Source organism: Micromonospora sp. NPDC002389 (assembly GCF_040296095.1).
Lineage (GTDB): Bacteria > Actinomycetota > Actinomycetes > Mycobacteriales > Micromonosporaceae > Micromonospora.
Genome location: NZ_JBEOWP010000002.1, coordinates 517061 through 632130, shown reverse-complemented (window position 1 = coordinate 632130; position 115070 = coordinate 517061). Strand labels below are relative to the sequence as shown.

Here is a 115070-nt window from a genome sequence, read left to right as displayed (position 1 = left end):
TCGGCGAAGATGCGCTCACCGGATTCGCTGACCACCAGGGCCACCGAGTCGGTGCGTTGGGTCACCAGGGCGCGGGCCGCCCGGTTCGGCACGTACCCCAGCTCGGCGATGGCCTGCTGCACGGCGGCGCGGGCCTCGGGACTCACCTGGGGGGAGCCGTTGACCACGCGGGAGACCGTCCCGCGGCCGACTCCGGCGCGGGCGGCGACCGCGTCGAGGGTCGGGCGCCCGAGCGACCGGGTGCGCTGCGTTGTCATCGTCTGCTCCTCCGACATGGGCGGACCCGGCACCTGGTTCAGCGTCGGTGCCGGGCCACCCGTTACTGGCTGGCCGTCGCCTTATTGTGCGGCCAGACCGTTGCGTCGGATCACCTCCGCGTACCACCTGGCGCTGGACTTGGGGATACGAGTCTGGCTGTCGTAGTCGACGTAGATCATTCCGAACCGCTTGGTATAACCCCAGGCCCATTCGAAATTATCCAACAGCGACCAGGCGAAGTATCCCCGCAGGGGCACGCCGGCGCTGATCGCCTCGTGCGAGGCGCGCAGGTGGGCGTCGAAGTACGCCAGCCGGTCGGCGTCGTCGACCTGGCCGTCGATCACCGCGTCGACGAAGGCCGAGCCGTTCTCGGTGACGTAGAGCGGCAGGTCGGTGTACTCCTCGTGCACCCGGCGCAGGGTCTCGACCAGGCCGGGAGCATCGATCTCCCAGTTCATGTCGGTGACCGGGTAGCCCCGGGTGACGAACCGGACGTTCTCGCTGCCCGGCCAGGTCGACGGGGCCCGCCAGTACTCCTCCGGGTCTTCCCCGGGCACCGGCGCGGCCACCACGTGCCGGCTGTAGTAGTTGATGCCGACCACGTCCAGCGGGCTGGAAATGATCTCCAGGTCACCGTCGTGGACGTGCCCGAAGTCGGTCACCTTCGCCAGGTCCGCGACCAGGTCCTCCGGGTACGACCCACGCAGGATCGGGTCCAGGAAGAACCGGTTGGCCAGCCCGTCGATGCGCCGGGCCGCGTCCAGGTCCCCGGGCGTGTTGCTGGCCGGGGTCACCGGGTACAGGTTGACGGTCACGCCGAGCTGGGCGCTCGGGATGGCCGCGCGCAGCGCCTGGACGGCGAGCCCGTGGCCGAGCATCAGGTGGTGCCCGGCCCGGACCGCGTCCGCACCGTTCTGGCGGCCGGGCGCGTGCACGCCCGAGCCATAGCCGAGGAACGCCGAGCACCACGGCTCATTGAGCGTCGTCCAGTACTTCACCCGGTCGCCCAACGCACCCGCCATGAGCTGCGCGTAGTCGGCGAACCGGGCGGCCGTGTCGCGGGCCGGCCAGCCACCGGCGTCCTCCAGCTCCTGGGGCAGGTCCCAGTGATAGAGGGTGAGCCACGGCTCGATGCCGTTGGCCAGCAGCTCGTCGACCAGCCGCTGGTAGAAGTCCAACCCCTCGGCGTTGGCCGGGCCCGTGCCGCCCGGCTGCACCCGCGGCCACGACACCGAGAACCGGTACGACTTCAACCCCAACTCGGCCATCAGGCGAACGTCGTCACCGAGCCGGTGGTAGTGGTCGCAGGCGACGTCGCCGGTGTGCCCGGCGACCGTCCGGCCCTCGGTGTGGCTGAAGGTGTCCCAGATCGACGGGGTACGGCCACCCTCGCTCGCCGCGCCCTCGATCTGGTAGGCGGCGGTGGCCGCGCCCCAGAGGAAGTCGGACGGGAAGGTCAACGGCGCGCGTTCGTCGAGGACACCCACCGCGGGTGGGATGGCGGGGTTGCTCACGACTTGACAGCACCTTCCATGATGCCGCCGATGATCTGGCGGCCGAACAGGATGAAGACCAGGACCAGTGGCAGGGTGCCGACCGCCGTTGCGGCGAAGACCTGGGAGTAGTCGGTGTAGTAGGCGTACGAGAGGAAGGAGAGCGAGACCTGGAGGGTCGGGTTCTCCGGGGTGAGGATCGCGTACGGCCAGAGGAAGGAGTTCCACGTCTCCATGAAGGTCAGCAGACCGAGGACGGCCGCCGCCGGGCGCAGCGCGGGCAGCACGATGTTCCAGTAGATCCGGAACGTGCTGGCACCGTCGACCCGACCGGCCTCGATCAGTTCGTCGGAGATCGCCTGGCTGGCGTACTGCCGCATCATGAACACGCCGAACGCGCTGACCAGGAACGGCACGGTGACGGCGTAGAGCGTGCCGTACCACTTCAGTTCCTGCATCATGCCCCAGAGCGGGATGATGCCGAGCTGGGTCGGGATCATCATGGTGATGACGATCATCAGCAGCAGGATGTTGCGGCCCCGGAAGCGCAGCTTCGCGAAGGCGAAGCCGGCCAGCGAACCGGTGAGGACCACCGACAGGGTCACCACCGAGGAGACGATGATCGAGTTCATCAGACCGGTGAGGAAGTTGGCCGCGTCGTTGTCGAGGACGCGCCCGAAGTTGTCACCGAAGGCACCGCCCGGGGTGAGCGGCGGCGGTACGTCGTTGATCGAGTCCAGGGTGCGGGTCCCGATCACGATCATGTAGTAGAACGGGTAGATCGACAGCAGCGCCGCCAGGACGAGCGCCATGTAGGTCAGCGGACTGGTGCGCCACAGGCGCCGGGAAGCGGAGGTCACAGCTCTCTCCTCACTTGGCCGAACGGCGGACGAGTAGGAAGTTGAGCAGCGACATCAACGCGATGATCAGGAAGATCGCCCAGGCGACGGCGGCGCCGTAGCCGGCGGTGTTGAGGTTCTCGATGCCCTTCTCGTACATGTACATCGCCAGGGTCTGGAACTCCCGCTGGTTACCGCCGAGGATGCTGCCGTTGGCGAAGAGCAGCGGCTCGGTGAAGAGCTGCATGCCGCCGATCGTGGAGAGGATGATCACGAAGATCAGGGTGGGCCGGACCATGGGCACGGTGATCTGCCAGAACTGCCGCCACGGGCCGGCGCCGTCGATCGAGGCCGCCTCGTAGAGGTCCTTCGGGATGGCCTGCATCCCGGCGAGCAGGATCAGCGTGTTGTAACCGACCCAGCGCCAGTTGACCATGGTCGCGATCGCGGTCCAGGAGCTCCACCGCTGGCCGTCCCAGTCGATGTTGTCGACGCCGACGAAGCTGAGCAGCCAGTTGATGAGGCCGAACTCCCGCTGGAACAGCATGCCGAAGACGATCGCGACGGCGGCCACCGAGACCACGTTCGGGATGAAGATCGCCAGCCGGAAGAAGGTCTTGGCGCGCAGCAGGGTGCTGTTGAGCAGGTTCGCCAGGAAGAGCGCGAGCAGCAACTGCGGGATGGTCGACAGCGCGAAGATGCCGAACGTGTTGTAGAGCGCGTTCCAGAAGTAGTCGTCCTTGATCAGGGCGGCGTAGTTGTCGAGCCCGATGAACGTCTGGTCGCCGATCATGTCCCAGTCGTGCAGGGACATCCAGGCGGTACGCAGCATCGGGTACAACCCGAAGATGCCGAAGATCAGGAAGAACGGCGCGATGTAGAGGTACGGGGAGTACTTCAGATCCAGGCGGTTGAGCAGGTGCCCGCGACGACGCGGGGGCTCGGAGCCCGGTGGTGTGACGTTCGACGGGGGGGCCGTCGTGGCCGAGAGGCTCATGATTTTCCTTTCCCGGCGAGAGCCCTTCCGAGGGGGGCCCGCGCGCAGGGTGCAACCCAGACGGGGACCGACCGGTGGCGCCCGGGGTAGTCCCCGGACGCCACCGGTGGGAAATCACTGTCAGAAGGCGCCCTGGATGGCGGCGTCCTTCACGAACTGCTCCCAGGCCTTGTCCTTGTTGGCCTGCCCGTTCTCGAACGACCGCAGAGCCGGCTCGAGCGCGTTCTCCTTGACCGCCTGGTGCTTCGGGCCGAGGTGGACCGGCTCGATCTTGGCGACGCTCTCACCGAAGATCTTGCCGGTCGGCGCGTCGCTGAAGTACTCGTTGGTGTAGCTGAGGAACGCCTCGTTCTTCAGCGCCTCCAGGTTGGTCGGCAGCGGGCCCTTGAGCTTGAAGGCCTCGACCTGGCTGGTGGCGTTGGTCAGGAACTCGGCGAGCTTCGCCGCCTCCTTCTGGTGCGCGCTCTGCTCCGGCACGGCCAGCCACGAGCCGCCCCAGTTGCCGCCGCCGCCCGGCACGGCCGCCACGTCCCACTTGCCCTTGTTGGCCTCGCCGGAGTTGTCCGCGACGATGCCCAGCATCCAGGACGGGCAGAAGGTCGCCGCGAAGGTGCCCTGCTTGAAGCCGCCCGACCACTCCGGCGACCAGGTCGCCGCCTTGGCGGAGATGTCCGACATCGAGGTCGCGGTGTCCCACGCGGCCTTCACCGCGGGGCTCTTGTCCGCGATGATGTTGTTCTCCTTGTCGTAGAACAGGTCGCTGCCCTGCTGGAACAGCACACCGTTCGAGACCGCGGTGATCGAGTCGATGAACGCCTTGCCGGTCGCGTCCTTGTACTTCTTACCGGCCTGGTGGAAGCCGTTCCAGTCCGGCCAGAGCGCCGACACCTGGTCACGCTCGGTGGGCAGGCCGGCCGCCTGGAACAGGTCCTTGCGGTAGCAGACCGCGAGGCTGCCGACGTCGGTCGGCAGGCCGATCAGGCGCCCGTCGGGAGCCTTGCCCAGCTCCCACTTCCACGGCAGGTACTCCTTGGAGTGGTCCTCGACCAGCGGGGTCAGGTCGACCCAGTTGCGCGGGTTGGCCTTGAACTCGTTGAGGATGCCCTCCTCCAGCGCGGTGACGTCCGCCGCGCCCTTGCCGGTGGCCAGGTACCGGACCAGCTTCGGCCGGTACTCGCCGAGCTGCGCGGTCTTCCGCAGCTCGATCTTGATGCCGCTCTGCTGCTCGTACTGCTTGACGAGCTCGTCGTAGCCCATCTCGCCGAAGGTGTCGACGACCAGCTTGGCGGGCTTGCCGCCCTCGCCGGTGTTGCTGTCGTCGCTACCGCAGGCCGCGAGACCGCCGACAGCGGTGACCGCCGCCAGCGCGCCTGCCGCCAGGCGGGTACGCCGCGTGGTGAGGCTCATCCTGACCCCTCTTTCAGTGGTGAGGCTGGTTTATGTGTGGTGGGGGGTGCCGCAGCGCCAACCGGCCCCGACCTGGTCAGTCGGGTTCGGGCGCTCGGGGCGGGACTGTGATCCACGCCATCTTGGGAACGCTCCCATGAGATTGCCGGGAGGTATCCGGAGTGTCAATAGCCCGCTGGGAGCGTTCCCAGATCGTTACCGCGAAAACGTTTACCCCGCGCTCCAATGCGGACCGCGGGGCAGCTCAACGTGATCGCTGAGTAACGAATCAGCAGAGTCGGCGCAGCAGCGTGCTGACCCTACCTGCGTCGAACGCCTCCGGGTCGAATCCGGGACCCACCCATTCCCGCATCGCCCGGTGCTCCCGGTGGCCGGGATCGCTCAGTGCGGCGAGCAGCAGCAGATAGCCCTGCGGGCCGCCGACGTCCTCCGGCGGGCCGGCGCGCTCCCCGTCCAGGCAGGTCGGATAGCGCTCGTCCGGGTCGGCGGCGAAGGCGTCCTCCACCACCAGGTCGTGCTCCCACCAGTCGCCGAAGTCGTACGTGTAGTGGAACCGGCTGCCCTTGCCCACCGCCGCGTCCAGCCGTACGTCCAACTCGTCGTGCACGCTCAACTCGCCGTCGGGGTCGGGTTCGCCGTACTGCACCCCGTCGATCTCGAACGAGTGCAGGTGGCAGTCGCGCCACCCCATCGTGTGCTGTACCACCCGGTGAACCCGGTCGAGCGTGTACCCACCGGGCACCAGGACCCGACGCCAGATCGTGGGACGCAGCCCGGACAGGGACATCCGCAGCGCGAAGATCTGACGTGGCATGCTGCGTCATCCTTCCTCGGCATAGGCTGCCAGCATGATCTGCCGAGCGTGCCGGACACGGCGGCACGACGACTGTCCGGGCCGGAACTGGTGCGACTGCCAGCACCGTACCCCTCGACCCACCCCTCCGGTCACCGGTCCGGCCGGCGAATGAGCGTCGGACTTCCGATTCGCGCACTCTGGCCCGACCCGGCACCCGGGCCGGTCGACGACGACGCGCTCATCGCGCTCTACCGACGTGCCGACCGACCGCACCTGCGGATGAACTTCGTGACCAGCGTCGACGGCGCGGTCAGCCTCGACGACTACTCCGCCGGGCTCTCCGGCGAACCCGACAAGCGGGTCTTCGGGCTGCTCCGGATGCTCTGCGACGCGCTGCTGGTGGCCGCCGGCACGCTGCGCCACGAGGGCTACCGGGCGATCCGGCTCGACGAGCCGCGTCGTGCCTGGCGGCGGGCGCACGGGCTGGCCGAGTACCCGACCCTGGTGGTGGTCTCCGGCAGCGGACGGCTCGACCCGGCCCAGGCCGCATTCGCCGACGCCCCGGTACGCCCCGTGGTGCTCACCCGCTCCGGCGCCGCCCCGCCGTCCCGGCTGTCCACCGTGGCCGACGTGGTGCGCTGCGGCGACGACCGGGTCGACCTCGTCGCCGGCCTCGCCGAGATGCGTCGGCGCGGCCTCGACCAGGTGCTCTGCGAGGGCGGCCCGCACCTGTTCGGCGCGCTCACCGCCGACGACCTGGTCGACGAGGTCTGCCTGTCGGTCGCCCCGCTGCTCGCCGGTGCGGGCGCCGGCCGGATCACCGCCGGTGACCCGAGTCCGGCGCGTCACCTGCCGCTGCGGCACGTCCTGCACGCCGCCGACGGCACCCTGCTGCTGCGCTACGCCAGAGGCTGACCCGGTCGGCCGAGTTGCCGCAATCCGCCACCTGGTCGCCGCTCGGCTCACTACCGTGAACCGGGATCGGCAACTGCCGGGAGGCGGCGCGTTGGCACACGAGGTGGTCGAGCTACGGGTGCACGGCGTCTCCGGCACCTCCGCCGAGTCGCTGCTCGACCATCCCGTGGTGATCCGGGTGGCCGGCGACACCAACGCCGGGTTCTACCGCCCCCGCCCCGGGTTCGGGATCAGCGACCGTCCGGGCGGGATGCACGTGGAGGCGTACCGCTGGGGTGCGCTCACCGCGGGCGGCGCGGTGCGTACCCTGTCGTTGCTGTTCCTACTGCCGTTCATGCTGGTCAACCTGGCCGTCTGGGCCCGGCCGCCGACCGGCGGCACTGGCGGCCTCATCGGCCCGGTCTGCCGGCTGCTCGCCGGCACCCTGACCGCCGCGTTCGTCCTGTCGATCGTCGGCGTGACCGTCGACATCGTCGGCTGGCAGTGCACGCCCTATCAGCCCTGCATCCGTAACCGCCCGTACCTGTCCTGGCTGTCGCACCTGCCGCTGGGGCCGCGCCTGGCGCTGCTGGCGCTGCTGCCGATCGGCGCGCTGCGGCTGCTCTGGTGGCTCGGCGAACGCTCCGCCCGGGTGTTCGAGGCGTTCCCGGCTGCGAACGGCCAGGACCGGGGCGGCGGGAACCGGGGCGGCGGTGGAGAGGACCGGATCGACAGTCCGGGCTTCTGGAACGACGCGCTCGTGGTGCAGCGGCTGCGTGCCATCCACGTGGCGGTCGGGCTGGGAGCCCTGGACGCCATCCTGCTCGGCGCACAGATCAAGATCCGACCCACACCGGTCGCGTACGTGCTGTTCGTGGCGGCCTGGTTCCTGCTCGCGGCCTGCGTGGTGCTGCTCTGCGTACCCGCCCGCCTGGTCGACGACGGGCCTGGCCGGGGGCCGGTCGACGTGCGGGGCATCCGTACGCTGCGGCTGGTGGCCACCGGGCTCACCGTGCTGGCGCTGATCTACACCGTCGTCCCGCTGGAGCCGGCACCGCCCCGGGAACAGCTTCCCGGGTTCGAGGGGGCGGTGGCCGCGTTGATCGCGGTCCAGGCCGCCCTGCTGGCGGTGCTCACCGCCACCACGCTGCACCAGCGGCGCCACGCGGCGAAGGGCTCGTCCTGGTTGAGCGGGCTGGCCGCGCCGGTGTTCGCCGCCGCGGCGATCGCCGCCGCGTACGGGTTCTCCGCCGCCCTGGTCTACCGGGTCGCCGACTTCCTGGACCGGGGCGAGATCCCGAACCCGATCCGGCCGAACGTGCCCGGCGCGCCGCCGCTGGAACCGCCCGTCTCCTACCGGTGGGCCGCGCTCGCCGGACTGGTGGCAATCATGGTGGTGGCCGCGACGGCGATGTGGCGGGTGCTGAGCAGCCGGCGGCGACGACGCCGGATGGCCGAGGAGATCGTGCGGCGCGACTTCCCCGACGTACCGCCGGAGGCGGTCCCCCGGCGCCGCACCGTCCGCCAGGTGGTCGCCCGGGCCGCAATCGCCGAGCAGCTCACCCCGGCCTTCGTCGTGTTCCTGGTGCTCTCCCTGCTCGGCGTGGCCGTGGTGGGGCTCGACCTGATCGGCATCGGACCGTCGGACCTGAGCCGACGGCTGGCCGACACCGACGGCGTGGCCACCACGAACCTCGCCATCGCCACCGACGTCGGCATGTACGTCATCGGTCTGGTCGCTCTGGGCATCCTGGTGCTCGGGGTGCTCTCGTACCGGTCCGAGGAGACCCGCCGCACGGTGGCGGTGATCTGGGACCTGGGCACCTTCTGGCCGCGTACGGTGCACCCGTTCGCACCACCCTGTTACGCCGAGCGGGCCGTGCCGGAGCTGGCCAAGCGGGTCACCGCGCTGACCGCCCGGGGCGACGTGGTGCTCTCCGGGCACAGTCACGGTTCCGTCCTCGCCGCCGCCACGCTGCTCCAGTTGCCGGAGCAGGTGCGGCAGCGGGTGGCGTTGCTGACCCACGGCAGCCCGTTGCACCGGCTCTACGCCCGGCTCTTCCCCGCCTTCCTCGGCGACGCGACGCTGCACGAGCTGGGCGATCGGGTCGGCTGGCGGTGGGTGAACCTGTGGCGCGACACCGACCCGGTCGGCGGGCCCATCTTCTCCGCACATCACCCCGGCGAGCGCCCGCGCGTGTCGGGTCCGGCCGGTACGGTCGACCGGCGGCTGCGCGATCCCCGCGCGGTCGTCGTCGACCCGGACGACACCGTCCCGCCGCCGATCGACCAGCACTGGCCGTACCACACCGACCGGGGGTACGAGGCGGCCGTGCACGAGCTGGCCGGGCGGCTCGACCCGAGCGGGCAGCCGCCGCGGCGACACCGGTAGGCGTCCCGCTCACCGACACGCAGGGTCCACGGTCGGTCGCGGTACGCGCCGGACGGGTGTGACCGGGGCGTGGTCTCCGCCGCGTCGCGTGGCGGCCTGTCGTACTCCTCCGGCAGGATGCAGGGCGTGTGTGCCGACCGCGACGACCAGCCGACCGGAGCTGCCTGATGACTGACCAGGGGATCTACAGTCCGGGCGAGATTGTCGGCCCGGGCGAGGGGGTCGGTCCGGGCGGGATCGACGGGCCGGGCGAGGGGGTCGGTCGGGTGCTCGGCACCGCCGACGCCACGCCGCTGCAGTTCTGGACGGCGGTCGCCCCCGGCAGCTACCTCCAGCTCGACGACGTGGTGGTCACCCGGCGGGAGCTGCCGGACCGCGAGCCGGTGACCATCGCCGGGGTGGTCACCCAGGTTCGCGCGCGGCACGAGGGCGCGCAGTTCGACTCCGACGTGTTCGCCATCGCCGACGGCACGCTGCCGGCGCAGGTGCAGGAGGCCGCCGAGATCACCACCACCCGGGTGGACCCGGAGTTCTACGTGCCGCCGCACCCAGGCGCGGTGGTGCACCGGGCCGAGGGGGACGCCCGCGCCCGGGCGCTGCACTTCGACCGGATGGAGCGACGCGTCCCGATGGGCACCGGGCGCGACGGGGTGCCGGTCTATCTCAACGCCGACTTCCTCGACGGCACGCGCGGCGCGCACGTGTCGATCTCCGGCATCTCCGGGGTGGCGACCAAGACCAGCTTCGCCACCTTCCTGCTGTACTCGGTGTTCCGCTCCGGCCAGCTCGGCGGGGACGCGGTCAACGCCAAGGCGTTGATCTTCAACGTCAAGGGCGAGGACCTGCTCTTCCTCGACCATCCGAACGTCCGGCTGGACGACGCCACCCGGGCCGCGTACGCCCGGCTCGGTCTGGTCGCCGACGCCTTCCCGGACGTGCGGGTGTACGCCCCGCCGAGGGTCGGCGACTCCTCCGGCACGCCGGACGTGCACAACCGACTGACCGGAGTGGACAGCTTCTACTGGACGCTGTCCGAGTTCTGCGAGAAGCGCCTGCTGCCGTACGTCTTCGCGGACGCCGACGACGAACGGCAGCAGTACACGATGGTGGTCCACTCGGTCGCCGCCCACCTGGCCCGCTACGCCCAGCCCGCCGACGGCGGGGTCAGCGTCGACGGGGTGCGGCTGGGCACCTACGCCGACCTGGTCGACCACATCGTCGAGCAGCTCAGCGACGACGAGACGCGCAGCGACTGGGCGGGCAGCGCGGTCGGTCTGGGCACGGTGAACGCCTTCGCCCGACGACTCATCGGCAGCAAGAAGGACCTGTCCCGGCTGATCCGGGGCGACCTGGCGACCCGCCGCCCGCACTCCATCAACACCGCCGAGTCGGCCCAGGTCACCGTCGTCGACCTGCACAACCTGCCGGATCGCGCGCAGCGCTTCGTGGTCGGCGTGACCCTCAAGACCGAGTTCGACAACAAGGAGAAGCAGGGCGCCAAGCCGCTGCTGTTCGTGGTGCTCGACGAGCTCAACAAGTACGCCCCCCGCGAGGGCTCCTCCCCGATCAAGGAGGTGCTGCTCGACATCGCCGAGCGGGGCCGCTCCCTCGGGGTCATCCTGATCGGCGCGCAGCAGACCGCCAGCGAGGTGGAGCGGCGCATCGTCACCAACTCCGCGATCCGGGTGGTCGGCCGGCTCGACCCGGCCGAGGCGTCCCGCCCCGAGTACGGTTTCCTGCCCCCGGCGCAACGGCAGCGGGCGCTGCTGGCCAAACCCGGCACGATGTTCGTCAACCAGCCGGACATCCCGGTGCCGCTCTGCCTGGAGTTCCCGTTCCCGGCCTGGGCCACCCGGGTCTCCGAGGCCGGTGCCACCCCGTCGCAGACGCTGCGCTCGATCACCCAGTCCGCCGACCCGTTCGCCGTGGTGGGTTCCGGTGGCGGCAGCGCCGACGACGACATCCCCTTCTAGACGACTTCCGCGCCACGAGGAGAGGGCTACCCGTGAAGATCCTGCACACCTCGGACTGGCACGTGGGCAAGGTCCTCAAGGGGCAGTCCCGGGCCGAGGAGCACAAGCAGGTGCTGGCCGGGGTCATCGACATCGCCCGCCAGGAACGGCCCGACCTGGTCGTCATCGCCGGCGACCTCTACGACACCGCCGCGCCGACGGCGGAGGCGACCCGCCTGGTCACCCGGGCGTTGACCGCGTTGCGCCGCACCGGCGCGGACGTGGTGGCGATCGGTGGCAACCACGACAACGGCGCGGCGCTGGACGCGCTGCGGCCGTGGGCCGAGGCCGCCGGCATCACGCTGCGCGGTGCGGTCCGCGAGGATCCGGCCGAGCACGTCGTGGACGGCACGACCGCCGACGGGGAACGCTGGCGGCTGGCCGCGCTGCCGTTCCTGTCCCAGCGGTACGCGATCCGCGCGGTGGAGATGTACGAGCTGACCGCCGCCGAGACCAACCAGACGTACGCCGACCACCTGGGCCGCATCCTCGCCCGGTTGACCGAGGGCTTCGACGAGCCGGACCGGGTGCACCTGGTCACCGCGCACCTGACCGTGGTGGGCGCGACCACCGGCGGCGGCGAACGGGACGCGCACACCGTGCTGGGGTACGCCGTGCCCGCCACGGTCTTCCCCGGCACCGCGCACTACGTGGCCCTGGGCCACCTGCACCGCGCCCAGCGGGTGCAGGGGCCGTGCCCGATCCGCTACAGCGGCGCCCCGTTGGCGGTGGACTTCGGCGAGCAGGAGAACGTGCCGTCGGTGACCCTGGTGGAGGTGACCGCGACGACGGCGGCACGGGTCCGGGAGGTGCCGGTGGCGGAGGCGACGGCGCTGCGCACGGTACGCGGCACGCTGGCCCAGCTCGCCGGGATCACCCCGCCGGAGGGCTGGCTGCGGGTGTACGTCCGCGAGCAGCCCCGGGCCGGGCTGCGGGAGGAGGTGCAGGAGCTGCTCCCCCGCGCGTTGGAGATCCGCATCGATCCGGAGCTGGTGCCCGCGCCGGGCAGCGGCACCCGCGTCGCCCAGCGGGCCGGCCGGTCGCCCCGCCAACTCTTCGCCGACTACCTGGACAGCCGGGGGCATGCCGACGACGGGGTCCGGGAACTCTTCGACGAGCTGATCGAGGAGGTCGATCACTGATGCGGCCGATGCGGCTGGACATGGCGGGCTTCACCGTCTTCCGGGACGAGACCACCGTCGACTTCACCGACGCCGACTTCTTCGCCCTGGTCGGGCCGACCGGTTCGGGCAAGTCGACGGTGCTCGACGCGATCTGTTTCGCGCTCTATGGCACGGTGCCGCGCTGGGGTGGCGCGCGGGGGCTCGGCAACGCGCTGGCCCCGTCGTCGACCGAGGCGCGGGTGCGGCTGGTCTTCGAGTCCGGCGGGGCCCGCTACGTGGCCACCCGGGTGGTGCGCCGGGACAGCCGGGGCAACGCGAAGACCGCGAACGCCGGTCTGCAACTGATGCCCGACGGGTTCGACGTCACCAAGCTGGACACCGGGCTCAGCCCGGAGGACCTGGGCGAGGTGGTCGCCGGCACGCCGGCCGAGATGGAGACCGCCGTGCTGGAGGCGGTGGGCCTGCCGTACGAGCAGTTCACCAGTTGCGTGGTGCTGCCGCAGGGGCAGTTCGCCGACTTCCTGCACGCCCGCCCTGCGACCCGCCAGCAGATCCTGGTCAACCTGCTCGGACTCGGTGTCTACGAACAGGTGCAGCAGCGGGCCACCACCCGTGCCGGGCAGGCCGAGGCCAAGCTGGAGACGGTCGACCAACTGCTGGCCGGGCTCGCCGACACCGACGACGCCACGTTGACACAGCTCACCGACCAGGTGGACCGGATGCGGGAGCTGGCGGAGGCGGTGGAGCGGTGCGTACCGGAGCTGGACGCGGCGCGGGCGACGGTGCGCGAGGCCGGGACGGCGCTGGCGGCGCTGGACGCCGAGTTGACCGTGCTGGGCGAGGTTCGGGCACCGGACGGGGTGGCCGAGGTGGCCCGGGCGGTGGACGCCGCGCGGGCCGAGGCCGACGCGGCGGCGGGCGCGGTGTCGCTGGCCGAGGAGCGTGAGGAGAAGCTGCGCGGGGAGTTGGCCGCCGCCGGTGACGAGAGCGCGCTGCGGATGCTGCTGCGCGCGTACGCCGACCGGGACCGGCTCGACGCCGAGGCGGAGCAGGTACGCGCCGTGGTGCGGACCGCCGGGGCCGAGCACGAGGCGGCGGCCGGTGCGCTGGCCGAGGCGCGGACGGCGGCCGACCGTGCCGAGGCCGAGCTGGCGGCGGCGTTCCAGGCCCACGAGGACGCCAAGGCGACCGACCAGGCGGCGGCGTTGCGGGCGCACCTGAGCGACGGCGACTCCTGCCCGGTCTGCGAACAGACCGTCGCCCGGGTGCCGGCGATGCCCGCCGGTTCGGCGGTGGCGCAGGCGGTGGCGGCCGGCAAGGCGGCCCGGGCGGCCAGCGAGGCGGCGAAGCGACTGCTGGCCGAGCGCGACTCGGCCGCCCGTGACCTGGAACGGGTGCTGCTGCGGGCCCGCGCCGAGCAGGACGGGTTGCGCAGCCGCCTGACCGAGGTGGACCAACGGCTGGACGGTGCGGCCACCGCCGAGGCGTTGCGGGCCACGCTGGCCGAGCACGCGCGGCTGCGGCAGGCACTCGACGAGGCGGCAGCGGCGGTCCGGGCCGGTCGGGACACCGCCCGGCGGGCCCGGGGTGCGCTGGACACGGCGCAGGAGCGACTGCGGTCGGCGTGGCGGCGGTTCGACGGCGTACGCGACGGGGTGGCCCGGTTCGGGCCGCCGGCGGCCGACCGGGACGACGTCGCCGCCGCGTGGACCACGCTGTCGGAGTGGGCCCGGGAGCAGGCGCGGCAACGCCAGGCGCTGCGGGCCGGGTCGGCGGAGTCGGTCGCCGCGGCCGAGGCGGTGGTCACCGAGGTCGCGGCCCGGATCGCGGGCATCTTCACCACCGCCGACCTGCCCGCTCCCGACGATCCGGTACGCGCCGCCACGGTCGCCGTCGAGCGCGCCGAGGCCGACCTGCGCCGGCTGACCGAACGCCGCGCCCAGGCCGAGGAGCTGCGCGCCCAGCGGGCCGAACACGAACGCCGGGCCCAGGTGGCCCGGGCGCTGGCCGGACACCTGCGGGCCAACAACTTCGAGCGGTGGCTGCTGGCCGAGGCGCTGGACCTGCTTGTCGACGGCGCCTCGGGGATCCTGCGGGAACTCTCCGGCGGGCAGTACGACCTGGTCCACGACAAGGGCGAGTTCTTCGTCGTCGACCACTACGACGCCGGGCTGCGCCGGGGCGTACGCACCCTCTCCGGCGGCGAGACGTTCCAGGCGTCCCTGGCGCTGGCGCTGGCGCTCTCCGAGCAGTTGGCCGGGATGTCCACCACGGCGGCCAGCCTGGAGTCGATCGTGCTGGACGAGGGCTTCGGCACCCTCGACGCGGCCACCCTCGACACGGTCGCCGCCACCCTGGAGAACCTGGCCGCCCGGGGTGACCGGATGGTCGGCGTGGTCACCCACGTACCGGCCCTGGCCGAACGCATCCCGGTCCGCTTCGAGGTCCGTAAGGACGCGCGCTCGGCCCGCATCGAACGGACCGGCCGGTGAGCGCGAGGAGTGCAGCGCAGCGGAGCCCCGCAGTCGCGAACGAAAGGCAAGACCCGTGAGCGCGAGGAGTGCAGCGCAGCGGAGCCCCGCAGTCGCGAACGAAAGGCAAGACCCGTGAGCGCGGGGCCGGCAGGTGCGGGGCGGTTCTTCGTCGACGCGTGGGATCCCGCCTACGGGGCCTCGTTCGAGGCGTCGGCGGCCGGGCCGGCCGCGCCGAGCAGCGCCCAGGTGGAGGCGGAGCACGAGCTGCCGGTGGTGGACTGGCGGGCGATCGGTCCCCGGCCCGGGGTCCGCGCCCCGGACGTGGTGTTGCTGGTCGACGGGGTACGCCGGATCGACGCCAGCGTCTGGACGGCGGAGGAGGACGGCACGTCGTTCCCCGGCCTGGCCGCCTCGTACGCCGCCGGGGTGGTCCGGTGCGACCTGGAGCGGGGCGCGGCCCGGATGGCCGGCGCCAAGGTGGGCCGGGGCCTCTTCACGGCCAGCCCGTCCGCCACCGACGTGGTCGCCGGCACCGTCCGTTATCCGGTGCACCGCGTCAGCGGCACCGGGGAGCTGGCCAAGCTGCCGGCCGCCGTGCAGGGGCCGCTGACCGCGCTGGAGGTGGAGGTCTCGTCCGCCGCGCGTACCGACGACGACCTGCTGGTGGTGGACGGACCGCTGCGCAACCGGCGGCAGTTGCCGCGCACCCTGGGCTACATCAAGACCCAGCACAGCCAGTATCTCGACGCCCGGCTCACCGCGGTGGTCACCGGGCTCGCCGCCGGTCACCGCTCGCCGGTGTTCCGCCTGGGCACCGCGTGGGGCGGCTGGTCGTGGTACGTCCGGCTGCCGGTGGCCGCCGGTGCGCCCTGGGCCGGGATCGTCCGCCTGGAGTGCTCGGCGGACCTGGAGATCGCCGAGGTGGTGCGGCTTGCCGACCTGTCGCTGGTCACCCTGCCCCGGTTCGCCTCCACTCCCTACAAGGACCCCCGCGCCCCGCAGAACCTGGTCCCGATCGCCGGGCTGGAACGATTGTTGCGCTCCCGGCTGGGTGACTCGCGGCTGCTGCACCGCGCGCTGACCGCCGCCGCCCGGAGGGGTCGCTGATGGGTCGGCGGCGCGACGCCGACCGGATCACCGCGCGGGTCGACACCGGGCAGGCCGAGCTGGCGCCCGACCCGGACCGGCCCGGGTCGTGGACGTTGCTGCTGGACGGCGCCCCGCAGTCGCATGTGGACCTGACCGACCCGACCCACCTGGAGTTCGAGTACGTCCGCCGCCTGGCCGCCGCGATCGACCTGGTCGCGCCCGCCGGTGCGCCGTTGCGGGTGCTGCACCTGGGTGGCGGTGCGCTCACCCTGCCCCGGTACGTCGCGGCCACCCGGCCCGGTTCGGTGCAGCGGGTGGTCGAGGTGGACGGTGCGCTGGTCGACCTGGTCCGTCGGGAGCTGCCCTGGCGGCCCGATCCACGACTCAAGGTCCGGGTGGACGACGCGCGGGCGGTGCTGGCCGGCGGGCGGGACGGCGGCTACGACGTGATCGTCGCGGACGTCTTCGCCGGCTCCCGGACACCGGCCCGGCTGACCTCGGTCGAGTACGCCGCCGAGGTGGCCCGGGTGCTGCGGCCGGGCGGCTGGTATCTGGCGAACCTGGCCGACGGGCCGCCGCTGCGGTACGCCCGTGGGCAGGTGGCGACCGTCCGCGAGCTGCTGCCCCGGGCCTGCCTGGTGGCCGACGCCGCGGTGCTGCGCGGGCGGCGCTACGGCAACCTGGTGCTGGTCGCCGGTCGGCAGGAGCCGCCGGTGGCGGCGTTGACCCGGCGGGCCGCCGGTGACTGGTTCCCCGGCCGGGTGCTGGCCGGCGCGGAGCTCGACCGGTTCGCCGGAGGCTCCCCGGTGGTGCACGACAGCGACGCCAGCGACTCCACACCGCCCCCACCGGGGATTTTTTCCGTCCGCCGTTGATCCGTTCGGCGAGGCCCTCCGTACTACCCGGCAGCCATGCCCGTGGGGGGACGGCTTTCTGTCCATGGACATCCGGAGGTCTGCATGCATGCACTGGCGGTCGGTTGGCAAGGCGACCGGGTGCGGGTGGACTGGATGTCCGCTCGATCCCAGTCGCGGCCGACCACGTCCGACCGTGGGGTCGACTCCCGGGCGACGTCTCGCCAGAATAGCCCGGTGACGCCGCGACCTGCCCCTGGCCGACACCAGGCCACGACGACCGAGGCCGCCCACTCCGACCAGTTGATCCGCACGCTGTACGCCGAGCACGCCGGCCCGCTGCTGATGTTCGTGATGCGGCTGACCGGTGGGGATCGGCAGCGGGCGGAGGACATCGTCCAGGAGACGTTGCTGCGGGCCTGGCGAAATGCGCACCGACTGGGTACGCAGGGGCAGGGGTCGCTGCGGCCGTGGCTGGTGACGGTGGCTCGCCGGATCGCCATCGACGAGCATCGCAGCGAGCAGGCGCGCCCGGCCGAGACGTACGACCGGGACCTGACCGCCTTCGCCGAGTCGGACAGCACCGACCGGGTGCTGCGCTCGATGACGGTGGCGGACGCGTTGCGTACGTTGAGTCAATCGCACCGGGAGATCCTGGTGGCGACGTACTTCCGGGGCCGGACGGTGCCGGAGGCAGCCGAGGAGCTCGGTCTGCCGTTGGGCACCGCGAAGTCGCGGGTCTACTACGCGCTGCGCGCGCTGCGCACAGCTCTGCAGGAACGGGGGGTGACGGAATGAGCCGGGTAGACCACATGGACGTCGCCGCGTACGCGCTCGGCGTACTGGACGAACAGGACATGGAGCGGTTCGAGGAACACCTCGCGACCTGCTGGGCCTGCGCCGCCGAACTGGAGTCGATGGTGCCGGTGGTCGGGCTGCTCTCCGACATCGACGAGGAGTCGGTGACGGCGCTGGAGCAGACCCACTCCGATCCGGTCCTGTTGGACCGTACGCTCGTGGCGTTGCGCAGCCACCGGCGTAAGGCCCGGTTCCGGCAGATCCTGGCGACCGCGGCGGCCGTGGTGGTGTTCGGCGGCCTGACCGGTGTGGTGTTCAGCAACCTGTCCGGCGACAGTGGCGCGCGGCCCTTCGCCGGGCCGAGCAGCGCCCCGGTCGACCCGTCGGGCGGCGGCTCCGGCAACTCGGGCCCCGGCTTCGGCGGCAACGAGCAGGAGGGTGAGCAGGTCGACGTCACCGACCCGAGCACCGGTGTCGAGGGCACGTACTTCTTCATCGGCAAGGACTTCGGCACCAAGCTGGACTTCAGCCTGGGCCGGCTGCCCGGTCCACGCACCTGCCGTCTGGTCGTGGTGAAGAAGGACAACAGCACCGAGGTCGTCTCCACCTGGACGGTGCCGCCGTCCGGGTACGGCACCAACAGCAACCCGGTCCGGGCCACGCTCTCCGCGACCACGTCGGCGCAGTTGGAGGAGATCAAGCACGTCGAGGTGCAGGAGGTGAACGGCAGGGGCACCGCCCGGTCGCTGCTGACCGTGCCCGCCCCCTGATCCGTACCGCATCGACGAAGGCCCGTCTCCGTTCGGAGGCGGGCCTTCGTGGCTCTGGTCTGCGGATACGCACTCCTACGCAGGTTCAGGGGTTCCGGTTCAACGGCTCCACTGTGAAATGAGCCACCGTTTCGCATTCAACCTTGACACTGCCGCCCCCGTATATCCCGGTGACTGTCAAGCATGAGGAGGGCACGTGGCACAGATCAAGCGGACCGTCATCGCTGTGAGCGCCGTGGGCGCCATGGTCGCACTCACGGCCTGCGCTCCCGCCGGCTACGACGGGACGAACGCCGGTCCGGCCGAGCCGGTCGCCGTTGCCGCGGCCGAGCCCACCGTCACCGCCGACCCGGAGGCCAGCGCGAACCCGGAGGCGAGCGCCACGCCGGGCGCCTCCGCATCACCCGGCGCGGGAGACGACAACGACGTTCCCCTGCCCGACGGCCTCGAACTGACCGAGAGCCTCACCGGCAAGAAGTTCCCCCGGATGGGGAGCGCGGTCGTCAACCAGGACGGGTTCCTCCTGTACCGCTTCGACAACGACACCAACGACCCGCCGGCCAGCAACTGCGAGGGCCAGTGCATCGAGGTGTGGCCGGCCGCGCTGACCGACGGCAACCCGAAGCTCAAGGGCGTCTCGGACGACGCGGTGGGCACCATCACCCGCCCCGACGGCACCCGTCAGATCACCCTCGACGGCTGGCCGCTCTACACCTACATCGGTGACAAGAAGCCCGGCCAGTGGAAGGGCCAGGGCGTCGGCGGCACCTGGTTCGTGGTGAACCCGGACGGCAGCAAGAACCTGGAGTGCCTGCCCAAGGGCACCCCGAAGGCGGTCGCCCCGCCGTCGAAGACCAAGTCGGACAGCGGCTCGGACTACTGATCCGATCCGTCACCGGTGGCCGGTCGCAGCCCGTACGGGCGCGGCCGGCCACGGTCGTCTCTCAGCCGTTCTCCCACGGGCTGGGCACCGGGAAGTAGGTGTCCAGGAACGGGGTGACGACCTTGAGCTGGTCGGCCAGGTCCTCCTCGGTGGAGAAGGCGTCGTTCAGGCAGAACACCTGCCGGTCCCGACGGGCCAGCAGGTGCGCGAGCCGGGCGGGAGTGTCCGGGTGGGACAGTTCGGCGATGGCGTACCGCAGATCCCCCGGCACCGCCCGCCCGGTGTGGAACGCGTAGTAGTGGTGCAGCGACGAGGCGATCGAGATGTCCGTCATGCTGCGGAAGCGACTGCCGGCGGTACGGCCGTGCGGTACGGCGAAGTCCTCCTCGATCTCGTACAACACGCTGCGCCGCAGTGCGTGTGGCATGTGCTTCATCTTCTGCGTCAGCACCGTCCCGAAGCGCTCGGTGATCAGGGCACGGTTGTTCTTCCCCGCCGCCGAGGACGGGATGTCCTCGGCGGTCGCCGCTCCGGGCGGCACCAGCGCCGGCGACGGGAAGAAGCGGGAGATGCCGTTGGCCAGGAAGAAGTCCGAGGGCAGCACCTCCGTCCCGAGGAACACGTCGTCGTTGAAGTAGAGGAAGTGCTCGGAGAGCCCGTCGATGTGGTGCAGTTGGCTCTCGATGGCGTGCGAGTTGTAGGTCGGCAGCACCGACGGGTCGGAGAAGATGGCCTGGTGGCTGACCACCCGGATCCCCGGCGCGGACCGCGCCAACCACGGCGGCACCTGATCGTCGGTCACCAGGTAGACGTTGCGCACCCAGGGCGCGTACAGGTGCAGCGAACGCAGTGAGTACCGCAGTTCGTCCCGGCTGAGGAAGCGCGCCGCGTTCGCCGCCTCGCTGTGGTACGGCACTCCGGTCACCTTGGCGCGGCGTCGCAGCCAGTCGGGGTCGGTGCCGTCCACCCAGGTGTAGACCACGTCGACCGGGAACGTGACGTCGAAGGGGCGCGGACCGGCGAACGGGGACCGGGTCCGGGCGGTCGCCGTGGTGCTCGCCGGCTCCAGCCCGGTGAACAGCGCCTCGGACACCACGACCGGGGGCTCCTCGGCGTCCACCTCGGCCGTCACCCGGTTCGGGCGGGGTGCCACGAGCACCGCACCCTGCCGGGTCCAGAACTCCACCTCGCACCCGTACGCCTGGCCCAGCACCAACCGGTGCCGGGGATCGGTCCTGTACCAGGTCAACCGCAGCACCGAGGCGTCCGCGACACGCCGCCAGGTCTTCGCCTCGAAACCGGGGGCAAGCAGACCCGGCCTGCCGCCGGCCAGCACGGTGACGTAGCCGGGCATCCGCTCGCAGGCGCCGGCCAGAGCGGCGCACGCCCGTTCCCGGTCCGCCGCGTCGACCGCGACCACCGACGCCCGGTGGGAGGCACCACGGACCCGGAAGTACGCGACGCCGGCCTCGTCGAGCGCGGCCGTCACCGCCGCCAGGTTCTGACGCCGTACCTCCGCCGGGGTGACGGTCGCCGCCACCTGGGCGATCCGGGGCGCCTGGTCGGCGACGACCACCGCCCGATCCGCGCCGGCCAGCAGCTCCGGCTGCCGACGCGCCAACCGTTCCCCCCGCCGACCGGCGGTACGGCTGTCCCCGGTGGCACGCGCCACCCACTGCTTGAGCTGGTGCCGGGTACGCGGACTGACCTTCTTCGCGATGGCGCGACGGGTCTGCTTGCTCAGCACCCGCCGATAGACCTCCACGAAACCCGACGGCTCGGCCACCGCCTTGGGGATCTCTTCGGACGGGACTCGCCTGGACTCGGTCACGAGCCGCGCTCCTCTGTGCTGCCGCTGGGGCCGATCGACGACGGCGAAGCGGACTCCGGCCCCGCCGGCAGACCGACGGACCTACGGTCGACGCGCCCGGCGGCTCGGCTCGACGGCAGGGTGGGCGGGTCCAGTCGGGGCTCGACCGGGAGTGTGGGCACGGTGGTGGCGTCCACCTGCCTGCTGATCCGCAGCGACGGCGTCGTCTCCGCGTCCACCTGTCCATCGGTCCGGTCACTGGTGCGGTTGCACCACAGGGCGCTGGCACTGCGCTTCCGCCGCTCCACCACCTCGTCGTCGGGCAGTTCGAACGGCGCGGGGAAGGGCAGGTAGCGCGGCAGGAAGTCGGCCAGCATCCGCTCCTGCTCGGCGAACGTCCGAGGGTCCGAGTCGGTGTCGTTGAGGCAGAACACGTCGCGGTGGCGACGGGTCAGCAGCTCGGCGAGGCGGGCGGGGGTGGACGCGTGGCCGAGGTCGGCGTACTCGTACTCGATGTCGCCGGGCACGGCCTGCCCGGTCAGGTATGCCCAGTACTGATGCAGCGACGACGGGATCGACAGGTCCTCGTGGTGACGGAACCGGTGCTGCGCGGTGGCGGTGACGTCCGCCTGGAGCATCTCCTCGATCTGATAGAGGATGCTGCGCCGCAGGGCGAACGGAGTGTGCTTCATCTTCTGCGTGATGGTCACCCCGAACTGCCGCTGAATGTGCCGGCGGTTGTTCTTCCCGGCGGCGTTCACCGGCGGGTCGGTGGGTTTCGCCTCGCCGAGACCGAACTGCGCCGGGGACGGGAAGAACTTCGCGATGCCGTTGGCGTGGAAGAAATGCGTGGGCAGCAGCGGACGCCCCAGGAATACGTCGTCGTTGAAATAGAGGAAGTGTTCGGCCAGGCCGTCGATCCGGTGCAGCCGGGATTCGATGGCGTGCGAGTTGAACGACGACAGGCCACCGAGGTCGGCGAAGAGATCGACGTGCGGGACCACGGTGATCATCGGGTGGGTCGGGTCGAGCCAGCTCGGCAGTTGACTGTCGGTGACCACGAAGATCTTCCGCAGCCAGGGGGCGAAGGTGTACAGCGCCCGCATCGCGTACCGCAACTCGTCCCGGTTGTGGTAGCGCGAGGTGTTCGCGGCGATGGCGTGCAACTCGCCGCCGGGTGTGCCCAGCGCCGCCTGCTTGCGCGCCAACCACTCCGGGTCCGAGCCGTCCACCCAGGTGAAGACCGCGTCGATCGGGAAACCGACCCGGTCCGGAGCGCGTACGACGAGGTCTTGGCGGGTGCCGTAGGTGTGGTCGTCGGCCTCGGGCACGAAGTGGCTCAGCAGTGCCGCCGCGACCCGGACCGGTTCGGCGGCCGCCGGAGCCTCGTCGATCACCGCGTTGTGCCGGGGTGCCCGGACCACGTCGCCGACGCAGGTCCACAGCTCGATCTCGCAGGCGAACTCCGCGCCCAGCACCACACCGGCTCGGACGTCCGTCACCGGGAACCACACCTGGATCACCTCGGTCGGCGCCAGGTCCGGCTGGTGGCGTTCGGGGCGGACCTCGACGACACGGACGTGTGCTCCCGACAGTTCCGGCGCGGAGCCGACCAGCTCGCGTACCACGTCCCGCTTGTCGTCCAGGATCGCCACCGTGCTGCGCAGGTGGTCGTCGTTGCGGACGCAGTGGTACTCGATGCCGGCGGACTCCAACATGGAGGTGACGGCGGTCAGGTTGCGGTGCCACATCTGCAACGGTGTGGCCGCCGCGACGACCTCGGCCTGTGTGCGGATCCCGTCCTCGGTGACCGCCACCCTGGCTCCGACCGGATGCACGGTCTCGCCACCGCGAGGTCGGGTGAGGGTGCGGACGACACCGATCCGCCGGTGCTCGGGCAGCAGCCGCAGCAGGCGGCGCCGGGCGGCGGGCGGCAGCAGTCGGTAAACACGCAGAGCGATCATCGGCCCCGCCGTCGAGTTCGGCGGGTCACGGTGTGGGCGTCCACGTCAGTGGGAGAACGCATGTGACGAGACGGCGGCTCCGAGCCACCCCGGCTGAATTGCCGCTCCAGCAGACATCTCTTTGCCTTTCGGAAAAGCTCCCCGTGATGCGCGACTCGGTGACCGGAAACTGACCATTCGGCCTCCCCCGACTATGCACTCACGTCCGGTGTGGAGGGGACGGGTGCCGCGCGAAACGGACCATAGCAGCGGGCGCAGGGGCACGACAGCGATGAATCCGTGATGGCGTCACTGAACCCTCATGATCGCGCTAGTTACATCAGCATCTAGGGGGATTTGACCGAAGAATCCTGGCCGTTCAGGTGGACGGTTGCAGAACGGACGGTTATTGATTGGTTTCGGCATCGCAAACGAGGAACACCCGGACCGCGCTGCACCGGCTCGCCGGGCGGGTGGCAGAGTGGGGTGGTGACGACCGGGACCGCGCCGACCGCGAGCCGGACGCTGTGCCCGCCACCCGGCTACCGGCTGGCCGCCTCGATCCGGCCGCTCACGTTCAGCCCGTACGACCCCTGCGCCCGGATCGTCGACGGCACCCTCTGGTGGGCGACCCGTACGCCGGTCGGACCCGCCACCCTGGCCCTGCACGAGATCGGGGGCGAGCTGCGGGCCGACGGGTACGGGCCGGGTGGCGACTGGGTGGTCGCGCACGCCGACGCCATCGCCGGGCTGCGCGACGACCTCACCGGCTTCGCCGACCTGGCCCGGTCGCACCCCGTGGTGGCGCGACTCGCGGCCCGACACGCCGGGGTGCGGATGCCCGCCACCGGCCTGGTCTTTCCCCGGGTGCTCCGGGCCGTCTTCGAGCAGAAGGTGACCGGCAAGGAGGCGTACCGGGCGTACGCAGCAACCGTCCGCCACTTCGCCGAACCGGCGCCGGGGCCGGTGTCGCTGCTGCTGCCGCCCGAGCCGGCCGCCGTCGCGGCCACCCCGTACTGGGTGTTCCACCCGTTCGGCGTCGAACAGCGCCGGGCCGAGACCCTGCGCCGGGCCGCCGCCGTCGCCGACCGGCTGGAACGCTGCGCGGACGCCGCCGAGGCCACCCGCCGGTTGACCGCCGTCGCCGGCATCGGCGCCTGGACCGCCGCCGAGGTGGTACGCGTGGCGTACGGCGACGCGGACGCGGTCAGCGTCGGCGACTTCCACGTGCCGAACACGGTGGCCTGGGCGCTGGCCGGTGAGCCGCGCGGGGACGACGCCCGGCTGCTGGAGCTACTCGAACCGTTCCGGGGACACCGGGGTCGGGTCTGCCGGCTGCTGGAGGTCGCCGGGGTGCAGGCGCCGAAGTTCGGCCCCCGCGCACCGATCCGCTCCTTCGCCCGCTTCTAGGCGGATCAGGCGGCTTCGCGCAGGTCGGCCAGGCTGACCGGGGTACGCCGACGCAGCAGCTCCGCCAGCTCGGGCACCGAGCCCACCTCGCCGAGGACGTTCTTGCCCCCGCCGAAATGCGGCGGATAGTGGTGCACCAGCCGGTACACGTACCGCTGCCGGATCAGCTCGACGCTGACCCGCCACCGCCCGCAGCACCCGCACACCCACTCCGGCACTCCGCGAAACTAGCTCTGACCTGCGGTCTCCTGATTCGCCCGGGTGGCACGGCAGGGCGTACCGGCGGACACCGCACCCACGGCGCGCCCGTGATCTGCCTCACCGCTGTCGGTGCCGTCTGGTTGACTGGCGCCGTGGACCTGCCGATCAACCCGCCGGTGGAGCCGATGCTGGCGCGCAGCGTCGCGTCGATCCCGACCGCGCGGGGAATGACCTACGAGCCCAAGTGGGACGGCTTCCGCTGCATCGTCTTCCGGGACGGCGACGAGGTGGAGCTGGCCAGCCGGGGCGGCAAGACGATGACCCGCTACTTCCCCGAGGTGGTGGAGCAGGCCCGTCGGCAGCTGCCGGAGCGCTGCGCGGTCGACGGCGAGCTGATCGTGATCCGCCGGGACGGGCCGGGCGGGCAGCCCCGGCTGGACTTCGAGCTGCTGGCCCAGCGCATCCACCCGGCGGCGTCCCGGGTGAAACTGCTGGCCGAGACGACCCCGGCCGACTTCGTCGCCTTCGACCTGCTGACGCTGGACGGCGAGAGCCTGCTCGACGCGCCCTACCCGACCCGCCGCGCCCGGCTGGAGCAGGCGTTGGCCGGGGTACGCCCACCGGTGCACGTCACCCAGGTCACCACCGACGCGGACACCGCCCGCCGCTGGTTCGACGTGTTCGAAGGCGCCGGGCTGGACGGGCTGATCGCCAAGCCGGCCGACCTGCCGTACGAGCCGGGCAAGCGGCTGATGTTCAAGGTCAAGCACGCGCGTACCGCCGACGCGGTGGTGGCCGGGTTCCGGTGGCACAAGTCCGGCCCGGTGGTGGGTTCGCTGCTGCTCGGGCTCTACGACGACGCGGGCGTGCTGCACCACGTCGGGGTGAGCGCCTCGTTCACCATGGCCCGCCGGGCCGAGTTGCTGGAGGAGTTGGCGCCCTACCGCGACGTCGGCGCCGAGCACCCGTGGGTGCACGGCGACCACGAGCGGGGCCAGCGCATCCCGGGCGGGGTCAGCCGATGGACCGGCACCAAGAACCTGGAGTGGGAGCCGGTCCGCCCGGAGCTGGTGGTCGAGGTGGCGTACGACGCGATGGAGGGTGACCGGTTCCGGCACACCGCGCGGTTCGTCCGCTGGCGGCCCGACCGCGACCCGCGCTCCTGCCGATACGATCAACTCGACCGGCCGGTGCGGTTCGACGTGGACCAGGTCCTGCGGGGTGACCCGGCGGTGCCGGTGGGATCCGCGCCCGACTGACCCGCACCCGACCGACCCGCGGCCGTCGACCCGATCACGGAGGCCCGACTCGTGACCCGTACTTCCGACCGGATCCGCCGCCTGCGGCTCACCCTGGCCGGCCTGACCGCCGCCGTGCTCGTCACCGCCGGCTGCACGCTGCCGGCGTTCGCACCGCGCGCCGAGGTCGACGCGCAGGGGTCGGCCGCCCCGCCCGGCACGGCACCCGACTGGCGGGCCTGCCCCGAGGTGCCCGACGATCTGGTCGGACGCCGCGCCCCCGGCGTCCGGTACGAATGCGCCCGCATCCAGGTGCCGCGCGACTGGGCCGGCGGCACCGGCGCCACCACCGGTCCCGGTGCCGACGAGACCTTCGAGATCGCCCTGTTGCGGGTCCGCTCCGACAACCAGCGCGACCGCATCGGCTCACTGCTGATCAACCCGGGCGGCCCGGGCGGCTCGGGCGTGGACACCGCCGTCTACCTCTCCTTCGGCGAGCAGTTCGGCGGCCTGCCCGACAGCATCATGCGACGGTTCGACATCATCGGCTTCGACCCGCGCGGCGTGGCCCGGTCCAGCCCCGTCGAGTGCATCTCCGACGCCGACCTGGACGGCGTCTTCGGCTACGACCCCGACCCGGAGAGCCAGGAGACGTTCGACGTCTTCGTCACGATGGCCAAGCGGATCGGCCAGGGCTGCGGCGACAAGTACGGCGACCAGCTCAAGCTCTACTCCACCGAGCAGACCGCCCGGGACATGGACGCGATCCGCGCGGCGGTCGGCGACGACAAGATGACCTACCTCGGGTACTCCTACGGCACGCTGCTCGGCGCCACGTACGCCCAACTCTTCCCGCAGCGGGTGCGGGCGCTGGTGCTCGACGGCGCGGTCGACCCCCGACAGAACCTGATCGCCGGCTCGGAGAGCCAGGCCAGAGGCTTCGAGCGCGCCTTCGACAACTTCGGCCGGTGGTGCGCGGCCAACGCCGCCAACTGCCCGATCGCCCCCGACGCCCGGGCCGCGGTCGTCGCCGCCATCGACAAGGCCACATCCTCCCCCGTACGCTCCGCCGACGGCCGCGAGGCCACCGCCGGCTGGGTCTTCTACGCGGTCATCTCGTCGCTGTACAACGAGACCGGCTGGCGGCAACTCGCCCGCGCCATCGACCAGTTGGACAAGGGCAACCCCGACGCGGTGTTCCAGCTCGCCGACAACTACACCGACCGCGACGAGAACGGCCGCTACACCAACCTCTTCGACGCCAACACCGCAATTAACTGCGCCGACGACGAGGAACGCCCCAGCCTGGAGCGCATCCGCCAGTTGCAGTCCCAGTGGCGTACGCAGTACCCGCTGTTCGGTCCGGCGCTGGCCACCGGCCTGATCTCCTGCACCGAATGGCCCGGCGGCACCGACCCCTACCCCACCGGCCGCGCCGCCGGCTCCCCACCCATCCTGGTCATCGGCACCACCGGCGACCCGGCCACGCCCTACGAGCAGACCCCGGCCCTGGCCGAGATGCTCGGCGTCGGACGCGTGCTGACCTGGGAGGGCGAGGGGCACACCGCGTACCCGCAGACCCCCTGCATCACCGAGGCCGTCGACGCGTACCTGATCGACCTGACGTTGCCCGCCGAAGGCCTGCGCTGCCCAGCCCGCTAGCGCCCCGCACGGATCTCACCGGACTTCCACACCCGATCTTGGTGCGACGCCCTTCGGGGGCACTTTCGCACCAAGGTCCGGATAAGGCCCATCAGCTCCGGTACGCACTCACGCCATACGGCGTGATCAAACTCCGACGCGGCGCACCTCGCGATCGACCACCTTGGCAGGTCGACCGGCATGTCACCAGGCACCAAGAGGGCATAACGGATCTAATGGGCGGGTGCTACGGATCGATGTCCTCGCTGCGGGAGCGCTGTTGGCGCTGGCCGGCTGCTCGGCCACCCCTCAGACACCCACCGGCGCCGGACAAGCCCCCCGTACCTCGTCAGCCCAGTCCCCGACGACACCAGCACCTTCCCCGACGGTCGCCAGGGGCCGGGTTCTGGACGGTGACGGTTACCGGACCCTGGTCGCCGGTGCCACGTACGACTTCCTCGCGGCGATGCACGGTCGGGTGGCGGTGGGCGACGGCGGTTGTCTGATCCTGCGGGACGAAACAGATCCCGGAGCGGTCGTGGTCTGGCCACCGGGAACATCGACCCTCGATGACGGCCGGGTCGGCGTGCACGTGCCTGATGTCGGGGCGATCGTCGTGGGCGATCGGGTCGAGGGCAGCGGCGGACACTTCGAGGCACCGCGTACCGAAAACGAGCCGCCGGGCCACCTGCCACCCATGCCGGCCGAGTGCGGACCCGCTGGCGCCCCGATCTCGGTGTTGCAGGACGTCACCCGTCACAACGACGGCTGACACCGCTCCGCCGCGCATCGGTTCGCGCCGCTGTGGGACGCTCGCGGGATGAGCGACGTGTTCTTCCGGGAGGCGGTCCGGGCCGACCTGCCCGCCGTCCTCGATCTGCTCGCCGACGACGTGTTGGGGCGTACCCGGGACGTCGGGGAGGTCGACGCCACGTACGAGAAGGCGTTCGCCGACATCAACGCCGACCCGCGTAACCACCTCGTCGTCGCCGAGGGTGAGGGTGAGGTGCTGGGATGCATGCAGCTCACCTTCATCCCGGGGCTCGGCCGCCACGGCACGGAGCGACTGTTGATCGAGGCGGTGCGGATCCGCTCGGACCAGCGCGGGCGGGGCGTGGGACGCCTGATGATGACCTGGGCGATCGACCGGGCTCGGCAGCGCGGCTGCGGGCTGGTGCAGCTCACCAGCGACAAGAGCCGCCACGACGCGCACCGGTTCTATCTCAGCCTCGGCTTCGTCCCGAGCCACGAGGGCATGAAGCTCAGTCTCTGACCCTCGCCTCGACCGAGAATCCCGCCAGCCTGAACCGTCCACGTCACGGCGCCCAGAAACCCGTGAGCGTCGACGACACCCCGATCGACTGGCCCGCCGTGCACGGCAGCAGATACTGCGACGCCCAGACCCGATCGTTGGATCAGGCCCGGGCGTTCTCGGACACCCCTGGCGCAGGCCGTTCACCTGCACGCGACCTCCAACCTGAGGTAGCCCCGCATGTCCCGGCCTGCCGAGTATCGGGCTGCCACCCAACGAAGATCACGCTCGATCCAGGATCGAGTGGCTGTTCTCGCGCTGTGAGGCCACTCGATCCCGGATCGAGCATGATCTTGCCGAACGCGCCGCATCCGGCGTCCGGCACGGCCTCGCGAACGCGCCGCGTCCGGCGTCCGGCGTCCGGCGTCCGGCGTCCGGCGTCCGGCGTCCGGCGTCCGGCGTCCGGCGTCCGGCGTCCGGCGTCCGGCGTCCGAGCATGGTCACGCGGATCGCGCCGCAACCGACGACGCAGAGCCCGGCGACGCGATGGGCCGCCGTCAGCGGGGGCGGTCGCCGTCAGCAGGGACGGTCGCGGTCAGCGGGGGCGGTCGCGGTCCTTGGAGGGTTGGACCCGCTTGGGTTCGCCGGGCATCTTCGGGTGGTCCGGCGGGTACGGCAGGTCGCCCTCGCCGGCTGCGGCGTCCCGCTCGGCCCACTCCAGCAGCGGGGTGATGTCCCACCCGCCGTCGTCGATGCCGGCATGCGGGTCGCCGCGCTCGGCCAGCCGCTTCGGCACGGTACGCAGGTCGAAGTCGTCGGGGTCGACGTCGGGCAGCTCGTCCCAGGAGACGGGGGTGGAGACGGTGGCCCGGGCGTTGGCCCGCAACGAGTACGCGCACGCGATGGTGCGATCCCGGGCCATCTGGTTGTAGTCGACGAAGACACGCTCGCCGCGTTCCTCCTTCCACCAGGCGGTGGTGACCAGCTCGGGGCGGCGGCGAGCGAGTTCCCGGGCCAGGGCGATGGTGGCCCGGCGTACCTCGACGAAGCTCCAGCGCGGCTGGATGCGCAGGTAGACGTGCACGCCCCGGCCGCCGGACGTCTTCGGCCAGCCGGGCACCCCCAGCTCGTCGAGGATCGCGCGCAGCTCGGCGGCGGCGGTGGCCGCGTGGGCGAAGTCGGTGCCGGGCTGCGGGTCGAGGTCGACGCGCAGCTCGTCGGGACGGTCCACGTCGGCGGCGCGTACCGGCCAGGGGTGGAACACCACGGTGCCCATCTGCGCGGCCCAGGCCACGTGGGCGAGGTCCGCCGGGCACAGCTCCGCGGCCTTGCGTCCGCTGGGGAAGCTGATCTCGGCGGTACGCACCCAGGGCGGCACGCCTCGCGTCGGCACCCGCTTCTGGAAGAACATCTCGCCCTCGATGCCGTCCGGGAAGCGTTGCAGGGTCGTCGGGCGGTCGCCCAGCGCCCGCATGATGCCGTCGCCGACGCTGCGGTAGTAGTGGAAGACGTCGGCCTTCGTGAAGCCGCGCTCGGGGAAGATCACCCGATCCGGGCTGGACAGCCGCACCGTGTGCCCGGCGACCTCGATCTCCTCGGCCGCAGCCTTCGCACCTGCCATGGCGCGACCATATGCGATGGGTCCGACCTTCGACGTACGGTTGTCCGGTGAGTCTTCCCGACAGCGAACTGCCCCGCACCGAGGACGAGTGGCGGGTCCGGCTCAGCCCCGAGGAGTTCCGGGTGCTGCGCGAGGCCGGCACCGAACGGGCGTGGACCGGAGAGTACGTCGACACCAAGACGGCGGGGATGTACCGCTGCCGTGCCTGCGGCGCGGAGCTGTACCCGAGCGACACCAAGTTCGACTCGCACTGCGGGTGGCCGAGTTTCGACGACGCCATCCCGGGCGCTATCACCGAGATCGAGGACGACAGCCACGGCATGCGGCGGACCGAGATCCGCTGCGCCCGCTGCGACAGTCACCTGGGGCACGTCTTCCGGGGCGAGGGCTTCACCCCGAAGAACACCCGGCACTGCGTCAACTCGCTCTCCATCCGCCTGGACCCCAGCACCGCCTGACCACCGAGCGCTCCCCGGCCCGGCGGCGCCACCGCCGGGCCACGCCGCGTGGCGGCCCCCGTCGAGCCATGCCGCATGACGGGTCAGACGTCGGTCAGCCCGGGGTCCCGACCAGCCGCCGACCCAAGCCCGGTCCCGGTCAGGCGCCGGGCCGCGCCGGGTCCGGGTCAGCCGTCGGCTGCCGGGCGCGCCGTCAGCATCGCCACCTGGGCGGTACGCGACTGGGCGACGCGCCGGGCGAGGTCGCGTACCCGCTCGTCGGTGCCGGCGGCGAGATGTGCCCGGGCCAGGTCGGCGGCGGCCTGCTGGTGCGCGCCGAGCACCTCGACCAGGACCACGTCGACCTGGCCGGGCGCGGCGTCGCGCAGCCGGGCCAACTGGTCGGGGCCGGTGCCGTGCCCGGCGTGGTCGTCGGCCCGCGCGGTACGTCCGGCCTGCGCCAACCAGGCACGGGTGTCGGCCAGCTCGTCGGTCTCGGTCACCTCGACGGCGGCCACCAGGGTCCGTAGCTCACCGTCGACCAGCCGGTCCCGGACCAGCCGGACGATCTCCAGGGTCTGCTCGGTGTGCCCGGCCATCATCGACAGGAACAGCAGGTCGATGCCGGTCATCTCGGTGGCGGCGGACGGCGTTTTCGAGGCGGCGACCGCTGACGGCGTACCGCTCGGCGCGTGGTCCGCAGCCGGCACGGACGCGCCGCCGCATCCGGCGGCGAGCAGCACGACGAGCAGCGCGGGCAGTGCAGTAGGCCAGCGACGCGCCGCGACGGACCGCACGGCGGGCCGGTGGTGTCGCAGGCGGGACGCGGCGGCGCGTACCGCCGGGTGGGGAGCCGGCGCGAGGTGCGGTGCGGGCCGGGCCCGACCGCACCTCACGCTGGTCAGACCTGGGTCCACAGCGCCGGTACGTTCGGCGGCTCCCATCCGGCGATGGCGGTGTGCGCCTGCCGGCAGCGGTACGTGCGCCCGCCGTAGGTGACCTGGTCGCCGACGGCGTACGCGCGGCCGGCGGTCCAGGTGCCCCCAGCCGGCGGATTGGTGGTCGGGCCGGTCGTCGGGGTCGGCGACGGTGCCGGCGGGGTGGTCGGGCTCGGGCTCGGCGTGGGGTTGCCGCTGCCGCCGCCGACCTGCAGGTCGACGCAGGAGTAGAAGGCGTTGGCGGTGTCCGAGATGTTCCACACGGCCAGGAGCTTCTGGCGGCCCGAGTAGCCGGACAGGTTGACCGTGTGCGAGACGGTGGCGCCCGGCTGGCGACCGCCGCCGCTGAACACCGCGACCCGGTTGTTGCCGATGAAGTACTCCCAGTCGCGGGTGGCGTGCTGCGCGGTGTTGACCCAGGTGAAGGTCACCGTGGTGCCGACCGAGGTGGCGGGCCAGCCCCGGTTGTCGTCGTTGAGGACGGCGAAGTGGGAGATGTTGGCGTGGCAGTTCCGCAGCCCCTTGGGGCCTTCCACGCTCTGCGGCTCCCAGCGGATCTGGCCGCAGTCCGGGACGCGGTTCTGGGCGCAGAGCGCCTGGCGGCTCGGCGGCGACGAGACGTAGCCGTGGGCCTGGGCCGGGGTGGCGACGGCCAGGGTGGAGACCATGGCCCCGGCGGCGACGAGCGGGAGGGTGATTCTTCGACGCATGGCGGCACTCCCTTTCGGCATGTTGCCTGGTGAGGTGCCACCAACATAATTTAAACCTTGTTAACAGTAAAGACCACTATCGATAAAACGCACGGTCTGAACGTCAGAGGACCAGCAGGCCCCCTCGCTCGTCGATCCGGTCGGCTGACTCGTCGTCGAACCACAGCCCACCCGTGGCGAGATAGCGGAAGCGGTATCGACCCGGACCGAGGCGGACGGTCACCGTCCGGGTGCCGTCGCGTCGCGTGACCAACTCGTGCCGGCCGGGCTGCCACTCGTTGAAGCAGCCGACCACGCTCACCACGCCCGGCGGAGAGTCCCGGGGCAGGCAGAAGGTGACACGGGTCTGACTGCCGAAGAGTCGACTGCGCTTGATCATGTTTCCTCCGGTCCACGATCACCGGGACGCCAGCGCCACCCGCCGGCTCCACCGGATCGCCCACGCTCGGCCAGGTCACCTCGTACAACGGGCGACGCGCGCAGCCGACACGCCGAACCGACCGGACGAGTCGCCGCGATTTCTCGTCGAGCCAGCGCGATATGAGGTCAAATTGCACAAAAGGTTTCTAACTGGAGGGATCCGTCGTGGCCACCTGTGAGGTCTGCGGTAACGACTACTGGCTGGCGTTCGAGGTGCGTACGGTCAGCGGCGACGTGCACACGTTCGACAGCTTCGAGTGCGCCAGCCACAAGCTGGCCCCGATCTGCGAGCACTGCGGCGTCAAGATCCTCGGGCACGGCGTGGAGGTCTCCGGCCGCTTCTTCTGCTGCGGGCACTGCGCGCGTGCCGTGGAGACCGAGCAGGGCGCCGAGATCCGCGACGCCGTCGGCGCCCGCCCCGCCTGATCGCTCCCCCGCCTGGCCGTGCGCCCGCGCGTCGGCAGGGTCCCCGAACCGCCTCGCGCACCCGGCCGCGCGCCCCGCGAGCTGCGCGCGCCCCGCGGGGTGCCCGCGCGCCGCGAGCTGCGCGCGCCCCCCGAGCTGCGCGCGCCCCGCGTGTTAGCAAGGGACCCCTGCTATGCACGAGGCGTTAGCAGGGGACCCCTCCTTACACGCGCCCGGGCACGGCCTAACCTGGCCGGGTGTCGAGCACCGAACTACGGGTCGCGCGCTTCGCCGACCTGGACGCCCGGACCTTTCACGACCTGGTACGCCTGCGCGCCGACGTGTTCGTGGTCGAGCAGCAGTGCCCGTACCCGGAACTCGACGGGCGGGACGTCGAACCGGGCACCTGGCACCTCTGGCTGGCCCACGACGGCGCCCCCGTCGCGTACCTGCGGATTCTGGCCGACCCGGACGGCGCCGCCAGGATCGGACGGGTGGTGGTGGCCCCGGCGGCGCGCGGCGGCGGGCACGCCGGGCGGCTGATGACGGAGGCGCTGGCCCGGATCGGTGACCGGCCCTGCGTGCTGGACGCCCAGTCGCACCTGGTGACGCTCTACGCCCGGTACGGCTTCACGGTCAGCGGGCCGGAGTACGTCGAGGACGGTATCTCGCACACCCCGATGCGCCGCACGAGCTGAACCGCTTCACTTCGACTTCACCCACGATCCCCACCGACACCACTTCCACATTGACCAGTGGCGATGGTGTGTGCCATTCTTCGGGCGAAGCCAGGGCAACGTGATCAGGCCGGGAGAGGCAACTCCCGAGCAATCCGGGCGATGTCGCGATCCGACGACTCCCCCTGGGGGCTCCATGTCCAAGCTAATCCGAAAATCACGGGCACTGTCGCTGTTGGGTGTGGCGGCCGGTGCCATGCTGCTGCTCTCCACGGCGCTGGTCGCTCCGGTGTCCGCACACGGTTCCGTGGCCAACCCGGTCTCCCGCAACTACGGCTGCTGGCAGCGCTGGGGCGGTGACTTCCAGAACCCGCGGATGGCCACCGAGGACCCGATGTGCTGGCAGGCCTGGCAGGCCAACCCGAACGCCATGTGGAACTGGAACGGCCTGTTCCGCGAGGGGGTGGCCGGCAACCACCAGGGCGCCATCCCGAACGGCCAGCTCTGCTCCGGTGGCCGTACCGAGAGCGGGCGCTACAACGCGTTGGACGCGGTCGGCGCCTGGCGGACCACCGCCGTGGCCAACAGCTTCCGGCTCAAGTTCTTCGACCAGGCCAGCCACGGTGCCGACTACATCCGGGTGTACGCGACCCGGCAGGGCTACGACGCGCTGACCAAGCCCCTGGCCTGGTCGGACCTGGAACTGGTCGGCCAGATCGGCAACACCCCGGCCTCGCGGTGGCAGCCGGAGACCGGCGGGGTGTCCACCGAGATCCCGGTGAACGCGCCGGGACGCAGCGGACGGCACGTGCTGTTCACCGTCTGGCAGGCCAGCCACACGGACCAGTCGTACTACATCTGCAGCGACGTGCAGTTCGGTGGCGGTACCACGCCGCCGCCCACCACGCCGCCCCCGACCACGCCGCCGGCCTCGCCGACGCCGACGCCGACCTTCGACCCGCCCACCACGCCCCCGCCGACCACCGCACCGCCCGCGACGGGCGCCTGCTCGGCGACGTACCGGGTCACCTCGACCTGGTCCGGTGGATTCCAGGGTGAGGTGCAGGTGACCGCGGGCAGCGCGGCCATCCGGAGCTGGCGGGTGACCTGGACGTACGCCAGCGGCCAGCAGGTCAGCCAGGCGTGGAACGCCACCCTCAGTTCCAGCGGTTCGACGGTGACCGCCCAGAACGTCAGCTACAACGGCGGTCTCGGAGCCGGGGCCAGCACCACCTTCGGCTTCCTGGCCTCCGGAAGCGGGTCGAGCGCGCCGACGCTGACCTGCACGGCGACCACCTGACCCCGAGCGGGGCCGCGCCTACCTCCCTCGGGCGCGGCCCCGCCCGGCTCGTCGCGTCGAGCGGTGCCGCCGCGCGCCGGCGCGGGGTGTTAGCAGGGGACCCCTGCTATGCACGAGGCGTTAGCAGGGGACCCTTCCTTACACCTCAAGCCGAGCACCTCAAGCTGAGCGTCTCAGGCGAGTGCGGAGACGATGTCGGCGATCGGGCGACGGCGGCCGGTGTAGAACGGCACCTCCTCGCGGACGTGCAGGCGCGCCCGCGAGCCGCGCAGGTCACGCATCAGGTCGACGATCCGGTGCAGTTCGTCGGCCTCGAAGGCCAGCATCCACTCGTAGTCGCCGAGCGCGAACGAGGCGACCGTGTTGGCGCGTACGTCCGGGTAGCCCCGGGCCATCTTGCCGTGCTCGGCGAGCAGTTCGCGCCGCTCGGCGTCGGGCAGCAGGTACCAGTCGTACGAGCGCACAAACGGGTAGACGCAGAGGTAGGCGCGGGCCTCCTCGCCGGCCAGGAACGCCGGGATGTGGCTCTTGTTGAACTCGGCCGGCCGGTGCAGCGCCATCTGTGACCAGACCGGGGTCAGCGCCCGCCCCAGGGTGGTCCGCCGCAACCGCAGGTAGGCGTCCTGGAGGTCGTCGCTGGACGAGGAGTGCCACCAGATCATCAGGTCCGCGTCCGCGCGCAGGCCGGACACGTCGTACGTGCCGCGCACCACGACGTCCTTGCCGGCCAACTCCTCGATCAGCGACTCGACCTCGCCGGTCACGTTGTCGCGCAGCGACGGCAGCGGCGCGCTGGCCCGGAACACCGACCACATCGTGTAGCGGATGGTGTCGTTGAGTTCCCGCAGCCGGGCCGCGTTGCTCTGCTCGGTCATCTGCCCGATCCCTCCAGTGCTGTGATGATCTCTTCGGCCGCCGTCTCGCCGGAGCGGACGCAGACCGGGATGCCGACCCCGTCGTAGCCCGCGCCGGCCAGCGCCAGCGTCGGATGTGTCGCCCGCAGCACGGCCCGCGCGGCGGCCACCCGGTCGAGATGACCGGGGGTGTACTGCGGCAACGCGCCGCCCCAGCGCTGCACGTGCCCGTCGACCGGGGCGGGCAGCGGGGTGTCGAGCACTCCCGACAGCTCCCGGTGCACGGTGGCGGCGAGGTCCTGGTCGGGGCGCTGGAGCTGGGCCTCGTCGCGGTAGCGGCCCACCGAGGCGCGGACCAGGGCCAGCCCGTCGGACCGGCGCAGGTGCCCCCACTTGGTGGTGAAGAAGGTGGACGCCTTGATCAGCAGGCCCTCGGTGCTCGGCACCAGGAAACCCGAGAGCGCCGGCAGCGCCGGCTCCGGCAGGGCCAGGGTGACCAGGGCGACGCTGGCGTAGTCCAACTCGCCGATGCGCGGCGCCACCTCGGCGACCGGCTCGGCGAGCAGCCGGGCCGCCGGGCGGGCCGGCACGGCCAGCACCACCGCGTCGACGTCGACGTGCTCCGGGTCGCGGGTGGGTCCGACGGTGAGCCGCCAGCCGGGGCCGACCGGGGTCAGTTCGCGGACCGCCGCGTTGCGCCGGACGGTCGCCCCGGCGGCCGTCGCGGCGGCGTCGACCAGGGTGCTCAGTCCACCGGCGAGGGTGCCGAAGACCGGCTCGCCGGGGGCGCGCGGGGTGGCGGCCTGCGCCGCGCGTACCGCGCCGAGCAGCGTGTGTTCCACCCGGGCGGCCCGGGCCAGCGCCGGCATGGTGGTGGCCAGCGACAGGTCGTCGGCGCGTCCGGCGTACACGCCGCCGAGCATCGGGTCGACCAGCCGGTCCACCACGTCGTCGCCGAAGCGGGTCCGGACCAGCGCGCCGACGGCGACGTCCTCGTCCGGGCCGATCAGCGGTCGACCGCCGTCCCGGTCGGCCTCCGGCGTCGGCCGGGCCACCGCCGTCACCTTCGCCAGATCACCGGGTACGCCCACCAGCGTCCCGCCCGGGATCGGGCGCAGCCCGCCGTCGACGGCGAGGGCGGCCTGCCCGACGGTCGGGTGCACGATCCGTTCGGCCAGCCCGAGCCGGCGGACCAGGGTCACCGCGGCCGACTCGCCACCGGCCGGGTCACGCATCAGGAACGACTCGGCGCCGAACTCCACCGGCCCACCGGCCAGCTCGCCGGTGCGCAGCTTGCCACCGAGCGCGCCGGACTGCTCGTACACGGTGATCTCGGTGCCCTCGGGGGCGCGGTCGCGCAACCGCAGCGCGGCGGCCAGCCCGGTGATGCCGCCGCCGACCACCGCCACCCGCCACCGCGTCGCCATGGCTCGTCAGTCCCGGTCGGCGGACCGGGCAGAGAGTTCGTGGACCAGCGCGACCACCCGGGTCAGCACCTCCGGGTCGGTCTCCGGCAGGACGCCGTGGCCGAGGTTGAACACGTGCCCGGGGGTGGCCCGGCCCTCGTCGAGGATCCGGCGCACCTCGGCCTCGATCACCGGCCACGGGGCGAACAGCAGGCACGGGTCGAGGTTGCCCTGCACGGCCTTGTCCGGCCCGATCCGGCCGGTCGCGACGTCCAGCGGCGTACGCCAGTCCACGCCGACGACGTCGGCCCCGGCCTCGCCCATCGCGCCGAGCAGCTCGGCGGTGCCCACCCCGAAGTGGATGCGCGGCACACCGGCGTCGGCCAGCCCGCTGAGCACGGCCGTCGAGTGGGGCAGCACGAAGCGGCGGTAGTCGGCCTCGGAGAGCGCACCGGCCCAGGAGTCGAAGAGCTGCACGGCGGAGACGCCGGCCTCGATCTGCACGCGCAGGAACGCCGACGTCACCTCGGCCAGCCGGCCGGCCAGCGCGTGCCACAGGTCGGGCTCGCCGTACATCAGTGCCTTGGTCTTGGCGTGGGTCCGCGACGGTCCGCCCTCGACCAGATAGCTGGCGAGCGTGAACGGGGCGCCGGCGAAGCCGATCAGCGGCGTGTCGCCCAGCTCCTTGACCAGCATCCGGACCGCCTCGTCGACGTACCCGACGTCGCTGCGGTCGATCAGGCGGATCCGCTCGACGTCGGCGGCGGTGCGTACCGGTTCGGCCACCACCGGGCCGGTCCCGGGCACGATGTCCAGGTCGACCCCGGCGGCGGCGACCGGCACCACGATGTCGCTGAACAGGATCGCCGCGTCCACGTTGTGCCGGCGTACCGGCTGGAGGGTGATCTCGGTGACCAGCTCGGGGCGGCGGCAGGACTCCAGCATCGCCACGTTGGCCCGGATCTCCCGATACTCGGGCAGCGAGCGGCCGGCCTGGCGCATGAACCAGACCGGAGTGTGCGGGACGGACTGGCGGCGGCACGCCCGCACGAAGGGCGAGTCGGCCGGCCCGTCGGGGCGGGTTACGTCGTCTCGGGCAGCGTCGCCCGTGGTGTCGGTGGCCATCGCGGCAATCGTGCCACGCGCCCGATCCCCACTCCGCGCCCACCGCCGGCATTGTGACGTGAAAGGAAGGGCCCCCTACTAACGCCTGCGGTAGAGCAGGGGACCCCTGCTAACACAAAGGCGAGCGGAGCACGGCGTGTGGGGAGATCGTCGGCGCGCCATCCGAGCCGGGAACCGGGCGGCGGCTTAGGCTGCGAACATGGCCGCCCCGATCGCGCTTCCGGACACCTTCGCCCGCGCGGTCACCGGGCTCCGGGTGGCGGCGCCTCGACCGGAGATCGTGCTGGAGGAGGTCGGCGCGCCGCAGCGGCTGGCACCGTACTCGTTCGCACTCTCCGCGGCGGTGCTGCGCGACGGTGACGAGGTGGCCACCGCCCGGTTGATCCTGCTGCACGACCCGGCGGGGCACGAGGGGTGGCAGGGCACCCTGCGGCTGGTCACCTACGTGACCGCCGAGCTGGAGGTCGACCTGGCCACCGACCCGCTGCTGCCCGGGGTGGCCTGGACCTGGCTCACCGACGCGCTGGAGACGCACGACGCCGGGCACCGCGCGATCGGCGGCACGATCACCCAGACGGCGTCGACCCGGTTCGGCGACCTGGCGGGTCCGCCAGCCGCCTGCGACATCGAGATCCGCGCGTCGTGGACCCCGACCGACATCGAGCTCACCCCGCACCTGTACGCCTGGTGCACGTTGCTCGCCTCCACGGCGGGTCTGCCGCCGCCCGGCGTCACCGCGTTGCCCGAGCGTCGCGCCGCGGCCGCCGGTTGACGGGGCCGGTTCGGCCCCCAGGCGACGAACCGCCGACACGCGGCGGGGCGGGTGCGCGCCGCACGATCCGTTGGCGCACTAGGGTTGCCAGGTGACCGACGAACCACCCCTGCGCCGTCGGACCGCCGCAAGCCGTTCGGGAAACGACACGCACCACGAGCCGTCGGCGCGGCCGGAGCCGTCGGACGCGGGGACCGAACCCACCGGCGGCGAGTCCGTGCCGTTGACCGCCCCTCGTGAGGGCACCCCCGAACCGGTGGCGACACCGGACCAGCTCGCCGAGGTGGTGGCCAGTTTCGCGGCCGGCACCGGCCCGGTGGCGCTGGACGCTGAGCGCGCCTCCGGCTACCGCTACAGCCAGCGGGCGTACCTGGTGCAGTTACGCCGCCAGGGTGCCGGCACCGTGCTGATCGACCCGTTGCCGCTGCCCGACCTGAGCACCCTGGACGCGGCGATCGCGGACACCGAGTGGGTGCTGCACGCGGCCAACCAGGATCTGCCCTGCCTCGCCGAGCTGGGGTTGCGACCACGCCGACTGTTCGACACCGAGCTGGCCGCCCGGCTGGCCGGGTTCGAGCGGGTCGGCCTGGCCGCGCTCACCGAGCAGTTGCTCGGGTTCAGCCTGGAGAAGCACCACTCGGCGGCGGACTGGTCCAGCCGGCCGTTGCCAGAGTCCTGGCTCACCTACGCCGCGTTGGACGTCGAGCTGCTGACCGACCTGCGGGACGCGCTCGACGCGGAACTGTCCCGGCAGGGCAAGTCCGCGTGGGCGGCCGAGGAGTTCGCCGCGCTGGTGAACAGCGGCGACCGTCCACCGCGCGTCCGGGCCGACCCGTGGCGACGCACCTCCGGCATCCACCGGGTACGCGGGGCGCGGGCGCAGGCCCGGGTGCGCTCCCTCTGGTACGCGCGTGACCAGATCGCCGCCCGCCGGGACGCCGCACCGGGGCGGGTGCTGCCCGACTCGGCCATCGTGGCCGCCGCCGAGCTGGACCCGAAGGACGAGAAGACGCTGCTCACCCTGCCCGGCTTCGGCGGTCGGTCGGTACGTCGGCTGGCCCGGACCTGGCTGACGGCGCTGGACGACGCCCGGCAGTTGCCGGACGACGAGTTGCCGGTGACGCCGACGGTGGAGGGTCCGCCCCCGCCGCACCGGTGGGCGGAACGGGACCCGGCCGCCGCCGCCCGGCTGGCCCGCTCCCGCGAGGTGGTGCTGCGGGTGGCCGGCGGGCACCATCTGCCGCCGGAGAACCTGATCTCCCCCGACACCATCCGCCGCGTCGCCTGGCAGCCCCCCGAGGAGATCACCGAACACACCGTCGCCGAGGCGCTCCGGGGTTACCACGCCCGCGACTGGCAGATCACCCTCCTCCTCCCCGACCTGGCCGAAGCCCTAACCCCCCCACCCCCACCCCCACCCACCTGATCCGGCGTTGATCAAGAGGTTTGCGTCCGATGGGCGGCCGGTAGCCGACGCAAACCTCTTGATCAACGCGAGCCGTCGACACGAGCGTGGGTGTGGGATGGGCCACAGCGGGGGCGCGGGCAACGGTTATTACTGGCGAGTAGCATTCGAGGGAAACGCCAGTGCTGGCTAGGAGGCTCAAGTGCCCCGTGAAGTTCGGGATGTCGTCTTCGTGGACGGCGTCCGCACCCCGTTCGGCAAGGCGGGTGGGATGTACGCCGACACCCGCGCCGACGACCTGGTGATCCGATGCATCCGCGAACTGCTGCGCCGCAACCCGCAGCTCCCCCCGGAACGGGTCGAGGAGGTGGCCATCGCCGCCACCACCCAGATCGGTGACCAGGGCCTGACCATCGGCCGTACCGCCGCGCTGCTGGCCGGCCTGCCCAAGACGGTGCCCGGCTTCGCGATCGACCGGATGTGCGCCGGAGCGATGACCGCGGTGACCACCGTCGCCAGCGGCATCGCCGTGGGCGCGTACGACGTCGCGATCGCCGGTGGAGTCGAGCACATGGGCCGCCACCCGATGGGCGAGGGCGTCGACCCGAACCCGCGCATCGTCGCGGAGAAGCTGGTCGACCCGTCCGCGCTGGTGATGGGCTCCACGGCGGAGAACCTGCACGACCGGGTCCCGCACATCACCAAGGAGCGCACCGACGCGTTCGCCCTCGCCTCGCAGCAGAAGACCGCGAAGGCGTACGCCAACGGCAAGTTCCAGGACGACCTGGTGTCGGTGGCGGTCCGCGACCCGGAGACCGGCTGGGGCCTGGCAACCGTGGACGAGGCGCCCCGGGACACCTCGCTGGAGAAGCTGGCCACGCTGAAGACGCCGTTCCGCCCGCACGGCAAGGTGACCGCCGGCAACGCGGCCGGGCTGAACGACGGCGCGACCGCCAGCCTGCTGGTCGCCGAGGACGTCGCCCGTGAGCTGGGCCTGCCGATCGCCATGCGGCTGGTGTCGTACGGCTTCGTCGGCGTCGAGCCCGAGGTGATGGGCGTGGGCCCGATCCCGTCGACCGAGAAGGCGCTGCGCATCGCCGGCCTGAGCATCGACGACATCGGCCTGTTCGAGCTGAACGAGGCGTTCGCCGTGCAGGTGCTCGCCTTCCTCGACCACTTCGGCATCGCCGACGACGACCCCCGGGTCAACCAGTGGGGCGGCGCGATCGCCATCGGGCACCCGCTCGCCTCCTCCGGCGTACGGCTGATGACCCAGCTCGCCCGGCAGTTCGCCGAGCACCCGGAGGTCCGCTACGGCCTCACCGCGATGTGTATCGGCATCGGCATGGGCGGCACCGTGATCTGGGAGAACCCACACTGGGAGGGTGGCGACAAATGAGCCTCGCGGCACCGAACGAGGTGGTCACCAGGGCGCTGCTGCGTCAGGTGAACGTGCCGGGGCTGGACCGCCCGGCCGCCCTGATCACCCTCGACAACGGATTCGACCACACCAAGCCGAACACCTTCGGCCCGGGCGGCCTGACCAGCCTGGACGAGGCGATCAGCGCCGCGCTGGCGGCCGACCCGGCGTTCATCGCGGTGACCGGCAAGCCGTACATCTTCTGTGTCGGCGCGGACATCACCAGCCTGCCGCTGCTGGCGGACCGGGCGCAGGCGCTGGAGATCGGCCGGCTGGGGCACCGGGTCTTCGCCCGGCTCAAGGACAGCCCGGTCCCGACCTTCGCCTTCGTCAACGGGGCGGCGATGGGCGGTGGCCTGGAGCTGGCGCTGCACTGCCACTACCGGACGCTCTCCGGCGGCGCGGCGGCGCTGGCGCTGCCCGAGGTGTCGCTCGGGCTGATCCCGGGTTGGGGCGGCACCCAGCTCCTGCCGAACCTGATCGGCATACCGGCGGCCACCCAGGTGATCATCCAGAACCCGCTGATGCAGAACAAGATGCTCAAGCCGAAGCAGGCCGCCGAGCTGGGCATCGCGGACGTGCTACTGGAGCCGGCCGATTTCCTGGAGCGGTCGCTGGAGTGGGCTGCCGGGGTGGTACGCGGCGAGGTGACCGTCACCCGGCCCGAGGTCGACAAGGACATGTGGGCGGGCGTGCTCTACTTCGCCCGGCAGACGCTGGACCAGCGGCTGCACGGCGCGGTCCCGTCCGCGTACCGGGCGCTGGACCTGCTGGAGACGGCGAAGGACGCCGACTTCGCCACCGGCACCGCCGCCGAGGACGAGGCCCTGGCCGACCTGGTCTTCTCCGAGGAGCTGCGCAGCGGCCTGTACGCCTTCGACCTGGTGCAACGGCGGGCCAAGCGGCCGGCCGGCGCGCCGGACAAGGGGCTGGCCCGCCCGGTGACCAAGGTCGGCATCGTCGGCGCGGGCCTGATGGCCGGCCAGTTGGCACTGCTGTTCGCCCGCCGTCTCCAGGTGCCGGTGGTGCTCACCGACCTGGACCAGGCCCGGGTCGACAAGGGCGTCGGGTACGTGCACACCCAGATCGAGAAGGCCGTCAGCAAGGGCCGGATGGACAAGGGCACCGCCGCCAAGCTGTACGGCCTGGTCAGCGGCACGGTCGACAAGAGCACATTCGCGAACGCCGACTTCGTCATCGAGGCCGTCTTCGAGGACCTGTCCGTCAAGAAGCAGGTCTGGGCCGAGCTGGAGAAGATCGTCCCACCGGAGGCGGTGCTGGCGACGAACACGTCCTCGCTGTCGATCACCGCGATGGCCGAGGACCTGGAGCACCCGGAGCGGGTGGTCGGCTTCCACTTCTTCAACCCGGTCGCGGTGCTGCCGCTGTTGGAGATCGTCCGTGGCGAGCGGACCGACGACGCCACCCTGGCCACCGCCTTCGCGGTCGGCAAGCAGCTCAAGAAGTCGTCGGTGCTGGTGAAGGACGCCCCGGCCTTCGTGGTCAACCGGCTGCTCACCCGCTTCCTCGGCACCGTCTTCGCGGCCGTGGACGCGGGCACCCCACTGGAGGTGGCGAACCGCGCGCTGGACCCGCTGGGCCTGCCGATGCGACCGCTGGCACTGCTCCAGCTCGTCGGCCCGGCCGTCGCCCACCATGTCGGCGGCACCCTGCACGCGGCCTTCCCGGACCGGTTCACGGTCAGCGAGAACCTCAAGCGGATCGCGGACTCCGGCCAGCCGATCGTGGTGGACGACGAGATCAACGCCGAGGTCGCGAAGCTGCTGGTGGTCGGCGACCAGCCGCTCACCGAGGAGCAGGTACGCCAGCAGGCGCTCGACGCGCTGGCCCAGGAGATCCGGCTGATGCTGGACGAGGGGGTCGTCGCCGAGGCGCAGGACATCGACCTGTGCATGATCCTCGGTGCCGGGTGGCCGTTCCACCTGGGCGGCGTCACGCCGTACCTTGACCGGACCGGCACCAGTGAGCAGGTCACCGGTCAACGTTTCCTGCCGCAGGGAGTGGCCAGCCTGACCGGCTGAGCCGACCCAGGTCACGGTGGTCGCCCCGACCCGGGGTGACCACCGTGACCCGCGGTCGGGGGCAGCGGCGCGTGCGGCGGCTGGCTACCATCCCGGTTCCACCCTTCACCAGGAGCTGACCGCATGTCCCACCCGGACCAGCACCACAATCCGCCCGGCGGCCCGTACCCGCAGGGCGGCGGCTACCCACCGCCAAGCAGCGGTCACCCGCAGGCCGGGCCGTACCCGCAGGCCGGTGGCTACCCACCGCCGCCGGGTGCCGGCTATCCCCCGCCGCCGCAGGCCGGCGGATACCCCGCGCCCGGTCAGCAGTACGGCGCCTTCCCACCGCCGCCGAAGAAGTCGAGCGCCGGCAAGATCGTGCTGATCGTCCTCGCCGTCCTCATGGTGCTCTGCGTCGGCGGTGGCACGGTCGTCTGGTTCGTGGTCCGGGACACCGTCGGCGAGGCGGTCGACGCCACCCGGACCCGGGTAGTGGCACCGGAGACCCTGGCCGGCCGCCCGAAGGTCACCGAACCGGAGTTGCAGCAGCTCTCCGACTCGATGGTCCGGGAGCTGAAGGCCTCCATCGACAACGAGACCAGCGCGGTCGGTGCCTTCTACGGTGACCCGTCGCAGGAGAACCTCGTGATGATCGTGGCCGTCTCCGGGCTGATGGCCGACCCCAAGAAGGAGCTCGACGAGGCGGTCCAGGCCATCTCGACCGAGCTGACGGTCAGCAACATGACGCCGGTCGAGCCAGGTCCGCTCGGCGGCGAGGCCCGCTGCGGCGACGGCCGGGCCGACGTGGCGTTGGGCATCTGCGTCTGGGCCGACCGGGGCAGCGTCGGCATGATCGTCATGTTCTGGTCCTCCCGCAACGACGCCGCCGCCGAGTTCCTCACCATCCGGGGCCAGGTCGAACAACGGTCCTGACGTACGCGTCGGTGGCCGGGCGGGGTGGATCCCCTGCCCGGCCACCGCGTCACCCCTGGGGCTCGGCGGCGGCGTCGAGGACCCAGACGACACCGAAACGGTCCCGCAGCATCCCGTACCGGGGTGCCCAGGCCGCCGGCCCGAGTGGCACCACGACGGTCGCGCCGTCGGCGAGCTTGTCCCAGTAACCGGTGATCTCCTCGGCGGTCTCGCCGCGCACCGAGACGAAGAAGGCGTTCTCGCCCCGGTCGTAGGGGAGGTTCGCAGGCACGTCGTAGGCCATCACGTGGAAGCCGGCCGTGGCCCGCACCTGACCCCACATCACCTGGTCGGCGGTTGCCTCGTCCGGGGCGGCACCGGCGTCGGAGTAGCTGAGGACGGTCAGGTCACCGCCGAAGACGCGCTGGTAGAACTCCAGTGCCGCGCGGGCGTCCCCCCGGAAGTTGAGGTGGGTCGTGGTCGTGACGGACATGTTCGTCTCCTTGTGTCGGTAGGTCGGACCCGAGAGACGGTGCCAGCAGAAGAGGACAGGAACTGTCCTCTTCCGCCGGGCATGATGAGGACCATGCCGAGAACCTCAGCGCGACTGCTGTCGTTGCTGTCCCTGCTCCAGGCACGTCGGGAGTGGCCGGGGGCCCTGCTGGCCCAGCGGCTGGAGGTCAGCGCACGGACGGTCCGCCGGGACGTCGACCGCCTCCGCGAGCTCGGCTATCCGATCGCCGCTGTGAAGGGACCGGACGGCGGTTACCGGCTCGACGCCGGGACGCGGATGCCGCCGCTGCTCTTCGACGACGAGCAGGCCGTCGCCCTCGCCGTCGCGCTGCGGATCGCCACCACCGCCGGGGCCGGGATCGAGGAGGGCGCGGCCCGGGCGTTGCACACCGTCCGGCAGGTCATGCCCGCGCGGCTGCGCCACCACGTCGACACGCTTCCCGTCACCGCTGTCGGGCGGTCCGCGACGGTCGACAGCGGTGTGCTGATCGCGCTCGGTGCGGCCGTACACGGCCAGGTGGTGCTGCGCTTCGACTACCCGTCCGAGTCGACCGACTCCGGGCCGCCCCGCCGGGTGGAGCCGCACCATCTCGCCACCCGGGGTGGACGCTGGTATCTCGTCGCCTGGGATCTCGACCGCGACGACTGGCGCATCTTCCGCGCCGACCGGGTCACGCCGCGTACCCCCACCGGTCCGCGCTTCCGACCACGGACGCTGCCCGGCGGCGACGTGGCCGCGTTCCTGGCCGGCCGGTTCCGCGGCGCCGACGGCGCCGGCGACTGGCCGTGTCGGGGCGAGGTGGTCCTGCACCGGGCCGCCGCCGAGGTGGCACCGTTCGTCCCCGACGGGGTCGTCGAGGAACTCGGGCCGGACCGCTGCCGGCTCACCCTCGGCTCGTGGTCGTGGCCGGGACTCGCCGCCACGATCGGCAGGTTCGACGCCGACATCGAGGTGATCGGCCCGCCCGAGCTCCGCGCCGCGTTCGCGTCCCTGGCCCGGCGGTACGCCGCCGCGAGCGCCCCGCCCGACGACGACGCACACCCGACGACTCGGCGGTGAGCGGTCACCCGTCCATCAGGGCGTGTTCCGCCAGACTGCGTTCCACGCAGAACTCGTTGCCCTCCGGGTCGGCCAGCACCACCCATCCCGTGCCGTCCGGCCGACGGCGGTCGTCGACCGGCGTGGCACCCAGGCCGAGCAGGCGTTCCACCTCCTCGTCCCGGGTCCGGTCGGTCGGTTGGAGGTCCAGGTGGATGCGGTTCTTCACGGCCTTGCCCTCGGGCACCCGCTGGAAGAGCATCCCGCCGGCGGCCATGTCCGGGCCGGACAGCAACGCGCACTCCTCGTCCCCCGGCCGGTCGTCCGGGTCGGGTCGTAGCCCGGTGACCGCCGCCCAGAAGGTCGCCATGGTGTACGGGTCGGCACAGTCGACGTCGATCCAACGCACTCGGGAAGTCATGACCCCAACCTCTCACCGGGATCAAGCGATTATCGGCGGTGTAAGCAGGGGTCCCCTGCTATGCACGAGGCGTTAGCAGGGGACCCCTGCTTACACACACCCCGGCACGGCCAAACCTGTGCTCCGGGTCAGCGCGTGCCCTGCTCCACGGTCGGCGCGGAGTCGGCCGCCGGCAGGTTGACCGTCACCTCCAGGCCGCCCCCGGGCTGCGCCACCGCCGTCACCGTGCCGCCGTGCGCGTCGCAGACCGCCCGGACGATGGAGAGGCCGAGGCCGGACCCACGGGCTCCGGTCCGCTCCCGGCCGCCGCGGCGGAACGGCTCGAACAGCCCGGGTACGTCGGCCGGGTCGACCTCGAAGCCGGTGTTCCCCACCACCAGCCACGACCGTTGGCCGTCGGAGCCGGTCCGCACCCAGAGCCGCCCGTGCAGGTGGTTGTACCGGACCGCGTTCTCGATCAGGTTGCCGGCCAACCGGTCCAGCAGCCCGGGGTCGCCGACCACCGGCGCCGGCTGGAGCGAGGTCCGCACGTCCAGCTTGATCCGTTCCACCTCGCGGCGGACCGCCGACAGCGCGTTGAGTGTGCCGGCGGCCAGGTCGCACTCGGTACGCCGGGCGAGCCGCCGACCCGTCTGCGCCTCGCTGCGGGCCAGCACCAGCAGGGCGTCGACCAGCCCGTTGGCCCGTTCGGAGGCGTCGCGGACCACGGTCGCCATCCGGCGGTACTCGGCCGCGTCCGCGTCGTCGTCACTGAGTGTCACGTCGATCTCGGTACGCATCACCGCCAGCGGCGTCCGCAACTCGTGTGAGGCGTTGGCGACGAACCGCTTCTGCGACTCGAAGGCGGCCCCGATCCGGTCCAGCATCGCGTCGAAGGTGTCGGCCAGCTCGGCCACCTCGTCGTCCGCCCCGGAGTAGCCGATCCGCTGATGCAGGGTGGTCTCGCCGAGTCGCCGTGCGGTGGCGGTGACCTGGTGCAGCGGCCGTAGTGCCCGTCCAACCACCGCGTACGCCCCGACCACGCCGGCCGCGCCGACCGCCAGCAGCGCGGCCAGCCCCTTCGCCAGCAGTTCGCCGGAGGCCGAGCTGACCAGTTGCCGCTGCCAGGCCCCGGCCTCCAGGGTGCTGCCGTCGGCCAGCACCACGGTGGTGCCGGGCAGCAGTTCGTCGGCGGGATGCAGCGCGTCGCGGACCAGCAGCCAGGCCAGCAGCAGCAGGATCGCCCCGGCGCCGATCAGCAGGACGCCGTTGAGCAGGGTCAGTCGCAGCCGCAGGGTGGGTCGCGGCCGCAGCCGCGTGACGGGCCCGAGCCCCAGGGCGGGCGTCACGCCGGGCCCTCGGCGGTGCGGTAACCGGCCCCCACCACAGTCTCGATCAGCGGCGGATCGCCGAGCTTGCGGCGCAGGGTCATCACGGTGACCCGGACGATGGTGGTGAACGGGTCGGTGTTGGCGTCCCACACCCGCTCCAGCAGTTCCTCGCTGGACACCACCGCCCCGCGCGCCTTGAGCAGCTCGCAGAGCACCCCGAACTCCTTGTTGGTCAGCTCCACCGGCTGCCCGGCCCGGGTGGCCACCCGCCGGGCCGGGTCGACGACCAGATCGGCCAGCTCCAGCACCGGTGGTGCCGCCGGAGTGGCCCGCCGGCCGAGCGCCTGCACCCGGGCCACCAACTCGTCGAAGGCGAACGGCTTGGGCAGGTAGTCGTCGGCGCCGAGTTGTAGGCCCTCGACCCGGTCGGCGACCGTGCCGCTGGCGGTGAGCATCAGCACCCGGGTCAGCGCGCCGGACGCGGCCAACTCGGCGCAGATCTGGTCACCGTGCATGCCGGGCAGGTCACGGTCGAGCACCACCACGTCGTACCGGGTGACGAAGGCCATCTCGTGTCCGCTGTCACCGTCGTACGCGACATCCACCGCCATGCCGCGTTTGCGCAGGCCGCGCGCGATCGCGTCAGCGAGGTTGCGCTCGTCCTCGACCACCAGTACCCGCATGTCACGCCCCTTTTCCGCCGGTGACCACCCGACAACCTAGCGCCGGTCGCCAAGTCGGTGTGCCGCCACCGGCCGGGTGTCACTCCGGCAGTCGCCAGACCCCGAAGTCGCCGTCCTGTCGACGGCAGACCACGAGGTCGTAGCGGGCCTGGCAGTCGCCACGCGCCCCGGCCAGCACGTCGATCGGCCGGGCCCGGTCCTCGTCCGGCTGGAGTCGGGCCAGCACCAGGCCGACGTCGCGCGCCGGTCGCACGGCGAGCAGGTGCGGCGCGTACTCGTAACGGTGGACCTGCTCCCACGACCCGTGGTCGACGAGCACCGCCCCGGTCGTCATGTCGAAGGTGGCCAGCTCCATCGTCCCCTCGGCCCACCCGGACAGGACCAGCGCGCGCCGCTCCCCCACCAGCAGGAGGTCGGCGATGTCCCGGTTGTCCCACCGGGCGGCGCCGGTGGCCGGGTCGAGGACCTGCACCCCACCGCTGGCCGGAAAGGCGCAGAGCAGCGCGGCGCAGGCGGTGACGTGGTAGACCGTCGGCACGGTGGTCTGCCAGAGCGGGGTCAGCCCGTCGACGGTGTAGGCGGCGACGGTGTTCGAGTTCCGGACCACCGCCACCAGGTCGCCGACCACCCACGCCGACTGGTAACCGGCCGGGTCGTCGGCAGGCGGCGACAGGCGGTGCCGGACCTTCCCGGTCTCCGGGTCGCGCACCTCTACGCCGCCGTCGAGTGTGGACACCACGATCGCGTCGACCACACCGTCGCGCAGCCGGTAGTCGACGCTGGACGCCGAGAGCGGAATGGACCACATCTCGCGGGCGCTCGGCAGCTCGATCATCCGCAGCGTGTTCGGCGTGCTCTCGCGATGGGTCCGCAGCAGTGCGCGGCGGGGGTCGTCGAACATCGCCACGCCCGGCTCGCGCCAGCGTTCCTGACCGGTACGGGCGTCGAGCAGCACGCTCTGGCTGGTCTCGGTCTCCTCGGCGGACATCGAGACCAGCACCCCGTCCTCGGCGACGGGCTGCACCCGGAAGACCCGATGGCCGCGCGACAGTCGGGTCCGCCAGGACGGCGTGAGTGGCGGCGGCGTACCGGTGGCCTTCTCGGGATAGGGGAAGGCGAGCAACTCGGGGTGGCCGTCGGTGGCCCCGGTGCCGGGGATGACGGCGAAGATCTGGTCCGCCGCGAGGAGCAGGTTGGCGCCGAGTGGCACCGGCACCGTCGCGTACACCCGGCGGGTCGGCGGCGCGGCGCCGGCCATCGACACCAGCACGACCACCGCGAGCAGCGCGGCCACCCAGTGGCGCGAACCGGCGGCGAACCGGCGGCGTCTCGGAGCGTGGTCGGTCGGCTCGGTGAGGTCACCGAGGTCGATCAACGTCACGGTCGTCCTTCCCTGCCGCGCGCCGACGCGGCCCTCACGGCCGTCGGCTGCCCCGGCGACCGCCTGTACGATGGCCCGTCGTGGCTGTGCCGGTGATTGATTCCTCGTTGAACCCCGTCCCCGAGACCGTCGAGGCGGAGTCAGCGACAAGACGTCGCCGACGCGGGCCGACGCGCGTCGACCTGTTGGCCATCGGAGCCTACGTCCTGCTCGGTGTCCTCGTCTGCCTCTACTACTGGGTGGACGTGCAGAACCGCGTCTCGTCACATCTGCCCACCGACCACAGTTGGTTCGAGTGGCTGTTCTCGCACGGTGCGTACTCGGTGATGCACCTGGAGAACCCGCTGTTCAGTACGCGGCAGAACGCCCCCGACGGGGTGAACATGATGGCCAACACCTCGCTGCTCGGGGTGACCCTGCCGCTGGCCCCGCTCACCTGGCTGCTCGGCCCGCAGGTGGTGTACGCGCTCTACCTGGGCGGTGCGCTGGCGGCCACCGCCGCCACCTCGTACTGGATGCTGTCCCGACACCTGGTGCGCTCCCGGGCCGCCGCCTTCGTCGGCGGCGCGTTCCTCGGCTTCGCCCCCGGCATCGTGCACCACGCCAACGGTCAGCCGAACTTCGTCTCCAACTTCCTGCTGCCGCTGATCGTGGTGCGGGTGTTCCGGCTCAGCGAGCCCGGCCGGTGGCGGCGCAACGGGCTGGTGCTGGGCCTGCTGGTGGCGTACCAGATCTTCATCAACGAGGAGATGTTGCTGCTCACCGCGCTGGCCTGCCTGGTCGTCGTGATCGCGTACGCGATCATGCGCCCGCGTGAGGCGCGGGCCCGCGCCGGCACCTTCGGTGCCGGGCTGGGCCTCGGCGGTGGCGTGGCCCTGCTGCTCACCGCCTACCCGATCTGGTTCCAGTTCAACGGCCCGCAGTCCTACCGGGGTCTGCAGGGCGGGGTGTTCCACAGTTGGGGCGAGGACGTCGTCGCCTTCGTCACCTTCCCCCGCGACACCATCGCCGGCAACGAGGCGGTGGAGGCGACCATCGGGCTGACCGAGCAGAACAGTTGGTTCGGCTGGCCGATGGTGCTGTTCACGGTGGTGGCGCTGGCGCTGCTGGTACGCCGGTCGCTGGTGGCCCGGATCCTGGCCGTGCTGGTGGTGCTCTTCTCGGTGGGCTCGCTCGGCCCGGAGATCCGGTTCAACGGCGAGCTGACCGGCATCGCCGGTCCGTGGTCGTACATCTCGGAGGACGTGCCGCTGGTCGAGATGATGATGCCGACCCGGCTGGCCCTGGTCACCACCGCCGCGCTCGGTGTCCTGCTCGCCCTGGCCTGGGACGCGGTGGCCGGCAACCGCCGCTCTCCGGTGCCGGCACCCCGTTCCGGCGAACCCGCACCCACCACCAGCCGCTCCCGGCCTCGGTGGCAGCGCGGCGTCGGGTACGCGGCCATCTCGCTGGCCGTGCTGCCGTTGATCCCCACCCCGCTGCCGGCCGAAGAGGTTCCGCCGCCGCCGACCTTCATCACCTCCGGCGGCTGGCGGCCGTACGTGCCGGAGGGCCGGACGCTGGTGCCGGTGCCCATTCCGAGCAACGTGCACGGACTGTCCACGTTGCGCTGGAGCGCGTTGACCCAGCACGAGTTCCCGATCCCGGCGGGCTACTTCATCGGCCCCAACCTGGACGGCGAGGGCGTCTTCGGTGCGCCGAACCGGCCCACCAGCACCCTCGTCTACCGCACCATGGACGCCGGTGAGGTGCCCGAGCTGACCGACGAGAACCGCCAGCAGGCGGTCGAGGACCTGCGCTTCTGGCGGGCCTCGGTGGTGGTGCTCGGCGCCCACCCCCGGGAGGCCGTGCTGCGGGACCTGCTGACCGGCCTGCTGGGTGAGCCGCAGCGGGTGGACGACGTCTGGCTCTGGGACGTCCGCGACCGAGTCTGAGGATGTGTTCTCAGGATGTGTAAGGAGGGGTCCCCTGCTAACGCCTCGTGCATAGCAGGGGACCCCTCCTAACATCAGCGCCCCGGCGACGCCGGAGGTTTGTGCGCCGGCGGCGTACGGGTAGGGACCGTCCGGAGTGGACGGGGATACGCGATGACGCAGGACGACAGGATCATCGAATCGCAGGCGCGGCGGGGTCGCCGTCGTTTCCTGCTGGTGATGGTGGCGGCGATAGTTCTCGGCGCTCTGGTGGGCGGCGGCATCGCCGCCACCGGCTTCTTCGACGGCAGCGCGACGTTCTGGGATGGTGAGGCGCCCGGCTGGGCAACGGTCGTCGGTGCCGTCCTCAGCCTCGGCGGGGTGGCCGTCGCAGTCGCCAGCTTCTGGTGGTTGAGCCGGAACGGGTACTACCGCCGCAACGTCGGTTCGCGGCTCTGGGTGGAGAGCTGGTCGCGCCGCCGCAACCTGGTGCGCCAGGTGCGGGGCAATACCCCGCCACGTGACGAGGATCGACCGCTGCTGCCACAGGTCGCCGAACAGATGATCGACGGCCTGAGGTTCCTCCTGCCCCTGTGCGGCCTGGCCCTGATGCAGGTCGGTCAGGCGTTCTTCCAGTGGGCGCCGGGCTTCGTCCTGCTCGCCGCGATCTTCGTCGGGGCCCTGACGGCGGCCGGCGTCTCGGCATGGCGCAGCGCACGCGACGCAGAGGCGTTCCTCGCCGCTGCCGAGATGTGAATAGGGGTCCCCTGCTATACCGCAGGCGTCAGCAGGGGACCCTTCCTTACACCCACACCCACACCCAAGGCCCGGCACCCCGACGTCGCACCGGCTGGTGCGACTCAGCCGACCAGCGGGCGGACGTCCCAGACCAGCGCGCCGTCGATCTCCCGGGGCGGGCCGAGCAGGGCCTCCAGGGTGTGCCGCACCGGGTCGCCGTGGTGCAGCCCGCCCTGCACGACCACGGCCGCCCGCCAGTGCCGCAGGTCCACCACCGCCTGCCGGCGGTCCGTCTCGGTGATCGGCGGCACCACGCCGGTGTCCGCCACCCGCCGCAACAGCAGCGAGGTGGGCCGGTCCGGGGCACCCCACCGGGCCGTCGGGTCGTCCGGGGCGTGCGGGCCGATGAAGAAGCCGCCCGGCGCGGTGAAGGCCAGCCCGGTCCGGGCCGACCAGAGCATGCCCGGGCTACGACCGGCGTTGGTCACCGGCGGCACCGGCACCAGCGTGCGACCCGCCGGCACGTACGCCCGCCAGGTGCCGTCGGCGACGAACGCCGGCACCGGCCAGCTCGACACGGTACGGATCGGGGTCGGCACCAGCGGCAGCAGGGCCACGGCCAACGCGGCGGGCCCGACAAGGCGGACCGGCCCGTGCCACCTGCCTCGGGCGGGCGCGGTGTCGACGGCCGTGCGCCGATTCCACCGATCCACCGCGAGCGCGACCAGGACGCCCAGCACCGGGGCGCAGACCAGCGCGAACCGGGCCGGCACCACGTGGTCGAGCAACGGCAGCTCGGCGATCAGCCGGTACGGCCCGGGCAGGTCGGTGGCCCGCCCGTCGAGGCGTACCCGGGGACCGAGGGAGAGCAGGGCGAACACCAGCCCGCAGGCGGCCAGCGCGCGGACCAGCGGCCGACGCCAGAGCCAGACCGTGACCACCACGGCCAGCACCAGCAGTCCGACGCCGAAGAACGAGTTCTCCTCGGTCGGGTTGGGCGCGAGCAGGCCGGGCGGCCGGTCCTCGCCGAACACCGTCTGCCGGGCGAACCCGGTGAACGACGCCGCGTCCAACTGGTAGCTGGACGCGTGGAACGGCATCCCCCGGTAGTGGCCCGGGCCGAAGAACTGGAACCACAGCGGGTACGCCAGCAGCGCTCCCGCCACCAGCGCGCCGACCCCGATCCGCCCGGCCGTCGACGGGGCGAGCCGACGGGCGGCAGACGGGTCGGCGATCGCGTACGCACCGGCGAGCACGCCGGCGGCCAGCGCCACGAAGAGCAGCACCTCCTCGCCGAGGAAGACCTGGTACGTCACGACCAGCCCGAGCAGCACCCCGTGCCGCCACACCCGGCCGCCCGGCTCGGGGCGGAACACCAGCGCCAGGATCAGCGGCACCAGGAACTGGGCGGCCATGTGCAGGTGCGTACCGGCCTGGGCGACCATGCCGGGCGCGAAGCCGCAGATCAGCCCACCGACGGCGGCGGCCGGCCAGGAGTCGACCAGCCGGCGGCGCAGCAGGGCGTACCAGGCGGTGGCGGTGCCGGCGAGGCAGAGCAGCACCGCGACGCCGAAGGCGGCCTGCGACCCGAACAGCAGCGTGACCGGGGCCAGGGGGACACCGAGGCCGAGCACCGAGGTGTTCGCCATCAGGTTCACCCCGCCGGGCGCGTTCAACGCGTCGCTCCACAGCGGGTTCTCCAGCCCGGCCACGGCACGGGCCGCGCGGGCCAGCATCCACTCGAAGAGGATCTGGTCACCGGCCTGGTGGAACAGCCGGTCCGGGCGACCCCACTGGCGGTGGGTCAGCCACGCCGCCAGCGCGAGGTAGCCGACCGGCACCGCCACGTCCGGGGTACGCGCGGGCAGCCACCGGCGACGGCGCGACGCCACCTCGGCGGTACGGTCGGCCGCGCCGACGGCCATCAGCCCGGCGGAGCGGTCAACGGCCGTACGTCCCACACCCAGACGTCCAACTCCTGCCGGGCCGGGCCGACCAACTGCTCGACGGTCTGCCGCAGCGGCTCCGAGTGCGGCTGGCGCAGCGGCAGCACCAGCACGGCCGCCTTCCAGTGCCGCAGTTCGTCCAGCGAGCGCCGCCGCTGGCGGTCGTCCAGTTCCGGTGTACGGCCGGTCGTGGCGACCTCCTCCAGCAGCTTCCCGACGCCGCTGGGTCGCCCGTTGAAGCGGCCCGGGTCACCGGTGGTGGCGTTGCGCGGGGCCAGGAAGTAGCCGCCGGGCATCTTGAAGTCGAGGTTGGTGGAGGCGGCCCAGCGCATCCCGTGGGTGTTGCCCATGCTCGGCACCGGGATGGGGACCAGCGTCTGGTCCGGCCCGACGTAGGCGCGCCAGCGGTCCGAGGTGATGAAGTCGGGCACCGGCGGCCGGGAGGTCATCGGCAGCGGCATCGGAGCGATCGGCAGCAGGGCGAGCACCAGCCCGGCCACGGTCAGCGTACGCACCACCCGCCGGTCCAGGTCCAGGGTGCGGCTGCGCTCGATGGCCAGCGCCAGCAGGATCGCCACCACCACGCTGACGATCATGCCGAACCGGGTCGGCACCACCGCGTCGAGCAGCGGTAGCCGGACCAGCCACTCCCACGGGCCGACCATCAGCTCCCGGTCCCACCAGGTGATGCGCTCACCGAGGGAGAGGATCACGTAGAACCCGGCGGTCGCGGCCAGCGCCCGGACCAGCAGTTCCCGCCGCAGCCAGAGCACGATCCCGACCGCGATCAGGGCCAGACTCCACCCGAAGAAGGCGTTCTCCTCCGAGTAGTTCGGGGCCAGGTTCACGTTGGCCCGCTGGTTGCCGCCGATGGTCGGCGAGCCCGGGGCGAAGTACGCGGCGATGTCGTTGCCGTAGTCGCGGACCGCGTCGCTGAGCCCGTGGTACGCCATCGGCCCGGCGAACTGGATGTAGAGCGGGTACGCCAGCAGCGCGCCGGCGATCACCGTGCAGGTGGCCACCGCCTTGCCCAGCGGACGCCAGGCCGCCGACCAGAGTCCGGGACGCTGGACGACCATCGCGATCAGGAAGATGCCGCAGCCCATCGCGGTGAAGAGCAGGATCTCCTCGTTGATGAACGCCTGCACGGTGACCAGCAGGGCCAGCAGCGCACCGTCCCGGTACGGGCGGGTGGAGCGGGTGATGACCATGACCCGCCACACGATGAACGGCAGCAGGAACTGGCTGATGATGTTCGGATGCCAACTGGCGTGCGACAGCATCGCCGGGGAGAACCCGCAGAGCCAACCACCGACGATCGCGGCCAGCGGGTAGCTGACCACGTGCCGGGACAGCACGTAGTACCAGGCCGAGGCGGTGCCGGCGAGAGCGAGCGTGACCAGCACCACGAAGGTCACGGCGGGCCCGAACAGCAGGGTCACCGGCACCATCGGAATGCCCAGCGCCAGGATGGCCGTGTTGGCCATCAGGTTGACGCCGTCCGGGTAGTTGAACTGCTCGGTGAAGAACGGGAACTCCCCGTGCAGCACCACCCGCACCGAGTGGGCGAGGAAGAACTGCACCTGTGCCGGGTCGCTGCTGTAGAGCGAGGCCACCCGACCGGCCGGGTCCATCCAGATCTGGCTGGTCACCCAGATCGCGGTGAGCAGGAATCCACCGAAGACGGCGAGGTCCTGTCGGCGGCGGGTCCAGCGGAAGCGCCGCCACCGCGACGGCGCCGAGCCGGCCGCTGCGGCACCCGTCGGCGGGTCCGCGTCCTCGGTCGACGCGTCGGGCTCCGACGTGGTCCCGGACTCCGTCGGGGAGTCGGCGACCGGTGTGTCGTCGATCACTGGCGTGGTCGCACCAGCCTCCACAGTGGGCCTGGCATCGGGCGCCACGGGGTCGGCGGGCACAGCCGGGTCGGGAGGTGCCGCGTCGGCGGCGGAGGTTCCGCTGCCCACGGAAGCGTCCGTGGTGTCGATCGTCGGCGCGGAGTCGCGCGTACCCTCACCCAGCGTGACAGGTTCGGACGGCGAGCCTGCGACGACGTCGGGTTTCGGCGGCGATGCGGCGCGGGTCTCAGCAGGCGTCACAGTCGGCGGAGTCTACCCGAGTGGGGAAATAGCTCCCAAGTCGACGCGACGTCCCCTGTGGCCGGTGTGCCGCCCGGGCGACGCAGCGTGAGGCGGCGCGAGCCGACGACCCGGCGTCTCGTACTATTGCCCAGCGAAACGACGGCCGATGTGATCGGGGGCGTGACAGGTGGCTCCAGCCCGCTGGCGCGGATTGACCGCCACCGGCCTGTCCAGTCTGTTGGTCGCCGTCACCGCCTGCGGCCCGGTCGCCGAGCGTCGGCCGCAGGACCTCCGGGTCGGCTACGACAGCATGGACGGGTCGCTGACGGTGTGGCCGCCTCGCGGCTCTCTGGTCGAGGACGCGGCGGCCACCGCCGCGGTGACCGAGGCGGTCCGTGAGTGGCGTTCACCGATCGACGACCGGGTGCACGTACCCTCCTCCGGCATCCTCTTCTCCGGCGAGGTCGACGGCGCCCCGCTGGCCCTGGTGGCCGCGTCGGTGCCCGGCCAGGCCGCCTCCTGGCTGCTCCAGCTCGGCGGCGGCGACGGCGGGTACGAGGTCAGCCAGGCCACGGAGTACACCGACCCGGGCTATCTCGTCTACTCCGACGTGCTGCCGGTGCAGACCGCCGAGGGGCGGCGCTACCTCACCTCGGAGCGGGTCCGGCGGCTGGTCGGCCCGAACGGCCGTGCCGTTCCGGCCACCGACGGCCTGACCGACCCGGTCGAGGTGCCGCAGTGCGAGGCGGTGCCGGTGACCGCCACGCTGCGCTCCACCGAGTCGCTGCCCCGGGGACGCGCCGCCGACCGGCTGCTGGATCTCGGCACCGGCACCGCGAACCCCCGGTATCCGCTGGTCCGTGACGACAGCGGCGCGGGCCGACGGGCCCTGGCCGACCTGGACACCTGCGCGCTGGCCGGCGAGGACGGCCCGTTCGGCAGCGTCACCCGGCGCGTCGGCGACCGGGACACCCCGGATTCGGTGCCGGCGTCCTGGCCGAAGTCGAAGGTCGCCGTGCGTACCCTCGGTGAGTTGGCGCTCAACGGCGGTGAACCGGCGGAGCTGGAGCAGCTCAGCTGGGAGACCGCCGACGGCACGATGACCGCGCTGGTCTACCGGCCGGCGGACGGCGGCCCGACGGTGCTCTCCCCCGCCGACCGGACCACCCCGTTGCAGGTCTACGAGCTGCCGGTGCCGGGGCAGCCGCTGGTCGTGCTGAGCTGGCGCGCCACCAAGGACACCACGCTGTCGGTGCCGCCGGACACGACCCGCCTGCTCGACCGTCCCGGCCTGGTGGTGGCGCCGCTGCCGGAGCGCAGCGAGACCTTCAGCCTCGCCGCCGACGACAAGACGCACTACCGCTCCGCCGGCCACCGCCGCTGACCCCCACGGGCCGCGCCCTCCCCACGGACCCCCGCTGCCCCGCAGCCCCCACCTCGGAGGACCTGCCTCGGAGCCCCACGCGTCGAGCGCTCAGCGCGTCGGAGGCCCCCGCGATCATGGAGTTGTGGCCCTCACAAAAGGGGCGCAGTGGGCCAAAAGTACCGCCCGAACTCCATGATCAACGCCGCGCCGACCAAAGCTCCATGATCAACGCCGCGCCGACCGCGACTCCATGATCGGTGGCGTGAGGCACCACCCGCACGCCGGTATCGGCAGTGTGCGGGTGGCGTCGCCCACGGGCCGCCCTGAGGGCCGAGCGCGAGAGGCGCGGACGGTCAGTTGGCGGAGGGGGTGGGGGTGCTCTCGGAGGTCAGGCGGGCCGGGTCGACCGGGGTGGTCTCCAGGCGGGAGATCCAGCCGGTGACGTCGCGCGCCACGTCCTGCGCGGTCAGGCCGAGGTCGGCCAGGATCTGCGCGCGGGTGCCGTGCGGGTGCCAGTCGGCCGGTACGCCCAGATCGCGCAGCGGCACCTGGACGCCCGCGTCCCGCATGGCCTGGGCGAGCGCGTCCCCGACGCCGCCCAGCCGGACGCCGTCCTCGACGGTGACCACCAGGCGGTGCCCGGCGGCCAGCTCGACCAGCTCGGCCGGGACCGGACGCACCCAGCGCGGGTCCACCACGGTGACGCCGTAGCCCTGCTCGGCGACCCGGGCGGCGACCTCCATGCCGAGCCGACCGAAGGCGCCCACCGCGACGAGCAGCACGTCGGTACGCGCCGACTCGGCCAGTACGTCGACCGTGCCGACCCGGCGGATCGCGGGCAGGTCGGCGGCGACCGCACCGGACGGGTAGCGCAGCACGGTCGGTCCGTCGTCGACGGCGACCGCCTCGCGCAGTTCCTCGCGCAGCGTGGCGGCGTCCCGGGGAGCCGCCATCCGCAGGCCCGGCACCACCCCGAAGACCGACATGTCCCAGATGCCGTAGTGGCTCGGCCCGTCCGGGCCGGTGATGCCGGCCCGGTCCAGCACGAACGTGACCGGCAGCTTGTGCATCGCCACGTCCAGCAGGACCTGGTCGAAGGCCCGGTTGAGGAAGGTCGCGTAGACCGCCACCACCGGGTGCAGCCCGCCGAGCGCCAGGCCGGCCGCCGAGGTGGCGGCGTGCTGCTCGGCGATGCCCACGTCATAGGTGCGCTCGGGGTACTTGCGGGCCAGCTTCGCGATGCCGGTGGGCTCGGCCATCGCGGCGGTGATGCCCACCACGTCGGGCCGCTCGTCGGCGATCGCGACCAGCTCGTCAGCGAAGACGTGGGTCCACTTCACCGACGGCGCAGCGACCAGTTGGCCGGTCTCCACGTCGAACGCGCCGCCCGGGCCGTGCAGGCAGTCCGCCTCGTCCTCCTCGGCGGGGCGGTAGCCGTAGCCCTTGCGGGTGACCGCGTGCACGATCACCGGGCCGCCGAAGTTCTTCGCGGCGCGCAGCGCGGTCTCGACGGCGGCCACGTCGTGCCCGTCGACCGGACCGACGTACTTGATGCCGAGGTCCTCGAACATCGCCTGCGGCGCGACGGCGTCCTTGATGCCCTTCTTGACCGCGTGCAGCACCTCGTACATCGGCTTGCCGACCAGCGGCGTCGAGCCGAGGGCGTCCTTGACCGTGTCGAGGACCTTCTCGTAGCCCGGGTTCAGCCGCAGCGTCGAGAGGTGGTCGGCGAGGCCGCCGATGGTCGGCGCGTACGAGCGCCCGTTGTCGTTGACCACGATCACCAGCGGGTTGCCGGCGGCGGCGATGTTGTTCAGCGCCTCCCAGCACATGCCGCCGGTCAGCGCCCCGTCGCCGACCACGGCGACCACGCTGCGCGCCTCGCCCCGCAGCGCGTACGCCTTGGCCAGGCCGTCGGCGTAGGACAGGGCGGTGGAGGCGTGCGAGTTCTCGATGATGTCGTGGTCGCTCTCGGCCCGGCTCGGGTAGCCGGAGAGCCCGCCGCGCTGACGCAGCTGGTCGAAGCCCTCCTGGCGGCCGGTAATGATCTTGTGAACGTACGCCTGGTGACCGGTGTCGAACAGCAGCCGGTCCCGGGGAGAGTCGAAGACCCGGTGCATGGCGAGGGTGAGCTCCACCACGCCCAGGTTGGGGCCGATGTGGCCCCCGGTGCGGGACACCTTGGCGACCAGGAAGTCACGGATCTCGGCGCTGAGAATGTCCAGTTCGCTGGCGGACATCCGCTTGACGTCCTGGGGACCGTGCACCGTGGCCAGCAGCCGGCCCTGGTTGGCCGTGTCCTCTTCAACACTCATGACCGCAGAGTCTATCGGCCTCCGCACACCTCGCAGCCCGGGTCACCGCGCCCCCACCCTGACCGCCAGGTCAGGCCCGCACCCGTAGTCGGCGTGGCGGCACCACCCCGGCCGGCGCGGTGGCGGACCGGGCCGGCGGACCGGCCGGCGTCCAGGAGCCGAGCACGGTGGCCCGGTCCGCCCCGGTCACCGAGGGCAGCGCTCCCGGCAGTCCGTGCCAGGACAGCCACCCCAGCAGCGCGAAGGCGTACGCCTCCTTGGCCTGCGCCGGGACGCCCAGCTCGTCGGTGGTACGCAGCCGACGCCCGGCGCCGAGTTCGGTGAGCCGACGCCACAGCGTCCGGTTACGGACCCCGCCACCGGCGGCGACCACCTCGGTCACCCGGTGCCGGTCGCAGGCGTCGGTCACCGTCCGTGCGGTCAGCTCGGTCAGCGTGGCGAACACGTCGTCGACGGCCACCGGCTCGTCCAGGGCGGCCAGCCGCCGGTCGAGGTACCCGGCGTGGAACAGCTCCCGGCCGGTCGACTTGGGCGCCGGGGCGGCGTAGTACGGCTCGGCCAGCAGCTCGGCGAGCAGTCCGGCGTGCACCCGACCGGCCGCCGCCCGGGCACCGTCCCGGTCGCAGGGTGCCCCCAGCAACCGCTCGGCGGCGGCGTCGAGCAGCGCGTTGGCCGGACCCACATCGTACCCGAGCACCGGCGATCCGGCCGAGACCACGGTGAGGTTCGCGATGCCGCCCAGGTTCAACGCCGCGCGCGGCGCCGGATCGTCACCGGCCAGCAGCAGGGCGTCGAAGGCCGGCACCAGCGGCGCGCCCTGCCCACCGGCGGCGACGTCCGCCGAGCGCAGGTCGGCGAGGACCGGTACGCCGACCCGGGCGGCCACCCGGGCCACCGCACCCAGTTGCAGGGTGCCCCGGGCCCGGCCGCCCTCGACCCAGTGGAAGACCGTCTGCCCCGGCGACACCACCGCGTCGACGCCGCTCCCGGCCAGTTCCAGGCCGACGGCCGCCGCCTCGGCGAAGACCTCGCCCAACCGGTTGTCCAGCCGGCACACGTCCGCGATCGTGGTCGTGCCCGGCGGCAGTACCGCCCCGATCGCGGCGCGCAGCGCGTCGTCGTAGGCCAGTCCCCGGTGTCCGAGCGGCCTCAGCCACAGCGTGTCGCCCTCGACGGTGAACTCGGCCACCGCCACGTCCACCCCGTCGTAGGAGGTCCCCGACATCAGCCCGACGATCTTCATCGGCCCAGGCTAGGTGGTCTGCCCGGCGAGGTCGGGGACCAGCAGCCCGACCAGCTCCACGTGCTGGGTCATCGGGAAGAGGTCGTAGCCGCGCAGCGCCGCCAACCGCCAGCCCAGCCCGGTGAAGACCCGCAGGTCCCGGGCGAACGCGGCCGGGTCGCAGGCCACGTAGGCGACGGCCCGCGGCCCGGCGGCGACCACGTCGCGCACCACCCGGGCACCGGCGCCCGACCGGGGCGGATCGAGCACCACCACGTCGACCGGGCCGGTGATCCGGCGGCGGGCCAGCGCGGTCTCCACCCGGGCCGCCACCACCTCCACCCGGGTCAGGTCGCGGAGGTTCTCCCGGGCCGCCGTGACGCCGTCGCCGGCCGCCTCGACCAGCGTCACCCGGCCCGACTCACCGACCCGCTCGGCCAGCGCGGCGGCGAAGAGTCCGGCCCCGCCGTAGAGGTCCCAGGCGGTCTCGCCCGGCTGCGGGTCGGTCAGCTCCAGCACCGCGTCGACAAGCGTGTCCGCCGCCGCCGGGTGCACCTGCCAGAAGGACGAGGCGGGCAGCGCCCACTCCCGGCCCGCGGCCCGCTCGCGCACCCGTTCCGGGCCGCTGACGATCCGGGTACGCCCGGCCGCGACGGCGGTCACCGTCACGTCCCCGCCGGTGGACGCGACCGTCTCCACCGCCTCGTCGTCCGGCCACCGCGTACCGGCGGAGGTGAGCACCGGCACGTCCTGCACGGCCGGGTGGGCGATCAGGCAGCGGTCGATCGGCACCACCTCGTGCGAGCGGTGTTTGAGCAGCCCGGCCCGGCCCGCCGCGTCGACCGCGTAGCGGACCCGGGAGCGCCAACCCAGCGGCCCGCCGGGTAGCGCCTCGACCCGGACGCCCAGCGCGTCGCAGGCGGCCTCGTCGAGGCCGCCGATCCGGACGAGTTGCTCACGGACGACCGTGGTCTTCCAGTCGAGTTGGGCCTGCGGGGCGACGTGTTGCAGGTCGCACCCGCCGCACTGGCCCGGCCGGGCGTACGGGCAGGGCGGGGTGACCCGCTGCGCGGCGGGCTCCAGCACGGTCACCGCGTCGGCCCGGACGAATCCCCGGTGCACCTCGGTCACCTCGGCCACCACCCGTTCACCGGGCAGCGCGTGCCGGACGAAGACCACCTGCCCGTCGACCCGGGCCACGCAGTGGCCACCGGGGGCGACCGCCGCGACGGTCAGTTCGAACCGCTGGGCCTCCTCCAACCCGCCGACGGTGGGGCCGCCGCCGCCGGTCAGGCCGCCGCCAGCCGGACCACCGGCGGTCAGGCCACCGCCGGTCGATCCGTCAGCGGCTTCGTCCCGCCGCGCTGCGGGGGTGTGCGGCATCGGCCCGCTCATCGCGGCTCACCGCCCGGCGTCTCGCCGTCGCGGGGCGCCACCGAGCCGGCCGGCGGGACGTTAGGTGGCAGCGTGCTGCGCGGCGTCACCCGGGGCCCCCGGGCCGGTCCCCGGCTCAGCGTGGCGTCCATCCGGTCCAGGTCCTTGCCGGCGGTCGAGGCGAGTTGCCACGGCACACTGGTCACCATCACTCCCGGTTCGAAGAGCAGGCGGCCCTTGAGCCGCAGCGCGCTCTGGTTGTGCAACAGATGCTCCCACCAGCGGCCGACCACGTACTCGGGGATGAAGACGGTGACCACGTCGCGCGGTGACTCGCGGCGGACCCCCGCCACGTAGTTCAGGATCGGCCGGGTGATCTCCCGGTACGGCGAGTCGATCACGGTCAGCGTGATCGGCACCTCCCGCCGCTCCCAGTCCGCCTGCAACTGCCGGGTGTCGGTGTCGTCCACGTTGACGGTCACCGCGGTCAGCGTGTCCGGCCGAGTGGCCTGCGCGTACGCGACCGCCCGCAGGGTCGGCTGGTGCAGCTTGCTGACCAGCACGATCGCGTGGTTACGGGCGGGCAGCACCGGGCGACCGTCGTCCGGGGTCAGTTCCACCGCGACCCGGTCGTAGTGCCGGCGGATGGCCAGCATCAGCAGATAGATCACGCCCATCGCGACGATCGCGATCCAGGCGCCCAGCAGGAACTTGGTGATCAGCACGATGACCAGCACCGTTCCGGTCATCGCCATGCCGAACGTGTTGATCGCCCGGGAACGGACCATCCGGGACCGCACCCGGGGATCGCGTTCGGTGCGCAGCAGCCGGTTCCAGTGTCGGATCATGCCGGCCTGGGAGAGCGTGAACGAGACGAAGACCCCGACGATGTAGAGCTGGATGAGCTTGGTCACCTCGGCCTGGAAGCCGACGATCAGCACGATCGCGAAGGCGGCCAGGAACAGGATGCCGTTGGAGAAGGCCAACCGGTCGCCCCGGGTGTGCAGTTGCCGGGGCAGGTAGCGGTCCTGGGCCAGGATCGAGCCGAGCACCGGGAAGCCGGTGAAGGCGGTGTTCGCGGCCACGAAGAGGATCGTGGCGGTCACCCCGACCACCAGGAACCCCAGGATCGAGCCGGATCCGAAGATGGTCTCGGCGAGCTGCGCGGTGACGGTCTTCTGCACGTACCCGTCCGGGCCCGCGACGATCTGGTGGCCCGGGTCCTCGACGAACTGCAACCCGGTGAGCCGGGCCAGCCAGACGATGCCGACCAGCATGGTCACCGCGACCAGGCCGAGCATCAGCAGCGTGGTGGCGGCGTTGCGGCTCTTGGGGGCCTTGAACGCCGGCACCCCGTTGGAGATCGCCTCCACGCCGGTGAGCGCGGCACATCCGGAGGAGAAGCTGCGCAGCAGCAGGAACGCCATCGCCCAGCCGGTGGTGTCGTGCCACTCGGCGGCGATCACCAGGTCGGCGCTGGGTGCGCGCAGGTCCTCACCGAGCACCACGATCCGGACCAGCCCGGTGAGGATCATGCCGATGATGACGATCATGAAGCCGTACGTGGGGATGGCGAACGCGCTGCCCGCCTCCTTGAGCCCACGCAGGTTGACCGCGGTGAGCAGGACCACCGCGCAGACCGCGATCAGCACCTTGTGGGTCGCCACGAAGGGGATCACCGAGCCGAGGTTGGCCACCCCGGAGGAGACCGACACGGCGACCGTCAGCACGTAGTCGACCAGCAGGGCGCTGGCCACCCCGACCCCGGCCCGTTGGCCGAGGTTGACCGTGGCCACCTCGTAGTCGCCGCCGCCCGAGGGGTAGGCGTGCACGTTCTGCCGGTAGCTGGCCACCACGGTCAGCATCACCACGACGACGCCGAGGGCCACCCACGGCGAGAACACGAAGGCCGAGGCCCCCGCGATGGAGAGCATCAGGAGGATCTCGTCCGGCGCGTACGCCACGCTGGACAGCGCGTCCGAGGCGAAGACGGGCAGGGCGATGCGCTTCGGTAGGAGGGTGTGCTTGAGGCGGTCGGACCGGAACGGTCGACCGACGAGCAGCCGCTTCAACAGGGAGGTGGATCGGGCCACAACCGCCAAGCGTACGACCGCGGTCGCCCGGGACGCGCGGTGGTCGCCCGCAGCCGCTCCCGGGGCCGGAGTACCGTCGGTCCCCGTCCGCGACGCCGACGTGGCAGGCTCGCAGGCGACGAGGCGCGGCGGTACGCACCGTGGGAGGAAGCGTGCATATCGTGATCATGGGGTGTGGCCGGGTCGGGTCGACCCTGGCGCACAGCCTCGAAGCCCGGGGGCACTCGGTGGCGGTGATCGACCACGACGCCGAGGCGTTCCGCCGGCTGGGGCCGGACTTCGCCGGGATCACGGTCACCGGGGCCGGTTTCGACGGCGACGTGCTGCGCGAGGCCGGCATCGAACGGGCCGACGCCTTCGCCGCCGTCTCCAGCGGCGACAACTCCAACATCATCTCGGCCCGGCTGGCCCGCGAGACGTTCGGCGTGTCCCGGGTGGCGGCCCGCATCTACGACCAGCGTCGCGCCCAGGTCTTCGAGCGCCTCGGCATCCCCACCGTGGCCACCGTCCGCTGGACCGCCGACCGGATGCTGCGGCACCTGCTGCCGGAGGGCAACGTGGAGATCTTCCGCGACCCGACCAGCACCGTCTCGATCATCGAGGTGCCGGTGCACGAGGACTGGATCGGTCGGCCGGTCCGGGCGTTGGAGGAGGCCACCGGGGCCCGGGTGGCGTACCTGATCCGCTTCGGCATCGGCACGCTGCCCACCGGTTCCAGCGTGGTGCAGGAGGGCGATCAGGTCTTCATGCTGGTCACCGACGACATGGTGGCCACGGTCACCGCCACGGCGGCGGCGCCGGAAGGGGGACAGTGACATGCGGGTCGCCATCGCCGGTGCCGGCAACGTGGGCCGCTCGATCGCCCAGGAGCTGATCGAGAACGGCCACCAGGTGATGCTCATCGAGCGGCAGCGGCGGAAGCTGCGGCCGGAGCGGGTCCCGGACGCGCAGTGGGTACTGGCCGACGCCTGCGAGCTGACCAGCCTGGAGCAGGCCGACCTCGCCGGTTGTGACGTGGTGGTCGCCGCCACCGGCGACGACAAGGCCAACCTCGTGGTCTCGCTGCTGGCCAAGACCGAGTTCGCGGTGCCCCGGGTGGTCGCCCGCGTCAACCGGGCCGAGAACGAGTGGCTCTTCACCGAGCAGTGGGGCGTGGACGTGGCGGTCAGCAAGCCGCGCGTGATGGCCGCCCTGGTCGAGGAGGCGGTGACGGTCGGCGACCTGGTCCGCCTGATGACCTTCCGGCAGGGTGAGGCCAATCTCGTCGAGATCACGCTGCCGCCGACCGCGCCCTACGTCGGGCAGCCGCTGCGGGCGGTGCCGCTGCCTCGGGACGCCGCGCTGGTGGCCATCCTGCGCGGCAAGCGGGTGCTGGTGCCCAGCCCCGACGATCCGGTCGAGGCCGGCGACGAGCTGATCTTCGTGTGCACCGCCGAGATGGAGGACGCGGTACGCGCGGTGATCCTCGGCCCGGACAGCGTCGAGCGCACCCGCGAGTCGCGCTGAGCCGCCGCCCGGGTCAGCTCGGCAGCGGCGTGGGCTCCGGGTCCGACTCCCGCATGACCCGCCGGACGGTCCAGACCGTGATCAGCAACAGCAGCACGTACGGCGGGTAGCCCAACGCGAGCCGGGCCACGCCCAACGCGGTGTCCTGTTGCGCCAGGTAGAGCCCGGCCTGCACGCCGACCTTGGCCAGCCAGACCACGCCCCACAGCACGGTCAGGCCGGTGAAGGTGCGCACCAGCTTCGGGTCGTCGCGCCACTCGGAGCTGCCCTTGGCCACCAGCACCGACCACAGCCAGCCGACCAGGGGTTGCCGGATCGCCGCCGAGACCAGCAGCGCCACTCCGTAGCCGATGCCGTAGAGGATGCCGGGCAGATAGAAGTCGCGGGCCTCGCCGGTCCGCCAGGCGATGGCGGCACCGATGCCGATGCCGAACAACCCGTTGACCGCGTGGCGCACCGGCCGGCGCTGGGCCAGCCGCAGCACGCCGATCAGGACCGCCACACCCACCGACGCGATCACCGCGGGACGCAGTTCGCCGAGGATGTTGACCACCACGAAGACGACCACCGGGATGCTGGACTCGACCAGCCCCCGCCATCCGCCGAGCTGGTCGGCCATCTGCTCGGCGACGGTCGGCAGCCGCTCCTCGTCGGTCGGCTCGGTCTCCGGCTGGGTGGCCGGGTGCTGTCCGGTGGTCATCGCCCGCCTTTCATCCGCCGCGCCCGCGCAGTCACGTCGACGGCTCCAACTCGTAGTACGGGTTGTAGATCACCTTGCGGTCGTCCCGCACCGCGATCCGCCCCTTCGCGGTCAGGTGTCGCCCGGGTTCGATGCCGGTGATGCGCCGCTGCCCCAGCCAGACCAGCGTCACGACGTCACTGCCGTCGTAGAGGTCGGCCTCCAGTGCCGGCTGGTTGGTGCACGGCGTGTAGACCACCGTACGCAGGCGGCCGGTGACCGACGCCACCTGGCCCCGGGCACACTGCGCCGCCGGGACACCGCCGCACCGGGCGCTGTCCCGCTGCAACTGCTGGGCCTCGATCTCGGCCTCGCTGGCGGTGAGCCGTCGCAGCATCCGCCGCAGCGAACCCCGACCCTCGCCGGTGCCCATGACCTTCGCGTCACCCCATCCACGCCGGCCGGGACATCTCCGGCACCCGCCGTGCTCCCGGCGGCGCCGGAACGGTTCACGCCAGCGTACGCCGGTCCGGGCCGTTCCGGCGCCTGCGCCGGAACGGCCTCAGCGCGTACCGGGTGCCGGCGCCGTCTCGGCACCGGCCTCGACCTGATCGGCCGCCTCGCGGGGCAGCCGCAGCGGCAGCGGTTCCCGCACCGGCTTGGCCTCCTGTCCCCGGTCGACGACCAGCCCGTTGAGGCAGTCGGCCAGCGGACCGGCGGCGTCCGGGTCGGTGGCCGCCGCGCCCTGGTAGACCGCCCGGACCATCCACCGCGGCCCGTCGACACCGACGAACCGCAGGTCGGTCAGCCCGTCCTCGGTACGCACCCGGGCGTGCAGCTCGGTGCCGTACTCGCCGACGACCTCCTGGGCGGCGGCGCCGTCGTTGAACAACGACTTGCGGATCTCCTCGCGTACTTCCTCCCAGATCCCCTCGGAGCGCGGCGCGGCGAAGACACCGAGTTGCAGGGCGCTCGGCCCGTGCACCAGCACGACCTGCTGGATCACCCCCTGCGGGTCGGCCTGTACCCGCACCTCCACCTCGGGGATCGCCGGGATCTGCAGGCTGCCCAGGTCGAGTCGCTGCACCCCGTCCGGCGCCTCCGAGACGTCGTACGGCCCGCGCGCCGGTGCCTCCGGCGCCGACTCGGCGCCGTCGACCGTCTGGAGCGCGTCCGTGGCTCGCTCGTCACGGGCGTGCCGTCCCGCGGCCCGCTTTCGGGAGAAGATCACTGCGTCCACCCTCCGCTGTTCGCACTCACCGTGCCATCTCTTCCGTCCACGCCGTCCGTGGCCGGCGGCGGCACCAGCCCGACGTGTCCGCCGGTGGAGCCGTGCCCGCCGGTCCCGCGTCCGGACGCGGGCAGCTCGGCCACCGGCCGGAAGGCCGCCCGCTCCACCCGCTGCACAACGAGTTGCGCGATCCGGTCGCCCCGCGAGATCTTCACCGGTGCGGCCCGATCATGGTTGATCAGGTTGACCAGGATCTCACCCCGGTAGCCGGCGTCGACCGTACCGGGCGCGTTGAGCACCGTCACGCCGAGTCTGGCCGCGAGCCCCGATCGGGGGTGGACCAGGCCCACGTACCCCTCGGGCAACGCGATCGCCACGCCGGTCGGCACCAACGCCCGGCCGCCGGGCGGCAACTCGACGTCGGCGGCGGCCACCAGGTCGGCACCGGCGTCACCGGGATGCGAGTACGCCGGCAGCGGCAGCTCGGGGTCGAGTTGCCGTACCGGCACGGGCACCAGGTCGGTCACGGTCTACCTCTTTCGTCCGTTCCGCTGGGGGTGACCCTGCCATCCTGCCCGGTACCCGGCCCGCCGCGCGCCGTACCCTGGCACGAGTGAGCACGTCACCGTCCCCCACCCCCACCACGGCGACCCCGACGTACGCCGAACGGCTCCGTCTGCCCTGGTGGCTGTGGCCGGCCGGGATCGCGGTCGCCGCGCTGCTCTCGGTGGAGGTCTGGATGGGCGCGGCCGGCGTACGCGCCTGGCTGCCGTTCGCGGTGCTCGTCCCGCTCGCGCTGGCGACCATGGCGTGGCTGGGCCGGATCCGGGTCGCGGTGACCGGCGGGGAGCTTCAGGTCGACGACGCCCGGCTGCCGGTGCGCTTCGTCGCCGACGCCGTCGCGTTGGACGCCGACGGGCGGCGTGAGGTGCTCGGTGTCGCCGCCGACCCGCTGGCCTTCGTGGTGCAGCGGCCGTGGATCTCCGGCGCGGTCCAGGTGGTCCTCGACGACCCGGACGACCCCACCCCGTTCTGGGTGGTCAGCTCCCGACACCCGGTCGAACTCGCCGAGGCGCTCCTGGCCGCCCGCGACGCGGCACGCTGACTCCCACCCCACCTTGGGGGCGCTCGGGCCTCCTCGACGCTTTCAGGGCCACTGCCGACACTGTTCCGGGGCTCAGCCGTCGCCCAGGGAGGTCGGTCAGGAAGCGGGCAGCGCGGGCGGACCACCGGGCGCCGGTGGCCCGGGCGGCCCGCCGGGCAGCGCCCGCCGCTGCTTGCGCAGGTCGGTGCGGAGCTCGTCGGCGAGCGCCCGGGTGGCCCGCCGGTTCAGAAAACTCGCCACCGCCGCGCCGGTCAGGAAGGGCCCGAGCGTGGTCAGGTTGCGACCGAACCGCTTGAGCAGGGTGTCCCGCAGCTCATGGCGGGCGGCGGTGCCGAGTACGGCGCCCACCCCCACGCCCGGCATCATCGGGTTGACCCCGCGCCGGTTGGCCCACGCCTGCACCAGGGCGACCGTGCGTTCGGTGCCGCCGCTGGGCAGCGGCGCGCCGTAGATCTCGTGCAGCTCGCCGGTCAGCTTCAGCTCGATCGCCACCACGGTGACCGTCTCGGCGGCCAGCAGCACCGGCGCGGACAGCAGGCTCGGGGTGACCGTCCACTGCACCGCGGAGGCGCCGCCTCCGGCCGCCCCGATCCCCGCCGTCGCCCGGGACGCGTTACGCACCAGCCGGTCGGCCAACTGCTCGTCGTCCAGGCCCGGGAAGTGTCGGCGCAGGGTGGCCAGATCCCGGATCGGTACGTGCGGGGCGATCTCGGCGACGGTGTCGACCATCCAGCGCACGGCCGCCTTCGGCTTGAACAGGTCACCGATGCCCCGGGCCCGGGCCTGCCCCACCAGCCGCCCGAGCAACTGGCGGCGTTTCGCCGGCTCGACGTCGTCGGCGGTCAGCGCGACCACCGTCGCGCCCAGTTCGTCCGTACCCCGCTGGTCCGTACTCTGCTCGTCCGCGTCCCGCCCGTTCACGTCCCGCCCGTTCACGTTCGGCTCGCTCATGCCGCCACTCCGCTGCCCTCCGTGCCGCCACGCGACACCGCGGTACGGGACCGATGACTCGACCGCTGCCGCGCGCCCATGCCTGACCTCCCCCGGCTGACGGCCACCACGTGGCACGTCACCTCACGAGTGAATCAGGTCTCGGGCGTCGCCGCTCGCCGAGCCGGGTAGCGGCGGCTCCGGGCCGGAGCCGCCGCTGTGGTGGTGGTGTCGGGCCGTCGGTCAGACACACTCACGGCAGATCAACTCGCCGTTGCGCTCGACCGCAAGCTGGCTGCGGTGGTGCACCAGGAAACACCGGGCACAGCGGAACTCGTCCTGCTGCATCGGTAGCACCTTGACCGTGAGCTCCTCGTCGGCGAGGTCGGCGCCGGGCAGCTCGAAGCTCTCCGCCACCTCCGCCTCGTCGACGTCCACGGCACCCGACTGTGAGTCGACGCGCCGGGCCTTGAGCTCTTCGAGGCTGTCCTCGCCGAGGTCGACCTCGTCGCGGCGCGGGGCGTCGTAGTCGGTGGCCATCGGTTTCACTCTCCCATTTCGATGTTGTCGCTTCCGGTTGTAACGCCGGACGACGCTGTTTCGGTTCCGCTGGCAGGCCACCGCAAGTGTCGGCCACCCGACCCGACGACTGCGTGGGCCAGACCGCCAGAGGATCTCCCCGACGAGCGCGGAACCTACCCCCCCTTGGGCGAGGCATGTATACCGCCCTCGTGGCTGAGATGTACGCCCCTGCACGGGAAGTTGTTCCCAATGTGACTCAGGCGACACGAAGATAGGGGTAGTAGTACCCGGTTCCAGGGTGGCGCGCCGGTATGTCGGACTGTTTCCACGCGACGGTCGGACAACCGTTAACCTCAGCGGCGTACCCGGCGGCCGGCGGGACGGCCCCCACGCCGACGGCCGCTGCCACCCATCCATCGCCCGGGAGCGCCCTGATGAGCTTTGCGCGAGTGCGAGCACTCGTTGTCGTCGGCATGCTGGCGGTGGTCGCCCTGGTCTTCGTGGTCGTCGCCCTCGTCAAGGACACCCAGGGTAACGCGGGCTCCGCCCAGGGTTGCCCGGAGGACTGGCCCCGCGCCGACGTGACATTGCGCGAGCGCAAGGACGTCAAGATCAAAGTGTTGAACGCCACCGACCGCCCCGGGTTGGCCGGCAGCGTGGGCGACGAGTTCCGCAACCGCGACTTCCAGGTCCAGAAGGAAGGCAACCAGAAGAAGCAGGTCGACGACGTGGCGGTGCTGCGGTACGGCCCGAAGGGCGTCGGCTCCGCCCACCTGCTTCGGGCGTACTTCCTGAACAACGCCGAGTACGAGTACGACGCCAAGCGCGAGGACGACGTGGTGGACGTGATCCTCGGCAACGGCTTCCGGCAGCTGGCGACCACCACCGAGGTCAACCAGTCCCTCGGCGACCTCGGTTCGCCGGTGGCCCCGCCGGGCACCTGCCCGATGCCGGTCGAGGACTGACCGACGGATCGGTCCGACCGGGTGGACCGGACGAGCCGGGCGGGCCGATCTGATCGGCCGAGCGTCCGGACTTCGGATCACCCGGCCGGACGATCAGGGACCGCCGGAGGCGTCCAGCGCGGCCAGCCGGTCGTGCAGGGGCGCGAACAGCTCCGGCGGCGCGGCGATGACCATGTCCGGCCCGGGGCCCTGCCCGTCGATCCCGCCGATCCGCAGGCCGGCCTCGGTGGCCACCAGCCCGCCGGCCGCCCGGTCCCAGTCCGCCAGGCCCTTCTCGTAGAACGCGTCAGCCCGCCCCTCGGCGACCAGGCAGAGGTCGACGGCGGCGGCGCCGAGGCGACGAATGTCCCGGACGTGCGCGATCAGCTCGGTCACCACCCGGGCCTGGTGGGCACGTCGGGCCGGGTCGTAGCCGAAGCCGGTGATCACGAGCGTCTGCCCGAGGTCGGTCTCGGTGGAGCCGCGCAGCCGCCGGCCGCCCCGCCAGGCACCGCCGCCGGCCGTCGCGGTCCACTCCTCGCCGGTGTGGATGTTGCGCACCACCCCTGCCACGACCTCGCCGTCCACCTCCGCGGCGATCGACACCGCGCAGTGGGCCAGTCCGTACAGGTAGTTGACCGTGCCGTCGATCGGATCCACGATCCACCGCACCCGCGCCTGTCCGGCCGTGCCTCGCTCCGTCGCGCCGTACTCCTCGCCCAGCACCGCGTCGTCCGGACGTCGCAGGCGCAGCGCGTCGACGATCTGGCGCTCCACCGCCCGGTCGGCCGCGGTCACCACGTCGGTGGCGGTGCTCTTGGTGGCCGCCACGGAGACGCCCTCGGCCCGCATCCGGTACGCGGTGGCCGCCGCCTCCCGCGCCACGTCGATCGCGATCTCCAACAACTGCCCTGGCTGCGGCGCCGAGCGGTCCATCGTCCGTCCCCTTCCCGCACGGCCGGGTTTCCGAGTCCTGCGCGGGTATCATCCTTACAAAGTCCAGAAGTGCACCGAATCGGCGGTCTCGACCGCCGGTCAGCCGTGCGGCGCAGGATGATCGCCGCAGACGGCGTTACAATTCACCCCTGCCCACCGCCACGGGCGACCGGACGACCGGTCGGCCGGGGACACGGGGGTTCCTCAACCACATCGCCCGGCGTGGTGCCCCACGCTGCGCCGGACGATCCCGGCCGTGCTCGCTCTTCGCCTCCGGAAGGTCATTCGTGACAGAACCCCGCCAGACCGGCGCCGACGTTCGCTCGCTCACCGACACCCTGATCGCCCACGCGCAGAGCGCCGGCGGCCAGCTCACGTCGGCCCAGCTCGCGCGCACCGTCGAGTCCGCCGAGGTGACTCCGGCCCAGGCCAAGAAGATCCTGCGGGCGCTCTCCGAGGCCGGGGTGACCGTGGTGGTCGACGGTTCGGCCAGCACCCGCCGCCGGGTCGCTGCCGCCCGCTCCGCGACTCCCGCCTCCCGGGCCACCACCGCCAAGACCACCAAGAAGGCGGCAGCGCCCGCCCCGAAGCAGGCGGCCTCGTCCGACGAGGCGCCGGCACCGGCGCCCCGCAAGGCGACCGCACGCAAGGCCGCCGGCACCACCGCCGACGTGGCCAAGGCCGTCGCGCCCGCCAAGAAGTCCACCCGGGCCACCAAGGCGACGGTGGCCGCCGCCACCGGCGCCAAGCCGGCCAAGGCCGCCGGCAAGGCCAAGGGCGAGGGCGCCGAGGGTGAGGTCGACCCCGAGGAACTCGCCGCCGAGATCGAGGACGTGGTGGTCGAGGAGCCGGCCGAGCTGACCCAGGCCGCCGAGGCCGACGCGGCGAGCTCGGCCACCGACAACGACTTCGAGTGGGACGACGAGGAGTCCGAGGCGCTCAAGCAGGCGCGCCGGGATGCCGAGCTGACCGCCTCGGCCGACTCCGTCCGGGCGTACCTCAAGCAGATCGGTAAGGTGCCGCTGCTCAACGCCGAGCAGGAGGTGGAGCTGGCCAAGCGGATCGAGGCCGGGCTCTACGCCGCCGAGCGGCTGCGCGCGGCCGACGAGGGCGAGGAGAAGCTCGTCCGCGAGATGCAGCGCGACCTGCTCTGGATCTCCCGCGACGGCGAGCGCGCCAAGAACCACCTGCTGGAGGCCAACCTCCGCCTGGTCGTCTCGCTCGCCAAGCGGTACACGGGCCGTGGCATGGCCTTCCTCGACCTCATCCAGGAAGGCAACCTCGGCCTCATCCGCGCCGTCGAGAAATTCGACTACACCAAGGGCTACAAGTTCTCCACCTACGCCACCTGGTGGATCCGCCAGGCCATCACCCGCGCCATGGCCGACCAGGCCCGCACCATCCGCATCCCGGTGCACATGGTCGAGGTGATCAACAAGCTGGGCCGGATACAGCGCGAGCTGCTCCAGGACCTGGGCCGTGAGCCCACTCCGGAGGAGCTGGCCAAGGAGATGGACATCACACCGGAGAAGGTGCTGGAGATCCAGCAGTACGCCCGGGAGCCCATCTCGCTCGACCAGACCATCGGCGACGAGGGCGACAGCCAGCTCGGTGACTTCATCGAGGACTCGGAGGCGGTCGTCGCGGTCGACGCGGTGTCCTTCTCGCTGCTCCAGGACCAGCTCCAGCAGGTGCTCCAGACGCTGTCCGAGCGGGAGGCGGGCGTGGTCCGCCTGCGCTTCGGCCTGACCGACGGCCAGCCGCGCACGCTGGACGAGATCGGGCAGGTCTACGGGGTGACCCGGGAGCGGATCCGGCAGATCGAGTCCAAGACGATGTCCAAGCTGCGGCACCCGTCGCGTTCCCAGGTACTCCGGGATTATCTCGACTGATCAGCTCGCGTCAACCGATCGTGTCGTTTTGACCACCAGGCGTCAACGCCGGATGGTGATCAGGTGGTTGCACGAATGTGATCGTTGACGTGGCACCCTGGGTGCACGGCACACTGTCCGTGCCAGGTGTGACCTCGGTCCCCCGCGGGCACACAGGGAAGGCGAGGCCCTGCAAGGGTGTTGCACGATAGGTGACCAAGACCGAAGAGAGTGTTCATCGGTGACGACCAGAGGAGGAAGGCGATGACCCCGACCCTCACGCCGCCGCCCGAGACGGTGAGCCCCCCGGCCGCCGATGAACGGTGCGACCGCTGCAATGCCGCCGGCAAGCTCCGGATCACCCTCTCGGGTGGCAGTGAGCTGGTGTTCTGTGGGCACCACGCCAACAAGTACGCGGAAGATCTCGTGAAGATCACCGTACGGTTCGCGACGGACCCGGAGTTCACTTGGCGCGGCGCCGACCTGATTGCCAACTAGAACCCACGACACACATAGCCGGCCGGAGGCCCCGCAAGGGCCTCCGGTCGGCTCCGTCTACGGTCCCCTCCCCCTCCCCCTCCCCCCCTCCCCCCTCCCACCCCCACCGCCTGACGCGGGTGATCAAGAGATTTGGGCCACGATCACCGACTCGTCCCGACGCAAACCTCTTGATCACCCGCGTCGGGGGTGGGGGGTGGGTGGGGTGGGGTGGGTGGGGTGGGGTGGGTGGGGTTAGAGGGTCTGGACGGTGGCTATGCGTTCTTCGAGCTGTTCGATGGTGGCCTGGGCGCTGGGCGGGCCACCGCAGAGGCGGCGGAGCTCGGCGTGGATCTTTCCGTGCGGTTGGCCGGTGCGGTGGTGCTGGGCGGCCACCAGGGCGTTGAGCTGACGGCGTAGTGCGACTCGGCGCTGTGCGGCGTTCATCGGTGCCGGCGCGGGCGGTGCCGCCGGTTCGGCCGGTCGCTCGGTGGCGCGGCGCTTGCGGGCCGCCAGTTGCGCGGACTGCCGCTTGGACAGCAGCTCCGCCACCTGCTCCGAGGTGAGCAGCCCGGGCAGGCCCAGGTACTCCTCCTCCTCGGGGGTGCCGGCCTGGGCGGCGGTGCCGAACGAGGCGCCGTCGAAGATCACTTGGTCCAGTTCGGCGGTGGCGGACAGCGCGGCGAACCGCTTCTCCAGTTCGCCGCTGGCCTGGTCGTCGCGCTGGGCCCGCTCCAGCAGGTCGTCGTCGAAGCCCTCACGGTCCTTCGGCTTGCCGAGCACGTGGTCCCGCTCGGCCTCCATCTCGCTGGCCAGCCCGAGCAGGTGCGGGACGCTGGGCAGGAACACCGAGGCGGTCTCCCCCGGGCGGCGGGCCCGGACGAACCGCCCGATCGCCTGCGCGAAATACAGCGGGGTGCTGGCACTGGTCGCATAGACGCCGACGGCCAGCCGGGGGATGTCGACCCCTTCGGAGACCATCCGCACCGCGACCATCCAACGCTGCTCGGACGCCGCGAACGTCGCGATCCGGGCCGAAGCGCCCACGTCGTCGGAGAGTACGACGGCCGCCTTCTCCCCGGTGACCTGCTCGATGAGCTTGGCGTACGAGCGGGCGGACTGCTGGTCGGTGGCGATCACCAGACCCGCCGCGTCGGGCATGCCCGCCTCGCGCAGCACGGTCAGTCGGGCGTCGGCGGCACGCAGCACCTGCGGCATCCAGTCGCCGGCCGGGTCCAGGGCGGTACGCCAGGCCTGGGCGATCAGATCCTGGGTCATCGGCTCGCCCAGTCGGGCCGACAGCTCCTCCCCGGCGTTGGTACGCCACCGGGTCTCCCCGGAGTACGCCAGGAACAGCACCGGCCGCACCACACCGTCGCGCAGGGCGTCGCTGTAGCCGTACACCGAGTCGGCCCGGGACCGCAGCAGCCCGTCCCCGCCCCGCTCGTACTCGACGAACGGGATCGGGTTGTCGTCGGAGCGGAACGGCGTACCGGTCAGCATCAGCCGGCGTACGGCGGGCTCGAAGGCGGCCTTCACCCCGTCGCCCCAGGTGCGGGAGTCGCCGGCGTGGTGGATCTCGTCGAGGATGACCAGCGTGCGCCGGGTCATGGTGCGCCGCCGGTGCACGTGCGGCGCCATACCGACCTGCGCGTAGGTGATCACCGCACCGTGGAAGTCCGTCGACGAGTGCAGGTCGGCGTTCCGGAACGCGGCGTCGAGCTGGATGCCGATCCGGGCCGCCGCGTCCGCCCACTGGGTCTTCAGATGCTCGGTCGGCGCCACCACGGTCACCGCCTCGACGGTGCCGTCCGCGAGGAGTTCGGCGGCGATCCGCAGCGCGAAGGTGGTCTTACCGGCGCCGGGGGTGGCGACCGCGGTGAAGTCCTCGCTGCGACGGCGCAGATACTCCACCATCGCCTTGCGTTGCCAGGCCCGTAGGGGCGGGAACGTCTCGAGCGCCGGCGTCCGGGGTGCCACGGCTCGCTCCTCTCCGACCGCAGTGTCCCGACCGCAGGCCGGCGGACCCGGGCCGGGGGCGCGGTAGTCGCCCCACGAAAACGCCTCCGCGCAGAAGAAGCCGCGAAGGCCGACTCAGCATAACCAGGACCGGCGACCGGCCCCACGCGACGCCACACCGGCCGTCCGGTGCCCTTCGCCACTGCCCGGCCGCGACGGCCACCGTGCAGGTCGCGCGCCACGTCGGCCGCCGCACCGCGTCCGCGACGCGCCCCCGCCGCGCCGGGACGGCCGGAGTGGCGGCGGTCACTCCGGCGGTGGCCCGGACGCCCCGGTGCGGGGCGGGCGCAGGGTCGCCACCGGCGCCGACCACCGTCGCCGCAGCGCCACCAGACGTATGCCGAAGACCAGCACCGCCGCAGCGGTGAGCGGGGCCGGGCCGGTGTGGTCGAGGCCGTACAGGACCGCGACCACGATCGCGCCGACCAGTGCCGCGAGCGCGTAGATCTCCCGCCGCAGCACCACCGGTATCTCGCCGGTGAGCAGGTCGCGGACCAGGCCGCCGCCGATCGCGGTGAGCATCCCGATCAGGCAGGCGCCGACGGCCGGCACGCCGGCTTCGAGCGCCTTGAGGGTGCCGACGACGGTGAACAGGCCGAGCCCGGCCGCGTCCAGCACCAGAACGGTGGTACGCAGCCGGGCGAACTGCGGGTGCAGCCAGAAGATCGCCCCGGCGGTCAGCGCGGCCGTGGTCGCGTACCGCCAGTCGCCGAAGGCCAGCGGCGGCGCCTCGTTGATGACCAGGTCACGGAAGATCCCGCCGCCGAGGGCGGCGACGAAACCGACGAAGACCACGCCGAACAGGTCGAGTCGCTTGGCGACCGCCGCAGAGGCTCCTGAGGCGGCGAACACCGCGACCCCGGCCAGGTCGGCCAGAAGTAGGGCGGTGGAGGTGGTCACCGCCGCAGGTTACGCGGGCGTACGGGCGATCGGCCCGGGGTCACTCGCGGTACGAGTCGTAGATCTCTTTGCACTTGGGGCAGACCGGCGAACCCTTCTTGGGGGTCTTCGTCACCGGGAAGGTCTCTCCGCACAGCGCCACGACGAAGGTGCCCATGACGGCACTCTCGGCAATCTTTTCCTTCCGGACGTAGTGGAACATCTCCGGACCGGTGTCGGCGTCCTTCAGCTCCGGACGCTCGAGGACCTCAGTGCTCACGTCTGCACCTCCAACCGATAAGTCTGGCAGGTCACTGTGGCCCCGGTCCACCTGAGGTCAGCGGGGCGGCGGCAGTACGGTGGGCGACTGTGACCGACTTTCACCTTCGCCACGGCACCGAGGTGGCCCAGGCGCTGCGCGAGCGGCGTCCTGTGGTCGCCCTGGAGAGCACCATCGTCTCGCACGGCCTGCCCCGGCCGGACAACCTTCGGGTGGCCCGGGAGATCGAACAGGCCGTCCGGGACGCGGGCGCGGTCCCGGCCACCATCGGGATGGTCTCCGGCGAACTCGTGGTGGGCCTCGACGACGCCGAGCTGACCCGGCTGGCCACCGCCGAGAACGTGACCAAACTCTCCGTACGCGATCTCGCGGTGGCCGCCGCGACCGGCGCGGACGGTGCCACCACGGTGGCCGCGACCAGCGCGGTGGCGGCTCGGGCCGGCATCGGCGTGTTCGCCACCGGCGGCCTGGGTGGGGTGCACCGGGAGGCCGCGCAGACCTTCGACGAGTCCGCCGACCTGGTCACCCTGGCCCGGACGCCGATCGCGGTGGTCTGTGCCGGGGTCAAGTCGATCCTCGACGTGGGGGCGACGCTGGAGCGCCTGGAGACCCTCGGGGTGGCCGTGGTCGGCTACCGCACCCGCCGGTTCCCGGGCTTCTTCATCACCGACAGCGGATTCGACCTGGACTGGTCGGTCGACTCGCCGGAGCTGATCGCGGACGCGCTGGCCGCCCGCGAGGCGCACGGCGTGCACCACGGTGGTCTGGTCGTCGCCAACCCGCTGCCGGTCGACGAGCAGCTCGACCTGGACCTGCACGACCGGACCCTCGCCGAGGGACTGGCCCGGCTGGAGCGCGACGGGGTGAGCGGCAAGGCGGTCACCCCGTACCTGCTCTCCCACTTCCACTCCGCCACGGAGGGCGCCAGCCTGGCGGTCAACGTCCGGATCATCCTGCGCAACGCCGATCTCGCCGCCCGGATCGCGGTGGCCGCCGCCACCCGGCGCGACAGCGCCACGGCGTGAGCGGATCCGGCGTACGGACCGGTACCGGAGCGCGGCGCGGCAGCGTCGCCGGCCGGGTGCTGGTCGTCGGTGACGTGATCACCGACGTGGTGGCGGTGCTGACCGCCCCGCTGGCCCGGGGCACGGACACGCCCGCGTCGATCCGGTTCACCGGCGGCGGGCAGGCCGCGAACACCGCCGCCTGGCTGACCACGCAGAGCGTGCCGGTGACGCTGGTCGGCGCCGTCGGCGACGACGCCGCCGGACGGGACCGGATCGCGGAACTGGCCGCGGTCGGCGTCGACTGCGCGGTCCGGACGGTGCCGGGTATCGGCACCGGCACGGTTATCGTGCTGGCCGGCGGGGACGAACGCACCATGGTCACCGAGCGCGGGGCGAACGTGCGGCTGCGCCCCGAGCAGGTCGACGCGGCGCTGGCCGAGGCGCCGGAGGCGAGCCACCTGCACCTGTCCGGGTACACACTGCTGGACCCGGAGTCCCGCCCGGCGGGTCGGCACGCGCTGGCCGCCGCCCGCGAGCGCGGCCTCACCACCAGCGTGGACGCGGCCTCCGCGGCGCCGCTGCGGGCCGTCGGTGCGGCGGCCTTCCTGTCCTGGGTACGCGGGGTCGACCTGCTGCTGGTGAACACCGACGAGGCGACGGTGCTGGCCGGCGGCCTGGATCCGGCGGCCCAGGGACGGGCGCTGGCCGCCACCGCGCGACGGGTGGTGGTCAAGCGCGGTGGGGCGGGCGCCACCTGGGTGGAGCGCACCGGCACGGTCGTCACCTCACCGGCCCGCCGGGTGGCGGTGGTGGACGTGACGGGAGCGGGTGACGCCTTCGCGGCCGGGCTGCTCGCCGCCTGGCTGACCGGGGCGGCACCGGAGGCCGCGCTGAACCGGGCCACCGACCTCGGCGCGGCGGCGGTATCCCAGGTGGGTGCCCGGCCGGTCGGCTGAACCGCTCACGACGACCAGTCCCGCCCGGGCCGGGCCACTCCCGTGCTGCCCGGGTGGGACTGCGTCAGGGCTCGGCGTCGATGACCTTGTGCGGCCGTTCCTCGGCGGTGAGGCTCATCGGCGGGGCCTCCTGCTGCTGCCGCCGCCGTGCCGACCGGCCGATCAGCCGGTGCTGTTCCTTCGGCGGCCGGTCGTTGGCCAGCAGCACCGCGAGCCACGGGACGACGATCATGCCCAGCGCCACCAGCGGCAGCCAGAGCCAGAGCAGGGGTGCCCGCGTGCCGACCAGGATCGCGCCGGCGATCACGCACGCCACCCGGACGCCCATCATCGCCACATACCGCCGCTGCCGGGTGGTGAGCTGGTCGTTCTGGCTGCGCGAGGCGTCGGTGATGAGGATCGGCCGGTACGCCTGATGCTTCACCGTGTACCTCCTCGAGGGGTCACTCCCATCCTGTCACCTCGACCGGGCCCGCGACGACGTTCCTCGGGCCACCGCCTCGCCGGGCCGCTCAGCCCCCGGCGGCCTTCGCCTTCGCCGCCGCCTTCTGCTGCTGCTTGTACTCCCGGACCAGGCGCAACGACTCGGCGTCGGTGAAACCCTTGGCGGAGGTACCGGCACCGGCCAGTACCCTCGCTTCGCTCCAGGCGGTACCGGTACCCAGCACCCCGGCAGTACCCCCAGTCAGTACCCAGTACCCCTTTCCGGCGGCTACAGCCCGTTGCGTCGGTGGGCCGCCCACTCGCCGGTCCAGGCCGCGAGGTCGTGGACCCACCCGGCGGCAGTGCGCCGAGACTTGGCCGACCACTTCGCGGCGTTCTTCGACGCAAACTCGTCCAGGACCGCGCCGTCGAGGCTGACCCATGCGGGGAACTGTGACAGCCACTCCTCCGCCTGGTCCGGGGTGTGGCCGGCACCGATGAGCCACTGCACGAGCAGCGTCAGCTCTACCCACGGGGCAGCCCTCGTCGCCCAGGCCCAGTCGACGATCCGCAGACCGCCCGCAGTCTTGATCAGGTTGGCCGGGCTCAGGTCGGTGTGGATGAGCGACCTGCCGGCCATCGCCGGCTGCGAGAACCCGAGCCGCGCTTCCGGGGTGAACCAGGTTCCGCCCGGTGCAGGGGCCGTCTGTAGCCCCTTCAGGGCCACGGCGAGCACGCCCAGGTCCGCGCTGCCGGGCGAGAGATCGGGGTGGGGGCCGTCAAGGTGCTCGACCCCCACCGCCAACCAGCCGCCGTCCTCGACGTGCCACAGGACTGCCGGTGCGCAGTCGATGGCCTCGGTTGCCGACAGCTCGTAGCGCAGTGACCGGACGCCGAACTCGCCCGAGGCCGCCTTGACGAAGACCTTGCCGGCCGAGCCTGTGACGGTTGACGCGATCTCCGCATGGTCGCCACTCGGAGCCGGGCATACGTCGATGATGCCGCCGACTCGCGCGGCTATCCTCGCCGTCACGGCGTCGGGCAAGGACGCCCAGTCACTACGCATGGATCACCTCTCGCTGTTACTGCACGCCCGGCTGAGGCGGGTTGGGCGGGCAGCAGGACTCGGCCTCACCGTGCCAGAACTCCATGTCGACCCGGAAGCCGGTCCGGTGCAGCGCCGCGAGCGTGAACGTCACGGCGGTGCCGTCCATCATCCCCTCGGTCAGGATCGGGATGTGGTGGACGAAGCCCCCGGCGATCTGCTCGCAGGCGGCGGCGTACGGGACGGTGTGCTGCAACACGGAATGCCACACCGCGTCGACCGGGAGGGTCGGCACGACACGGCCGATCGACCCGTCCGGCAGCGGCATCCCGAAGTCGGCGTTGCCGACGTTGTCGGCGTGCGCCTTCAGGAACACGAGGAACTGCTCGACGGCCCGCTCCGAGTAGGCGCGGGTGACGTGCCGGTCGGCAGCGAAGTAGTCGACCAGCTTGCCGAACGTCTCGGCGTCGACGAGGGTCCGGGGGTCGGCGGCGGTGGTGGCCGACCTGTCGGCGGTGATAGTCACGTCTGTCCTCCTAGCTGTGTTGCTGGGGATGCTGCGTCTGTGCCTGTCCTTCGGTGTAGCGATCGGTTGGGCGACTCACGGGCGGCGGCGGACCGGAGGGCCCCTCACCCGCCGCTCGGGTGGGCGCGCAGCGGCGGCGGGATCAGCGGCGGCGTTCTCGTCCGGACCGCACCAGCGGGGAGATGCCGGTCCTACCGGGCCAGCAGGAAGTCGCGCGTCCATGAGGTGCCCCCTCATTGAGGTCGATCGGCTGGTTGACCCATCGCATGAACCGGTTGTTGAGCGCGGCGAGGTCGGGAGTGAAGCCGAGCATGACGATGTCGTCCACGGCATCCCGCATCGAATGCGCGAGGTAGAAGACCAGCGCCAGCGTGTGGCCCGCGTACTCGCGGAGGAGGGCCAGCTTCGCGGGGCCGCAAGGCCAGTGCGCTCCGCAGGCCCGGCACCGCCAGAGCGGCCGGCTGGGAACGTGCTCGCGGCTCACGATGCACCCCCGAGGCCGCGAAGCGTCTGGCCGAGGGTCAGTAGCTCCCCGGCCCGGTCCCAGAGGATCGCCGTCGAGTCATCCCCTGGCCGCAGCGTCAGTCGCGCGGCCAGGTCGGGCGGAGGACTCATCCTCGGGACCGGGCCGGGGGCTGGAATGCCGGGCACCGTCCGCATTCGCGGCGGTTCACAGCCGGGACAAATGCACTTGTGCCCGCGCCGCCGCCTGTGACGTCCCGACATTGAACCCCCTCGAAAGGTCTCTGGGGGAGGGACGCGCACCCGTGCCTCGATCATCCCGTTGGATGCGCGTCCCTCAGCAGACGCAACCGCCGGGGTTGTGGGTGTCCCTCCACCGGCCGCGCCGTCCTGGGGACACACTGCCAATCAGTGATGGGACCGGTACACGACGTTCGTTAATCTCTGGGGACGTTCGGGACGTCCGAGAGGAGGTGGGAATGAACCACGCACTTCAGCAGGCCATGGTGCAGGCCGGCGAGACCGCCGAAAGTCTTGCCGCCCGCGTTGGCGTCGACCCGAAGACTGCTGGGCGGTGGGTGTCGCCGGGGCGCACGCCTCGCCCCCGGTGCCGTGCCGCCGTGGCGGCCATCCTTGAGCGGGAGGTCGCGGATCTGTGGCCGAGTGCCGTTCGCGGCGAGCCCGACTGGCTGCGCGACTGGGTTGACTGGGAGCGCGAAGCGACCGCCATCCGGTGGTACGAGCCGGCGTACGTGCCGGGCATCCTTCAGACCGAGGCGTACGCGCGGGCCACGCTCGCCGATGGGCTACTCCTGCCTGACGAGATCGAGCAGCGAGTGCATTCGCGGCTGAAGCGGCAGGAGATCCTGGACCGCGACGACCCTCCACTGCTTCTGGCCGTCCTCGACGTGATGGTGCTGCGCCGTCCGGTTCATGGACACCCCGGCGTCATGCGTGAGCAGGTCGAGCACCTGGCGAGGATGGCGGAGCTGCCGTACGTGCAGATCCTCGTGGTGCCAGAGGACGCGGGGATCTACCCTGGACTTCAGGGAGGTTTCATCCTGGCGACTCTCGGCGACGGCTCGTCGGTGGCGCATCTCGATCATCAGGTGGACGCGCAGGTGGTGTCCACGCCGGATCGGATCGCCACTCTCCAGCGCGTGTGGGAGATCATCAGGGGCGAAGCGCTCTCGCGCAGGCAGTCACTCGACCTGATCAAGGAAGCGGCGCAGACATGGACATGACCGGAGCCAACTGGCGCAAGTCGAGCTACTCGGGGGCCAACGGCGGCTCGTGCGTGGAGGTGGCCGACAATCTCCCCGGCGTCGTTCTGGTCCGCGACACCAAGGACCGTGACGGTGGCACCCTCCACTTCAGCCCGAGCAACTGGAAGGGCTTCGTCAGCCTGGCCAAGCAGATCGGCCCCGTGGGCTGACGCCTCCGACGCAGAAGGCCCCCAGCGCGATGCTGGGGGCTCTTTCGTGCTGCCTGCCATCTGACCGGGCATGCTCCCGAGGTGCAGTCCTCGTCCACGCCATCGGCCACCAGGGACGCCTGGCCGCCTCGCACTCGGCCTCGGTGATCGCCTCGTGAGGGCTGCGGCCGGCTGCCGCTGACCATGATGGTCGTGCCCTTCAGGTGGCGCAGCCACCGCCGGATGCTCTCGGCGGTGGCACCCACGTCCAGGCCGGGGGGAACGTCGGCCGTGAAGCTGAGCGCGTTGTCGGCGTAGTTGGTCTCATAGAACGCCAGGAATGCCAGCAGCTCGTCGAGGCTCAGCTCGGCGGCTCTCGCTGGCCGACGTCCGCCGGGCCATCGCCTCCTTGGCCCAGCCCAGCGCCTCCGCCTGAGCTCCCTCGCCGGGCCGCTCAGCCCCCGGCGGCCTTCGCCTTCGCCGCCGCCTTCTGCTGCTGCTTGTACTCCCGGACCAGGCGCAACGACTCGGCGTCGGTGACATCGGCCACCGACCGGTGGACCTCCGGCTCGCCGTAGCCGCCGGCCGCCTCCTGCCAGCCCGGCGGCCGTACGCCGAACCGCTTGCCGAGCAGGGCGAGGAAGATCTGCCCCTTCTGCCGGCCGAACCCCGGCAGGGCGGTGATCCGCGCGAGCAGTTCCGCACCGTCGGCGGGGTCGGCCCAGAGCCGGGCGGCGTCACCGTCGTACCGGTCGACCAGCGCCCGGCAGACCTCCTGCACGCGGGCCGCCATCGCCTTCGGGAACCGGTGCAGCGCCGGCGGCTGGGCGAAGAGGGCCACCAGCGCCTCCGGGTCGTACTCGGCGAGTTCCCGGGCGTCGAGGTCGTGACCGAGCCGCTGGGCCAGCACGTACGGCGAGGAGAACGCCTTCTCCATCGAGACTTGTTGATCGAGAACCATCCCCGTCAGCAGCGCCAGCGGACTCTGCGTGAGCAGCCGGTTCGCCTCCGGGTCGATGGGCAGCGCGAGTGTCATGCCCCTCATCCTGCCCGCCCCGGTCGGCAGCAGGTGATCCAACACTCAGCTTGATTCCGGATTAGGTTAGGCTGTGCTAACTTCGGCGCTCGGTCGTCCCGGGCCGCAGAGGAAAGGGTTCATCGTGCTTCTCACCCGCCGTACCACCGGCGCGTTGCTCGCCGCCAGCTTGCTCACCGTCGGGCTGGCCGCCTGCGGATCAGGTGAGGAGGACGCGGCGGCAGACTCGGGCCAGTCGATCACCGTCTACAGCGGACGTAACGAGCAGCTCGTCAAGCCGCTGCTGGACAAGTTCACCGAGCAGACCGGCATCACCGTCAACGCCCGGTACGCGAACACCGCGCAGCTCGCCGCCCAGCTCGTCGAGGAGGGCGACCGGTCCCCCGCCGACGTGTTCTTCGCGCAGGACGCGGGTGCCCTCGGCACCGTTGCCAAGCAGGGCATGTTCACCACGCTCGCCGAGGAGACCACGGCGAAGGTGCCGGCGTCCTACCGCGCCGGCAACGGCCAGTGGGTCGGCGTGAGCGCCCGTGCCCGGGTGTTGGCATACAACGCCGACCTGGTGAAGGCCGAGGAGCTGCCCGCCTCGGTGTTCGACCTGACCGGCCCGGCATGGAAGGGCAAGGTCGGCGTCGCCCCGACCAACGCCTCGTTCCAGGCGTTCGTCACCGCCATCCGGGTGCAGCACGACGACGCCAAGGCCGAGCAGTTCCTCAGCGGCCTCAAGGCCAACGACCCGCAGATCCGCGACGGCAACGGCAAGATCCTCGAAGACGTCGGCGCGGGCACGATCCCGGCCGGCCTGGTCAACCACTACTACCTCGGTGAGATCGCCAAGGAGCAGGGCACCACGCCGGACGCGCTCAAGGTGAAGCTGCACTTCTTCTCCGGCGGCGACACCGGTGCGCTGGTGAACGTCGCGGGCGTCGGCGTGCTCAAGCGGGCCGCCGAGAACGCCGACGTGCAGAAGTTCGTGGACTTCCTGCTCGGCACCGAGGCCCAGACGTTCTTCGCCGAGCAGACCTACGAGTACCCGGTGATCGACGGCGTGCCGTCCCCGGCGTACGTGCCGGCCCTCTCCGAGCTGGCGGTGCCGCAGATCGACCTGAACGACCTGGACACCCTCGACGCCACCGTCACCATGATCAAGAACTCGGGCCTGGTGCCCTGACCGCACCACCCTCCGTCGCAGGGCCGTCCCGATCCGGGTCGGCCCTGTCCGGCGTACCCGGCGGGATGCGGCGACTGGCGCCACGGCCGGCGTTGCTCGCGGCCTCGACCGCCGCGGTGGCCGTCGCCCTGATCCCGCTGGCCTACCTCGGGGTACGCACCGCCGAGGCGGGCTGGGACGCGGTCGTCGCCGAGCTGTGGACCGAACGGGTCGCGCTGCTCGCCCTGCGGAGCCTCGGACTGGCCGCCGTGGTCACCACGGCGTGCGTCCTGCTCGGCGTGGGCACCGCGTTCCTGGTCACCCGGACCGACCTGCCCGGCCGCCGGGCCTTCGCCGTGCTGGCGGCGTTGCCGCTGGCCGTACCCACCTACATCGCCGCCTTCGCCTGGGTCTCCGCGCTGCCCCGGCTGGAGGGGTTCTGGCCGGCGGCGCTGGTGCTCACCCTCTGCTCCTACCCGTACGTGCTGCTGCCGGTCGCGGCGGCGCTGCGCGGCGCGGACCCGGCGCAGGAGGAGGTGTCCCGGTCGCTCGGGCGCAGCGGTTGGCAGACCTTCACCGCGGTGACGCTGCGGCAGATCCGCCCGGCCACCGCCGCCGGTGCGCTGCTGGTCGCCCTCTACGTGCTCTCCGACTTCGGCGCGGTCTCCATCCTGCGCGCCGACACCTTCACCCGGGCCATCTTCGTCGCCTTCGACCTCGGCTTCGACCGCACCGGCGCGCTGGTGCTCTCCTGCGTGCTGGTGGTGCTCACGGTGGTGCTGCTGACCGGCGAGACCGCCACCCGCCGCCGGGGTGCCCGGTACGCGCGGCTCGGCGGCACCCGACGTCCCGCACCTCGGCTGGCGCTCGGGTCGGCCCGCTGGCCGGTCATCGCCGTGCTGACCGGCGTCGCCGCGTTGGCGCTCGGCGTTCCGGCGGTCAGCCTCGGGCGGCGGCTCGCCGCCGGGGTGTCCCGCCCGGGTGCCCTGCCCGAGGTGCTCACCGCCGCCGGGAACTCACTGACCGTCTCGCTGGCCGGCGCCGCGCTCACCATGCTGCTGGCGCTGCCGCTGGGGCTGCTCGTCGCGCGGGCGCCGGGTCCGCTGACCACCGCGCTGGACCGGCTGGCGTACCTGGCCCACGCCCTGCCCGGCGTGGTGATCGGACTCTCGCTGATCTTCTTCGGCATCAACGTGGCGTACCCGCTCTATCAGACCCGGTGGTTGCTCGCCCTGGCGTACGCGACGCTGTTCCTGCCGCTGGCGGTCGGCGCGGTGGCCGGCGCGGCCGCCCAGTCCCCCGCCGGTCTGGAGGAGGTGGCCCGGTCGCTGGGCCGTGGCCCCTGGACCGTGCTGCGCACGGTGACCCTGCCGCTCACCCTGCCGGGCATCGGCGCCGGGGCCGCGCTGGTCTTCCTCACCGGCATGAAGGAACTTCCGGCCACCCTGCTGCTGCGTCCCACCGGCACGGACACCCTGGCCACCGAGCTGTGGACGAGTACGGCCGTCGGCGCCTACGCGGCGGCGGCCCCCTACGCCGCGCTGCTGGTGCTGATCTCGGCGGTACCCACCTGGCTGCTGGTCGCCCGCAGCGGCCTGCTCGACCGGGAACACGGTGCATGAAACACGCAACGAAGTGGAGGGGTGGCATGAGTGAGCGCAGCGAACGAATCAACAGCTCAGCAGGCCATGTCACCCCGCAACGAAGTGGAGGGGTGGCATGAGTGAGGTCGTGCTCGACGGGGTGGTCAAGCGGTACGGGCGGGTCACCGCGCTGGCCGGCGCCGACCTCAGCGTGCCGTCCGGGCGGTTGACCGCGGTGCTCGGGCCGTCCGGCTGCGGCAAGACGACGTTGCTGCGCTGCCTGGCCGGCTTCGAACGGCTCGACGGCGGCGAGATCCGCATCGACGGCGCGGTGGTCGCGGGCGGCGGTCGGCACCTGCCAGCACACCGACGCCGCATCGCGGTGGTGCCCCAGGAGGGTGCCCTCTTCCCGCATCTGCGGGTGGCCGAGAACGTCGGCTACGGCCTGGACCGGGCCACCCGACGGACCGACCGGGTCGAGGAGGTGCTGGCGCTGGTCGGGCTGGCCGGCTACGGCGACCGGATGCCGCACCAGCTCTCCGGCGGGCAGCAGCAGCGGGTCGCGGTAGCCCGTGCGCTCGCGCCCCGACCGTCGGTGGTGCTGCTGGACGAGCCGTTCAGCGCTCTGGACGCGGGGTTGCGCGCCGGGCTGCGGCACGACGTACGCGAGGCGCTGCGCGCCGACGGGGCGACCGGTGTGCTGGTCACCCACGATCAGGGTGAGGCGCTGTCGGTGGCCGACAAGGTGGTGGTGCTGCGCGACGGGCGGGTGGTGCAGGCCGCCGCGCCGACCACGGTCTATCGGGAGCCGGCCGATCCGTGGGTGGCCGGTTTCGTCGGTGACGCGGTGCTGCTGCCGGCGATCGTCGAGAGCGGGACCGCCCGGACCGCGTTGGGGGTGCTGCCGGTCGCCGGTGCGGTGGCCGACGGGCCGGTCACCGTGCTGCTCCGACCGGAGCAGATTCGCCTGGCCGCCGGAGCGGGCGGGGTCACCGGCACCGTGCTGCGGCACGACTTCCACGGTCACGACGCGCTGGTCGGCCTGCGGCTGGGCGACGGTACGGCGATCACCGCCCGGGTGCTCGACGGCGCCGCCGTCCCGATGGACGGCGAGGTCGGGGTACGGGTGGACGGCGCGGCGCGGGTCTTCCCGGCGGACACCGACCGCCGGGCTCCGGTCGACCTGGCCGCCTGACCTCACCCGGTCGGCGTGCAGCCCCCGGGTGTGCGGTACCCACACGCAGGCCCGGCGGACGGTGGTGCCGTCCGCCGGGCCGGCGTGCGTCAGGGTCAGTTGACCACGAACAGCAGGCGGTTCGGCGAGCCGCTGCCCGGGCTGGTCACCACGCCGGTGGTGGCGTTGCTGGTCAGGTAGTTCTTGACCTGGGCCGGGGTGTAGGACGGGTTGGCCGAGAGCACGAGCGCGGCGGCGCCAGCCACGTGCGGGGAGGCCATCGAGGTGCCGCTCAGCGTGCTGGTCGCGGTGTTGCTGGTGTGGTACGCGGACAGCACGCTCGACCCGGGCGCGAAGATGTGCACGCACGAGCCGTAGTTCGAGAAGGACGACCGGGCGTCGGTGCTGGTCGTCGAGCCGACGGTGATGGCGGTCGAGGTACGCGCCGGCGAGTAGTTGCAGGCGTTGGCGTTGGAGTTGCCGGCCGCCACCGCGTAGCTGATGCCGGAGGCGATCGAGTTGGCCACCGCGTTGTCGATCGTGCTGCTGGCCCCGCCGCCGAGGCTCATGTTCGCCACGGCCGGCTTCACCGCGTTGGCGGTCACCCAGTTCACGCCGTTGACCACGCTGGCGGTGGTGCCGCCGCCGGAGCAGTTGAGCACCTTCACCGCGACCAGGCGGACGGACTTGGCCACGCCGTACGTCGCGCCGCCGACGGTTCCGGCGACGTGGGTGCCGTGGCCGTTGCAGTCGGTGTTGTTGGTGTCGACCGTGTTGGTGCCCCAGGTGGCCCGGCCGCCGAACTCGTTGTGCGTGGTGCGGATGCCGGTGTCGATGATGTAGGCCCGCACGTTCGAGGCCGTGTTCGGGTAGGTGTAGGTGCCGCTCAGCGGGCGGTTCCGCTGGTCGATGCGGTCCAGGCCCCAGGTGGGGTTGGTCTGGGTGGCCTGGACGGTGAACGCCTGGTCCTGCTCGACGTACGCGACGGCCGAGTTGGCGGCGAGTCGGGCCGCCTGCTTCGCGGTCATCTTGGCGGCGAAGCCGGTCAGCGCGGCGGAGTAGGTGTCGGAGACGCTTCCCCCGTACCGCTGGACCAGGGCGGTGGCCCGGTCCGGCACTGCGGTGCGCGCCGCCGACGAACCGGCGGCGCCGACCGCGTCGGAGCGCAGGACGACGAGGTAGCTGCCGCTGACGGCGTTCGCGGCGCCGGCGCCGCGGATCTCGCCGGTGGGTGCGGCGACCGCCGCGGTGGTGCTGGCCGCCGAGACGGCCGCCGCGGTGGCGACGACGGCGAGCGCCCGGATGACGTGCCGTCGCGCGGTGGACCCTGAGGACATCGTCTGCCTCCCTAACCGGAACGACCGACCGGGTCATGGCCGGACGGCGCGTCCCATGGACTCGAATGGATGAGATGCTAGCGTTAGATCGATGAATATGACAGAGACGTTCTTCGATTGACTGAGATTGTCACGGGCACCCGCACCCCGCTCCGTCGTCACCAGGCAGGATGGCGGTGTGGACGGACACGACATGCTGCTCTCCCCCGCCGGCGTCGAGGCGCTGCGGACCGCGTTGACGCGAGCCGCCTTCACCGCCAACGGCATCGCCACCCGGCTCGGGCCGCAGGCCACCGGCGGGGTGGCCCGTAACGACTTCCGGGCCGCGCTGCGCGCCACCGCCGACGGCGAGCCGCTCGACACCCTGATCCGGGTCTTCGTCTGCGAGCAGACCGAGCCGGAGGCCGCCGTCGCCGCCGCGCTCGCGCCGCTGTCGATCGACGAGGCGCTCGCCGCCGGACTCGTCGAACGGTACGGCGACGGGCTGCGGATGGGGCTGGACCTCGAACCGTACGGCGACGACTGGTGGGTGCTGGCCGACGTGCCGGCCAGCGCCCGTCCCGGTCGGCCCCTGCACGCCGAGCACGTGCTGGGCATCGGCGGGGCGACCCAGACGATGATCGGCGCGGCCGTCCGGCAGCCGGTGCAGAGCGCGCTCGACCTGGGCACCGGCTCCGGCGTCCAGGCCCTGCACCTGAGTACGCACGCCCGGCAGGTGACCGCCACCGACGTCTCCCGGCGGGCGCTGCGGTTCGCCGCCACCACGGCCGCGCTCAACGGCCAGCAGTGGGAGCTGCTGCGCGGCGACATGGTGCAGCCGGTCGCCGGACGGCGCTTCGACCTGGTGGTCAGCAACCCGCCCTTCGTGGTCGGGCCGGGCACCACCACGCACGTCTACCGCGACTCCGGCCGGGTCGGCGACGCGATCGGCGCCGAGCTGGCCGCCGCCGCCGACGGTCTGCTCACCGAGGGTGGCACCATGCAGTACCTGGCGAACTGGGTGCACGTCGCCGGGGAGGACTGGGGCGAGCGGGTGGCCGGCTGGTTCGCCGGGACCGGCCTGGACGCCTGGGTGATCCAGCGCGAGGTCGCCGACCCGATGGCGTACGTCAACCTCTGGCTCACCGACGTCGGCGAGGCGGCCGACCCGCAGCGGATGGCCGACTGGCTGGACTGGTTCGACGCGCACAAGGTGGAGGCGATCGGCTTCGGCATCGTCTCGCTGCGCCGGAGCGGGCACGACGACCCGGTGCTGCGGGTGGAGGACCTGCGGCAACGGGTGGAGGCCCCGATGGGCGACCGGGTCGCGGCCTGGTTCGACCGGCAGGACTGGCTGCGCCGATCGGGCGACGGGCTGCTGGACGCCCGCTACCGGGCCGCCGACGGGCTCCAGTTGCGGCAGGAGGCGACCATGGGCGCGGAGGGCTGGGGCGTCGACCGACAGGTCCTCACCATGCCGCACGGGCTGCGCTGGACCGAGGAGATCGATCCACTGGTACTCGCGCTGGTGGGTGGCGCCGACGGGCGCCTGCCGCTGCGCGACCAGATCGCGCTGCTCGCCGTCGCGCACGACGTGACGCCGGACGAGCTCGCCGAGGCGGCCGGACCGATCGTGGCGCACCTGGTGGAGCGCGGCTTCATCGAGCCGGTGCGGTCCTGATGCGGGCGGTGGTGCAGACCGTCGGGAGCGCCAGCGTCACCGTCGACGGCGAGGTGGTCGGCGCGATCGACGACGGGTTGCTGGTGCTGGTCGGGGTGACGCACACGGACACCACCGAGACCGCCCGGACCATGGCCCGCAAGGTGTACGAGCTGCGCATCCTGGACGACGAGCGGTCCGCCGCCGACGTCGGCGCGCCGATCCTGGTGGTCAGCCAGTTCACGCTCTACGGCGACGCCCGCAAGGGACGCCGTCCGAGCTGGACCGCGGCGGCTCCGGCCGAGGTGGCCGAGCCGCTGGTCGACGCGGTGGTCGAGGCGCTGCGCCAGCGCGGCGCGACGGTCGCCACCGGCCGCTTCCGGGCGCACATGCTGGTGGAGAGCGTCAACGTCGGGCCGCGCACCATCCTGCTCGACCTGTGACGCCTCACGAGGTGGACGGGCCCGGATCACGGCGCCCGCCCACCCCGTGGTCACCGGTCAGCCGAAGAGTCCCCGACGTTGCAGGGACTGCCGCAGCCAGCCGTCGAGCTGCGCCGCCCAGTCCGTACGGTCCATCGTGGCGTAGTCGACGGTGAAGCGACCGAAGACGTCCCGGCCCTCGGTCAGCAGGCCACCGCGCTTGTCCAGCTCCAGCACCACCTGCATCTGCCGGGGATCGGCGACGAAGGTGACCTCCAGTTGCTTCATCGCACCCGCGTACTGAGGCGCGGGGTAGAACTCGATCTCCTGGTAGAACGGCAGTGTCTGGTGCACGCCGTAGATGTGCCCCCGCTCGACGTCGGCCCGGGCGAACCGGAAGCCGAGCCGCAGCAACGCCTCCAGCAGCCTCTCCTGCGCCGGCAGCGGGTGCACCGCCACCGGGTCCAGGTCACCCTTGTCGAGTGCGCGGGCCACCTCCAGCTCGGTACGCAGTCCCATCGTCATCCCGTGCAGGTGCTGCCCGTACAGCTGGGTGACCGGGGTCTCCCAGGGCACCGGGAACCGGAACGGTACGTCGTAGCGCTGCCCGGCCTCGAGGCGGAACGGGCCGGTCACCTGCTGCCGGTGGAACTCCTGATTCGTGTTGTACTCGTTGTCGCCGCTCTCCACCTCGACCCGGGTCATCAACCCCAGAGCCACGTACGAGATGTCCACCCCGTGCTCGCCTCCGGTCACCGCGATGTTGCCCGTCAGCTCACCGCCCGGCCGGCAGTTCGGGTTCGTCAGCACCGTCTCCACGGACGGGCCGCCGACTCCCATCGCCTGCATGAGCCGCTTGAAGACCACCGTTGCCTCCGTCGCTTGGTCGCCCGACCCCGGGCACCCGGGGTACGGGGTTGCGTCGGCCCGACGGCCGACCGCTGGCACGGTAACCGGCACCGCCAAGTCGCATCTGCCGAACCAGCACACCCGCCCGCAAGGAGGGGGTAACGGAACGGTCACTTTCGGTTCTCCGATCGCCTCACTCCCGTTTTACGCCTCACCCGCCAAGCTGTGTGTCACCGGCTGCCACATGGGCCGGGGCGACACGGCACGGACGTGGAAACGGGGAGAGACAGAGATGGCCCTGCAGATGATGGAGCACCGGATGCGCGCCGGCACCGAGGCGGAGCACGGCGTCGACACCCTGACCGACCTGGACGCCACCGACGAGCGTGGCGTCTCCACCGACCTGGTTCGCGCGTACCTCAACGGGATCGGCCGGACCAAGCTGCTCACGGCGGCCGAAGAGGTGGACCTGGCGAAGCGGATCGAAGCCGGGTTGTTCGCCGAGGAGAAGCTGTCCACCTGCACCCCGCTCTCGGCCGACCTGCACGCCGACCTGGACGTGGTCGCGCAGCAGGGTCGGGCCGCCAAGAACCACCTGCTGGAGGCGAACCTGCGCCTCGTGGTGAGCATCGCCAAGCGGTACACCGGCCGTGGCATGGCCTTCCTCGACCTCATCCAGGAAGGCAACCTCGGCCTCATCCGCGCCGTCGAGAAATTCGACTACACCAAGGGCTACAAATTCTCCACCTACGCCACCTGGTGGATCCGCCAGGCCATCACCCGCGCCATGGCCGACCAGGCCCGCACCATCCGCATCCCGGTGCACATGGTCGAGCAGGTCAACCGGATGGTCCGGGCCCGCCGCGAGCTGTCCGTCTCGCTGGGTCGGGAGCCCACGGTGGCCGAGGTCGCCCGCGCGCTGGACGTGCCCGAGTTCCAGGTGATCGAGCTGATCTCGTACGACCGGGAGCCGGTCAGCCTGGACCAGGCCGTCGGCGAGGACGGGGAGAGCGCGCTGGGTGACTTCGTCGCCGCCGTCGACCCGGCCGGCGGACCGGGCGACACCGCCGCCCAGGGCGAGCTGCGCAACGAGGTGAGCATCGTGCTGGCCACGCTCTCCCAGCGCGAGCAGGCGGTGATCCGGCTGCGGTTCGGGCTCGACGACGGCCGGCAGCGTACCCTGGACGAGGTCGGCCGCGAGTTCGGACTGTCCCGCGAGCGGATCCGGCAGATCGAGAAGGTGACGCTGCTCAAGCTGCGGGCCCCGGAGCGGGCGCAGCGGCTGGAGGCGTACGCCTCCTGACGTGACTGGTGTGCGATCGGCCCCGGCGGTGCGCCGGGGCCGATGTCGTGTGTGCCGGGGCGGTTTTCGTGCGCGGCTCGTGTCGCGTGGGTCGAACGGACTGCGGATCGTCCAGAGTGGGTGCACGACGTCGAGTCGTCGACGCGGGCACCAGGAGGACTGATCGTGAACTGGACGCTGGAAGTGGTCGTCGTGCCGGTCTCCGACGTGGACCGGGCCAAGGCGTTCTACGCCGACCGGGTCGGTTTCACCGTCGACCACGACACGGTGATGGGTGACAACGGCCGCATCGTGCAGCTCACCCCGCCCGGCTCGGGCTGCTCGATCGTGATCGGCACCGGGCCGCTGCCGTACATGCCGCCCGGCTCGCTCAAGGGTCTACAGCTCGTCGTGCCGGACCTGGAGAAGGCCCGCGCCGAGCTGAACGAGCGCGGCGTCGAGGTGAGCGAGATCCAGGTGCTCGGGCAGAACCCGAGCCCGACGCCGCACCCGTTGGACAACGTCGGCTTCGTCTTCTTCGACGACCCGGACGGCAACTCCTGGGCGGTCCAGCAGATCTCCGCCCGCGCGACCGGGATGTAAGGAGGGGTCCCCTGCTATACACGAGGCGTTAGTAGGGGACCCCTCCTTTCACAAACGGCGGGGGCCGGTGTCGGGGCGGGGGGCGGCCGAGCCGGTGCGGACCGAGGCGTGCAGCACGGACAGCCCGTCCGGGCGGGCCAGCACCGGGTTGAGCGTCAGTGCGCGTACCCGGGGTTGCTCGTCGGCGAGCCGCCCGATGCGCAGGAGCAGGTCGGCCAGGGCCGCCCGGTCCACCGGGGCGGCACCCCGGTGGCCCCGCAGCAGAGGCGCCGCGCGTGGGGCGTCGACCAGCTCGGTCGCGTCCCGGTCGGTCAACGGCACCGCCCGCCAGGCCCGGTCGCCGAGCAGGTCGGTGGCGACCCCGCCGAGGCCGAAGCCCACCACCGGTCCGAACGCCGGGTCCTCGACCAGCTCCACCACGCAGGCCACGCCGGGCGGCACCATCGGCTGCACCAGCACGTCCGCGCCGAACGCGGCGGCCAGCTCGGCGTAGGCGCGGCGGACCGTGTCGGCGTCGGGCAGGTCCAGGCGGACCGCACCGAGGTCGAGGCGGTGCCGCAGACCACCGGCGGCAGCCTTGAGCGCCACCGGGAAACCGAACCGCGTCGCCGCGTGGACCGCCGCGTCGACCGAGTCGACCCGCGCCGACTCGACCACGTCGATGCCGTACGCGGCGAGCAGCGCCTCCGGATCGCCACCGTCCGCCCGCAGCGCCACCTGCGCCGCCACCGGATCGACGTCGGGCAGCTCGGGCAGTACGCCGGCCGGACGACGCCGCCAGTCGGCGTACGCGGTGACCCGGGCCAGCGCGCGTACCGCCTCCTCCACGCTCGGGTAGGCCGGTGTCCCCGCCGGGGCCCGACCGACCAGGAAGGTGGCGACCGTCGGCTTGTCGGCCACGGGCGCGGCGAGCGCGGCGGCGAAGTCCGCCTCGGTGTCGGTGAGCTGCCCCGGCAACGGCGGCGCGAAGAGGACCACCAGCGCGTCGACCGAGTCGTCGGCGGCGGCGTCGGCGAGCGCCGCACCGAACTCGGCGGCGCCGGCCCGGGGGCCGACGTCACGCGGGTAACCCGGTGCGACCCGTAGGCCCTGTGCCGCGCAGGCGGTGGCCGCCAGCCCGGTCAGCGCCGAGGAGTTGCCGACCACGCCGACCCGGTTCCCGCCCGGCAGCGGTTGGTTGGCCAGGAGCGCCCCGACGTCGAGCAGTTCGGCGACGGTGTCCACCCGGATCACCCCGGACTGGGCGAACAGGGCGCTCACCGCCGTCTCGTCCGGGCCGGCGGAGTCGCCCAGTCCGGGCGGGCGGGCCGGGGAGGCCAGCGCCACCACCGGTTTGTCGCGGCCGATCCGCCGGGCCAGTCGGGCGAACTTGCGCGGGTTGCCGAAGGTCTCCAGGTACAACATGATCACGTCGGTGTCCGGGTCGTCCTGCCAGTACTGCAACAGGTCGTTGCCGGAGACGTCGGCCCGGTTGCCGGCCGAGACGAAGCTGGACACCCCCAGCCCACGCCGGTCCGCCTCGGCCAGCAGCGCCACCCCGAACACGCCCGACTGGCTGAAGATGCCGACCCGGCCGGGTTCCGGCAGCCGTGGGGCGAGGGTGGCGTTGAGGCGTACCGCCGGGTCGGTGTTGGCCACCCCCAGGCAGTTGGGGCCGATCACCCGCATGCCCGCCGCGTGGGCCGCGCGGACCAGCGTGCGCTGCGCGGCGGCACCGGCCATCCCGGCCTCGGCGAAGCCCGCCGAGATGACCACCAGGCCGCGTACGCCGGCCGCGGCGGCGTCCGCGACCACCTCGGGCGCCGACTCCGGCGGCACCGCCACCACCGCCAGGTCGACCGGCAGGTCGGCGTCGACCGCCGACGGGTACGCGGGCAGCCCGGCGACCCGGGCGGCGGTCGGGTGCACCGGCACCACCGATCCGGTGTACCCGCCGTCGCGCAGGTGCCCGAGCACCGCCGCGCCGACGCCCTGGCCGGTGGCGCTGGCACCGTAGACGACCACGCCACGCGGGGCGAGCAGCCGGGCGATGGACCGGGCCTCGGTGCGGTGCTCCCGCCCGCGCTGCACCTCCAGGGTCGCCTCGGTGGACGCGATCGGGAAGGTCAGGTGCACCACGCCGTCGGCGAACTGGCGCTGGATCTGGTAGCCGAAGTCGGCGAAGACCCGCAGCATCGCCCCGTTGGCCGGGAGCACCTCGGCCACGAAGTTGACGATCCCGCTGCGGCGGGCCGCGTCGGCGAGGTGTTCCAGCAGCACCGAGCCGATGCCCCGGCCCTGGTAGGCGTCCTCCACCACGAACGCGACCTCGGCGTCGGGCGAGGCCGGGCCGAGCCGCTCGTACCGGCCGACGGCGACGATCCGGTCGCCGGCCAGCACCACGAACGCCTCCCGGTCGCGGTGGTCGACGTTGACGAAGCGCTGCAGGTCCCGTTCGGGGATGCGCGGGTACGGCGAGAAGTACCGCAGGTATCGGGTGCGCTCGGAGAACCGGGAGTGCATCGCCACGATTCCCGGCGCGTCGGAGGGACGGATCGGTCGCAACTGGACCGTGCTGCCGTCGCTGAGCAGCACGTCCACGGCTGGTTCGGTTCTGGTCACCTCGGGCGGCCCTCCCCCGGCCGACTCAGTCGCGCGGATCGTGCGGGTCGAGGCCGAGCAGCGGGAAGACGGCCTTCCGGGTGGCCGCGATGGCCCGGTCCACCGGGTTCGGCTCGCCGGTGGGCTGCCACGGCTGGTAGCTCGGGTCGACGTCGTCGGTCATCCGCAGCGGGATGTCGGTGCCGGGACGCCGGGCCCGGGCCAGGTCCCGCCAGCCCGGCGGGGTCAGCGTGGCCGGGTCCAGCGGCGCGCCGGTGGCCACCGCGAGCAGGTGCGTCCAGGCCCGGGGCACCACCTCGACGAGCGCGTACCCACCGCCGCCGGTGGCCACCCACCGGCCGTCGCACAGCTCGTCGGCGAGCGCCCGCAACGCCAGATAGGTGGCGCGCTGCCCATCCACCGACAGGTGCAGGTCGGCGAGAGGGTCGACGCGGTGGGCGTCCGCGCCGCACTGGGTGAACAGCACCTGCGGGCGGAACGCGCGCAGCACCGACGGCACGATCGCGTGGAAGGCGCGTTGCCAGCCGGCGTCCTCCACCCCGGGCGGCAACGGGACGTTGACCGCCGTGCCGGCGGCGTTCGGGCCACCGGTCTCGTCGGGGAAACCGGTGCCGGGAAAGAGCGCGAGCGGGGTCTCGTGCAGGCTGACCGTCATCACCCGAGGGTCGTCCCAGAAGATCTGTTGCACCCCGTCGCCGTGGTGCACGTCGACGTCGACGTACGCGATGCGCTCCGCGCCCAGGTCGAGCAGCCGGGCGATGGCTACCGCCGGGTCGTTGTAGACGCAGAAACCGGCGGCCCGGTCGGCCATGGCGTGGTGCAGGCCGCCGGCCACGTTGACCGCACGTCGGGCCTGGCCCCGCCACACCGCCTCGGCGGCGGCCACCGTCGCTCCGGCGATCAACGCGCTCGACTCGTGCATCCCCTGGAAGACCGGGTTGTCCGAGGTGCCCAGACCGAAGCCGGTGAAGAAGGGTTCCTGCGGCGCCATCCGGACCGCGCCGAGGTAGCGCGGGTCGTGTACCCGGCTGAGCAACTCGTCGTCGGCCGGGTAGGGCTTGACCATGCGGACTCCGGGCCGGTGCAGCACGCCGAGTTCCCAGGCGAGCGCGAGAGTCAGCTCCACCCGGACCGGATCGAGCGGGTGGTCGCCGAGGTCGTAGGCGAGCAGCGACTCGTCCCACATCACCACCGTGTCGTCGGACATCTGCCCATGGTCGCACGCGACCGCATAGTGGGCCTGGTCAGGCGTCCGGGCCCGAGCCGGTGGCCACCGGCCGGTCCGGGTCGGCCACCCACTCGCTCCACGATCCGACGTAGAGGGCGGCGTCCGGACGCCCGGCCAGGTGCAACGCGAGCACGGCCTGCGCGGCGGTCACCCCGGAGCCGCAGTACGCGCCGACCGGCGCCCCGGCGACCACCCCGGCCGCCGCGAAGCGGTCCCGCAGCACCTCGGCGGCGGCGAAGCGGCCCTCGGTGACGTACTCGGGGGCGGGCACGTTCACCGCGCCGGGGACGTGCCCGGCCACCGGGTCGATCGGCTCCTGCTCGCCCCGGTAGCGCGGCGCGGCCCGCACGTCGAGCAGCACCCCGTCACCGGCGGCCAGCCGGGCGGCGGCCGAGGCGTCGAGCACCGGCAGCGCACCGGGGCGGACGGTCACGTCGCCGGGTTCGGGCGTCGACACGTCGTCGCTGGTGGGCAGGCCGGCGGCCAACCAGGCCGGATAGCCGCCGGACAACAGGCGTACCGGTCGGTGTCCGGCCCAGCGCAGCGTCCACCAGGCGCGGGCGGCGGCCATGCCGTCACCGCCGTCGTACACCACCACCGGGTGACCGTCGCGGACCCCGGCGGCCCGCAGCGCCGCCTGCAGGGCTTCGGGGTCGGGCAGGGGGTGCCGGCCGGCCGGACCGGGCGGGCCGCAGAGCGCGGTGTCCAGGTCGACGAAGACCGCGCCCGGGACGTGCCCGGCCGCGTAGTCGTCCCGGCCGGGTGGACCGACCAGGCGCCACCGTACGTCGAGCAGGGTAGGTGGCTCGGCCCCGTCGAGTTCGGCGGCGAGCGACCGCGCCTCGACCAGAAGATCGTCTGTACCGGACATGCACCCAGTCAACACCATCAGTGACGGTGGCGGCGGTTCGGCGACCGTCGATCGGGGTGCGGCAGGGTACCATCGATACCCGGAGGGCCGCTGACACCATGAAGTCTCACGACTTGGTCGATACGACCGAAATGTACCTGCGCACCATCCTCGAACTCGAAGAGGAGGGAGTGCCGCCGCTACGCGCCCGGATCGCTGAACGGTTGCGCCAGAGCGGCCCCACCGTGAGCCAGACCGTCGCCCGGATGGAGCGCGACGGCCTGCTGACCGTGGAGGGCGATCGGCACCTCACCCTCACCGATCTCGGCCGCGCCACCGCCGTCTCGGTGATGCGCAAGCACCGGCTCGCCGAGCTGCTGCTGGTCAACGTGATCGGGATGCCCTACGAGGAGGCCCACGAAGAGGCCTGCCGCTGGGAGCACGTGATGAGCGACGCGGTCGAGAAGCGGGTCTACGACCTGCTCAACCGGCCGACCCGGTCGCCGTACGGCAACCCCATCCCGGGCCTGGACGAACTGGGTCCGCCCACCCAGACCGAGCCGGAGACCGCCGAGAGCGAGCGCAACCTCGCCTTCCCCGGCCTGAGCGGCAAGGTGATCGTCCGGCGGATCTGCGAGAGCGTGCAGACCGACGCCGAGGTGCTCCGCCAACTGCACGCCGCCGGGGTCGACCCGGGGGCCACCGTCACGGTGGCGCAGGAGCGGGACGGGGTGTCGATCGACCGTTCCGGCGAGAGCGTCCGACTACCCCGCGAGGTCGCCTCCCGGGTCTTCGTCGCCGCCGCCTGACCGTTCACTCCACGTACGGGCAGTGCCGGCAACCCCGGCCGCAGCAGGTTCCCCTGCGGGCCAGGAAGCCGGCACTGAGTACGAACAGCCCGGTGTCCGGGTCGAGGTAGCCGGCGTCCCCGGCGGCCAGGGCCGCGTCGTGCGCGGCGATGATCCGCTCCCGGCCGGGATGCCCGGGCGACAGCCGCGACGGGTGCGGCTCGTTCAGAGCCCGCGCCGCCAGGGGCTTTCGCTCTCCACTCATCCCGCGCAGTCTAGGCAGCCACCGCTCTCCACCCGGCCCCGCCCGCCGCACCTCGGCCCATCCGCCGCCCCGCCACACCTCACCGCCACCTCGCCGCACCTCGACCCACCCGCCGCACCTCGGCAAGCCCGTCACGCCTCGGCCCCGCCGAGGTACCCCGGCCCCGCCGCCGCACCTCGGCTCGCTGCCGGACCCGCCGCGAGCTGCGTCGATCATGGACTTGTGGCGCTCGGAAAGCGCTGGAATGCCCCGCTTCGTGACTGCCACGACTCCATGATCGGCGGCGTGAGGGCTGGCCGGGGGCGAGGCACGACGGGTGGGTCGAGGTGCGGCGGGGGCAGGGGTCAGGCGGGGCCGGGTGGGGGGCCGCGACGGGTGGAGCCCCGGACGCGGGTGCGTCCGGGGCTCCACAGGTACTCGTCGTCAGCTGCAACCGCTGGTGGAGCCGCAGCCCTCGCAGACGTAGCAGCTACCGGCCGGGCGCATCTTCGTACCGCAGGTGAAGCAGAGCGGTGCGTCGGCGGCCTTGCCGATCACGGCCTCCAGCAGCTCGGTGCTGGAACCGACCGACGGTGCCGGCTTGATCGCGGCGGCGTCGGCGAGTTCCTGGGCCGGCTGGGCGACCGGGCCGACCCTCGGCTCGGTGGGAGTCTCCACCGGGGCGGACGCGGCCATGGCGGTGAGGTCCGTGCCGTTGGCCTCCGCCTCCGCCTCGGCGGCGAGCTGGGCGGCCCGCTCCTTGGCGGTGAAGATGCCGATCTCGGCGCGGCGCTCGTAGGGCAGGAAGTCCAGTGCCAGGCGACGGAAGATGTAGTCCATCACCGAGGCGGCCATCCGCACGTCCGGGTCGTCGGTCATGCCGGCCGGCTCGAAGCGCATGTTGGTGAACTTGCTGACGTACGTCTCCAGCGGGACGCCGTACTGCAGGCCGATGGAGATGGCCACCGAGAAGGCGTCCATCACCCCGGCCAGGGTGGAGCCCTGCTTCGACATCTTGAGGAAGACCTCGCCGAGGCCGTCGTCCGGGTAGGACGAGGCGGTGAGGTAGCCCTCGGCGCCACCGACCGAGAAGGAGATGGTCTCCGACGGACGCTTCTTCGGCAGCCGCTTGCGCACCGGGCGGTACTCGACGACCTTCTCCACCACCGGCTCGACCGTGGTGACGGTCGCCTCCGGCTCGGCGGTCTTCTTCTTCGCCACCGACAGCGGCTGACCGACCTTGCAGTTGTCCCGGTAGATCGCCAGCGCCTTGAGGCCGAGCTTCCAGCCCTCGAAGTAGATCTTCTCGACGTCGGCGACGGTCGCCTGCTCCGGCATGTTGACGGTCTTGGAGATGGCGCCGGAGATGAACGGCTGGACCGCCGCCATCATCCGCACGTGGCCCATCGGGGCGATGGACCGCTCGCCCATGGCGCAGTCGAAGACCGGGTAGTGCTCCGGCTTGAGGCCGGGGGCGTCCACCACGTGCCCCTGGTCGGAGATGTGCTCGACGATCGCCTCCACCTGCTCCTCGGGGTATCCGAGGCTGCGCAGGGCGCGCGGCACGGTCTGGTTGACGATCTGCATCGAGCCGCCGCCGACCAGCTTCTTGAACTTGACCAGCGCCAGGTCCGGCTCGACGCCGGTGGTGTCGCAGTCCATCATCAGGCCGATGGTGCCGGTCGGGGCGAGCACGCTGGCCTGCGAGTTCCGCCAGCCGTTCTTGTCGCCGATCTTGTTGCCCTGGGTCCACTGCTTGGTGGCCTCGCGCACCACCGCGGTGGCCACCGTGCCGGCCGGCTTGATCTGGTCGTTGGCGGCGGCGTGCTTACGCATGACCCGCTTGTGTGGCTCGGCGTTGCGGGCGTACCCGTCGTACGCGCCGACGATGCCGGCCAGCTCGGCCGAGCGGCGGTACGCCGTGCCGGTCATCAGCGAGGTGATCGCGGCGGACAGCGACCGACCCTGGTCCGAGTCGTACGGCAGGCCGGAGGCCATCAGCAGGGCACCGAGGTTGGCGTACCCGATGCCGAGCTGCCGGTACGCCCGGGTGGTCTCCCCGATCTTCTCGGTCGGGAAATCGGCGAAGCAGATCGAGATGTCCATCGCGGTGATGACCAGCTCGACGCTGCGGACGAACTTCTCCACCTCGAAGCCACCGTCGGCGCGGAGGAACTTCATCAGGTTCAACGAGGCCAGGTTGCACGAGGAGTTGTCCAGGTGCAGGTACTCCGAGCACGGGTTCGACGCGGTGATCCGGCCGGTCTCCGGGCAGGTGTGCCAGTCGTTGATGGTGTCGTCGTACTGCAGGCCGGGGTCGGCGCACTCCCAGGCGGCCTGGGAGATGGTGCGGAACAGCTTCTGCGCGTCGATGGTCTCGATCACCGCGCCGTCGAGCCGGCCGCGCAGGTCGAAGCCGCCGCCCTGCTCGACCGCCGCCATGAACTCGTCGGAGACCCGGACCGAGTTGTTAGCGTTCTGGTACTGCACGCTGACGATGTCGGCGCCGCCCAGGTCCATGTCGAACCCGGCGTCGCGCAGCGCGCGGATCTTGTCCTCCTCGCGCGCCTTGGTGACCACGAACTCCTCGATGTCCGGGTGGTCGACGTCGAGGATGACCATCTTGGCCGCCCGCCGGGTGGCACCACCGGACTTGATGGTGCCGGCGCTCGCGTCCGCGCCGCGCATGAAGCTGACCGGGCCGGAGGCGGTGCCGCCGGAGGAGAGCAGCTCCCGGGAGGAACGGATCCGGGAGAGGTTCACCCCGGAGCCGGAGCCGCCCTTGAAGATCAGCCCCTCCTCCTTGTACCAGTCCAGGATGGAGTCCATCGAGTCGTCGACGGCGAGGATGAAGCAGGCGCTGACCTGCTGCGGCGACGGCGTGCCGACGTTGAACCAGACCGGCGAGTTGAAGCTGAACACCTGGTGCAGCAGCATCCAGGTCAGCTCGTGGGCGAATACCTCGGCGTCGGCCGGGGAGGCGAAGTAGCCGTACTCCTCGCCGGCGGTGCGGTAGGTGGTGACCACCCGGTCGATCAGCTGCTTGAGCGACCACTCCCGCTCCGGGGTGCCCACCGCGCCCCGGAAGTACTTGGTGGTCACGATGTTGGCCGCGTTGACGCTCCAGCTCTCGGGGTACTCCACCCCGCGCTGCTCGAAGTTGATCGAGCCGTCCCGCCAGTTGGTCATCACGACGTCGCGGCGCTCCCAGGCGACCTCGTCGTACGGGTGCACGCCCTCGGTGGTCCAGACCCGGTCCACCTTGAGGCCCGCGTTCGTCTTGTTCCGTGACCTGCTTGTTGTCACACCGTCCCCCGGCATCTCATCCGCCCCCTCGCTCACGCGGGCACCCCGCGCGATCTGACTGTCACTACTGCTGCTGCTCAGACGTTCACTGCGCGTGGGCCGTCTCGGCCCCAGCGCCCTCCCGGGCGCGCGCGGCGGCCCGCAGCGTCTCGATCTCCTGCTCGAAGTCGGCGAGCGAGTCGAACGACCGGTAGACGCTGGCGAACCGCAGGTAGGCGACCTCGTCCAGGTCCCGCAGGGGACCCAGGATGGCCAGCCCGACATCGTGGCTCGGGATCTCGGCGGCCCCCTTGGCGCGGATGGTCTCCTCGACCCGCTGCGCCAGGATCGCGATCGAGTCCTCGTCGACCGGCCGCCCCTGGCACGCCTTGCGCACTCCGCCGATGATCTTCGTCCGGCTGAACGGCTCGGTCACCCCGCTGCGCTTGACCACCGCCAGCACCGCCTCCTCGACGGTGGTGAACCGTTTGCCGCACTCCGGGCAGGAGCGCCGCCGACGGATCAACTGCCCGTCGTCCGCCTCCCGCGAGTCGACCACCCGGGAGTCGGCGTGCCGGCAGTACGGACACCGCATCGCCCGACCTCCTTGATCGACTTCGGGTACGCCCCCATCCGCCTCCGGGCACACACAGGTACGGCGGAGCCGCCCCGCAGGACGGCCGCCGGCTCGGCGGTGCGGAAAGTGCGGTGGGTAGTCGAACCCAACCTGTAGGCGACTTACGCCCATGTGACTACTACATCTAGGGGTCGAACCTATGCCGCTGGCGATCCGAGGTCAAGTTGACCGGCGTGTCCGGCGCGTCACCCGACAACCCACCCGCTTCCCCCTCTCCACCCAACCGGAGAACCCAACGCGGACCGGTGGCGGGAGTTACCGTCCGGCCGGACAGGATCACCGACAATCCGTACCGGGTCGAACACGCGTTCGACGCCGCGTACCATTTATCAGAACGGACGTACGACTGTCGCGCTTTTCCGGCCCGACACGCGGAGATAGGTCGTACAGATGTTTGAAAATGACCGATCTCACCGATACGGTCATGAACAGCCGGAGGTGACCATGGTCGCCACACCGGCCGACAGATCACCGTGCGCACCACGAGCCGCCGAGGCACCCCAGCGCCGACCAGGGAGGACGGACGTGACCGAGGACCGGGCCAACCCGCCGCAGAGCCCGCAGCAGAGCATCGAGGCGGGTCCGCCGGCCGCCCGTCGCCGCAGCGTCACCCGCGCCCGCTCCGGGCAGCCCGCCGTACGCCCGGTGACCCCGGTGGTCAGCGGCTTCCCCGACCCGGCGACCGTCGACCTGACCGCCCGTCAGCGACGCATCCTCGACTTCATCCGCACCTGGGTGGAGCGGCACGGCTACCCGCCGAGCGTGCGCGAGATCGGCGAGGCGGTCGGGCTGGTCTCCCCGTCCAGCGTCGCCTACCAGCTCAAGGAACTGGAGAAGAAAGGCTTCCTGCGGCGCGACCCGAACCGCCCCCGCGCGGTCGACGTCCGCTCCGCCAACGACGTCGACGACGAGTTGGCCCGCTCGCAGCGCCCCACCCCCGCGTACGTGCCGATGCTCGGCCGGATCGCCGCCGGTGGGCCGATCCTCGCCGAGCAGTCGATGGAGGAGGTCTTCCCGCTGCCCCGCGAGCTGGTCGGCGAGGGCGAGGTCTTCATGCTCCAGGTCAAGGGCGACTCGATGCTCGACGCGGCGATCTGCGACGGCGACTGGGTGGTCGTCCGGCAACAGCCGACCGCCGACTCCGGCGAGATCGTCGCCGCCATGCTGGACGGCGAGGCGACCGTCAAGACCTACCGGCGGCGCGACGGCCACGTCTGGCTGATGCCGCAGAACCCGGCCTTCGACCCGATCCCGGGTGACGACGCCACCATCATGGGCCGGGTCGTCGCGGTGCTGCGCCGGATCTGAACGACTACGCGGCCGGTGCTGACCCGAGGTCAGTACCGGCCGCCGTCAGTACCGGCCGCCGTCAGTACCGGTCGCCGTCAGTACCGGTCGCCTCGGTAGCCGTAGTTGCCGCCCGGCATCTGGCCGTACGGCTCGTCGCCGTTCTCGCGGTAGCGGCCGGAACGCCGGCCCCGATGGTCCGGCTCGCCGCCGGGCCCACCCCGCCGGGGCGGTTCGGCACGGCCTCCACCGGACTGTCCACCCCGCCCGCCACCGGGCATCCCGCCCGCGCGGCCACCGCCGCCACCGGGCGCGCCACCGCCCCGGCCGCCGCCACCGGGCATCCCGCCGCCACGGCCACCGCCCGGGGCACCGCCACCCGGGGCACCGCCGCTGCGGCCACCGCCACCGGGCGGTCCGCCGGCCCGGCCACCGCCGCCACCGCCGCCGTAGACCCCACCACCGGAGCGGCCACCGCCACCCTGAGCCGGGCGTCCGCCGCCGCCCTGCGACGGGCGGCCACCGCCACCGGGACGGCCGCCACCGTAGACCGGGCCGCCCTCACCACCCGACCGGCCACCCTGGTCGCCGGAGCGGCCACCGCCACCTCCGCCGCCGTAGACGCCACCGCCCTGAGCCGGGCGGGAGCCGTTGGCACCGGCCGGACGGCCACCGCCGTAGACCGCACCCGACCGGGCGCCCTCGGGCCGGTCGCCCTTCGCCGACCCGCCGTAGACGGCACCGGACTGGGCACCGCCGTACACCGCGCCCCGACCCCGGTCCTTCGGGCCGAAGCCGTCGTCCTTGCGGCTCGGATCGTCATCGTCATCGTCGCCGTCGCGGCTCTTGCCCGCCGGCACCGGACGCTTGCGGGCCCGCAGGATGCCGAAGATGCCGGCGCCCACCAGCAACGCGCCGAGCACACCGACGGTGGCGATCAGATAGGTGATGTCGTCCAGGGTCAGCCCGTCGAACCACGACCGGCCGGCCGCGTTCTTCACCGCGTCCGGGTCGTCGGCCAGGTTCTTCGGGCCCTCGGTGGACGGCGTGTAGCTGAGGATGTCGACCGGCTCGTTGTCGTCGAGATGCCCCGCGTCGGAGACGGTCAGGAAGGTCTTGCCGTCGGTCGAGTACGCGATCGCCTCGCCGAACGGGTCGGCCAGCGGAGTCACCCGGGGCGTGGTGGTGGTCAGCGCGGTGACGATGTCGCCGTTCTGCACGTCGTACTCGAAGGCGTCGGCGTACGTGCGCAGCGCTACCCGGGCGCCGTCCGGGGACCGGGCCGCACCGGTGATCGCCACCCGCCCGAAGGTGCTCAGTGGGTTCTCGGTGTCGGTCTTGGGCAGTTCGATGTCGCCGAGCTTCTTCATCGGCACCGGCTCGGTGTCGCCGGTCTTGAGCGCACCGTCGGCGGTGAAGATCTCCGCCTTGCCGGAGGTGACCTTCGTGATGATCAACGGCAGGTTGTCGTCGCCGATCAGCAACGCCTCGGCGTCGCGGGGCTTGCCGTCCGGGTACGCCAGCCGGTGCAGGACCGGCGACTTGCTGCCATTGATCGGCATGCTCCAGACCGCGACCCGCTTCCGGCGCTCCCGGCTGGTGATGTTGTCACCGGTGTCGGCGATCCACAACGTGTTGCCGTCCGGCGAGACGGCGAGGTCCTCGGTGTCGAACGGCCCCGCACCCGAGTAACGGACCTCGCGGGTGACGTCGCAGTCCTTGTTCAGATAGAAGACCCGCTTGCGGCTGTCCTGGTCGGTGCTGTCGTTGATCACGATGTACCCGTTGCGGGTGACCACCAGGCCGGACATCTCCCGCAGCCGCGAGTCGGTGACCGAACACTGCTTCTTGGGCGCCGCCGCGAGCGGCGCGGCGGCCACCGGCACCGCCGCCGGAGCGACGGCGCCAGCGGCGAGCACCGGTCCCACGTCGGTCGATACGGTCGGCGGGCCGACATCGGTCACCGGCGATGCGGCGTACGCGGGTGGCGACGACCCGGGCGCGGCGAGAGTGACGCCGGTGACCGCCACGGTGGCCCCGAACAGGCCGAGCGCAACCGTGACCGAGGAAACAGTGCGGTGCATGAAAGGAAGTGTCGCACGCCCCACGTTTCCTTCGGGTGACGCGCCTGGGCGGTCACCGCGCGGCACGAACCGCCTGCGTCGCGTCGACGTACGTGGACAGTTCGGCGGCGAGCGCCTCGTTCACGCGTACGTGCAGCATGGTGCCCTCGGCCAGGTGCGCGGTGCTGAGCACCTCGCCCTGTCGGTGCAGACGGGCCACCAGGTCACCCCGCTCGTACGGCAGCACCACCCGCAACTCCACCGCCGGGCGTGGCAGCCGCTGCTCGATCGCCATCCGCAGCTCGTCGATGCCACGACCGCGGTGCGCGGAGACGAAGATCGCCTCCGGCCAGAGCCGCTTGAGGTGCAGCAGGGTCTCCTCGTCGGCGGCGTCGGTCTTGTTGACCACCAACAGCTCGGGCAGCCGGTCGGCACCGACCTCGCCGAGCACCTCGCGGACGGCCCGGACCTGCTCCTGCGGGTCGGGGTGGGCACCGTCGACCACGTGCACCACCAGGTCGGCCTCGGCCACCTCCTCCAGGGTCGAGCGGAACGCCTCGACGATCTGGTGCGGCAGGTGCCGGACGAACCCGACCGTGTCCGACAGCGTGTAGACCCGCCCGTCGGCGGTGGTGGAGCGGCGGGTGGTCGGGTCGAGCGTGGCGAAGAGCGCGTCCTCGACCAGTACGCCGGCACCGGTGAGCCGGTTGAGCAGGCTCGACTTGCCGGCGTTGGTGTAGCCGGCGATGGCCACCGCCGGCACCGCGTTACGGGAACGGCGGGCGCGCTTGGTCTCGCGTACCGTCCGCATGGCCTTGATCTCGCGGCGGAGCCGCGCGATGCGGTGGCGGATGCGCCGCCGGTCGGTCTCCAGCTTGGTCTCACCGGGACCACGCACACCCACGCCGCCACCGGCGCCGCCGCCACGGCCGGAACCACCGGTCTGCCGGGACAGCGTCTCGCCCCAACCGCGCAGGCGGGGCAGGAGGTATTCGAGCTGGGCCAGCTCGACCTGAGCCCGGCCCTCCTTGCTCTTGGCGTGCTGGGCGAAGATGTCGAGGATCAGCGCCGTCCGGTCGACCACCTTGACCTTGGTGCGCTGCTCCAGGTTGCGGAGCTGGGACGGGGACAACTCACCGTCGCAGATGACCGTGTCGGCACCGGCGGAGAGCACCACCGAGCCCAGGTCGTCGACCTTGCCCCGCCCGATGTAGGTGGCCGGGTCCGGCCGGGTACGCCGCTGGATCAGCCCTTCGAGCACCTGCGAACCGGCGGTCTCGGCCAGCGCGGCCAGCTCGGTCAGGGAGTTCTCCGCGTCGGTCTGGCTGCCCTCGGTCCAGACGCCGACCAGGACCACCCGCTCCAGCCGGAGCTGGCGGTATTCGACCTCGGTGACGTCGGTCAGCTCGGTGGAGAGGCCGGGGACCCGTCGCAGTGCCTGCCGTTCGGAGAGCTCGTAATCACCGGTGGTGGCGTCGAGCTCGTCGTCGGGAAATGGAACGTGGGTCTCCTGGTCGCGCAAGCGTCTCTCCTGTCCGTTCTGTGCATGTACCGAGCAATCCTGACATGTGTCAACGCGCGGTGCACCTGCTATATGCCCACCGTCGGAACGGACAAAAGCGGGGGCGGCTGCCAGCCTCCCAACCAGGGCGAGTAGAAATGGGCGAGCCGTTCAGCGCCGACGGAGGGGATCCGCGTGCCCACCACCCGACTGCCCAGTGCCGGATTCTCGATCACGATCCGGATCGCCGTACCCGCCGATGCGTCCTCGATCGGCCGGTTGACCACCTCCGTGGGCGAGGCCGGGGCCATCGTCACCGCGCTGGACGTGGTCGACTCCGACCCGACCCACGTGATCGTCGACCTCACCTGCGACACCGCCGACGCCGGGCATGCCGACCAGGTCGTGGACGCGCTCACCGCGCTGGACGGCGTGGACGTGCGCAAGGTCTCCGACCGGACGTTCCTGCTGCACCTCGGCGGCAAGATCGAGGTCAGCTCGAAGGTGGCGCTGCGGACCCGGGACGAGCTGTCCCGGGCGTACACCCCGGGGGTGGCGCGGGTCTGCCAGGCGATCGCGGAGAACCCCGCCGACGCCCGACGACTGACCATCAAGCGCAACACGGTCGCCGTGGTCAGCGACGGCTCGGCCGTGCTCGGGCTGGGCAACCTCGGCCCGGCCGCCTCCCTGCCGGTGATGGAGGGCAAGGCGGCGCTGTTCAAGCGGTTCGGCGGGGTCGACGCCTGGCCGGTGGTGCTGGACACCCAGGACACCGACGAGATCGTCGCCATCGTGAAGGCGATCGCGCCCGCGTACGGCGGGATCAACCTGGAGGACATCGCCGCGCCGCGCTGCTTCGAGATCGAGGCGCGGCTGCGCGAGGCGCTGGACATCCCGGTCTTCCACGACGACCAGCACGGCACCGCGATCTGCGTACTCGCCGCGTTGACCAACGCACTGCGCGTCGTGGGCAAGCAGCTCGCCGACGTGCGGGTGGTGGTCTCCGGAGCCGGCGCGGCCGGCACCGCGATCATGAAGCTGCTGCTACGCCAGGGCGTCGGCGACATCATCGCGTACGACCGGCAGGGCGCCCTGCACCGCGGCCAGACCGGCCTCAACTCGGCCTGGCAGTGGCTGGCCGAGAACACCAACCGGGACGGCTACTCGGGCGACCTGGCCGGCGCGCTGAACGGCGCGGACGTCTTCATCGGGGTGAGCGCACCGAACCTGCTCACCGGCGACGACGTCGCCACCATGGCCAAGGACTCGATCGTCTTCGCGCTGGCCAACCCGGACCCGGAGGTCGACCCCCGGGAGGCGCGCAAGCACGCCGCCGTGGTCGCCACCGGCCGCTCCGACCAGCCGAACCAGATCAACAACGTGCTCGCCTTCCCGGGCGTGTTCCGCGGCATGCTCGACGCGCACGCCGAGGAGTTCACCGAGGAGATGGCGCTGGCCGCCGCCCGGGCCATCGCCGACGTGGTCGGCGAGGAGAAGATCAACCCCACGGTCATCGTGCCCAGCGTCTTCGACTCCCGGGTGGCCCCGGCGGTGGCCGCCGCCGTCCGCGCCGCCGCCCAGAACCCCGCCGTCACCCCGCCGCCCGCCGCCGACCCGGGCCCGGCCGACCTCCCCGAGATCGCCGCCAACGCCTCCGCCACCCCCTGAGGCCCGTCACGCTGACACCCCGGCTCCGGCCGCGCCCGGCATACCGTCGGGTTGCCCCGGAGGCCGCCTGGTTCGCCGATCATGGAGTTGTGGCGCAGACAAAGCCCACCAAGTAGGGCACAACGCCAACCACAACTCCATGATCGACGTGGTGAGTGGGTGCGGCGTGAGTGGGTGCGGGGTGGGCGGGGTGGCGGAGGTGCCGGGGGTGGTCAGGCGAGGGTGAGGGTGCCGGTGGCTACCAGGACGGCGGGGCCGGAGAGCCAGCAGGAGTCCTCGTCGACGGTCACCGTGAGGCGGCCGCCGGGCACGTCGACCGCGACCGTGCCGGTCTGCCGGCCGGCCTCGTGCAGGGCGACGGCGGCGACCGCGCACGCGCCGGTGCCGCAGGAGAGGGTCTCGGCCGAGCCGCGCTCGTAGACCCGCATCAGCACGTGCGGGTCACCGCCGTCGACGGCGTCAGCGGCGGCGGTGAACTCGACGTTCACCCCGTGCGGGAAGAGGTCCTCGTCGACGTGGGGCGCCCGGGTCAGGTCCAGGCCGGCGAGGTCCAGGCCGGCGGGCAGCGGGCAGACCAGGTGCGGGTTGCCGACGTCCACCGCCGTGCCGGGCAGGGCCAAACCGCCCAGGGCGGCCGTCGAGGCCGCGTACAACCGGGGACGCCGCATCTGGACGGCGACGGTGTCGCCGTCGACCCGGGCGCGCACGATGCCGGCGCGGGTGGCCACCGGCAGGTCGCCGTCGCCGGGGACAGCCAGCCCGGTCTCCAGGAGGTACCGGACGAAGACCCGGGTGCCGTTGCCGCACATCTCGGCGAAGGACCCGTCGGAGTTCCAGTAGTCCATGAACCACTCGGCCTCGCCGGCCAGGGCGACGCCGTCGGGGTGCTTGGCGGCGCGGACCACGCGTAGCACGCCGTCCCCGCCGAGGCCGCGTCGCCGGTCGCAGATCGTCGCCACCAGGTCGGGCGTCAGATCGAGCGCGCCGTCCGGGTCGGGCAGGATCACGAAGTCGTTGGCGGTGCCGTGTCCCTTGGTGAACTCCACGCCTTCCATCATGGCGCAGCGGAGCGGGCCGCTCCGAGGGCGGCCTCGATCAGGCCCGGATCGGCCGAGTCGAGCCAGCGTACCCGGGGGTCGCGGCGGAACCAGGACCGTTGGCGGCGGACGAAGCGTCGGGTGGCCCGAATCGTCTCGTCGTGCGCCTCGGCCTCGGTCAACTCACCGGCGAGGAAGCGCAGTACCTGTTGGTAACCGAGCGCCCGGCTGGCCGTACGCCCCTGAGCCAGGCCGTGGCCGACCAGTTCGCGGGTCTCGGTGACCAGGCCGTCGGCCCACATCCGGTCCACCCGCAGGGCGATGCGCTCGTCCAGCAGGGCGGTGTCCAGGTCGACGCCGAGCTGGACGGCCGGATAGAAAGGCGTCGGTTCCGGCAGGGCGGCGGTGAAGGGTCGGCCGGTCAGCTCGATCACCTCCAGCGCCCGGACGATCCGCCGGCCGTTGCCGGGCAGGATGCCGGCCGCCGCCGCCGGGTCGGCCGCGCGCAGCCGCGCGTACAGCGGCGCCGGGCCGACGGCGGCCAGCTCACCCTCCAGGCGTTCCCGCAGCGCCGGGTCGGTGCCGGGGAACTCGAACCGCTCCAGCACCGCCCGCACGTACAGCCCGGAGCCGCCGACCAGCAGCGGCACCCGGCCCCGGGCCGAGATGTCGTCGATCGCCGCGCGGGCCAGCCGCTGGTACTCCGCGACGCTGGCCGGCTCGGTCACCGCCCAGAGGTCCAGCAGGTGGTGCGGCACGCCCTCGCGTTCGGCGACGGTGAGCTTGGCGGTGCCGATGTCCAGACCCCGGTAGAGCTGCATCGAGTCGGCGTTGACCACCTCGCCGCCGAGCGCGTGCGCCAGCGCGATGCTCAGTGCCGACTTGCCCGCCGCGGTCGGCCCGACCACCGCGACGACCGGGCCCGGGGCACTCATGCCCGCTCCCAGTTGGCCACGAGGTAGGCCACGCCGTAGGGAGCGCTGTGGTGGCGCAGCTCGCCGCGCCAGTCGCCGCCGCTCGCCCGCGCCGCACCGGCGAGCACCTGCCAGGGTGCCCGCCCGACGGCCTTGAGCTGCGAGGACAGGGCGGGGTCCAGGCCGAGCAGCGCGTCGGCGTCCGCGTCGGCGAGGGCCTGGGCGACCGTCTCGTCGTACGCCTCGGCGCGCGGGTCGGCGTAGCCGGGTGCCTTCTCGCCCCGGCAGGCCGACCCGTCGCCCATCACCAGCAGCGCCCACGGTCGGCCGGACACGAGGCGGGCACCCAGGTCGGCGCACGTCTCGACCGGCGCGTCGGCGGCCACGGTCGACATGCGCCACGTCGCCTCGCCGGTCGCGGGCGACGGGTGACGGTGCAGCGCGTCGCCGGTCGCGGACAGCGGGTGACGGTTCAGCAGCCAGGCACCGACGAGCAGGCCGAGCGGTAGTCGGTCGGTGCCGGGCCGGTCACCGGGGAGGTCGCCGAGGCGTACCTCCAGCGGCAGGCCCCAAGGCGCGAGGCTGCCCCGGAACGGGGGGTCGAGGTCGGCGGTGTGATCGCCGGCACCGACCACCAGCACGTCGCGCGCGCCGGAGTCGAGCAGCCGGGCGACGGCGGCGTCGCAGGCGGCGCGCAGGTCGTCCAGTTCGGGCGCGGCGGCACCGGCCACCTCGGGGATCAGCAGCGGTGGGTGGGGGCAGACGGCGGCGGCGACCAGTGGCACCCGGCAACCGTATCGGGCGGCTGGGCCGGGACCGTCGCGTACCGGCCGCCCATGCCCTGCCGGCGGGCCCCTCGGTCGTACGCCGTTCGGCGAAAAGCGGCACGCCGGTTCGGACGGTGACGGTAGGTGGCTAGGACACCGTATGGTCACGGTCGGCGATAGGCGCTCGACGCGGACCGGGGCGGACCTGTGACAATGCCCGGAGAACTTTGACTGCGCCGTGGCGGGCCCGGGAGGCTGCTCCCTGGGCACCGGGAGATCGAGGATGGGCACATGAGCGACTGGACTGCCTTCGGACGGGTGGACGCGGACGGCACCGTCTATGTCAAGACCGCCGAGGGCGAGCGGGTGGTCGGATCCTGGCAGGCAGGGGCACCGGAGGAGGGGTTGGCGCACTTCGCGCGCCGCTTCGCCGACCTGGTGACCGAGGTGGATCTGACCGAGGCGCGGCTCAACTCCGGCGCGGCGGATGCCAACCATTCGCTGAGCACCATCCGGCGCA

General features: G+C 72.3%; 105 protein-coding genes (2 of these 105 running past the window's edge). 49 read left to right on the top strand and 56 right to left on the bottom strand.

Translation table 11 applies throughout. The features are described from left to right. The 6 genes from ABT008_RS06070 to ABT008_RS06045 all read right to left on the bottom strand — a co-directional run. Positions 1 to 257, bottom strand: the 5' portion of a protein-coding gene (locus tag ABT008_RS06070) for a LacI family DNA-binding transcriptional regulator (protein ID WP_350694022.1). 790 nt of this gene lie to the left of the window's left edge; 257 of the gene's 1047 nt are visible here — the first part of the coding sequence; the start codon lies at positions 255 to 257; its stop codon lies beyond the left edge, outside the window. An 81-nt stretch (positions 258 to 338) separates the two neighbouring features. Then, complete coding sequence (locus tag ABT008_RS06065) at positions 339 to 1772, bottom strand: GH1 family beta-glucosidase (RefSeq protein WP_350694020.1); 1434 nt, start codon at positions 1770 to 1772, stop codon at positions 339 to 341. Continuing rightward, the gene (locus ABT008_RS06060) at positions 1769 to 2611 is read right to left on the bottom strand and encodes a carbohydrate ABC transporter permease (RefSeq protein ID WP_350694018.1); all 843 of its coding nucleotides are present in this window, start codon (positions 2609 to 2611) and stop codon (positions 1769 to 1771) included. The genes ABT008_RS06065 and ABT008_RS06060 overlap by 4 nt, the downstream gene beginning before the upstream one ends. Positions 2612 to 2621: 10 nt before the next feature. Then, positions 2622 to 3587 (bottom strand): carbohydrate ABC transporter permease, encoded by a 966-nt coding sequence (locus ABT008_RS06055; protein ID WP_350694016.1) that lies wholly within the window; start codon positions 3585 to 3587, stop codon positions 2622 to 2624. A gap of 120 nt (positions 3588 to 3707) precedes the next feature. Next, the gene (locus ABT008_RS06050) at positions 3708 to 4994 is read right to left on the bottom strand and encodes an ABC transporter substrate-binding protein (protein ID WP_350694015.1); all 1287 of its coding nucleotides are present in this window, start codon (positions 4992 to 4994) and stop codon (positions 3708 to 3710) included. A 268-nt stretch (positions 4995 to 5262) separates the two neighbouring features. Then, positions 5263 to 5808 carry a plasmid pRiA4b ORF-3 family protein gene (locus tag ABT008_RS06045; protein WP_350694013.1) on the bottom strand — a complete coding sequence of 182 codons (546 nt, stop codon included), beginning with the start codon at positions 5806 to 5808 and terminating at the stop codon, positions 5263 to 5265. Between the two features lie 150 nt (positions 5809 to 5958). On the opposite strand from ABT008_RS06045, the gene ABT008_RS06040 reads away from it, so the two are divergent. The 10 genes from ABT008_RS06040 (at position 5959) to ABT008_RS05995 (ending at position 19080) form a co-directional block, all read left to right on the top strand. Continuing rightward, the gene (locus tag ABT008_RS06040) at positions 5959 to 6705 is read left to right on the top strand and encodes a pyrimidine reductase family protein (protein WP_350694011.1); all 747 of its coding nucleotides are present in this window, start codon (positions 5959 to 5961) and stop codon (positions 6703 to 6705) included. A gap of 55 nt (positions 6706 to 6760) precedes the next feature. Further along, complete coding sequence (locus tag ABT008_RS06035) at positions 6761 to 9076, top strand: hypothetical protein (RefSeq protein WP_350694009.1); 2316 nt, start codon at positions 6761 to 6763, stop codon at positions 9074 to 9076. Positions 9077 to 9243: 167 nt separating this feature from the next. Further along, entirely contained in the window at positions 9244 to 11049 is a 1806-nt protein-coding gene (locus tag ABT008_RS06030) for an ATP-binding protein (RefSeq protein ID WP_350694007.1), read from the top strand. Positions 11050 to 11081: 32 nt separating this feature from the next. Next, positions 11082 to 12230: an exonuclease SbcCD subunit D gene (locus ABT008_RS06025; RefSeq protein ID WP_350694005.1), complete on the top strand. Its 1149-nt coding sequence runs from the start codon at positions 11082 to 11084 to the stop codon at positions 12228 to 12230. Further along, entirely contained in the window at positions 12230 to 14704 is a 2475-nt protein-coding gene (locus tag ABT008_RS06020) for an AAA family ATPase (RefSeq protein ID WP_350694004.1), read from the top strand. The genes ABT008_RS06025 and ABT008_RS06020 overlap by 1 nt, the downstream gene beginning before the upstream one ends. Before the next feature lie 114 nt (positions 14705 to 14818). Next, the gene (locus ABT008_RS06015) at positions 14819 to 15793 is read left to right on the top strand and encodes a hypothetical protein (protein WP_350694003.1); all 975 of its coding nucleotides are present in this window, start codon (positions 14819 to 14821) and stop codon (positions 15791 to 15793) included. Next, positions 15793 to 16650 (top strand): spermidine synthase, encoded by an 858-nt coding sequence (locus tag ABT008_RS06010; protein WP_350694001.1) that lies wholly within the window; start codon positions 15793 to 15795, stop codon positions 16648 to 16650. The genes ABT008_RS06015 and ABT008_RS06010 overlap by 1 nt, the downstream gene beginning before the upstream one ends. Before the next feature lie 84 nt (positions 16651 to 16734). Next, a complete protein-coding gene (locus tag ABT008_RS06005; protein WP_119579049.1) occupies positions 16735 to 17427 on the top strand; it encodes a sigma-70 family RNA polymerase sigma factor in 693 nt (230 codons plus the stop codon). Further along, entirely contained in the window at positions 17424 to 18197 is a 774-nt protein-coding gene (locus ABT008_RS06000; protein ID WP_350693998.1) for an anti-sigma factor family protein, read from the top strand. Before ABT008_RS06005 ends, ABT008_RS06000 begins: the two co-directional genes overlap by 4 nt. A 196-nt stretch (positions 18198 to 18393) precedes the next feature. Then, positions 18394 to 19080, top strand: a complete 687-nt coding sequence (locus tag ABT008_RS05995; RefSeq protein WP_350693996.1) for a COG4315 family predicted lipoprotein — start codon at positions 18394 to 18396, stop codon at positions 19078 to 19080. Positions 19081 to 19141: 61 nt separating this feature from the next. On the opposite strand, the gene ABT008_RS05990 is transcribed toward ABT008_RS05995, so the two are convergent. After that, positions 19142 to 20911, bottom strand: a complete 1770-nt coding sequence (locus ABT008_RS05990; protein WP_350693994.1) for a stealth family protein — start codon at positions 20909 to 20911, stop codon at positions 19142 to 19144. Beyond that, the gene (locus tag ABT008_RS05985) at positions 20908 to 22854 is read right to left on the bottom strand and encodes a stealth family protein (protein WP_350693992.1); all 1947 of its coding nucleotides are present in this window, start codon (positions 22852 to 22854) and stop codon (positions 20908 to 20910) included. The genes ABT008_RS05990 and ABT008_RS05985 overlap by 4 nt, the downstream gene beginning before the upstream one ends. 468 nt (positions 22855 to 23322) lie before the next feature. Between ABT008_RS05985 and ABT008_RS05980 the strand changes: the two genes are divergently transcribed. Further along, positions 23323 to 24243 carry a DNA-3-methyladenine glycosylase family protein gene (locus tag ABT008_RS05980; RefSeq protein WP_350693991.1) on the top strand — a complete coding sequence of 307 codons (921 nt, stop codon included), beginning with the start codon at positions 23323 to 23325 and terminating at the stop codon, positions 24241 to 24243. Positions 24244 to 24248: 5 nt separating this feature from the next. Here ABT008_RS05980 and ABT008_RS05975 read toward each other — a convergent pair whose 3' ends face one another. Continuing rightward, the gene (locus ABT008_RS05975; RefSeq protein ID WP_350693989.1) at positions 24249 to 24461 is read right to left on the bottom strand and encodes a hypothetical protein; all 213 of its coding nucleotides are present in this window, start codon (positions 24459 to 24461) and stop codon (positions 24249 to 24251) included. Between the two features lie 135 nt (positions 24462 to 24596). Between ABT008_RS05975 and ABT008_RS05970 the strand changes: the two genes are divergently transcribed. The 4 genes from ABT008_RS05970 (at position 24597) to ABT008_RS05955 (ending at position 28596) form a co-directional block, all read left to right on the top strand. Next, on the top strand, positions 24597 to 25703 hold the full coding sequence (locus ABT008_RS05970; RefSeq protein ID WP_350693987.1) for an ATP-dependent DNA ligase: 1107 nt from the start codon (positions 24597 to 24599) through the stop codon (positions 25701 to 25703). 72 nt (positions 25704 to 25775) lie between these two features. Next, positions 25776 to 27344: an alpha/beta hydrolase gene (locus ABT008_RS05965; RefSeq protein ID WP_350694102.1), complete on the top strand. Its 1569-nt coding sequence runs from the start codon at positions 25776 to 25778 to the stop codon at positions 27342 to 27344. A gap of 223 nt (positions 27345 to 27567) precedes the next feature. Beyond that, positions 27568 to 28095: a hypothetical protein gene (locus ABT008_RS05960; protein WP_350693986.1), complete on the top strand. Its 528-nt coding sequence runs from the start codon at positions 27568 to 27570 to the stop codon at positions 28093 to 28095. Positions 28096 to 28143: 48 nt separating this feature from the next. Continuing rightward, a complete protein-coding gene (locus ABT008_RS05955; RefSeq protein WP_350693985.1) occupies positions 28144 to 28596 on the top strand; it encodes a GNAT family N-acetyltransferase in 453 nt (150 codons plus the stop codon). 574 nt (positions 28597 to 29170) lie between these two features. On the opposite strand, the gene ligD is transcribed toward ABT008_RS05955, so the two are convergent. After that, complete coding sequence (ligD, locus tag ABT008_RS05950) at positions 29171 to 30196, bottom strand: non-homologous end-joining DNA ligase (protein WP_350693984.1); 1026 nt, start codon at positions 30194 to 30196, stop codon at positions 29171 to 29173. A 47-nt stretch (positions 30197 to 30243) separates the two neighbouring features. Here ligD and msrB point away from each other — a divergent pair, with 47 nt between their 5' ends. Continuing rightward, positions 30244 to 30654, top strand: coding sequence for a peptide-methionine (R)-S-oxide reductase MsrB (gene msrB / locus ABT008_RS05945; protein WP_350693982.1), 411 nt, complete (start codon positions 30244 to 30246; stop codon positions 30652 to 30654). Positions 30655 to 30821: 167 nt separating this feature from the next. Here the strand turns inward: msrB and ABT008_RS05940 are convergent, their stop codons facing one another. From ABT008_RS05940 to ABT008_RS05930, 3 genes are all read right to left on the bottom strand, one after another. Next, positions 30822 to 31430 carry a DUF305 domain-containing protein gene (locus tag ABT008_RS05940; protein WP_350693980.1) on the bottom strand — a complete coding sequence of 203 codons (609 nt, stop codon included), beginning with the start codon at positions 31428 to 31430 and terminating at the stop codon, positions 30822 to 30824. A 104-nt stretch (positions 31431 to 31534) separates the two neighbouring features. Further along, the gene (locus tag ABT008_RS05935; RefSeq protein WP_350693978.1) at positions 31535 to 32281 is read right to left on the bottom strand and encodes a lytic polysaccharide monooxygenase; all 747 of its coding nucleotides are present in this window, start codon (positions 32279 to 32281) and stop codon (positions 31535 to 31537) included. A 103-nt stretch (positions 32282 to 32384) separates the two neighbouring features. Then, positions 32385 to 32660: an isoamylase early set domain-containing protein gene (locus ABT008_RS05930; RefSeq protein ID WP_350693976.1), complete on the bottom strand. Its 276-nt coding sequence runs from the start codon at positions 32658 to 32660 to the stop codon at positions 32385 to 32387. 206 nt (positions 32661 to 32866) lie between these two features. Between ABT008_RS05930 and ABT008_RS05925 the strand changes: the two genes are divergently transcribed. From ABT008_RS05925 to ABT008_RS05915, 3 genes are all read left to right on the top strand, one after another. Further along, positions 32867 to 33127 carry a metallothionein gene (locus ABT008_RS05925; protein WP_131057241.1) on the top strand — a complete coding sequence of 87 codons (261 nt, stop codon included), beginning with the start codon at positions 32867 to 32869 and terminating at the stop codon, positions 33125 to 33127. Positions 33128 to 33363: 236 nt separating this feature from the next. Then, on the top strand, positions 33364 to 33804 hold the full coding sequence (locus tag ABT008_RS05920; RefSeq protein ID WP_350693974.1) for a GNAT family N-acetyltransferase: 441 nt from the start codon (positions 33364 to 33366) through the stop codon (positions 33802 to 33804). A gap of 175 nt (positions 33805 to 33979) precedes the next feature. Then, a complete protein-coding gene (locus tag ABT008_RS05915) occupies positions 33980 to 35083 on the top strand; it encodes a lytic polysaccharide monooxygenase auxiliary activity family 9 protein (RefSeq protein ID WP_502890350.1) in 1104 nt (367 codons plus the stop codon). 173 nt (positions 35084 to 35256) lie between these two features. On the opposite strand, the gene hemQ is transcribed toward ABT008_RS05915, so the two are convergent. Genes hemQ through hemE form a run of 3 tightly spaced genes read right to left on the bottom strand, consistent with a single transcriptional unit; the run spans position 35257 to position 38468 of the window. After that, positions 35257 to 35958: a hydrogen peroxide-dependent heme synthase gene (gene hemQ / locus ABT008_RS05910; protein WP_176093084.1), complete on the bottom strand. Its 702-nt coding sequence runs from the start codon at positions 35956 to 35958 to the stop codon at positions 35257 to 35259. Further along, the gene (gene hemG, locus ABT008_RS05905) at positions 35955 to 37364 is read right to left on the bottom strand and encodes a protoporphyrinogen oxidase (RefSeq protein WP_350693973.1); all 1410 of its coding nucleotides are present in this window, start codon (positions 37362 to 37364) and stop codon (positions 35955 to 35957) included. Before hemG ends, hemQ begins: the two co-directional genes overlap by 4 nt. A 6-nt stretch (positions 37365 to 37370) precedes the next feature. Further along, on the bottom strand, positions 37371 to 38468 hold the full coding sequence (gene hemE / locus ABT008_RS05900; protein ID WP_350693971.1) for a uroporphyrinogen decarboxylase: 1098 nt from the start codon (positions 38466 to 38468) through the stop codon (positions 37371 to 37373). A gap of 199 nt (positions 38469 to 38667) precedes the next feature. Between hemE and ABT008_RS05895 the strand changes: the two genes are divergently transcribed. From ABT008_RS05895 to ABT008_RS05875, 5 genes are all read left to right on the top strand, one after another. Further along, positions 38668 to 39240, top strand: a complete 573-nt coding sequence (locus ABT008_RS05895) for a DUF3000 domain-containing protein (RefSeq protein ID WP_350693969.1) — start codon at positions 38668 to 38670, stop codon at positions 39238 to 39240. 91 nt (positions 39241 to 39331) lie between these two features. Continuing rightward, the gene (locus ABT008_RS05890) at positions 39332 to 40666 is read left to right on the top strand and encodes a ribonuclease D (RefSeq protein ID WP_350693968.1); all 1335 of its coding nucleotides are present in this window, start codon (positions 39332 to 39334) and stop codon (positions 40664 to 40666) included. 181 nt (positions 40667 to 40847) lie between these two features. Then, positions 40848 to 42044, top strand: a complete 1197-nt coding sequence (locus ABT008_RS05885; RefSeq protein WP_350693966.1) for a thiolase family protein — start codon at positions 40848 to 40850, stop codon at positions 42042 to 42044. Beyond that, complete coding sequence (locus ABT008_RS05880) at positions 42041 to 44107, top strand: 3-hydroxyacyl-CoA dehydrogenase NAD-binding domain-containing protein (protein WP_350693964.1); 2067 nt, start codon at positions 42041 to 42043, stop codon at positions 44105 to 44107. The genes ABT008_RS05885 and ABT008_RS05880 overlap by 4 nt, the downstream gene beginning before the upstream one ends. A 123-nt stretch (positions 44108 to 44230) precedes the next feature. Beyond that, positions 44231 to 45022, top strand: coding sequence for a hypothetical protein (locus ABT008_RS05875; RefSeq protein ID WP_350693962.1), 792 nt, complete (start codon positions 44231 to 44233; stop codon positions 45020 to 45022). A gap of 49 nt (positions 45023 to 45071) precedes the next feature. Here the strand turns inward: ABT008_RS05875 and ABT008_RS05870 are convergent, their stop codons facing one another. After that, entirely contained in the window at positions 45072 to 45494 is a 423-nt protein-coding gene (locus tag ABT008_RS05870) for a VOC family protein (protein WP_350693960.1), read from the bottom strand. Positions 45495 to 45587: 93 nt separating this feature from the next. Between ABT008_RS05870 and ABT008_RS05865 the strand changes: the two genes are divergently transcribed. After that, complete coding sequence (locus ABT008_RS05865) at positions 45588 to 46574, top strand: helix-turn-helix transcriptional regulator (protein ID WP_350693959.1); 987 nt, start codon at positions 45588 to 45590, stop codon at positions 46572 to 46574. A 4-nt stretch (positions 46575 to 46578) separates the two neighbouring features. Here the strand turns inward: ABT008_RS05865 and ABT008_RS05860 are convergent, their stop codons facing one another. From ABT008_RS05860 to ABT008_RS05845, 4 genes are all read right to left on the bottom strand, one after another. Continuing rightward, a complete protein-coding gene (locus tag ABT008_RS05860; protein WP_350693957.1) occupies positions 46579 to 46974 on the bottom strand; it encodes a VOC family protein in 396 nt (131 codons plus the stop codon). Positions 46975 to 47102: 128 nt separating this feature from the next. Further along, positions 47103 to 48302 (bottom strand): sensor histidine kinase, encoded by a 1200-nt coding sequence (locus ABT008_RS05855; RefSeq protein WP_350693956.1) that lies wholly within the window; start codon positions 48300 to 48302, stop codon positions 47103 to 47105. Further along, the gene (locus tag ABT008_RS05850; protein ID WP_350693955.1) at positions 48299 to 48967 is read right to left on the bottom strand and encodes a response regulator transcription factor; all 669 of its coding nucleotides are present in this window, start codon (positions 48965 to 48967) and stop codon (positions 48299 to 48301) included. The genes ABT008_RS05855 and ABT008_RS05850 overlap by 4 nt, the downstream gene beginning before the upstream one ends. Before the next feature lie 79 nt (positions 48968 to 49046). Beyond that, positions 49047 to 50348, bottom strand: a complete 1302-nt coding sequence (locus ABT008_RS05845; protein ID WP_350693954.1) for an outer membrane protein assembly factor BamB family protein — start codon at positions 50346 to 50348, stop codon at positions 49047 to 49049. Between the two features lie 80 nt (positions 50349 to 50428). On the opposite strand from ABT008_RS05845, the gene ABT008_RS05840 reads away from it, so the two are divergent. Both ABT008_RS05840 and ABT008_RS05835 read left to right on the top strand, forming a co-directional pair. Then, entirely contained in the window at positions 50429 to 52282 is a 1854-nt protein-coding gene (locus tag ABT008_RS05840) for a hypothetical protein (protein WP_502890349.1), read from the top strand. 153 nt (positions 52283 to 52435) lie between these two features. Continuing rightward, positions 52436 to 53017, top strand: coding sequence for a hypothetical protein (locus ABT008_RS05835; protein WP_350693952.1), 582 nt, complete (start codon positions 52436 to 52438; stop codon positions 53015 to 53017). 104 nt (positions 53018 to 53121) lie between these two features. Here the strand turns inward: ABT008_RS05835 and ABT008_RS05830 are convergent, their stop codons facing one another. Beyond that, complete coding sequence (locus tag ABT008_RS05830) at positions 53122 to 54924, bottom strand: DUF6311 domain-containing protein (protein ID WP_502890359.1); 1803 nt, start codon at positions 54922 to 54924, stop codon at positions 53122 to 53124. Beyond that, entirely contained in the window at positions 54924 to 56798 is a 1875-nt protein-coding gene (locus tag ABT008_RS05825; protein WP_502890348.1) for a DUF6311 domain-containing protein, read from the bottom strand. Before ABT008_RS05825 ends, ABT008_RS05830 begins: the two co-directional genes overlap by 1 nt. 412 nt (positions 56799 to 57210) lie before the next feature. Between ABT008_RS05825 and ABT008_RS05820 the strand changes: the two genes are divergently transcribed. Then, entirely contained in the window at positions 57211 to 58407 is a 1197-nt protein-coding gene (locus tag ABT008_RS05820; protein ID WP_350693950.1) for a hypothetical protein, read from the top strand. Between the two features lie 335 nt (positions 58408 to 58742). On the opposite strand, the gene dxs is transcribed toward ABT008_RS05820, so the two are convergent. The 4 genes from dxs to ABT008_RS05800 form a co-directional block, all read right to left on the bottom strand. After that, complete coding sequence (dxs, locus tag ABT008_RS05815; RefSeq protein WP_350693948.1) at positions 58743 to 60704, bottom strand: 1-deoxy-D-xylulose-5-phosphate synthase; 1962 nt, start codon at positions 60702 to 60704, stop codon at positions 58743 to 58745. A gap of 70 nt (positions 60705 to 60774) precedes the next feature. Continuing rightward, positions 60775 to 61947 carry an anhydro-N-acetylmuramic acid kinase gene (locus tag ABT008_RS05810; protein ID WP_350693946.1) on the bottom strand — a complete coding sequence of 391 codons (1173 nt, stop codon included), beginning with the start codon at positions 61945 to 61947 and terminating at the stop codon, positions 60775 to 60777. A gap of 9 nt (positions 61948 to 61956) precedes the next feature. Beyond that, positions 61957 to 63219: a class I SAM-dependent RNA methyltransferase gene (locus ABT008_RS05805; protein WP_502890358.1), complete on the bottom strand. Its 1263-nt coding sequence runs from the start codon at positions 63217 to 63219 to the stop codon at positions 61957 to 61959. A 98-nt stretch (positions 63220 to 63317) separates the two neighbouring features. Beyond that, entirely contained in the window at positions 63318 to 65393 is a 2076-nt protein-coding gene (locus ABT008_RS05800; RefSeq protein ID WP_350693942.1) for an APC family permease, read from the bottom strand. Between the two features lie 152 nt (positions 65394 to 65545). Between ABT008_RS05800 and ABT008_RS05795 the strand changes: the two genes are divergently transcribed. Together ABT008_RS05795 and ABT008_RS05790 are read left to right on the top strand one after the other, a co-directional pair. Beyond that, complete coding sequence (locus tag ABT008_RS05795) at positions 65546 to 66208, top strand: potassium channel family protein (RefSeq protein WP_350693940.1); 663 nt, start codon at positions 65546 to 65548, stop codon at positions 66206 to 66208. Position 66209: 1 nt separating this feature from the next. Beyond that, positions 66210 to 66899 (top strand): potassium channel family protein, encoded by a 690-nt coding sequence (locus ABT008_RS05790; RefSeq protein ID WP_131056112.1) that lies wholly within the window; start codon positions 66210 to 66212, stop codon positions 66897 to 66899. A 13-nt stretch (positions 66900 to 66912) separates the two neighbouring features. Here ABT008_RS05790 and ABT008_RS05785 read toward each other — a convergent pair whose 3' ends face one another. The 4 genes from ABT008_RS05785 to dut all read right to left on the bottom strand — a co-directional run bounded on the left by ABT008_RS05785 (position 66913) and on the right by dut (position 69336). Continuing rightward, complete coding sequence (locus ABT008_RS05785) at positions 66913 to 67599, bottom strand: DUF3159 domain-containing protein (RefSeq protein WP_350693938.1); 687 nt, start codon at positions 67597 to 67599, stop codon at positions 66913 to 66915. Between the two features lie 31 nt (positions 67600 to 67630). Further along, complete coding sequence (locus ABT008_RS05780) at positions 67631 to 68011, bottom strand: OB-fold nucleic acid binding domain-containing protein (RefSeq protein ID WP_350693936.1); 381 nt, start codon at positions 68009 to 68011, stop codon at positions 67631 to 67633. Between the two features lie 129 nt (positions 68012 to 68140). After that, positions 68141 to 68809, bottom strand: coding sequence for a DUF3710 domain-containing protein (locus ABT008_RS05775; RefSeq protein WP_350693934.1), 669 nt, complete (start codon positions 68807 to 68809; stop codon positions 68141 to 68143). Next, positions 68806 to 69336, bottom strand: a complete 531-nt coding sequence (gene dut / locus ABT008_RS05770) for a dUTP diphosphatase (protein WP_350693932.1) — start codon at positions 69334 to 69336, stop codon at positions 68806 to 68808. The genes ABT008_RS05775 and dut overlap by 4 nt, the downstream gene beginning before the upstream one ends. Before the next feature lie 77 nt (positions 69337 to 69413). On the opposite strand from dut, the gene ABT008_RS05765 reads away from it, so the two are divergent. Next, on the top strand, positions 69414 to 69914 hold the full coding sequence (locus ABT008_RS05765) for a DUF3093 domain-containing protein (RefSeq protein WP_502890357.1): 501 nt from the start codon (positions 69414 to 69416) through the stop codon (positions 69912 to 69914). Between the two features lie 96 nt (positions 69915 to 70010). Here the strand turns inward: ABT008_RS05765 and ABT008_RS05760 are convergent, their stop codons facing one another. Continuing rightward, positions 70011 to 70865 (bottom strand): hypothetical protein, encoded by an 855-nt coding sequence (locus ABT008_RS05760; protein WP_350693928.1) that lies wholly within the window; start codon positions 70863 to 70865, stop codon positions 70011 to 70013. Positions 70866 to 71087: 222 nt separating this feature from the next. Continuing rightward, positions 71088 to 71384 carry a DUF4193 domain-containing protein gene (locus ABT008_RS05755; protein WP_007075406.1) on the bottom strand — a complete coding sequence of 99 codons (297 nt, stop codon included), beginning with the start codon at positions 71382 to 71384 and terminating at the stop codon, positions 71088 to 71090. A 431-nt stretch (positions 71385 to 71815) separates the two neighbouring features. Here ABT008_RS05755 and ABT008_RS05750 point away from each other — a divergent pair, with 431 nt between their 5' ends. After that, a complete protein-coding gene (locus ABT008_RS05750) occupies positions 71816 to 72331 on the top strand; it encodes a LytR C-terminal domain-containing protein (RefSeq protein ID WP_350693926.1) in 516 nt (171 codons plus the stop codon). Positions 72332 to 72424: 93 nt separating this feature from the next. On the opposite strand, the gene ABT008_RS05745 is transcribed toward ABT008_RS05750, so the two are convergent. Then, positions 72425 to 73246, bottom strand: coding sequence for an inositol monophosphatase family protein (locus ABT008_RS05745; RefSeq protein WP_350693925.1), 822 nt, complete (start codon positions 73244 to 73246; stop codon positions 72425 to 72427). Positions 73247 to 73533: 287 nt separating this feature from the next. Between ABT008_RS05745 and ABT008_RS05740 the strand changes: the two genes are divergently transcribed. Both ABT008_RS05740 and ABT008_RS05735 read left to right on the top strand, forming a co-directional pair. Beyond that, the gene (locus ABT008_RS05740; RefSeq protein ID WP_350693924.1) at positions 73534 to 75138 is read left to right on the top strand and encodes an RNA polymerase sigma factor; all 1605 of its coding nucleotides are present in this window, start codon (positions 73534 to 73536) and stop codon (positions 75136 to 75138) included. 243 nt (positions 75139 to 75381) lie between these two features. Continuing rightward, on the top strand, positions 75382 to 75615 hold the full coding sequence (locus ABT008_RS05735; protein WP_350693922.1) for a DUF7455 domain-containing protein: 234 nt from the start codon (positions 75382 to 75384) through the stop codon (positions 75613 to 75615). A 234-nt stretch (positions 75616 to 75849) separates the two neighbouring features. Here the strand turns inward: ABT008_RS05735 and ABT008_RS05730 are convergent, their stop codons facing one another. The 3 genes from ABT008_RS05730 to ABT008_RS05720 form a co-directional block, all read right to left on the bottom strand. Continuing rightward, entirely contained in the window at positions 75850 to 77574 is a 1725-nt protein-coding gene (locus ABT008_RS05730) for a DEAD/DEAH box helicase (protein WP_350693920.1), read from the bottom strand. A 285-nt stretch (positions 77575 to 77859) separates the two neighbouring features. Beyond that, complete coding sequence (locus tag ABT008_RS05725; protein WP_350693919.1) at positions 77860 to 78513, bottom strand: trimeric intracellular cation channel family protein; 654 nt, start codon at positions 78511 to 78513, stop codon at positions 77860 to 77862. 40 nt (positions 78514 to 78553) lie between these two features. Continuing rightward, entirely contained in the window at positions 78554 to 78772 is a 219-nt protein-coding gene (locus ABT008_RS05720; RefSeq protein WP_131057695.1) for a DUF3039 domain-containing protein, read from the bottom strand. A gap of 89 nt (positions 78773 to 78861) precedes the next feature. Between ABT008_RS05720 and ABT008_RS05715 the strand changes: the two genes are divergently transcribed. Both ABT008_RS05715 and ABT008_RS05710 read left to right on the top strand, forming a co-directional pair. Then, the gene (locus ABT008_RS05715; RefSeq protein ID WP_350693916.1) at positions 78862 to 79797 is read left to right on the top strand and encodes a pseudouridine-5'-phosphate glycosidase; all 936 of its coding nucleotides are present in this window, start codon (positions 78862 to 78864) and stop codon (positions 79795 to 79797) included. Continuing rightward, complete coding sequence (locus ABT008_RS05710) at positions 79794 to 80735, top strand: carbohydrate kinase family protein (RefSeq protein WP_350693915.1); 942 nt, start codon at positions 79794 to 79796, stop codon at positions 80733 to 80735. The genes ABT008_RS05715 and ABT008_RS05710 overlap by 4 nt, the downstream gene beginning before the upstream one ends. A 64-nt stretch (positions 80736 to 80799) precedes the next feature. Here the strand turns inward: ABT008_RS05710 and ABT008_RS05705 are convergent, their stop codons facing one another. The 5 genes from ABT008_RS05705 to ABT008_RS05685 all read right to left on the bottom strand — a co-directional run bounded on the left by ABT008_RS05705 (position 80800) and on the right by ABT008_RS05685 (position 83213). Beyond that, entirely contained in the window at positions 80800 to 81159 is a 360-nt protein-coding gene (locus tag ABT008_RS05705; RefSeq protein ID WP_350693913.1) for a DUF3099 domain-containing protein, read from the bottom strand. An 88-nt stretch (positions 81160 to 81247) separates the two neighbouring features. Beyond that, entirely contained in the window at positions 81248 to 81403 is a 156-nt protein-coding gene (locus ABT008_RS05700) for a hypothetical protein (RefSeq protein ID WP_350693911.1), read from the bottom strand. A 44-nt stretch (positions 81404 to 81447) separates the two neighbouring features. Continuing rightward, positions 81448 to 82224, bottom strand: a complete 777-nt coding sequence (locus tag ABT008_RS05695) for a phosphotransferase family protein (RefSeq protein WP_350693910.1) — start codon at positions 82222 to 82224, stop codon at positions 81448 to 81450. Between the two features lie 16 nt (positions 82225 to 82240). Next, entirely contained in the window at positions 82241 to 82729 is a 489-nt protein-coding gene (locus tag ABT008_RS05690) for a glycine-rich domain-containing protein (RefSeq protein ID WP_350693909.1), read from the bottom strand. Positions 82730 to 82871: 142 nt separating this feature from the next. Continuing rightward, positions 82872 to 83213: a hypothetical protein gene (locus ABT008_RS05685; protein ID WP_350693907.1), complete on the bottom strand. Its 342-nt coding sequence runs from the start codon at positions 83211 to 83213 to the stop codon at positions 82872 to 82874. Between the two features lie 457 nt (positions 83214 to 83670). Here ABT008_RS05685 and ABT008_RS05680 point away from each other — a divergent pair, with 457 nt between their 5' ends. Together ABT008_RS05680 and ABT008_RS05675 are read left to right on the top strand one after the other, a co-directional pair. After that, complete coding sequence (locus ABT008_RS05680; protein ID WP_350693905.1) at positions 83671 to 84435, top strand: DUF5753 domain-containing protein; 765 nt, start codon at positions 83671 to 83673, stop codon at positions 84433 to 84435. Next, a complete protein-coding gene (locus tag ABT008_RS05675; RefSeq protein WP_350694095.1) occupies positions 84432 to 84626 on the top strand; it encodes a DUF397 domain-containing protein in 195 nt (64 codons plus the stop codon). Before ABT008_RS05680 ends, ABT008_RS05675 begins: the two co-directional genes overlap by 4 nt. A gap of 433 nt (positions 84627 to 85059) precedes the next feature. On the opposite strand, the gene ABT008_RS05670 is transcribed toward ABT008_RS05675, so the two are convergent. Further along, entirely contained in the window at positions 85060 to 85641 is a 582-nt protein-coding gene (locus tag ABT008_RS05670) for an HhH-GPD-type base excision DNA repair protein (RefSeq protein WP_350693903.1), read from the bottom strand. 124 nt (positions 85642 to 85765) lie between these two features. On the opposite strand from ABT008_RS05670, the gene ABT008_RS05665 reads away from it, so the two are divergent. The 3 genes from ABT008_RS05665 to ABT008_RS05655 all read left to right on the top strand — a co-directional run bounded on the left by ABT008_RS05665 (position 85766) and on the right by ABT008_RS05655 (position 89569). Further along, positions 85766 to 86812 carry an iron ABC transporter substrate-binding protein gene (locus ABT008_RS05665; RefSeq protein WP_350693901.1) on the top strand — a complete coding sequence of 349 codons (1047 nt, stop codon included), beginning with the start codon at positions 85766 to 85768 and terminating at the stop codon, positions 86810 to 86812. Positions 86813 to 86877: 65 nt separating this feature from the next. Further along, complete coding sequence (locus ABT008_RS05660) at positions 86878 to 88413, top strand: ABC transporter permease (protein ID WP_350693900.1); 1536 nt, start codon at positions 86878 to 86880, stop codon at positions 88411 to 88413. A 97-nt stretch (positions 88414 to 88510) separates the two neighbouring features. Further along, a complete protein-coding gene (locus tag ABT008_RS05655) occupies positions 88511 to 89569 on the top strand; it encodes an ABC transporter ATP-binding protein (RefSeq protein ID WP_350693898.1) in 1059 nt (352 codons plus the stop codon). A gap of 95 nt (positions 89570 to 89664) precedes the next feature. Here the strand turns inward: ABT008_RS05655 and ABT008_RS05650 are convergent, their stop codons facing one another. After that, a complete protein-coding gene (locus tag ABT008_RS05650; RefSeq protein ID WP_350693896.1) occupies positions 89665 to 90885 on the bottom strand; it encodes a S8 family peptidase in 1221 nt (406 codons plus the stop codon). 178 nt (positions 90886 to 91063) lie between these two features. Between ABT008_RS05650 and ABT008_RS05645 the strand changes: the two genes are divergently transcribed. Beyond that, complete coding sequence (locus tag ABT008_RS05645) at positions 91064 to 92545, top strand: DUF7782 domain-containing protein (RefSeq protein ID WP_350693895.1); 1482 nt, start codon at positions 91064 to 91066, stop codon at positions 92543 to 92545. Next, on the top strand, positions 92545 to 92967 hold the full coding sequence (gene dtd, locus ABT008_RS05640) for a D-aminoacyl-tRNA deacylase (RefSeq protein WP_350693893.1): 423 nt from the start codon (positions 92545 to 92547) through the stop codon (positions 92965 to 92967). The genes ABT008_RS05645 and dtd overlap by 1 nt, the downstream gene beginning before the upstream one ends. Positions 92968 to 93024: 57 nt before the next feature. Here the strand turns inward: dtd and ABT008_RS05635 are convergent, their stop codons facing one another. Further along, positions 93025 to 93813, bottom strand: coding sequence for a sporulation protein (locus ABT008_RS05635; protein ID WP_350693891.1), 789 nt, complete (start codon positions 93811 to 93813; stop codon positions 93025 to 93027). Positions 93814 to 94087: 274 nt separating this feature from the next. Here ABT008_RS05635 and sigB point away from each other — a divergent pair, with 274 nt between their 5' ends. Further along, a complete protein-coding gene (gene sigB, locus ABT008_RS05630) occupies positions 94088 to 95098 on the top strand; it encodes an RNA polymerase sigma factor SigB (protein WP_350693889.1) in 1011 nt (336 codons plus the stop codon). 165 nt (positions 95099 to 95263) lie between these two features. Continuing rightward, the gene (locus tag ABT008_RS05625; protein ID WP_350693888.1) at positions 95264 to 95680 is read left to right on the top strand and encodes a VOC family protein; all 417 of its coding nucleotides are present in this window, start codon (positions 95264 to 95266) and stop codon (positions 95678 to 95680) included. A gap of 48 nt (positions 95681 to 95728) precedes the next feature. Here ABT008_RS05625 and ABT008_RS05620 read toward each other — a convergent pair whose 3' ends face one another. From ABT008_RS05620 to ABT008_RS05610, 3 genes are read right to left on the bottom strand one after another with little or no spacing between them, the layout of a single operon-like run. After that, the gene (locus ABT008_RS05620; RefSeq protein WP_502890356.1) at positions 95729 to 98320 is read right to left on the bottom strand and encodes a bifunctional acetate--CoA ligase family protein/GNAT family N-acetyltransferase; all 2592 of its coding nucleotides are present in this window, start codon (positions 98318 to 98320) and stop codon (positions 95729 to 95731) included. Continuing rightward, complete coding sequence (locus ABT008_RS05615) at positions 98307 to 99488, bottom strand: acetoin utilization protein AcuC (RefSeq protein WP_350693884.1); 1182 nt, start codon at positions 99486 to 99488, stop codon at positions 98307 to 98309. The genes ABT008_RS05620 and ABT008_RS05615 overlap by 14 nt, the downstream gene beginning before the upstream one ends. 37 nt (positions 99489 to 99525) lie before the next feature. Further along, entirely contained in the window at positions 99526 to 100380 is an 855-nt protein-coding gene (locus ABT008_RS05610; protein ID WP_350693883.1) for a sulfurtransferase, read from the bottom strand. A 98-nt stretch (positions 100381 to 100478) separates the two neighbouring features. Between ABT008_RS05610 and ABT008_RS05605 the strand changes: the two genes are divergently transcribed. Further along, the gene (locus tag ABT008_RS05605) at positions 100479 to 101168 is read left to right on the top strand and encodes an iron-dependent transcriptional repressor DtxR (RefSeq protein ID WP_350693881.1); all 690 of its coding nucleotides are present in this window, start codon (positions 100479 to 100481) and stop codon (positions 101166 to 101168) included. A gap of 4 nt (positions 101169 to 101172) precedes the next feature. On the opposite strand, the gene ABT008_RS05600 is transcribed toward ABT008_RS05605, so the two are convergent. From ABT008_RS05600 to nrdR, 3 genes are all read right to left on the bottom strand, one after another. Continuing rightward, positions 101173 to 101412: a DUF5522 domain-containing protein gene (locus ABT008_RS05600; RefSeq protein ID WP_350693879.1), complete on the bottom strand. Its 240-nt coding sequence runs from the start codon at positions 101410 to 101412 to the stop codon at positions 101173 to 101175. Between the two features lie 423 nt (positions 101413 to 101835). Further along, positions 101836 to 104712, bottom strand: a complete 2877-nt coding sequence (locus tag ABT008_RS05595) for a vitamin B12-dependent ribonucleotide reductase (protein WP_350694094.1) — start codon at positions 104710 to 104712, stop codon at positions 101836 to 101838. A gap of 70 nt (positions 104713 to 104782) precedes the next feature. Further along, positions 104783 to 105271: a transcriptional regulator NrdR gene (nrdR, locus tag ABT008_RS05590; RefSeq protein WP_350693877.1), complete on the bottom strand. Its 489-nt coding sequence runs from the start codon at positions 105269 to 105271 to the stop codon at positions 104783 to 104785. A gap of 567 nt (positions 105272 to 105838) precedes the next feature. On the opposite strand from nrdR, the gene lexA reads away from it, so the two are divergent. Continuing rightward, positions 105839 to 106621, top strand: a complete 783-nt coding sequence (gene lexA, locus ABT008_RS05585; RefSeq protein WP_350693876.1) for a transcriptional repressor LexA — start codon at positions 105839 to 105841, stop codon at positions 106619 to 106621. A 77-nt stretch (positions 106622 to 106698) separates the two neighbouring features. Here the strand turns inward: lexA and ABT008_RS05580 are convergent, their stop codons facing one another. Beyond that, a complete protein-coding gene (locus tag ABT008_RS05580) occupies positions 106699 to 108684 on the bottom strand; it encodes a hypothetical protein (protein WP_350693875.1) in 1986 nt (661 codons plus the stop codon). Positions 108685 to 108736: 52 nt separating this feature from the next. Continuing rightward, on the bottom strand, positions 108737 to 110185 hold the full coding sequence (gene hflX, locus ABT008_RS05575; RefSeq protein WP_350693874.1) for a GTPase HflX: 1449 nt from the start codon (positions 110183 to 110185) through the stop codon (positions 108737 to 108739). A gap of 174 nt (positions 110186 to 110359) precedes the next feature. Between hflX and ABT008_RS05570 the strand changes: the two genes are divergently transcribed. Beyond that, the gene (locus ABT008_RS05570) at positions 110360 to 111832 is read left to right on the top strand and encodes an NAD-dependent malic enzyme (RefSeq protein WP_350693872.1); all 1473 of its coding nucleotides are present in this window, start codon (positions 110360 to 110362) and stop codon (positions 111830 to 111832) included. A gap of 212 nt (positions 111833 to 112044) precedes the next feature. Here ABT008_RS05570 and dapF read toward each other — a convergent pair whose 3' ends face one another. Genes dapF through ABT008_RS05555 form a run of 3 tightly spaced genes read right to left on the bottom strand, consistent with a single transcriptional unit; the run spans position 112045 to position 114568 of the window. Next, on the bottom strand, positions 112045 to 112878 hold the full coding sequence (dapF, locus tag ABT008_RS05565) for a diaminopimelate epimerase (RefSeq protein WP_350693870.1): 834 nt from the start codon (positions 112876 to 112878) through the stop codon (positions 112045 to 112047). An 8-nt stretch (positions 112879 to 112886) separates the two neighbouring features. Further along, positions 112887 to 113804: a tRNA (adenosine(37)-N6)-dimethylallyltransferase MiaA gene (miaA, locus tag ABT008_RS05560; protein WP_350693869.1), complete on the bottom strand. Its 918-nt coding sequence runs from the start codon at positions 113802 to 113804 to the stop codon at positions 112887 to 112889. Beyond that, the gene (locus ABT008_RS05555; RefSeq protein WP_350693868.1) at positions 113801 to 114568 is read right to left on the bottom strand and encodes a class III extradiol ring-cleavage dioxygenase family protein; all 768 of its coding nucleotides are present in this window, start codon (positions 114566 to 114568) and stop codon (positions 113801 to 113803) included. Before ABT008_RS05555 ends, miaA begins: the two co-directional genes overlap by 4 nt. Before the next feature lie 273 nt (positions 114569 to 114841). Between ABT008_RS05555 and ABT008_RS05550 the strand changes: the two genes are divergently transcribed. Next, on the top strand, positions 114842 to 115070 hold the 5' portion of the coding sequence (locus ABT008_RS05550; protein WP_350693867.1) for a DUF349 domain-containing protein. 980 nt of this gene lie beyond the right edge of the window; 229 of the gene's 1209 nt are visible here — the first part of the coding sequence; it begins with the start codon at positions 114842 to 114844; its stop codon lies beyond the right edge, outside the window.

Excerpts from the sequence above, each read along its gene's own strand:
- ABT008_RS06055 (WP_350694016.1), bottom strand. The coding sequence starts at position 3,587 with ATGAGCCTCTCGGCCACGACGGCCCCCCCGTCGAACGTCACACCACCG.
- ABT008_RS06050 (WP_350694015.1), bottom strand. The coding sequence starts at position 4,994 with ATGAGCCTCACCACGCGGCGTACCCGCCTGGCGGCAGGCGCGCTGGCG.
- ABT008_RS06045 (WP_350694013.1), bottom strand. The coding sequence starts at position 5,808 with ATGCCACGTCAGATCTTCGCGCTGCGGATGTCCCTGTCCGGGCTGCGT.
- ABT008_RS06040 (WP_350694011.1), top strand. The coding sequence starts at position 5,959 with ATGAGCGTCGGACTTCCGATTCGCGCACTCTGGCCCGACCCGGCACCC.
- ABT008_RS06030 (WP_350694007.1), top strand. The coding sequence starts at position 9,244 with ATGACTGACCAGGGGATCTACAGTCCGGGCGAGATTGTCGGCCCGGGC.
- ABT008_RS06020 (WP_350694004.1), top strand. The coding sequence starts at position 12,230 with ATGCGGCCGATGCGGCTGGACATGGCGGGCTTCACCGTCTTCCGGGAC.
- ABT008_RS06010 (WP_350694001.1), top strand. The coding sequence starts at position 15,793 with ATGGGTCGGCGGCGCGACGCCGACCGGATCACCGCGCGGGTCGACACC.
- ABT008_RS06005 (WP_119579049.1), top strand. The coding sequence starts at position 16,735 with ATGCATGCACTGGCGGTCGGTTGGCAAGGCGACCGGGTGCGGGTGGAC.
- ABT008_RS06000 (WP_350693998.1), top strand. The coding sequence starts at position 17,424 with ATGAGCCGGGTAGACCACATGGACGTCGCCGCGTACGCGCTCGGCGTA.
- ABT008_RS05985 (WP_350693992.1), bottom strand. The coding sequence starts at position 22,854 with ATGATCGCTCTGCGTGTTTACCGACTGCTGCCGCCCGCCGCCCGGCGC.
- ABT008_RS05955 (WP_350693985.1), top strand. The coding sequence starts at position 28,144 with ATGAGCGACGTGTTCTTCCGGGAGGCGGTCCGGGCCGACCTGCCCGCC.
- ligD (WP_350693984.1), bottom strand. The coding sequence starts at position 30,196 with ATGGCAGGTGCGAAGGCTGCGGCCGAGGAGATCGAGGTCGCCGGGCAC.
- ABT008_RS05935 (WP_350693978.1), bottom strand. The coding sequence starts at position 32,281 with ATGCGTCGAAGAATCACCCTCCCGCTCGTCGCCGCCGGGGCCATGGTC.
- ABT008_RS05930 (WP_350693976.1), bottom strand. The coding sequence starts at position 32,660 with ATGATCAAGCGCAGTCGACTCTTCGGCAGTCAGACCCGTGTCACCTTC.
- ABT008_RS05915 (WP_502890350.1), top strand. The coding sequence starts at position 33,980 with ATGTCCAAGCTAATCCGAAAATCACGGGCACTGTCGCTGTTGGGTGTG.
- hemQ (WP_176093084.1), bottom strand. The coding sequence starts at position 35,958 with ATGACCGAGCAGAGCAACGCGGCCCGGCTGCGGGAACTCAACGACACC.
- hemG (WP_350693973.1), bottom strand. The coding sequence starts at position 37,364 with ATGGCGACGCGGTGGCGGGTGGCGGTGGTCGGCGGCGGCATCACCGGG.
- hemE (WP_350693971.1), bottom strand. The coding sequence starts at position 38,468 with ATGGCCACCGACACCACGGGCGACGCTGCCCGAGACGACGTAACCCGC.
- ABT008_RS05895 (WP_350693969.1), top strand. The coding sequence starts at position 38,668 with ATGGCCGCCCCGATCGCGCTTCCGGACACCTTCGCCCGCGCGGTCACC.
- ABT008_RS05880 (WP_350693964.1), top strand. The coding sequence starts at position 42,041 with ATGAGCCTCGCGGCACCGAACGAGGTGGTCACCAGGGCGCTGCTGCGT.
- ABT008_RS05875 (WP_350693962.1), top strand. The coding sequence starts at position 44,231 with ATGTCCCACCCGGACCAGCACCACAATCCGCCCGGCGGCCCGTACCCG.
- ABT008_RS05870 (WP_350693960.1), bottom strand. The coding sequence starts at position 45,494 with ATGTCCGTCACGACCACGACCCACCTCAACTTCCGGGGGGACGCCCGC.
- ABT008_RS05865 (WP_350693959.1), top strand. The coding sequence starts at position 45,588 with ATGCCGAGAACCTCAGCGCGACTGCTGTCGTTGCTGTCCCTGCTCCAG.
- ABT008_RS05860 (WP_350693957.1), bottom strand. The coding sequence starts at position 46,974 with ATGACTTCCCGAGTGCGTTGGATCGACGTCGACTGTGCCGACCCGTAC.
- ABT008_RS05850 (WP_350693955.1), bottom strand. The coding sequence starts at position 48,967 with ATGCGGGTACTGGTGGTCGAGGACGAGCGCAACCTCGCTGACGCGATC.
- ABT008_RS05835 (WP_350693952.1), top strand. The coding sequence starts at position 52,436 with ATGACGCAGGACGACAGGATCATCGAATCGCAGGCGCGGCGGGGTCGC.
- ABT008_RS05830 (WP_502890359.1), bottom strand. The coding sequence starts at position 54,924 with ATGGCCGTCGGCGCGGCCGACCGTACCGCCGAGGTGGCGTCGCGCCGT.
- dxs (WP_350693948.1), bottom strand. The coding sequence starts at position 60,704 with ATGAGTGTTGAAGAGGACACGGCCAACCAGGGCCGGCTGCTGGCCACG.
- ABT008_RS05810 (WP_350693946.1), bottom strand. The coding sequence starts at position 61,947 with ATGAAGATCGTCGGGCTGATGTCGGGGACCTCCTACGACGGGGTGGAC.
- ABT008_RS05790 (WP_131056112.1), top strand. The coding sequence starts at position 66,210 with ATGCGGGTCGCCATCGCCGGTGCCGGCAACGTGGGCCGCTCGATCGCC.
- ABT008_RS05785 (WP_350693938.1), bottom strand. The coding sequence starts at position 67,599 with ATGACCACCGGACAGCACCCGGCCACCCAGCCGGAGACCGAGCCGACC.
- ABT008_RS05780 (WP_350693936.1), bottom strand. The coding sequence starts at position 68,011 with ATGGGCACCGGCGAGGGTCGGGGTTCGCTGCGGCGGATGCTGCGACGG.
- ABT008_RS05760 (WP_350693928.1), bottom strand. The coding sequence starts at position 70,865 with ATGAGCGAGCCGAACGTGAACGGGCGGGACGTGAACGGGCGGGACGCG.
- ABT008_RS05755 (WP_007075406.1), bottom strand. The coding sequence starts at position 71,384 with ATGGCCACCGACTACGACGCCCCGCGCCGCGACGAGGTCGACCTCGGC.
- ABT008_RS05745 (WP_350693925.1), bottom strand. The coding sequence starts at position 73,246 with ATGGACCGCTCGGCGCCGCAGCCAGGGCAGTTGTTGGAGATCGCGATC.
- ABT008_RS05735 (WP_350693922.1), top strand. The coding sequence starts at position 75,382 with ATGACCCCGACCCTCACGCCGCCGCCCGAGACGGTGAGCCCCCCGGCC.
- ABT008_RS05695 (WP_350693910.1), bottom strand. The coding sequence starts at position 82,224 with ATGCGTAGTGACTGGGCGTCCTTGCCCGACGCCGTGACGGCGAGGATA.
- ABT008_RS05680 (WP_350693905.1), top strand. The coding sequence starts at position 83,671 with ATGAACCACGCACTTCAGCAGGCCATGGTGCAGGCCGGCGAGACCGCC.
- ABT008_RS05675 (WP_350694095.1), top strand. The coding sequence starts at position 84,432 with ATGACCGGAGCCAACTGGCGCAAGTCGAGCTACTCGGGGGCCAACGGC.
- ABT008_RS05670 (WP_350693903.1), bottom strand. The coding sequence starts at position 85,641 with ATGACACTCGCGCTGCCCATCGACCCGGAGGCGAACCGGCTGCTCACG.
- ABT008_RS05660 (WP_350693900.1), top strand. The coding sequence starts at position 86,878 with ATGCGGCGACTGGCGCCACGGCCGGCGTTGCTCGCGGCCTCGACCGCC.
- ABT008_RS05655 (WP_350693898.1), top strand. The coding sequence starts at position 88,511 with ATGAGTGAGGTCGTGCTCGACGGGGTGGTCAAGCGGTACGGGCGGGTC.
- ABT008_RS05650 (WP_350693896.1), bottom strand. The coding sequence starts at position 90,885 with ATGTCCTCAGGGTCCACCGCGCGACGGCACGTCATCCGGGCGCTCGCC.
- dtd (WP_350693893.1), top strand. The coding sequence starts at position 92,545 with ATGCGGGCGGTGGTGCAGACCGTCGGGAGCGCCAGCGTCACCGTCGAC.
- sigB (WP_350693889.1), top strand. The coding sequence starts at position 94,088 with ATGGCCCTGCAGATGATGGAGCACCGGATGCGCGCCGGCACCGAGGCG.
- ABT008_RS05615 (WP_350693884.1), bottom strand. The coding sequence starts at position 99,488 with ATGTCCGACGACACGGTGGTGATGTGGGACGAGTCGCTGCTCGCCTAC.
- ABT008_RS05610 (WP_350693883.1), bottom strand. The coding sequence starts at position 100,380 with ATGTCCGGTACAGACGATCTTCTGGTCGAGGCGCGGTCGCTCGCCGCC.
- ABT008_RS05605 (WP_350693881.1), top strand. The coding sequence starts at position 100,479 with ATGAAGTCTCACGACTTGGTCGATACGACCGAAATGTACCTGCGCACC.
- ABT008_RS05600 (WP_350693879.1), bottom strand. The coding sequence starts at position 101,412 with ATGAGTGGAGAGCGAAAGCCCCTGGCGGCGCGGGCTCTGAACGAGCCG.
- ABT008_RS05595 (WP_350694094.1), bottom strand. The coding sequence starts at position 104,712 with ATGCCGGGGGACGGTGTGACAACAAGCAGGTCACGGAACAAGACGAAC.
- nrdR (WP_350693877.1), bottom strand. The coding sequence starts at position 105,271 with ATGCGGTGTCCGTACTGCCGGCACGCCGACTCCCGGGTGGTCGACTCG.
- ABT008_RS05580 (WP_350693875.1), bottom strand. The coding sequence starts at position 108,684 with ATGCACCGCACTGTTTCCTCGGTCACGGTTGCGCTCGGCCTGTTCGGG.
- miaA (WP_350693869.1), bottom strand. The coding sequence starts at position 113,804 with ATGAGTGCCCCGGGCCCGGTCGTCGCGGTGGTCGGGCCGACCGCGGCG.